The 115343-nt window shown below is 67.0% G+C and carries 97 protein-coding genes and 1 tRNA gene (1 of these 98 running past the window's edge); 52 read left to right on the forward strand and 46 right to left on the reverse strand.

Annotation, left to right across the window (positions count from 1 at the left end; all coding sequences use genetic code 11):
* On the forward strand, positions 1–563 hold a 563-nt coding region (locus tag P0D62_RS07605), incomplete at its 5' end, for an IS110 family transposase (protein WP_275702034.1).
* Here P0D62_RS07605 and P0D62_RS07610 read toward each other — a convergent pair.
* A protein-coding gene (locus P0D62_RS07610) for an IS3 family transposase (protein WP_275702035.1) occupies positions 533–1788 on the reverse strand; the annotation gives its coding sequence in 2 pieces (ribosomal slippage) (positions 533–1446 and positions 1446–1788; 1257 coding nt in all). The two genes, P0D62_RS07605 and P0D62_RS07610, sit on opposite strands and share 31 nt — an antisense overlap.
* A 45-nt stretch (positions 1789–1833) precedes the next feature.
* Here P0D62_RS07610 and P0D62_RS07615 point away from each other — a divergent pair.
* Complete coding sequence (locus P0D62_RS07615; RefSeq protein ID WP_275702191.1) at positions 1834–2352, forward strand: transposase; 519 nt, start codon at positions 1834–1836, stop codon at positions 2350–2352.
* 176 nt (positions 2353–2528) lie between these two features.
* Here P0D62_RS07615 and P0D62_RS07620 read toward each other — a convergent pair whose 3' ends face one another.
* The 8 genes from P0D62_RS07620 to metB all read right to left on the reverse strand — a co-directional run bounded on the left by P0D62_RS07620 (position 2529) and on the right by metB (position 10994).
* Complete coding sequence (locus P0D62_RS07620; protein WP_275702036.1) at positions 2529–3134, reverse strand: response regulator transcription factor; 606 nt, start codon at positions 3132–3134, stop codon at positions 2529–2531.
* Entirely contained in the window at positions 3131–4402 is a 1272-nt protein-coding gene (locus P0D62_RS07625) for a sensor histidine kinase (RefSeq protein ID WP_275702037.1), read from the reverse strand. The genes P0D62_RS07620 and P0D62_RS07625 overlap by 4 nt, the downstream gene beginning before the upstream one ends.
* A gap of 37 nt (positions 4403–4439) precedes the next feature.
* The gene (locus tag P0D62_RS07630) at positions 4440–5255 is read right to left on the reverse strand and encodes an ABC transporter permease (protein ID WP_275702038.1); all 816 of its coding nucleotides are present in this window, start codon (positions 5253–5255) and stop codon (positions 4440–4442) included.
* A 26-nt stretch (positions 5256–5281) separates the two neighbouring features.
* Positions 5282–6253, reverse strand: a complete 972-nt coding sequence (locus P0D62_RS07635) for an ABC transporter ATP-binding protein (RefSeq protein WP_275702039.1) — start codon at positions 6251–6253, stop codon at positions 5282–5284.
* 66 nt (positions 6254–6319) lie between these two features.
* Positions 6320–7033: a S8/S53 family peptidase gene (locus P0D62_RS07640; protein WP_275702040.1), complete on the reverse strand. Its 714-nt coding sequence runs from the start codon at positions 7031–7033 to the stop codon at positions 6320–6322.
* The gene (locus P0D62_RS07645; RefSeq protein WP_275702041.1) at positions 7030–8319 is read right to left on the reverse strand and encodes a hypothetical protein; all 1290 of its coding nucleotides are present in this window, start codon (positions 8317–8319) and stop codon (positions 7030–7032) included. Before P0D62_RS07645 ends, P0D62_RS07640 begins: the two co-directional genes overlap by 4 nt.
* An 84-nt stretch (positions 8320–8403) precedes the next feature.
* Complete coding sequence (locus tag P0D62_RS07650; protein WP_275702042.1) at positions 8404–9783, reverse strand: DUF4032 domain-containing protein; 1380 nt, start codon at positions 9781–9783, stop codon at positions 8404–8406.
* A gap of 62 nt (positions 9784–9845) precedes the next feature.
* The gene (gene metB / locus P0D62_RS07655) at positions 9846–10994 is read right to left on the reverse strand and encodes a cystathionine gamma-synthase (RefSeq protein ID WP_275702043.1); all 1149 of its coding nucleotides are present in this window, start codon (positions 10992–10994) and stop codon (positions 9846–9848) included.
* Positions 10995–11122: 128 nt separating this feature from the next.
* Here metB and P0D62_RS07660 point away from each other — a divergent pair, with 128 nt between their 5' ends.
* Positions 11123–12565, forward strand: a complete 1443-nt coding sequence (locus P0D62_RS07660; RefSeq protein ID WP_275702044.1) for a sulfatase family protein — start codon at positions 11123–11125, stop codon at positions 12563–12565.
* A 129-nt stretch (positions 12566–12694) separates the two neighbouring features.
* Here the strand turns inward: P0D62_RS07660 and P0D62_RS07665 are convergent, their stop codons facing one another.
* Positions 12695–13792, reverse strand: a complete 1098-nt coding sequence (locus tag P0D62_RS07665) for an ABC transporter ATP-binding protein (RefSeq protein ID WP_275702045.1) — start codon at positions 13790–13792, stop codon at positions 12695–12697.
* A gap of 200 nt (positions 13793–13992) precedes the next feature.
* On the opposite strand from P0D62_RS07665, the gene P0D62_RS07670 reads away from it, so the two are divergent.
* Together P0D62_RS07670 and P0D62_RS07675 are read left to right on the forward strand one after the other, a co-directional pair.
* Positions 13993–14739: a DedA family protein gene (locus P0D62_RS07670; protein ID WP_275702046.1), complete on the forward strand. Its 747-nt coding sequence runs from the start codon at positions 13993–13995 to the stop codon at positions 14737–14739.
* Between the two features lie 54 nt (positions 14740–14793).
* Positions 14794–17643, forward strand: coding sequence for a glycoside hydrolase family 32 protein (locus P0D62_RS07675; RefSeq protein WP_275702047.1), 2850 nt, complete (start codon positions 14794–14796; stop codon positions 17641–17643).
* A gap of 85 nt (positions 17644–17728) precedes the next feature.
* Here P0D62_RS07675 and P0D62_RS07680 read toward each other — a convergent pair whose 3' ends face one another.
* The 6 genes from P0D62_RS07680 to manA form a co-directional block, all read right to left on the reverse strand.
* A complete protein-coding gene (locus tag P0D62_RS07680) occupies positions 17729–17977 on the reverse strand; it encodes a toxin-antitoxin system HicB family antitoxin (RefSeq protein WP_275702048.1) in 249 nt (82 codons plus the stop codon).
* Complete coding sequence (locus P0D62_RS07685; protein WP_275702049.1) at positions 17974–18951, reverse strand: SPFH domain-containing protein; 978 nt, start codon at positions 18949–18951, stop codon at positions 17974–17976. Before P0D62_RS07685 ends, P0D62_RS07680 begins: the two co-directional genes overlap by 4 nt.
* A gap of 160 nt (positions 18952–19111) precedes the next feature.
* Positions 19112–19714, reverse strand: a complete 603-nt coding sequence (locus P0D62_RS07690; protein ID WP_275702050.1) for a class I SAM-dependent methyltransferase — start codon at positions 19712–19714, stop codon at positions 19112–19114.
* 153 nt (positions 19715–19867) lie between these two features.
* On the reverse strand, positions 19868–20362 hold the full coding sequence (gene ybaK, locus P0D62_RS07695; RefSeq protein WP_275702051.1) for a Cys-tRNA(Pro) deacylase: 495 nt from the start codon (positions 20360–20362) through the stop codon (positions 19868–19870).
* Between the two features lie 28 nt (positions 20363–20390).
* A tRNA-Thr gene (locus P0D62_RS07700) sits at positions 20391–20466 on the reverse strand.
* Between the two features lie 66 nt (positions 20467–20532).
* Positions 20533–21711 (reverse strand): mannose-6-phosphate isomerase, class I, encoded by a 1179-nt coding sequence (manA, locus tag P0D62_RS07705; RefSeq protein ID WP_275702052.1) that lies wholly within the window; start codon positions 21709–21711, stop codon positions 20533–20535.
* A 137-nt stretch (positions 21712–21848) separates the two neighbouring features.
* Between manA and P0D62_RS07710 the strand changes: the two genes are divergently transcribed.
* Complete coding sequence (locus P0D62_RS07710; RefSeq protein WP_275702053.1) at positions 21849–22121, forward strand: DUF3263 domain-containing protein; 273 nt, start codon at positions 21849–21851, stop codon at positions 22119–22121.
* Here P0D62_RS07710 and P0D62_RS07715 read toward each other — a convergent pair.
* Positions 22085–22534, reverse strand: a complete 450-nt coding sequence (locus P0D62_RS07715; RefSeq protein ID WP_275702054.1) for a hypothetical protein — start codon at positions 22532–22534, stop codon at positions 22085–22087. The two genes, P0D62_RS07710 and P0D62_RS07715, sit on opposite strands and share 37 nt — an antisense overlap.
* A gap of 244 nt (positions 22535–22778) precedes the next feature.
* Here P0D62_RS07715 and groL point away from each other — a divergent pair, with 244 nt between their 5' ends.
* The 4 genes from groL to P0D62_RS07735 all read left to right on the forward strand — a co-directional run bounded on the left by groL (position 22779) and on the right by P0D62_RS07735 (position 27055).
* The gene (gene groL, locus P0D62_RS07720; protein ID WP_275702055.1) at positions 22779–24413 is read left to right on the forward strand and encodes a chaperonin GroEL; all 1635 of its coding nucleotides are present in this window, start codon (positions 22779–22781) and stop codon (positions 24411–24413) included.
* A 152-nt stretch (positions 24414–24565) separates the two neighbouring features.
* Complete coding sequence (locus P0D62_RS07725) at positions 24566–25666, forward strand: ScyD/ScyE family protein (protein ID WP_275702056.1); 1101 nt, start codon at positions 24566–24568, stop codon at positions 25664–25666.
* Positions 25667–25853: 187 nt separating this feature from the next.
* Positions 25854–26564 (forward strand): copper homeostasis protein CutC, encoded by a 711-nt coding sequence (locus tag P0D62_RS07730; RefSeq protein WP_275702057.1) that lies wholly within the window; start codon positions 25854–25856, stop codon positions 26562–26564.
* On the forward strand, positions 26564–27055 hold the full coding sequence (locus P0D62_RS07735) for an NUDIX hydrolase (protein ID WP_275702058.1): 492 nt from the start codon (positions 26564–26566) through the stop codon (positions 27053–27055). The genes P0D62_RS07730 and P0D62_RS07735 overlap by 1 nt, the downstream gene beginning before the upstream one ends.
* Before the next feature lie 18 nt (positions 27056–27073).
* On the opposite strand, the gene P0D62_RS07740 is transcribed toward P0D62_RS07735, so the two are convergent.
* On the reverse strand, positions 27074–27877 hold the full coding sequence (locus P0D62_RS07740) for a hypothetical protein (protein ID WP_275702059.1): 804 nt from the start codon (positions 27875–27877) through the stop codon (positions 27074–27076).
* A 173-nt stretch (positions 27878–28050) separates the two neighbouring features.
* On the opposite strand from P0D62_RS07740, the gene nagB reads away from it, so the two are divergent.
* The 5 genes from nagB (at position 28051) to P0D62_RS07765 (ending at position 35232) form a co-directional block, all read left to right on the forward strand.
* Complete coding sequence (gene nagB, locus P0D62_RS07745) at positions 28051–28815, forward strand: glucosamine-6-phosphate deaminase (protein WP_275702060.1); 765 nt, start codon at positions 28051–28053, stop codon at positions 28813–28815.
* 125 nt (positions 28816–28940) lie between these two features.
* The gene (locus tag P0D62_RS07750; protein WP_275702061.1) at positions 28941–29324 is read left to right on the forward strand and encodes a cold-shock protein; all 384 of its coding nucleotides are present in this window, start codon (positions 28941–28943) and stop codon (positions 29322–29324) included.
* Positions 29325–30095, forward strand: coding sequence for a DUF3027 domain-containing protein (locus P0D62_RS07755; protein WP_275702062.1), 771 nt, complete (start codon positions 29325–29327; stop codon positions 30093–30095). It begins immediately after the preceding gene.
* Between the two features lie 244 nt (positions 30096–30339).
* On the forward strand, positions 30340–31749 hold the full coding sequence (locus P0D62_RS07760) for an NCS2 family permease (protein WP_275702063.1): 1410 nt from the start codon (positions 30340–30342) through the stop codon (positions 31747–31749).
* Positions 31750–31827: 78 nt separating this feature from the next.
* A complete protein-coding gene (locus tag P0D62_RS07765; protein WP_275702064.1) occupies positions 31828–35232 on the forward strand; it encodes a pyruvate carboxylase in 3405 nt (1134 codons plus the stop codon).
* Between the two features lie 65 nt (positions 35233–35297).
* Here the strand turns inward: P0D62_RS07765 and P0D62_RS07770 are convergent, their stop codons facing one another.
* The 6 genes from P0D62_RS07770 to P0D62_RS07795 form a co-directional block, all read right to left on the reverse strand.
* Positions 35298–36692, reverse strand: coding sequence for an ATP-binding protein (locus P0D62_RS07770; protein WP_275702065.1), 1395 nt, complete (start codon positions 36690–36692; stop codon positions 35298–35300).
* Positions 36693–36779: 87 nt separating this feature from the next.
* Entirely contained in the window at positions 36780–38447 is a 1668-nt protein-coding gene (locus tag P0D62_RS07775; RefSeq protein WP_275702066.1) for a beta-N-acetylhexosaminidase, read from the reverse strand.
* Complete coding sequence (locus tag P0D62_RS07780; protein WP_275702067.1) at positions 38420–39274, reverse strand: IclR family transcriptional regulator; 855 nt, start codon at positions 39272–39274, stop codon at positions 38420–38422. The genes P0D62_RS07775 and P0D62_RS07780 overlap by 28 nt, the downstream gene beginning before the upstream one ends.
* A 2-nt stretch (positions 39275–39276) precedes the next feature.
* A complete protein-coding gene (locus P0D62_RS07785) occupies positions 39277–40146 on the reverse strand; it encodes a carbohydrate ABC transporter permease (RefSeq protein WP_275702068.1) in 870 nt (289 codons plus the stop codon).
* Positions 40143–41114 (reverse strand): carbohydrate ABC transporter permease, encoded by a 972-nt coding sequence (locus P0D62_RS07790; RefSeq protein WP_275702069.1) that lies wholly within the window; start codon positions 41112–41114, stop codon positions 40143–40145. Before P0D62_RS07790 ends, P0D62_RS07785 begins: the two co-directional genes overlap by 4 nt.
* 1 nt (position 41115) lies before the next feature.
* Positions 41116–42405 (reverse strand): extracellular solute-binding protein, encoded by a 1290-nt coding sequence (locus tag P0D62_RS07795; protein WP_275702070.1) that lies wholly within the window; start codon positions 42403–42405, stop codon positions 41116–41118.
* A gap of 343 nt (positions 42406–42748) precedes the next feature.
* Between P0D62_RS07795 and P0D62_RS07800 the strand changes: the two genes are divergently transcribed.
* Positions 42749–43483, forward strand: coding sequence for a hypothetical protein (locus P0D62_RS07800; RefSeq protein ID WP_275702071.1), 735 nt, complete (start codon positions 42749–42751; stop codon positions 43481–43483).
* Between the two features lie 14 nt (positions 43484–43497).
* Here P0D62_RS07800 and P0D62_RS07805 read toward each other — a convergent pair whose 3' ends face one another.
* Complete coding sequence (locus P0D62_RS07805) at positions 43498–44124, reverse strand: DUF7691 family protein (protein WP_275702072.1); 627 nt, start codon at positions 44122–44124, stop codon at positions 43498–43500.
* 154 nt (positions 44125–44278) lie between these two features.
* Here P0D62_RS07805 and P0D62_RS07810 point away from each other — a divergent pair, with 154 nt between their 5' ends.
* The 5 genes from P0D62_RS07810 to P0D62_RS07830 all read left to right on the forward strand — a co-directional run bounded on the left by P0D62_RS07810 (position 44279) and on the right by P0D62_RS07830 (position 50752).
* The gene (locus tag P0D62_RS07810) at positions 44279–45256 is read left to right on the forward strand and encodes a hypothetical protein (protein WP_275702073.1); all 978 of its coding nucleotides are present in this window, start codon (positions 44279–44281) and stop codon (positions 45254–45256) included.
* A gap of 92 nt (positions 45257–45348) precedes the next feature.
* Entirely contained in the window at positions 45349–47619 is a 2271-nt protein-coding gene (locus P0D62_RS07815; protein ID WP_406708237.1) for an ROK family protein, read from the forward strand.
* Between the two features lie 74 nt (positions 47620–47693).
* Entirely contained in the window at positions 47694–48971 is a 1278-nt protein-coding gene (locus P0D62_RS07820; RefSeq protein WP_275702075.1) for an ABC transporter substrate-binding protein, read from the forward strand.
* A gap of 4 nt (positions 48972–48975) precedes the next feature.
* Entirely contained in the window at positions 48976–49908 is a 933-nt protein-coding gene (locus P0D62_RS07825; RefSeq protein ID WP_319946993.1) for a carbohydrate ABC transporter permease, read from the forward strand.
* A complete protein-coding gene (locus tag P0D62_RS07830) occupies positions 49901–50752 on the forward strand; it encodes a carbohydrate ABC transporter permease (RefSeq protein ID WP_319946994.1) in 852 nt (283 codons plus the stop codon). The genes P0D62_RS07825 and P0D62_RS07830 overlap by 8 nt, the downstream gene beginning before the upstream one ends.
* A 75-nt stretch (positions 50753–50827) precedes the next feature.
* On the opposite strand, the gene P0D62_RS07835 is transcribed toward P0D62_RS07830, so the two are convergent.
* Positions 50828–52408 (reverse strand): CAP domain-containing protein, encoded by a 1581-nt coding sequence (locus tag P0D62_RS07835; RefSeq protein WP_275702076.1) that lies wholly within the window; start codon positions 52406–52408, stop codon positions 50828–50830.
* A gap of 83 nt (positions 52409–52491) precedes the next feature.
* On the opposite strand from P0D62_RS07835, the gene nagA reads away from it, so the two are divergent.
* The 9 genes from nagA (at position 52492) to P0D62_RS07880 (ending at position 64444) form a co-directional block, all read left to right on the forward strand.
* A complete protein-coding gene (gene nagA, locus P0D62_RS07840) occupies positions 52492–53622 on the forward strand; it encodes an N-acetylglucosamine-6-phosphate deacetylase (protein WP_275702077.1) in 1131 nt (376 codons plus the stop codon).
* A gap of 200 nt (positions 53623–53822) precedes the next feature.
* Positions 53823–54518, forward strand: a complete 696-nt coding sequence (locus tag P0D62_RS07845; RefSeq protein WP_275702078.1) for a metal-dependent transcriptional regulator — start codon at positions 53823–53825, stop codon at positions 54516–54518.
* 3 nt (positions 54519–54521) lie between these two features.
* Positions 54522–55271 carry a class I SAM-dependent methyltransferase gene (locus P0D62_RS07850; RefSeq protein ID WP_275702079.1) on the forward strand — a complete coding sequence of 250 codons (750 nt, stop codon included), beginning with the start codon at positions 54522–54524 and terminating at the stop codon, positions 55269–55271.
* Between the two features lie 171 nt (positions 55272–55442).
* Positions 55443–55796 carry a thioredoxin gene (gene trxA, locus P0D62_RS07855; protein ID WP_275702080.1) on the forward strand — a complete coding sequence of 118 codons (354 nt, stop codon included), beginning with the start codon at positions 55443–55445 and terminating at the stop codon, positions 55794–55796.
* A gap of 171 nt (positions 55797–55967) precedes the next feature.
* A complete protein-coding gene (locus tag P0D62_RS07860; protein WP_275702081.1) occupies positions 55968–57605 on the forward strand; it encodes an NAD(P)-binding protein in 1638 nt (545 codons plus the stop codon).
* Complete coding sequence (nifJ, locus tag P0D62_RS07865; RefSeq protein ID WP_275702082.1) at positions 57602–61171, forward strand: pyruvate:ferredoxin (flavodoxin) oxidoreductase; 3570 nt, start codon at positions 57602–57604, stop codon at positions 61169–61171. Before P0D62_RS07860 ends, nifJ begins: the two co-directional genes overlap by 4 nt.
* Entirely contained in the window at positions 61164–62177 is a 1014-nt protein-coding gene (locus tag P0D62_RS07870; protein ID WP_275702083.1) for a dihydroorotate dehydrogenase-like protein, read from the forward strand. The genes nifJ and P0D62_RS07870 overlap by 8 nt, the downstream gene beginning before the upstream one ends.
* Positions 62178–62227: 50 nt before the next feature.
* Positions 62228–62578: a holo-ACP synthase gene (locus tag P0D62_RS07875; protein WP_275702084.1), complete on the forward strand. Its 351-nt coding sequence runs from the start codon at positions 62228–62230 to the stop codon at positions 62576–62578.
* A 222-nt stretch (positions 62579–62800) separates the two neighbouring features.
* Positions 62801–64444: an NAD(P)H-hydrate epimerase gene (locus P0D62_RS07880; protein WP_275702085.1), complete on the forward strand. Its 1644-nt coding sequence runs from the start codon at positions 62801–62803 to the stop codon at positions 64442–64444.
* A 240-nt stretch (positions 64445–64684) separates the two neighbouring features.
* Here the strand turns inward: P0D62_RS07880 and P0D62_RS07885 are convergent, their stop codons facing one another.
* The gene (locus tag P0D62_RS07885; RefSeq protein WP_275702086.1) at positions 64685–65884 is read right to left on the reverse strand and encodes a Dyp-type peroxidase; all 1200 of its coding nucleotides are present in this window, start codon (positions 65882–65884) and stop codon (positions 64685–64687) included.
* A 126-nt stretch (positions 65885–66010) separates the two neighbouring features.
* Between P0D62_RS07885 and P0D62_RS07890 the strand changes: the two genes are divergently transcribed.
* The gene (locus P0D62_RS07890; RefSeq protein ID WP_275702087.1) at positions 66011–66505 is read left to right on the forward strand and encodes a copper chaperone PCu(A)C; all 495 of its coding nucleotides are present in this window, start codon (positions 66011–66013) and stop codon (positions 66503–66505) included.
* A 197-nt stretch (positions 66506–66702) separates the two neighbouring features.
* On the opposite strand, the gene P0D62_RS07895 is transcribed toward P0D62_RS07890, so the two are convergent.
* Both P0D62_RS07895 and P0D62_RS07900 read right to left on the reverse strand, forming a co-directional pair.
* A complete protein-coding gene (locus tag P0D62_RS07895) occupies positions 66703–67860 on the reverse strand; it encodes a glycosyltransferase family 4 protein (RefSeq protein WP_275702088.1) in 1158 nt (385 codons plus the stop codon).
* Positions 67861–68188: 328 nt separating this feature from the next.
* Positions 68189–69082: a hypothetical protein gene (locus tag P0D62_RS07900; protein ID WP_275702089.1), complete on the reverse strand. Its 894-nt coding sequence runs from the start codon at positions 69080–69082 to the stop codon at positions 68189–68191.
* Positions 69083–69100: 18 nt separating this feature from the next.
* On the opposite strand from P0D62_RS07900, the gene P0D62_RS07905 reads away from it, so the two are divergent.
* Positions 69101–70456: a DEAD/DEAH box helicase gene (locus P0D62_RS07905; protein ID WP_275702090.1), complete on the forward strand. Its 1356-nt coding sequence runs from the start codon at positions 69101–69103 to the stop codon at positions 70454–70456.
* Between the two features lie 112 nt (positions 70457–70568).
* Here P0D62_RS07905 and P0D62_RS07910 read toward each other — a convergent pair whose 3' ends face one another.
* The 3 genes from P0D62_RS07910 to P0D62_RS07920 form a co-directional block, all read right to left on the reverse strand.
* Positions 70569–71231 carry a response regulator transcription factor gene (locus P0D62_RS07910; protein ID WP_275702091.1) on the reverse strand — a complete coding sequence of 221 codons (663 nt, stop codon included), beginning with the start codon at positions 71229–71231 and terminating at the stop codon, positions 70569–70571.
* Positions 71232–72347 carry a sensor histidine kinase gene (locus tag P0D62_RS07915; RefSeq protein WP_275702092.1) on the reverse strand — a complete coding sequence of 372 codons (1116 nt, stop codon included), beginning with the start codon at positions 72345–72347 and terminating at the stop codon, positions 71232–71234.
* A 423-nt stretch (positions 72348–72770) separates the two neighbouring features.
* Positions 72771–75344, reverse strand: coding sequence for a hypothetical protein (locus P0D62_RS07920; protein WP_275702093.1), 2574 nt, complete (start codon positions 75342–75344; stop codon positions 72771–72773).
* A gap of 277 nt (positions 75345–75621) precedes the next feature.
* Between P0D62_RS07920 and P0D62_RS07925 the strand changes: the two genes are divergently transcribed.
* From P0D62_RS07925 to P0D62_RS08025, 20 genes are all read left to right on the forward strand, one after another.
* Positions 75622–82116 carry an RHS repeat-associated core domain-containing protein gene (locus P0D62_RS07925; protein ID WP_275702094.1) on the forward strand — a complete coding sequence of 2165 codons (6495 nt, stop codon included), beginning with the start codon at positions 75622–75624 and terminating at the stop codon, positions 82114–82116.
* 12 nt (positions 82117–82128) lie between these two features.
* Positions 82129–82398 (forward strand): hypothetical protein, encoded by a 270-nt coding sequence (locus tag P0D62_RS07930; RefSeq protein WP_275702095.1) that lies wholly within the window; start codon positions 82129–82131, stop codon positions 82396–82398.
* A gap of 299 nt (positions 82399–82697) precedes the next feature.
* On the forward strand, positions 82698–83084 hold the full coding sequence (locus P0D62_RS07935; RefSeq protein WP_275702096.1) for a hypothetical protein: 387 nt from the start codon (positions 82698–82700) through the stop codon (positions 83082–83084).
* Between the two features lie 89 nt (positions 83085–83173).
* Positions 83174–83824 carry a polymorphic toxin-type HINT domain-containing protein gene (locus tag P0D62_RS07940; protein WP_275702097.1) on the forward strand — a complete coding sequence of 217 codons (651 nt, stop codon included), beginning with the start codon at positions 83174–83176 and terminating at the stop codon, positions 83822–83824.
* Positions 83825–83860: 36 nt separating this feature from the next.
* Entirely contained in the window at positions 83861–84424 is a 564-nt protein-coding gene (locus P0D62_RS07945; protein ID WP_275702098.1) for a hypothetical protein, read from the forward strand.
* Positions 84425–84608: 184 nt separating this feature from the next.
* Complete coding sequence (locus tag P0D62_RS07950) at positions 84609–85367, forward strand: hypothetical protein (protein WP_275702099.1); 759 nt, start codon at positions 84609–84611, stop codon at positions 85365–85367.
* Positions 85368–86121: 754 nt separating this feature from the next.
* The gene (locus P0D62_RS07955) at positions 86122–86589 is read left to right on the forward strand and encodes an Imm26 family immunity protein (RefSeq protein WP_275702100.1); all 468 of its coding nucleotides are present in this window, start codon (positions 86122–86124) and stop codon (positions 86587–86589) included.
* Positions 86590–86643: 54 nt separating this feature from the next.
* Positions 86644–87159 carry a hypothetical protein gene (locus tag P0D62_RS07960; protein ID WP_275702101.1) on the forward strand — a complete coding sequence of 172 codons (516 nt, stop codon included), beginning with the start codon at positions 86644–86646 and terminating at the stop codon, positions 87157–87159.
* Positions 87160–87178: 19 nt separating this feature from the next.
* Entirely contained in the window at positions 87179–88108 is a 930-nt protein-coding gene (gene tsaE / locus P0D62_RS19100) for a tRNA (adenosine(37)-N6)-threonylcarbamoyltransferase complex ATPase subunit type 1 TsaE (protein WP_319946995.1), read from the forward strand.
* The gene (gene tsaB / locus P0D62_RS07975) at positions 88105–88758 is read left to right on the forward strand and encodes a tRNA (adenosine(37)-N6)-threonylcarbamoyltransferase complex dimerization subunit type 1 TsaB (RefSeq protein ID WP_275702102.1); all 654 of its coding nucleotides are present in this window, start codon (positions 88105–88107) and stop codon (positions 88756–88758) included. Before tsaE ends, tsaB begins: the two co-directional genes overlap by 4 nt.
* Positions 88755–89249, forward strand: a complete 495-nt coding sequence (locus P0D62_RS07980) for a GNAT family N-acetyltransferase (RefSeq protein WP_275702103.1) — start codon at positions 88755–88757, stop codon at positions 89247–89249. The genes tsaB and P0D62_RS07980 overlap by 4 nt, the downstream gene beginning before the upstream one ends.
* Entirely contained in the window at positions 89246–90292 is a 1047-nt protein-coding gene (tsaD, locus tag P0D62_RS07985) for a tRNA (adenosine(37)-N6)-threonylcarbamoyltransferase complex transferase subunit TsaD (RefSeq protein WP_275702104.1), read from the forward strand. Before P0D62_RS07980 ends, tsaD begins: the two co-directional genes overlap by 4 nt.
* Positions 90293–90500: 208 nt before the next feature.
* Entirely contained in the window at positions 90501–92363 is a 1863-nt protein-coding gene (locus tag P0D62_RS07990; protein ID WP_275702105.1) for an ABC transporter substrate-binding protein, read from the forward strand.
* A gap of 154 nt (positions 92364–92517) precedes the next feature.
* Positions 92518–94038: an ABC transporter permease gene (locus P0D62_RS07995; protein WP_275702106.1), complete on the forward strand. Its 1521-nt coding sequence runs from the start codon at positions 92518–92520 to the stop codon at positions 94036–94038.
* Between the two features lie 11 nt (positions 94039–94049).
* Positions 94050–95006, forward strand: coding sequence for an ABC transporter permease (locus P0D62_RS08000; RefSeq protein WP_275702107.1), 957 nt, complete (start codon positions 94050–94052; stop codon positions 95004–95006).
* Between the two features lie 10 nt (positions 95007–95016).
* Positions 95017–96732, forward strand: coding sequence for an ABC transporter ATP-binding protein (locus P0D62_RS08005; protein WP_275702108.1), 1716 nt, complete (start codon positions 95017–95019; stop codon positions 96730–96732).
* Positions 96733–96735: 3 nt separating this feature from the next.
* Positions 96736–97224, forward strand: coding sequence for an NUDIX hydrolase (locus tag P0D62_RS08010; protein WP_275702109.1), 489 nt, complete (start codon positions 96736–96738; stop codon positions 97222–97224).
* A 29-nt stretch (positions 97225–97253) separates the two neighbouring features.
* Positions 97254–98237: an endonuclease/exonuclease/phosphatase family protein gene (locus P0D62_RS08015; RefSeq protein ID WP_275702110.1), complete on the forward strand. Its 984-nt coding sequence runs from the start codon at positions 97254–97256 to the stop codon at positions 98235–98237.
* Positions 98238–98345: 108 nt separating this feature from the next.
* Positions 98346–99467, forward strand: coding sequence for a THUMP-like domain-containing protein (locus P0D62_RS08020; RefSeq protein WP_275702111.1), 1122 nt, complete (start codon positions 98346–98348; stop codon positions 99465–99467).
* Between the two features lie 131 nt (positions 99468–99598).
* Positions 99599–100813, forward strand: a complete 1215-nt coding sequence (locus tag P0D62_RS08025) for an ATP-binding protein (protein WP_275702112.1) — start codon at positions 99599–99601, stop codon at positions 100811–100813.
* A 29-nt stretch (positions 100814–100842) separates the two neighbouring features.
* Here the strand turns inward: P0D62_RS08025 and P0D62_RS08030 are convergent, their stop codons facing one another.
* The 14 genes from P0D62_RS08030 to P0D62_RS08095 form a co-directional block, all read right to left on the reverse strand.
* Positions 100843–101577, reverse strand: a complete 735-nt coding sequence (locus P0D62_RS08030; protein ID WP_275702113.1) for an ECF transporter S component — start codon at positions 101575–101577, stop codon at positions 100843–100845.
* A 155-nt stretch (positions 101578–101732) separates the two neighbouring features.
* Complete coding sequence (locus P0D62_RS08035; RefSeq protein WP_275702114.1) at positions 101733–103541, reverse strand: ABC transporter ATP-binding protein; 1809 nt, start codon at positions 103539–103541, stop codon at positions 101733–101735.
* Positions 103538–104719: a CbiQ family ECF transporter T component gene (locus P0D62_RS08040; protein WP_275702115.1), complete on the reverse strand. Its 1182-nt coding sequence runs from the start codon at positions 104717–104719 to the stop codon at positions 103538–103540. Before P0D62_RS08040 ends, P0D62_RS08035 begins: the two co-directional genes overlap by 4 nt.
* Positions 104720–104975: 256 nt before the next feature.
* Positions 104976–105635: a hypothetical protein gene (locus tag P0D62_RS08045; RefSeq protein WP_275702116.1), complete on the reverse strand. Its 660-nt coding sequence runs from the start codon at positions 105633–105635 to the stop codon at positions 104976–104978.
* Between the two features lie 164 nt (positions 105636–105799).
* Complete coding sequence (locus P0D62_RS19105) at positions 105800–106807, reverse strand: ATP-binding protein (RefSeq protein WP_319946996.1); 1008 nt, start codon at positions 106805–106807, stop codon at positions 105800–105802.
* Between the two features lie 365 nt (positions 106808–107172).
* On the reverse strand, positions 107173–108669 hold the full coding sequence (locus P0D62_RS08055; RefSeq protein WP_275702117.1) for a hypothetical protein: 1497 nt from the start codon (positions 108667–108669) through the stop codon (positions 107173–107175).
* A gap of 39 nt (positions 108670–108708) precedes the next feature.
* Positions 108709–109401, reverse strand: a complete 693-nt coding sequence (locus P0D62_RS08060; protein WP_275702118.1) for a hypothetical protein — start codon at positions 109399–109401, stop codon at positions 108709–108711.
* Entirely contained in the window at positions 109398–110351 is a 954-nt protein-coding gene (locus tag P0D62_RS08065) for a vWA domain-containing protein (RefSeq protein ID WP_275702119.1), read from the reverse strand. The genes P0D62_RS08060 and P0D62_RS08065 overlap by 4 nt, the downstream gene beginning before the upstream one ends.
* Positions 110348–111307: a vWA domain-containing protein gene (locus tag P0D62_RS08070; RefSeq protein WP_275702120.1), complete on the reverse strand. Its 960-nt coding sequence runs from the start codon at positions 111305–111307 to the stop codon at positions 110348–110350. Before P0D62_RS08070 ends, P0D62_RS08065 begins: the two co-directional genes overlap by 4 nt.
* Complete coding sequence (locus P0D62_RS08075) at positions 111298–111771, reverse strand: DUF4381 domain-containing protein (RefSeq protein WP_275702121.1); 474 nt, start codon at positions 111769–111771, stop codon at positions 111298–111300. Before P0D62_RS08075 ends, P0D62_RS08070 begins: the two co-directional genes overlap by 10 nt.
* The gene (locus P0D62_RS08080; protein ID WP_275702122.1) at positions 111761–112639 is read right to left on the reverse strand and encodes a DUF58 domain-containing protein; all 879 of its coding nucleotides are present in this window, start codon (positions 112637–112639) and stop codon (positions 111761–111763) included. The genes P0D62_RS08075 and P0D62_RS08080 overlap by 11 nt, the downstream gene beginning before the upstream one ends.
* 23 nt (positions 112640–112662) lie before the next feature.
* Positions 112663–113661, reverse strand: coding sequence for an AAA family ATPase (locus tag P0D62_RS08085; RefSeq protein WP_275702123.1), 999 nt, complete (start codon positions 113659–113661; stop codon positions 112663–112665).
* Complete coding sequence (locus tag P0D62_RS08090; protein WP_275702124.1) at positions 113654–114556, reverse strand: hypothetical protein; 903 nt, start codon at positions 114554–114556, stop codon at positions 113654–113656. The genes P0D62_RS08085 and P0D62_RS08090 overlap by 8 nt, the downstream gene beginning before the upstream one ends.
* Positions 114553–115343: the 3' portion of an ATP-binding cassette domain-containing protein gene (locus tag P0D62_RS08095; RefSeq protein ID WP_275702125.1), read on the reverse strand. The gene runs 616 nt beyond the window's last position; the window shows 791 of its 1407 coding nt (coding positions 617–1407); its start codon lies off the right edge, out of view — the gene reads right to left on this strand; its stop codon occupies positions 114553–114555. Before P0D62_RS08095 ends, P0D62_RS08090 begins: the two co-directional genes overlap by 4 nt.

The following is a 115343-nucleotide window of genomic DNA, read 5'->3' on the forward strand; positions in this document are numbered from 1 at the left end:
ACGCCCGCCACGTGAAAACCGTTCCCGGCCGTAAAACCGATGTTAACGACGCTACCTGGCTCGCTCAGATCGGAGCCCACGGACTCGTGCGTGCGTCCTTCGTGCCACCACCTGAGATCCGTGAACTGCGTGACCTGACCCGAACCAGGGCCACCATCACCCGTGACCGGGCCCGCGAGATCAACCGGCTGGAGAAACTCCTCGAAGGCGCAGGTATCAAACTCTCCAGCGTCGTCACCAACCTCACCGGGGTCTCCGCCCGCGCCATGCTCACCGCTCTGGCCGATGGTGAACGCGACCCCGAAACCCTCGCCGGTTTGGCGCACTACAGCATGCGCGGTAAACAAGCCCAACTCATCGCCGCTCTGACCGGAGCATTCAAACCCCACCACGGGCTCCTGGTCAAAACCCACTACACGCTGATCGATTCCTACGACCAAGCCATCAGCGAGATCACCCAACACATCGAGGTGGTGATCGAGCCCTTTCGTGTGTTCGGGCCTTGCCCCTGGTTCTTGGACACAGGGGTTGATTACGCAGCTAACGGGAGCGTAGCAGCGTAGAGGGATTCGTAGGTGGATGGTGACTGGTAGCCGCACCAAGAGTGCCGACGGCGGGTGTTGTAGCGCACGACCCAGCGGAACACTTCACGGCGGCAGGTGGCCTCGTCGGCCCAACAAGCGGCGTCTTGGAGGACCTCTCGTTTCAGGGTGGCGTTGAACGACTCGGCCAGCGCGTTGTCAGCACTCGACCCGACCGCTCCCATGGACTGGGTCACGCCGAGGCTGTCGCAGAGCCGGGCGTAGTCCTTCGACGTGTAAACCGCGCCGTGGTCGGAGTGGAACACGGCTCCGGTCAGGCCGCCGCGGGTCGCGGCAGCGGCCTTCAACGCGTCAGCGACGAGGCTGGTGCGCATGTGATCGGCGACCGCCCAACCGGCGAGGCGACGCGAGTAGCAGTCGATCACGGTAGCCAGGTACAAGTTCGACCCGTCAGCGATCGATAGATAGGTGATGTCGCCGACATAACGCAGCCCTGGCGCGTCAGCGGTGAAGTCCCGCTTCAGCAGATCAGGAACCTTCTGACTCGACGGTTCCGGGATCGTGGTCCTGACTCGGCGTTTCTTCACATACCCGCAGATCCGGTTGGCCCGCATCACCCGCGCGACCCGCTTGTGGTTCACCCGCTCGCCGGCGGGTTTACCGTCGTTGAGTTCCGCGGTGACCCTGGGTGCACCCATCGTGTTGTCCTGGCCATGGATCCTGCGGATCCTGTCAGCAAGATCGGTATCGGAGACCGCCCGCGCGGCCCGAGCCGGAGCCCCGGCCTTCCATGCGTAGTACGACGAACGCTCGATCTCGACGAGCTCACACAGTCGCTTCACCTCGAAGGTGGCCGTGTTGTCAGCGACGAACTGGAAGCGACTCACCAGCGCGTCTCCCCGGCGAAATACTTGGCCGCCCGCCGAAGGATCTCCCGCTCGGTAGTCAGCTTCGTCGTCTCGGCCCGCAACACCGCGTTCTCGGCCTCCAGCCGAGCGATCTTCTGCTCCGGCGACTCAACACCGGCCGCCGCCTGGAGGTTTGTTCTGGACTGTAACGGGCTCGAGGTCAGCATCCCGTCAGCAGCGGTCTTCTTGCCCGTCCCGTACACCTCAAGCCACCCACGCAACGTGCCACGCACGACGCCCAGGTCCTCAGCGATACCGCGGACCGTGGCCCCCGGCGTGGACTCGTACAAATCGACCGCCTGACGACGGAACTCCTCGGAGTAGTTCTTCCTAGCCATGATCTCGGATCATCTCGCTCTCTCCGCCCCCATCACGGGTGCGGGATTCGGCGTGTCCAAGATTCAGGGTCAGGCCCCTTCCGGGAACTACTCACCTCCATCCCCGGGATCAGCACCACCGTCGCTGACATCGTGATCGCGGAAACCGGGGCAGACATGACCCGGTTCCCCACCGCCGCTCACCTGGCCTCCTGGGCAGGAGTCGCCCCCGGCAGCAACGAGTCCGCCGGGAAACACAAAACCGTGTCCGTGCGCCACGGCAACAAACACCTCAAAGCAGCCCTCGGTATCGCGGCCCTGTCCGTGACCCGCACCAAGAACACCTACCTCGCCGCCAGGTTCCAACGCGTGAAAGCACGACGAGGAGGCAAACGCGCCCTCGTCGCGCTCCAACACACCATGATCACCACGATCTGGCACATGGCCACCAACGGCACCTACTACCAAGACCCCGGCACCAACTACCACGACCGGCAAAACCCCAACCGCACACGCCAACGACTGATCAAAGCCCTCAACACCCTCGGCTACGACGTCACCCTCACCCTCAAAGAAGCCGCCTAACCCCCACACCAACAGACCATCTTCGTAACAGGCTCAGGCTTGAGGCTCGTTCCTCGCCTTGAGCCTTCGCACCTCAAAGAGCGTGAACGAGGTGCTTCGCGCCCTCTGGATTGTCGAGGCTTCGGCTTGGGGCTCGTTCGTCGCCCTGAGCCTTCGCACCTCAAAGAGCGTCGTTGTTAGATCCAGCCGCGGGAGCGGGCGATCTTGACGGCCTCGTGGCGGGTGGTGGCTCCGAGTTTGGTCATGGCTGAGCTGAGGTAGTTGCGCACCGTTCCTGGAGACAGGCTGACCTGGGTGGAGATGTCCTCGACGGGGGCGCCTTCGTCCGCGGCCAGCAGCACGTCGGCTTCCCGAGGAGTGAGAGGGGAGTCGCCGGCGGCGATGGCGTCGGCGGCCAGTTGTGGGTCGACGTGGCGGCCGCCCGCGTGCACGGTGCGGATCACCTGGGCGAGGGAGGCCCCACTGATCGTCTTGGGGACGAAGCCCCGGACACCTTGTGAGAGGGCCTGCTTCAGGTGGCCGGGCAGGCCGTGGCTGGTGACGATCACGCACGCACAGCCAGGTAGCTCCGTCGCCAGCGCGGTGGCGACCTCGATGCCGGAGCGGCCAGGCATCTGCAGGTCGAGCACCGCGACGTCGGGCCGGTAGTGGCCGGCTGTGGCCAGCGCCTCGTCGCCGGAGGCCGCCTGTCCCACCACCTCGATGTCCTCCTCGAGGCCGAGCAGGGACACGAGCGCCTCTCGGATCAGGTTCTCGTCCTCGGCCACGATGATGCGGATCACGCGGTCTCCTTCCTCAGCAACTGCCGCAGGTTCGCCAGGGCGATGGCATCCACGGTAGCGGTCAGCCGGAAGGAGTCGGCGTCGTGCTCCCAGCTCAGCGTGCCGCCGACCTCCGCCAGGCGCTCGGCCAACCCGGCCAGACCTGAGCCTGAATGCTCGGCGGACGGATGGGGACGGTCGTTGGAGATCTCCAACCGAGCCAGCCCCTCCTCGCTGGTGACGACGATCCGCGCGACGGTCGCATCGGCGTGGCGCAGCACGTTGGTGGCGGCCTCGCGCACGGTCCAGGCGAAGGCGCGCGCGACGGGTGCGGGCAGCAGCGCGGTGCCTTCGTGCAGCGTCGTCACTGCGATGCCGACCGCCTCCAGCAACGCTTTGGTGCCGGCGACCTCGCTGGCCAGGTCGGCCTCGCGATAGCCGCGCACCACCTCGCGCACCTCGGTGAGGGCGTCGGTGGCGATGGCCTGCACCTCGCGCATGGTGGCTGCAGCCTCGGGCCGTCCCCGCTCTGCCTGCGCGGCGGCGAGCTCCGATTTGAGCGCGACGGCGGAAAGCGTGCGGCCGAACACGTCGTGCAGGTCGCGAGAGAACCGCACCCGCTCCTCGGCGACGGCCAGCCGGGCTTCGTCGGTGCGGGCCCGTTCCAACGCCCGGGTGGTGGCGATCACGTTGATGAACATCGAGCCGAAGCCCACGAGGAAGGCGGCGAAGAAGCCGCTCAGGAAGCTGATCGAGATCCGGGTGTTGATCACCGAGGAGTCGCTGGTCGGGATCGCCCATACCGCGAACAGGGCGAGACCGATGGCGGCCGTGATCGCCATGCCGAGGCGCGGCGTCGAGGCCGGAAAGCTCTCGGTGCCCCTCACCCGGAGCAGGAGTGCGGGCAGCGCGAGCATGCCTCCGAGCAACGCATTCGAGATGGCCAGCAGGACGGGATCCTCGGGAGCGAAGAGCCCCGCGACCCCCGTCGCCGCGAGGCTCAGCACCACCCAGGCGCCCAGGAAGAGACGGTGACGTGAGGACCGGAACAGGCGATCCCATCGGCTCGGCGGAAGAAGCCCGAGGTCGCGGAGGCGGCTGTGCAGGACGGTGAGCGCGGCCCATCCGGCAGCCAGGATCAGCAGCGCCCATCCGACCAGCCAGCTCCAAGGAACGTCGCGTTCGAAGAGGGACAGGAGGACGACCGACGGCAGGATCGGGTATCCCTGATGCAGTGATCCGTACAGGTAGCCTTCGGATCGCCGCACGCCCAGATCTGTGCTGCTCACTGTTCCTCCTCTGGGTAGACCCTATCTGCGGACCGCGTTAAGAGCGGGCGTCCCAGCGGAAGGTGCGCAGACCGAGCCAGAGCGACACCGCAGCCCAGAGCAACAGCGGAACCAGCATCTGCAGCATCGCCAGACCGGTGTCGGCGAAGCCGGTCACGGGAGCGCCGTCGATATCGGTGCCCGCGTAGGCCAGGGTGATCAGGTCGATGACGGGGGTCATCGGCAGCCAGTGGGCCACCGTCTGGACGGCCTCCGGCAGGAACGCCAGCGGGATGGAGAAGCCGGAGAGCAGGATCGAGATCATGATGAGCGGCATGGTGGTCAGCTGCGCCGACTCGACGGTGCGGGTCCAGGAGGCGCTGATCACGGCCAGCCCCGTCCACGCCGAGGTGCCCCCGACGATGGCGAGCACCAGCGCCAGAGGATGTTCGATGGAGGCGCCGAGCGCCATCGCGCCGACGACGCCCAGCGACGACTGCACCACGAGCAGCGCCCACAGCGGAACGGCCGGGGCGAGCATGATCTCGATCGGGGTGGGCTCGCCCGCCACGAGGCGCTTGAGCGTGTGCTGCTCGCGCCGGGCCACCAGCGAGGTGACCAGCGTGAAATAGACGACGAACATCAGCGAGGTGCACACCAGCATCATGGTGAGCATCGCGCCGAAGCTCAGCCCGTCCATGGGGACGTTGGAGAGCATGAATGCCATCGCGACGGGCAGGGCGACGGCGGTGAACACCGCGGTGCGGTTGCGCAGCAGGATGGTGGTCTCGGCGCGCACCAGCGAGGCGAATCGGCGGATGCGGGAGCCCCGGCTCGGGCTGGTTGCGGTGGGATGAAGGGCGAGAGCGGTCATGGCAGACTCCTAGGAGAAGTGGGTGGTCAGTGGGTGTCGGCGATGGAGAGGAAGACCTGCTCGAGCGTCGCCGAGCGGGCGTCCAGACCGGTCAGCTGGGTGGATCCGGCCCAGTCGAGCACGCGGCGCAGGCTGTCCTGGAGGGTGGGCGTCTCGATCAGCACGGCGTCGTCGACGGTGATGTTGGCCCCCGGCACCGTCAGGTCCGACAGGGCGAGCGACGAGGGACGGGCGAAGGAGATGCGCGCCGGCGATTCGGCGACGATCTCTGCGAGCGAGCCCTCGCGGGCGATGAGGCCGCGGTGCATGATGGCGATCCGGTCGGCGAGCCGCTCCGCCTCCTCCAGGTAGTGGGTGGTCAGCAGCAGCGAGGTGCCCTGTCCGACGAGGTGCTCGATGAGCGTCCAGATGTTGCGCCGAGACTCGGGGTCGAGGCCGGTGGTGGGTTCATCCAGGATCAGCACCTCCGGCCGGCCCATGATCGCCAGCGCGATATCCAGCCGGCGACGCTCACCGCCCGACAGCTTCGCCGACTCGACGTCGGCCCGGTCACTCAGGTCGACCGACGCCAGGACATCGTCGACGGGGAGCGGCCGGGTCAGCGTGCCATGCCACATCCGGGCGATCTCTCTGGCGGTGAGAGCCGGCGGGAAGCCGGAGCTCTGCAGCACGACTCCGGTGCGGTGACGCACCGCGTCGCGCTCGCGGACCGGGTCGTGGCCCAGCACCTGGATGGATCCGGCGCTGGGGGAGGCCAGCCCCTCGATGAGCTCGACGGTGGAGGTCTTGCCCGCGCCGTTGGTGCCCAGCAGGGCGAACACCTCGCCGCGGCGGACGGTCAGATCGATGCCCTTGACGGCCTCGAACGGCTCAGGGGCCTTCGAGCCCGGGAACAGTGAGCGCTGCGGCGCGCGGTAGCTGCGGCGCAGGTTGCGCACGACGATGGCGTCGTCGGTGCGGGTGGTGCGGGGACTCTGGTGAAGCTGCGTCGTGGTCATGGAACCAGTCTTCTGGCGGAATCGCCCGGCCCCCAGTGCCATCGATCACGAGCCGACGTGGATCCTTCACAGGGTGGGCATGACGTTTGTCATGAGCCGCTGGGAGTAGTGGCCGGCAGCGAGCACGGAGGCGGGGGAGGAGCCCCGCATGAGCTGTGTTCCGTCAGGCCCCGATGCCTCGACGGCGTCGCCGGGGGCGGCCAGATCGGCGCGGGCGCTGCACTCCGGCAGCACGCCGTCGGGACCGACGGCGGTCACGGCTGCCACCTCCGGCAGCCAGGCGGGGAAGGTGAGGTTCTCAGGGCCTAGGTTGCCTGCGGCGGCGAAGAGGGCGACGCCCCGCGCGGCGGCGAGCGCGACGGCTCGAGCGACGGCAGCCGATCCAGTGAGCCGGCCGAAGGGCATCACCGCGATGTGCGCGCCCATCCGGGTAGCCCACAGCAGCGCCTCGGCGACGTCACGTGCGTCGTCGGCGCCGCCCAGCACGTCGCAGGCGAGCAGAGTGGCCTCCGGCACCAGGCCGCGCCGCTGCGCCACCCCCTGCCCGACCAACAACGATGCGCAGCCGGTGGCGTGCGGCGACGTCCCGCGGAGGACGGGACGGGCGAAGGAACCGCGACGGCCAGGCCACCGTCGTATGCGTGCCTCGCGGAGATCGGGATGCGAGGCATCCACCGCGCCGTCCAACAGCGCGATGCGGATCCCGTCGCCCGCGCCGGGACGCTCCGGTGGTGAACTCACCACCGGAGCGTCGCCGAGTGGGCGAGAGTCAAGGCTCACCCGTGGATCTTCCAGTAGTACTTGACCTGGTAGTGACCGCCATGGCCGTAGAAGTTGGCCACCCGGATGCCGGACGACGGGTTGCCCCACTGCCCGTTCGGGTAGTACCAGCGAGCGGACTTGCTGGGCGTCGTGACGCTGACCGTCTGGATCGGGAAGATGTCGTCGCCGAACAGGTTGATCAGCCACCCGACGAAGACATCGACGATCCACGCGACGGCCGCACCGATCGCGTTGGCGATCACCGGGCCGAGGTAGGCGCTGAGGCCTGCGCCGATCGCCTTCGCGATGGCCGCCTTCACCTGGTCGCGAACCGACTTCCACACCCGGTCGAGGAAGGCCTGCAGGCCGCCGTGATCCTTCTCGGCGAGGATGAAGGCCACGAGGTACTTCTTCGGCCAGTAGTTGCCCTCGTTCATGTTGAACGTGGTGTAGCGCCAGTTGGGGTAGGTCTTGCGGTCGCCGTCGTCGAAGCCGCCGCCGATGTAGACCTCGTTGATCGGGCGGGTGTCGCCGTCCTCGTCGGTCTCGATGCCGGCCAGCGCGATCTCGTCGCTGCCCCACCACTCCGGGTTGGTCTCGTCGACGCACTTCACCTCGGTGATCCACAGACCCATGTTGCTGGGATCCGCGAACGGCTCGAAGTCCTCGCCGACCACCATGCCCTCGAAGGGATCGCCTTCGGTGACGGGGCCCCAGACGTCGGCGAGACGGTCGTGGTTGACGACGCCGGTCTCGATCCGGGCCTCCTCAGCCTTGTCCGCGGCCGCGGCGACTCGCTCGACGGTCAGCGCCTCGCCCTCGACGGTGAGCGCTCCCTCCTGTGCGGAGAGCCGGGTCAGGGGCACGATGAACTGATCGCCCTTGAGGCCGAGCAGCTTCTTGTCGATCTTCGGCAGCGTGACGTTGGTGGTGAACGAGTCGAACCCGCCCTTGCGGACGAAGGTCGTCGCGTCCAGCACGCCGGCGTTGCCGAACATCGCCAGACGCGCGCTCTCGGGTGCCGTCACCAGCTTGGACGCGACGCCCGCGAAGTGCTCCTGGCGGTCCTTCGCGAGAGTGGCGAGCGCCGAGTGCATATCCGCCTCGATCGATCCGGCCTGCAGCGTCTCCGCCGAGCTGGCCGCCGCGGTGGCGAAGGAGTACTTCAATCCGCCGAGCACCGACTCCGCGATCTTGCGGATCTCGCCCTGCGTGGGAGCGGTGACGGCCTCGTCGACGGACGGCGTCGGAAGAATCCTCAATTCCTTCAGATCGAAGTTCCCGAAGGTGGTCGTGATAGACATGGTTTTTCCCCTCTCGTGAGTCCCTGTGACTCACTGCTCGATAAGAGCGGGGACCTGATCGGCTGATACAGGTGAGATAAGGATTCAGTCCTTGTCCTTCGACGCGGCCTTGGCTCGGAGCGCGTTGATGTCGAGGGTCTCGTACAGAGGAACCTCGGGGTCGTTGGCGGCGTCCTCCCACGGATCGTAGGGTTCGTCGTCGTCATCGTCATCGACGAAGCCCTGCGACGGGTCGTAGATGTTGCGCAGTTCCTGGCCGACGGGCTGCAGCGTGCCGAGGTGCTCGTCGGGCAGCTCGGTGAGGATGTCGTTGATGTAGCCGGCGGTGGCCTCTTCCGTCGCCACCTCGCGCTGCTCGCGCTGCGACTGGAACCACCGGTAGTCGAGCATCTCGTGGAAGAACTGGGCGGGCTCGCGCTTGGCGCGTAGGTGGTGCGGGATGCGCGCGATGGTGGGCTCGAAGATCTCCAGCAACCAGCGGTGGGCGGACACCGACTCGGGCAGCTCGGGGCACACCTTGGCGCGGTAGGCGTCCATGTCGTTCAGCAACCGCCGGGCCTGGTGTTCCTCGGCGTCGATGCCGGTCAGCCTCATCAGACGACGGGAGTGGTGTCCCGCGTCGACCACCTTGGGCTGGATGCGGATGGTGCGGCCGTCGGCTGAGGTCGATACGTCGATCTCGGCGACGTCGAAGCCCAGCGCGTTCAGGCGCCGGCCGCGGCCCTCGATGCGATACAGCTCCGAGCCGTCGAACTCCTCCACCCCGGTGAGCTCGTTCCACAGCGCGTGGTAACGCTCCTCGATGGTGGCTACCAGAGCGGCCGGGTCGAGCGACTCGTCCAGCATCTCGCCGGCCTCGAGATCGAGGAACTCGCCGAACAGGTTGGTGCGGGCGATCTGCAGGTCGTGGGCGCGCTGGCCGTCGGTGAGCTCGGGATGGATCTCGCCCGTCTCCGCGTCGACGAGGTATGCCGCGAACTCGCCCGCGTCGCGGCGGAACAGGATGTTGGACAGCGACACGTCGCCCCAGAAGAAGCCGGTGAGGTGGAGGCGCACGAGCAGCACCACCATCGCGTCGAGGAGGCGCACCACCGTCTCGTGCTTGATGCCCTTGTAGAACAGCGCGCGATACGGGAGCGAGAAGGGCAGGTGCCGGGTGAGCAGGATGGGGTCGAGCGGCAGGCCCTCGCCGTCCTTGCGGCCGAGCACCACGGCGACCGGATCGACGCTGGGCACATTGAGCCGGTCCAGTTCGTGCAGCAGCCGGTACTCCTGCACGGCCACCTCTTCCAGGATCTCCTTGGCCGCGAAGATGTCGTCACCCACCTGGATGAAGCGCACCACGTGCCGGGAGATGCCTCGGGGGAGCGCCACCAGGTTCTCCGTGGGCCACTCCGCCAGCGGGACGTTCCAGGGCAGGGTGATCAGCTGCGGGTTGGGTTTGGCAGCGAGAAACCTGGGCACGGAATGCAGTCTATGAGGTTTGGCGGGCCATCGGACCGCGTGCCATCCATCCGCGGAACGTCTTAGGTGCGATCCAACGCCTCTGAGACGACGGCGACCAGGTCGTCGCGGCTCTCGAGACCGATGCTGAAGCGCAACATGCCTGGCGTGATTCCGGCCACTTCCCGGGCCTCGGGCGTCATGCCGGCGTGGGTCATCGTCTCGGGATGGCACACCAAGGACTCGACGCCGCCGAGCGATTCGGCCAGGTGGAAGATCTCCAGGCCGTCCAGGAAACGACGACAGGACTCCCAGCTGCCCAGATCGATGCTGAGCAGCGATCCGAAGCCCGACTGCTGACGCGCCGCGACGTCGTGTCCCTCGTGGGTCGGCAGGCCGGGGTAGTGCAGCGCGGTGACGGCGGGGTGAGCGTCGAAGAGGTCGACGAGGGCGCGGGTGTTCTCGTCGTGCACGCGCAGCCGCGCGTCGAGGGTGCGCAGCCCGCGCAACGTGAGGTAGGAGTCGAGCGGGCTGGCGGTGAGGCCCAGCGCGTTGGCCCAGAGCCTCAGGTTCTCGTGCTGCTCCGGCGTCGAGGCGACGACGGCGCCGCCCACCACGTCGGAGTGACCGTTCAGGAACTTGGTGGTGGAGTGGATCACCAGGTCGGCTCCGAGCGCCAGCGGCTGCTGCAGCAGGGGCGAGAGGAAGGTGTTGTCGGCCACCACCAAAGCGCCCGCGCGGTGGGCCGCCGCCGCGGCCGCCTCGATGTCGGTGATCCTGAGCAGCGGGTTGGAGGGCGTCTCGATCCACACCAGATCGGCGCCCGAGGCGAGCGACTCGGCGTAGGCCTCGGAGTTGAAGTCGACGAAGTCGACGACGAAGCGGCCTTGTGCGGCCAGCATGGTGAACAGCCGCCAGGTGCCGCCATACGCGTCGTGCTGCACGACGATGCGCCCGCCGGTCGGCACGTAGGCCTCGGCGATCAGGGTGATCGCTGCCAGGCCCGAGGCGACGATGGTGGCCCCGGCCCCGCCCTCCAGCTCCGCGACGGCCTCGCCCAGCAGATCCCGGGTGGGGTTGCCGGAGCGGGAGTAGTCGTAGGTCCGCGGCCGACCGGGCGCCTCGAAGGCGTAATTGCTCGACAGGTAGATGGGAGGCACGACGGCCCCTTGCGCCGGATCGGTTCCCATGCCGGTGCGTATCGCTTTGGTCCACTGTCCGAGCTCAGCCATGGGCCCAACCGTAGCGATCTCGCGGGCCTTGACGGAACCGCGTTCTCTCTCGGGAGAGAACGTGAGATCTCACCTCGGAGTTGCTATGGCCGTGGTCGGGAAGATCCTCCCGCCGCTAGCCTGTGACGATGAGCAGCGACGCACGTGCAGCCGTCGGGGCCGGGCGCCCCAACATCGTCTTCCTCCTGTCCGACGACCACGCCGCCAACGCGATCAGTTGCTACGGCTCCGTCGTCAATCGCACGCCCGGCATCGACCGGATCGCGGAGGCCGGCGTGCGGTTCGAGACGGCCCTGGTGGAGAACGCGCTGTGCACGCCCAGCCGCGCCGCCTTCCTGACGGGCACCTACAGCCACGTGAGCGCCGTGACGACGCTCAGCACGTACCTGACCAACGATCAGCCGACGTTCATCGGCGCCCTGCGCGCGGCCGGCTACCGCACGGCGATCTTCGGCAAGTGGCATCTCGGGCACGGCGAGGGCTACGACCCGGCGGGGTTCGATCACTGGGAGGTGCTGCCCGACCAGGGGGAGTACTTCGACCCGGAGTTCTACACCCCCGACGGCCCCGTGCGTCGCGAGGGCTACGTCACCGACATCATCACCGAGCGCGCCCTCGACTGGATGGCCGAACAGGGGGATGAGCCGTTCTGCGTCCTCATCTGGCACAAGGCCCCGCACCGCCCCTGGCAGCCGCATCCGCGGCACGCCGGCCTGTTCGTCGACCCGATCCCCGTGCCCGATACCTTCTTCGACGACTACGAGGGCCGCGGCACCGCCGCGCGGCACGCGACGATGCGGGTGGCCGACGATCTCACCGACATCGACCTCAAGGAGGATCCGCCGGAGGAGCTCCCGTACCGCGACCTCGCGCTCTGGAAGTACCAGCGCTACCTGCAGGACTACCTGCGCTGCGTCGCCGCGCTGGACGAAGGCGTCGAGACCGTGCTCGGCGCGCTGCGCGACCGCGGCCAGTGGGACGACACGGTGACCATCTACGCCTCCGACCAGGGCTTCTTCCTGGGTGAGCACGGCTGGTTCGATAAGCGCTTCATGTATGAGGAGTCGCTCCGGATGCCGTTGGTGCTGAGCTACCCGGCCAAGGTCGCGCCCGGCCAGGAGGTGGCGAGCCTCGTCGCGAACGTCGACCTGGGGCAGACCATCCTCGACTTCGCCGGCGTCGACGCGCCCGAGCGGATGCAGGGCTACAGCCTCGTGCCGCTGCTCACCGACGACCCGACGGCGGTGGTGCGCGACGCGCACTACTACCGCTACTACGAGCACGACGACAACATGCACCACGTCTGGGCGCACTACGGGATCCGCACCGAGCGCTACAAGCTGATCTACTACTACGCCGACGGCATGGGGCTGCCCAACACCTCAGGCGTGAGCTACCCGCCCGAGTGGGAGCTGTTCGACCTGGAGCGGGATCCGTACGAGCTGCGCAGCGTCCACCTCGATCCCGAGTACGCCGGCGTCCGAGCCGAACTCACCCGACGGCTCGAGGAACTGCAGCGCGAGCTGGGCGACGAGCCCTTCCACCGCCGGCCGCGGCCGCCCCGGGCATGACGGCGGCCGTGGGTCCGCCGTCGGAACGCCCCCATGCGGGCCCCCCGATCGCGCCCTGAGCGTTTGAAGGAGATAAAGCAAAGAGGCGGGCCCCCAAGGGAGCCCGCCTCTTTGCTGCTATGAGAGCGATCAGCTGATGCGCAGACCGGACTTGTTGCTGAACACGTGCACCGAGTCGGGATCGGCGACCAGGCGCACGACCTCGCCGCGCTCGGGGGCGGTGCGAGCCTTGACGCGGGCGATGAACTGCTGGGCAGTGATCTTCTCGTCCTCGCTCAGGCCGGCAAGGGTGCCGTACAGGTACGAGTCCGCACCCAGCTCCTCGAGCACCGCGATGTCGAGGCCGATGCCGGTGCCGTCGGCGGAGACCTGGAAGTTCTCGGGACGGATGCCGACGGTGAGGGTGCTCTCACCAGCCGCCTTGGCCAGGGTCTCGCGGGGAACCTTCACCACGAAGTCGCCCACCTGGACGCCATCGGCGGTGACGTTGCCGGAGATGAGGTTCATGGCGGGCGAGCCGATGAAGCCCGCGACGAACAGGTTGACCGGCGCGTCGTACAGGCTCAGCGGGCTGGCGCACTGCTGAAGGATGCCGTCCTTCATGACCGCCACGCGATCGCCCATCGTCATGGCCTCGACCTGGTCGTGCGTGACGTAGACGGTGGTGACGCCCAGGCGCTGCTGCAGAGCGGCGATCTGGGTACGGGTGGACACGCGCAGCTTGGCGTCGAGGTTCGACAGCGGCTCGTCCATCAGGAAGACCTGGGGCGAACGCACGATCGCGCGGCCCATGGCGACGCGCTGACGCTGGCCACCGGAGAGAGCCTTCGGCTTGCGGTTGAGGAAGTCCTCGAGGCCGAGCAGCTTGGCGGCCTCCTGCACGCGAGCCTGACGCTCGGCCTTGGGAACGTTGGCCATCTTCAGGGCGAAGCCCATGTTGTCGCCCACGGTCATGTGGGGGTAGAGGGCGTAGTTCTGGAAGACCATCGCGATGTCGCGATCCTTCGGCGGGAGGTCGGTGACATCGCGGTCGCCGATGAAGATGTTGCCTGCGTTGACCTCTTCGAGGCCGGCGAGCATACGCAGCGAGGTCGACTTGCCACAGCCGGACGGGCCGACGAGGACCATGAACTCGCCATCGGCGATTTCGAGGTTCAGCTTGTCGACGGCGTTGCGGTCGGCTCCGGGGTAGCGCCTGCAGGCGTCACGAAAACTAACGGTGGCCATGCCACACATCCTTTCCACGGGCAGGTACGTGCCCGACGATCCGTAGTGGAGAAGAGAACCCTCATCGTTTAAGGGCTTCTGGTGTGAACTGTAACTGGTAGTAGTCCCCGTCGTCCATGTGGGTCCGCTTTCTGGACGGGCGTGTCGCCCGCGTTCGCTCCCGCTGGGGGAGCGCTCGTGCGGCGGGTACGCTTCGGCAGGTGGAATCCAATGAGCCAGACCGCACGCCGTCCGACGGTGTCGACCCCACCGAGGAACGCCCCTGGTGGGAGGACGAAGGCATGCCGTGGAAGAAGGAGCCCGGGCGCTCCGACTACGCATGTCTCGCCTGGTTCGGCGTGATCGGAGTATTCAGCCTTGCCCTGATCCCGACGCGCGCCTGGCTGCTCGGAGTGGCACCCGACTGGCTGGCCATGATCACCGGCGGACGCACCGCCGTCGCCGCGTCGGGGGCGCTCGCGGGCGTGGGGCAGATGGCTCACTGGCCGGTCGTGCTCGTGATCGCGTCGATCTTGAGCCTCAAGTTCGACTGGATCTACTGGTGGGCCGGCAAGCTGTGGGGCCGGGGCATGATCGAGATCTGGGCCGGGCGCAGCGTCCGGGCCAAGCGCAACTACGACCGGGCCGAGCGCTGGGCGGAGAAGCTGGGCCCGCTCGGCTTTTTCATCGCCTATGTGCCCATTCCGCTGCCGCTGATGCAGGTGGTCTTCGTGCTGTCCGGTGCCGCGAAGATGAGCCTGAAGCGCTTCCTGATCTATGACTACGTCGCCAGCACCATCTGGCTGGTCTTCTATTTCTGGCTGGGCTGGCAGCTCGGCGAACCTGTCGTGGAGATCCTGAACTGGTACGCGCGGATCGCAGGATATGTCGCGATCGGCCTGCTCGTGGTGATCGTCGTCACCACCGTGTTGTCGGCGCGGAAGAAGGCATCTAGCCAGGAGGGCTAACACGTTTTAGACTGATGTCTCCCGACACCGACGTCACGTCAAGGAGACATCTAGATGACCCGTCCCCAAGGTCTCACCACCCCGTTATGGCGGCGCCGCCTGGTGCCGCTCGCCCTCGCCGGCTGCCTGCTCGCCGCCGGCGTCACCCTGCCCGGCAATGCCGAGCCGCGCGAGGAGGCCTCGCAGCCCTACCGTCCCCTGGTCCACTTCTCCCCGGAGAAGAACTGGATGAACGACCCCAACGGCATGGTCTATGTCGACGGCGTCTACCACCTCTTCTTCCAGCACAACCCCCAAGCCACCACCTGGGGCAACATGAGCTGGGGACACGCCACGTCCACCGATCTGGTGACGTGGAAAGAACAACCGATCGCCATCCCGCAGACCTTCAATGACGACGGCGTCGCGATCGAGGACATCTTCTCGGGCTCCGTCGTGGTGGACAAGGACAACACGTCCGGCTTCGGCGAGCCCGGAGGCAAGGCGCCCCTGGTGGCCGTCTACACCTCGGCCTACACCGGAGCGCATCCCACGCATGCCGGGCTGCAGGCCCAGTCGCTGGCATACAGCCTCGACGACGGCATGACCTGGACCAAGTATGAGAACAACCCAGTGCTCAACCGCGACTCGGCGAACTTCCGCGACCCGAAGGTGTTCTGGTACGAGGGCGACGGCGAGTCCTACTGGGTGATGGTGGCCGTCGAGGCCCTCGAACACAAGGTGGTGCTCTACCGCAGCGACGATCTGCGCAGCTGGGATCACCTGTCCGACTTCGGCCCCGCCAACTCGGTGGCCGGCATCTGGGAGTGCCCCGATCTCTTCGAGCTGCCGGTCGACGGCGACCCGAACAACACCAAGTGGGTGATGGTGGTCAACCTCAACCCCGGTGCGGTCGCGGGCGGCAGCGGCGGTCAGTACTTCGTCGGCGACTTCGACGGCACCACTTTCACCAGCGAGTCCACCGTCACCGAGGACCCGCTGCCGGAAGGCGTGGTGTTCCAGGACTTCGAGGACGGCTACGGCGACTGGACGGTCAACAACGAGCCCGAGAACTGGGCGAACGGGCCCTTCGGCGACGCACCGGCCGCCGGAGCGCTGGACGGTCAGTCCCCGGTCAGCGGTTTCGTGGGCGACGGCCTGGTGAACAGCTTCCTCGACCACGACTGGGCGATCGGCTCGCTGGAGTCGCCGAGCTTCACCGTGGAGAAGCCGTTCTTGAACTTCCTGGTCGGTGGCGGCAACCATCCGCCCGTGCCCGGCGGTCAGATCGGCAACGAGGCTCCTGCCGGCAGCACCGTGCTGTTCGACTTCGAGAACGGCCCGCTCGCCGACAACGGCTGGGAGCTGACCGGCGACTTCGCGACGGAGCCCGAGCGCAGCCCGTCGGCCAACGCCGGCAATGCCTACCTCGGCACCTACTCGGTCAACACCTGGCTGGCCGGCCCCGACGGCGACGCGAACACCGGCGCCTTCACGTCGCCCGAGTTCACCATCGACGGCGACCACCTGTCCTTCCTGATCGGCGCCGGTCGTCGCGACGACGGCACGCTGGGCGTCGAGTTGCTCGTCGACGGCGAGGCCGTGCGCTACGCCACCGGCCGCAACGACGACCGACTCAACTGGACCTCGTGGGATGTCTCCGAATTCGACGGCAAGAAGGCGCGGGTTCGGATCGTCGACGAGGCCGAGTCCGGTGCCTGGCCACAGCTGTGGGTGGACCACTTCGTGATCGGCGACGAGCCGGCCCAGGTTCGTTCCGAGGAGGTCACCGTCAACCTCGTCGTCGACGGAGAGGTGGTGCGCAGCGCCTCCGGCAACGAGAGCGAGACCCTGGAATGGGAATCCTGGAACATCGCCGAGTTCCTGGGTAAGGACGCTCAGATCGTCATCATCGACAACAACCGCTACGGCTGGGGCCACATCCTGGCCGACCAGTTCATGTTCTCCGACTCGCTGGCCGGCAGCAGGCTGGAGCGCTACGACTGGCTCGACTGGGGCCGCGACTACTACGCGACCGTCTCCTACTCCGGCACCACCGATGATTCCGTGCGGATCATGCAGGGCTGGATGAACAACTGGCAGTACGCCGAGGCCATCCCCACCTCCACCTGGCGCAGTTCCATGACGCTGCCCCGCGAGGTGGCCCTGGTGAACACCGACAAGGGTCCGCGGCTGGTTCAGCGGGTGGTCGATCAGGTCGACGGCCTGCTCGACGAGGCGAGCGCCAAGAGTGCGTCCGACGTGGCGCTGTCCGGCGACACCGACCTAGGCCTGAGTGGCGACGTGGTGCGGATCGACGTGACGCTCGATCCCGGCACCGCGGAGCGATCCGGCATCCGCGTCTTCGGAGGTGCCGATGGCACCGGAACGCTGATCGGGTACGACGTCACCACCGGTCGGGTCTTCGTCGATCGCCGGAACTCGGGCAACGTCGACTTCCATGCCCGGTTCGCCTCGATCGAGGACGCACCGGTGGCGCGCAATGCCGACGGCACGGTCAGCTTTGAGATCTACCTCGACCGTGCGTCGGTGGAGTTGTTCGCCGATGACGGCCTGATCACGATCACCGACCAGGTGTTCCCGGTGGCCGGCGCCGACCGGATCGACGGCTTCGCCGAAGGTGGCACGGCGACCATCGCCTCGATCGCCGTGACGCCCCTGAAGCCGACGATGTGGCAGGGCGAGCCGTCGCCCGAGCCCTCGGAGTCTCCGGAACCGTCCGAGTCGCCTGAGCCCTCGGAGTCCCCGGAGCCTTCGGAGACGCCGTCGCCGGAGCCGTCCAAGAGCCCGTCGGCCGAGCCCAGCTCGACGCCCACGGCCACCTCTTCCCCGACGGCCACGTCGAGCCCGTCGCCCACCCGGACCAAGGGGCCCCGGCCGGGGCTGCCTGACACGGGCGAGTAAGGGGTTCTGCGGAAGCAGACAGCACTGCTGAGAAAAGATCGTCCCGACGGCACCAGCCGTCGGGACGATCTTCGTGTGGGGAGGGCTACTCGGAATCGCGCCTCGGCCGGCCGGGGCGCCTCATGGGACCGGCCTGCACGTCGCGCCCGGAGGTGCGCAGGGCGTCGCGCAGCAGCTTCTCGATGTGCGCGTTGAGGCTGCGCAGGTCGTCGGCCGCCCATTTGGATAGCGCTTCGTGCACGGCCGGGTCGAGCCGCAGCAAGAGCTGCTTGCGACTCGGCTTGGGCTGGCGGGGCCGCTCTGTGAAGGCGGCCCCGCCGTCGTGCTCGGTCACCCGTACAGCGTCCCGGTATTGATGACCGGCGTGGAGCGGGAGTCGGAGCAGAGCACCACGAGCAGGTTGGAGACCATGGCGGCCTTGCGCTCGTCGTCGAGTTCGACGACGGAGTGCTCCTCCAAACGCTCCAGCGCCTGCTCCACCATGCCCACCGCGCCGTCGACGATCTTGCTGCGGGCCGCGAGCACGGCCGAGGCCTGCTGGCGCTGCAGCATCGCTCCGGCGATCTCCGGGGCGTAGGCGAGCGAGGAGATGCGGGTCTCGACCACCTCGATGCCGGCGATGGTGATGCGGGCTGCCACCTCCTCGGCGAGCTCGCGGGAGACCAGATCGGTGGAGCCGCGCAGGCTCTCCTCGCCGGGCTCCGCGAAGTCGTACGGGTGAGTGGTCGCGATGTGCCGCAGGGCCGACTCGGCCTGCACCGTCACGAAGTCCTCGTAGGCCTCGACGGCGAATACCGACTTGGCGGTGTCGGCCACCTGCCACACCACGATGGCCGCGATGTTGATCGGGTTGCCGTCGGCGTCGTTGACCTTGAGCTCGTTGGTCTCGAAGTTGCGCACCTTCACCGAGACCTTCTTCTTGGTGGTCAGCGGGACCGTGAGCAGCAGGCCCTGCTTGCGGATGGTGCCGATGTACTTGCCGAAGAACTGCAGCACTTTGGTGTCGCCGGGGGCGACGATGGTCAGCGACGAGAAGACCACCAGGCCGGCGATGAAGGCCACGATCGACCCGAAGATGATCAGGCCGCTGACCGGATAGCCGGAGTCGGAGGCGATCGCGGTGGAGACGATGCCCCAGACCGCGAGTGCCAGCAGGGCCAGGCCGAGGAGCAGCGCCAACGCACCGGACATCGTCCACGCTGTGCGCTCCTCGACGATGACCCGGGTGCCCTCGTGGCCCACGGGCTTATCGGCCACCGCTCCGCCGACGGAGGCCTCGTCGTGATCGGGGACTAGGTGTTGCGCCATGTCTGCTCCTCAAATCAGATATCAATGTGATATCAGTTTAGCAGACATCCTGCATCCACGCTCTCCGAGGTTCCGCCTCACGTTCTCCGAGGGGCGAGTGCCACTGACGCTCTTCGAGGTGCGAGGCCGCCCGCGGCCGAGCCTCGAGGAGAGCGTGAGGTCACCTGGCCAGCACCGCCACCAGGAAGTCGGAGTCGGCGGTGAACGCGCGCAGATCCCAGGTGGAGAGGGGGAGGTCCAGGCGCAGTCCGGCGGCCTCGACGTCGGAGAGGAACTCCGAGAACTCGTAGCCACGACCGGCGCCGAAGCCCACTACGGCGCGTCCGTCTTCGGCCAGGTGGGTGCCGAAGCGACGCAGCACCTCCACTCGGGTGGACGGAGCGAGGAATCCCATCACGTTGCCGGCGCAGACGATGGCGTCGAAGTTCGCCTCCACGCCCCGCGCGGGAAGGTCCATCTCGGCGAGATCGCCGGTCAGCCAGGTGGGGCCGGGATAGTCGCGCTCGGCGGCCTCGATCAGGGCGGGGTCGACGTCGACGCCGACGACGGTGTGGCCCACGGCGTGCAGCCGCCCGCCCACGCGGCCCGGGCCGCAGCCGGCATCCAGGATCCGCGCATTGCGCGAGACCATCGCGTCGATCATGCGCGCCTCGCCGCCCAGATCGTGGCCGTTGGCCTCCATGATCTTGAAACGCTCGATGTAGCGCTGGGAGTGGCCGGGGTCGGCGGCGATGATGCGGGTCCACTTGCTGGGTTCAGTCATAGGGGACATTCTTGCCCACGCCGCAAGGCCCGCCGCACCGGGCCCATCGTCCGGCTGTGATGAACACAGATCTGCGTATACGCGACGGCCTCGCTGTATACGGGAGGCCTTCGCGTCTGCGCAGATTTATGTACGGGATAGGTCGGGGCGAGGTCAGTGACGGGCGATCGGGGCTGCGGTGCCCTTGGTGGCCGTGAGCAGGTCGGAGGGGGAGAGCTCGAGGTCGAAGCCGCGCTTTCCGCCGCTCACCAGGACGGTGTCGTGGTCCGTCGCGGAGGCGTCGAGCACGGTGGGCAGGGCCTTCTTCTGACCGATCGGGCTGATCCCGCCCACCACATATCCCGTGCTGCGCTCGGCGGCGGCCGGATCGGCCATCGTCGCGCGCTTGCTCTTCAGCGCCGAGGCGATGGCCTTCAGGTCCAGCTGCGCGTCGACCGGGACGATGCCGACGGCCAGGCCCGAGTCGGTGTCGACGAGCAGGGTCTTGAACACCCGGGCGGGGGCGACGCCGAGGGCTTCGGCCGCCTCGAGTCCGAATGACGGAGCCGAGGGGTCGTGCTCGTAGCTGCGCACCTGGTAGTCGATGCCCAATCGGTCGAGCGTCACGGTGGCAGGGGTTCCGCCGGCAGTTTTCTTCTTCTTCGCCATGGTCCCCTCCGCGCTCGCACACCGGCAGTGGAGCCTCCTGAGGGAGTCGAACCCTCGACCACTCGCTTACAAGGCGAGCGCTCTGGCCGCTGAGCTAAGGAGGCAAGTGTGCCTATTGTGGCGCAACCAGGGCGCCCGCGGAAACTCCGCGGGGGTCTCCGCGGAACCTCTCAGGTGCCGGAGGCGCCGACGAAGAGTTTGCCCGTGCCCTTGGCGTGCACGGCCTCCCCGGCGGTCAGCAATGCGGCCTGTCCCTGACGAAGCTCCAGCACCTCGTCGTCGGTGCTCAGTTCGAAGTTGCCTTCCGTCGCCACCGCGATCCTCGCGCCATCGGCGCGCGGCACCTCCACCGAATGGGTTCCGGCGGGGCAGATGAGCCAGAGCTCGAACTCGGCGAAGGTCGTCGGGTAGAGGTAGGCCCCGTCGGTGCCGTCCGGCGAGAGGATGCGCGGTTCGGAAGGGCGGAAGTCCACGACGTGGATCAGCCCGTCGACATCGATGCGCTTCTGGGTGAGCCCGCCGCGGATGGTGTTGTCGGAGGCGCCGGTGGCCTCGATGGCGTTGCCCTTCAGATAGGCGTGCATGACTCCTGGCGGGAAGGCGACCCCTTCGCCCGGCTGCAGCGAGATGGGATTGAGGAGGAGGGCGGCGAGGATGCCGGGATCGCCGGGGAAGTGCTCGTCGAGGTCGACGGCCGTCTTCGCGAAGCGGCCGAGTTCGCCTGGTGCGTCCAGCTTTTCCACGGCCGCGGCGAGCACGACGTCGACCAGGTGCCGCCGGCGATTGATGGTGAGCACGTCGAGGAAGACCTCTTCGAGGGCCAGGGTCTCGACGCGGTCACGCAGCGGCCCGATGATCGAGGAGAGTTCGTTTGCCACACCGAGTCCCTCGAAAAGGCCGGCGGTGGTGACGGGGTCGCGGAAGCCGACCAGGCCTTCGAAGGGGGTGAGGGCGACCAGGAGCTCGGGCTTCGGCCAGTCGTCGACGTAACACCGCTCGGGGTGGTCGAGCGCATAGCCGAACAGTGCTTCCTTGGCGTATCCCTTGATCGCGTCGGCGCGGGACGGGTGGGCCTGGAGGCTCAGCGGCGTCTCGATCGCCATCAGCTTGAGGACGTAGGACAGCTGCGGCCCGAATTCCTCCAGTGCGCTCCGGCCGAGCAGCTGCGGGTTGTCGCGCAGGTAGCGGGAGAGCGGGGTGCCGTCGTCGAGCGCGGCTTCGGAGGTGTGGTGGGTGCCGAAGCGGCACTCGGCCCAGGGCAGGCCGTTGGGTTGTTCGCCCATCAGCCTCGGTAACGCGTCGGGGGAACCCCACGTGTAGTGCTTTACCGTGCCTGCCAGTCGGCGCATCTTCATTGACCCTTCCCGTTACGGCGCGCCGCTGGGTAGGTGCGCCGAAGGCACCTTCGACTCTAGCGTGCCAGGGCAAAGGGACACCGGCGTGCTGACAAATGACATGGTTGTGATCTGCACGTAAACTGGGCGCCATGTCAGAGGCCATCGCGTACGACGCCGAACAGCTCAGCGAGAACGACGTTGCTCTTCTCGACTTCGAGGCCACCTGGTTCGCCGAGATGGTGCCCAAGGAACAGGCCATCATGGAGCGCTTCGGACTGAGTTCCGCGCGGTACTACCAGCGGCTCAACCTACTGATCGATTCCCCCGCGGCGCTGCAACACCAGCCCCTGTTGGTGAAGCGGCTGCGGCGGATGCGCTCGCAGCGTCAGGCCGACCGTTCGGCGTCGCGCCTTCGCCGCTGAACCGGTCGCTTCCGGTATCCGCCGAGTTCCAGTCCTGCCTGGATCTCGAAGACGTTGGCCGACGCGCGGTCGCGGGTGCGCAACCATGACCATCCCATCGCCGCCATATAGAGCGGGATGAACGGCAGCCCCAAGCAGTAGGCCCATTGCCAGGCGTGGGCGTCCTCGTGCTCCATCGTGCCCGGTACTCGGCGTTGCAGCTCCTCAAGGGTGAGGGTGGGGATGACGACGACCGAGCCGATCGTGACGGCGCCGGCGGGCAAGGGGCCGAGGTGCGCGCGCTCGGCGACGATCAGGCCGTCGATGCGCCTCAGGCGGCCCCGGGCGGCCAGCGCGACGAGCAGCCCGAGCGGGGTGCTGAGGTTCGCAACATTGCCGATGTTACGCACCAGCCGGAGCGTCTCGTCGCCCATGGTCTCTCCGATCGTCGCCGGGTGTCGTCGTCATGCTGCCACAGCGATGGTCGAGCTGGCCCGATTCTTTGCACTCTCTTGGTGTGAGTGCTAATAATTGGACTTAGCACTCTCCGTGTGGGAGTGCTATCGAACCGAAGGTGAGGCGCAAGCCGTCCGTCGCGGGCACTGCACGGTTCGAACAACAGACAAGACAACCCACAAGGGGCTGACCGCCCCGCTCGACGGAGGATTCCCGAGCAACATGGCAAAACTGATTAAGTTCGATGAGGAGGCCCGTCGCGGCCTCGAGCGCGGCATGAACACCCTTGCTGACGCGGTTAAGGTGACGCTCGGCCCCAAGGGTCGCAACGTCGTCCTGGAGAAGAAGTGGGGCGCCCCCACGATCACCAACGATGGCGTCTCCATCGCCAAGGAGATCGAGCTTGAGGAGCCGTACGAGAAGATCGGCGCCGAGCTGGTCAAGGAAGTCGCCAAGAAGACCGACGACGTCGCCGGCGACGGCACCACCACCGCCACCGTCATCGCTCAGGCGATGGTGCGCGAGGGCCTGCGCAACGTGAACGCGGGTGCCAACCCGATCGCGCTGAAGAAGGGCATCGAGGTGGCCACCGCCGCCATCTCCGAGGAGCTCGCCAACATGGCCGTCGAGGTCGAGACCCGCGAGCAGATCGCCGCCACCGCGTCGATCTCCGCCGCTGATCCCACCGTCGGCGAGATCATCGCCGAGGCCATGGACAAGGTCGGCAAGGAAGGCGTCATCACCGTCGAGGAGTCCAACACCTTCGGCCTCGAGCTCGAGCTCACCGAGGGCATGCGCTTCGACAAGGGCTACATCGCGCCTTACTTCGTCACCGACGCGGAGCGCATGGAGGCCACCCTGGACGATCCCTACGTGCTGATCGTCAACTCCAAGGTCTCGGCGCTGAAGGATCTGCTGCCGGTGCTGGAGAAGGTCATGCAGTCGGGCAAGCCGCTGCTGGTCATCGCGGAGGACGTGGAGGGCGAGGCGCTGGCCGGCCTGATCGTCAACAAGATCCGTGGCACCTTCAAGTCGATCGCCGTCAAGGCCCCCGGCTTCGGCGACCGTCGCAAGGCCATGCTGACCGACATCGCCATCCTGACCGGCGGCGAGGTGATCTCCGAGGAGGTCGGCCTGTCGCTCGACGCTGTCACCCTGGACCTGCTGGGCCGCGCCCGCTCCGTCCTGGTGACCAAGGACGAGTGCACCATCATCGACGGTGCCGGCGACAAGGAGCAGGTCGAGGGCCGGGTCCAGCAGATCCGTCGCGAGATCGAGAACTCCGACTCCGACTACGACCGCGAGAAGCTGCAGGAGCGTCTCGCGAAGCTGGCCGGCGGCGTGGCCGTCATCAAGGTCGGCGCGGCCACCGAGGTGGAGCTCAAGGAGCGCAAGCACCGCATCGAGGACGCCGTGCGCAACGCCAAGGCCGCCGTCGAGGAGGGCATCGTCCCCGGTGGTGGCGTCGCCTTGCTGCAGGCTGCCGCCTCCGCCAAGGTCGAGGGCCTGGACGGTGACGAGGCCACCGGCGCGCAGATCGTGTTCGCCGCTGCCAAGGCTCCGCTGCGCCAGATCGCCGCGAACGCCGGCTACGAGGGCGGCGTCGTCGCGGAGAAGGTGTCCAACCTTCCCGTCGGCGAGGGCCTGAACGCGGCCACCGGCGAGTACGTGAACATGGTTGCCTCCGGCATCATCGATCCCGCCAAGGTCACCCGCTCGGCGCTGCAGAACGCCGCGTCGATCGCCGGCCTGTTCCTCACCACCGAAGCCGTCATCGCGGACAAGCCCGAGAAGGCTCCCGCGATGCCCGCCGGTGGCGACGAGATGGGCGGCATGGGAGGCATGGGCGGCTTCTGAGCCGTTCGCTCACCCAGCGCGAAACACGAAAGGGGGCGGTTCCGTACGGAACCGCCCCCTTTCCCTTTCGTCAAGGTGTCGCAAACGACACCTGTCCCTGATGCCCTGCACGGGCCTAGCCTTTGCCCCACCAACTACCAAGAGGGGGGAGCATGGGATCACGCTCGCGCGCGCTCGGAATGATCTGTGCCGCAACACTTGCCCTTGCCACGACCACCTTGCCGGCGTCGGCGACGGGTGGCCCCACCACGATCACGGATGGGATACCCATGCCGTTGACCGTCGACAACGGCCCGAGAGGCAAGATCTACGTCACCGGAGCCGTGCAGACGTCGCCGGTGGACATCACCGGATATCTGTACCAAGTCGGAGCGGGCGGCAAGAAGACCGTCCTCGAGACCTACCCGGGTGAACTCACCGGAGTCTCCGTCTGGGGTCACGATGTCTACTACATCCAGACGGGGGCCGGCGGTAGCCACGTGGTGAAGCGCTCGCCCGACGGCAGGAAGCGGATCGTCAGCGACGACTTCATCGCCTACGAGGCGCAACGCAATCCGGACCGCAACGTCACCTACGGCATCCTCGGACTCACGGACGAATGCAAGGCGCAGGTCGAGGCCGCGGTGCCGCCTGGCATCCCGCTCGTCGAGTACAAGGGCATCGTCGAGTCGCACGCGTATCAGATGAGCGTCTACGGCAACACCGCCTTCGTGGCCGACGCCGCCGCCAACGCGATCCTCAAGGTGAATCTGCGCACCAAGCGGATCTCGACCGTCGCGGTGCTCCCGCCGGCTCGAGTGACCATCGACGACGCGCTGATCGCGACCATTGCCAACGTTCAGGGCATCCAGCTTCCGTCGTGCATCAGCGGGCACGATTGGCTCGCCGAGTCGGTTCCCACCGATGTCAAGATGTGGCTCGACGGCCGGCTTTACGTCAGCACGCTGGGCGGAATCTTGGGCGAACTGCTGCCCGTGGGCGGCGTCCACAAGGTCGACCCGTGGAGCGGCAGATCCAAGCAGCTCGCCACCGGATACATCGGCGCGACGGGACTCGACGTCAGCCTTCGGGGTGATGTCTACGTGTCCGAGTTGTTCGGCAGCCAGGTGACGGTCCTGCGGCGCGGCGCGAAGAAGCCGACGTTCGTTCTGCAGGCCAACATGCCTGCGGATGTGGAGGTCGACGGCCGGCAGCTGCTGGTGACGACCAACGTGTTCGAGAACGGCACGCTGATCCGACACAGAATCTATTGATCACGCATTCGAGTACCAGCAGTGAGGGGTGGGCCGGGGGGCCACCCCTCGCTGTTCGTTCTCCGCAGGGGAACGTGTCTAAATTTCGCGAGAATTTAGACACGTTTCGTTGATGTGTCCACGCCTTGTACATATCGGTTTCGTGCGTCGGCGCCTGTTTCGGCTTGTCAGCAGGCAAGATATGGCCATGGCTGTGTTGGAGATCATTGCGCTGCACGCCGACGACGCCGAGCGCGCGGAAGCGGGAGGGGCCGACCGAGTCGAGCTGGTAGGCACCATGGCCGACGACGGTCTGTCGCCGGAGCCGCGGTTGGTGGAGAAGGTGCGACGGCGCACCTCCATCAGGGTGCGGCCCATGGTACGGCTGCGCGCCGGGTTCGGCACCGACGGGGGAGAGGCCACCCGGTTGAAGGGCCTCATCTCGTCGTACCTCGACGCCGGTGCCGACGGGGTGGTGCTGGGGTTCCTGAACCAGGCCAACCAGGTGGATCGCCAGGTGGTGAGCGAACTGGTGGGCGACGGAGACTTCCCGTGGACCTTCCACCGCGCCATCGACAACTGCCTCGACACCGACCAGGCCTGGGTCGATGTGCTGAGCCTGCCCCGCGTCGACCAGGTGCTGACCGCCGGCTCGGTGCGCGGCGTCGAGCACGGACTAGACGACCTGCTGCGACGCGCCAAGGCCGATCCGGCGGTGGCCAGGCTGATCATGGCCGGCGGTGGGCTGCAGGCCGAGCACGTCCCGTGGCTGGTCCGCGCCGGAGTGCGGGCGTTCCATGTGGGGTCGCGCGTCAGGCCGGGGGGATCCTTCAAGGCCTACGTCGACGTGCCCCTGGTGCAGAGCTGGCGCGAACTGATCGACGACGAGGTGGCGCACGCCCGGAAGGCGGGTCGCTGATGGGGCGTCGTCGGGTCCAGCGGCAGGGCGCGCGCGTCGTCGTGGTTGCCGGCGACGAGGTGCTCCTGCAGGCTGACACCGACCCCGGCCTGCCCGGATCGCAGTGGTGGGTGACGCCGGGCGGGGGCATCGATCCCGGCGAGGATCCGAGGCTGGCCGCCGTGCGCGAGCTGCGCGAGGAGACGGGGCTCGACGTCACGTCGGAGCAGGTGCAAGGCCCTGTTGCCACCCGCATCGTCACGCACGGCTACTCCGACCGGATCCTGGTGCAGGAGGAGACCTTTTACCTGGTGCGGGTCGAGCGATTCGACCCGGACCCCACCGGACTCACCGCCAACGAGCGCACGCGCATGATGGGTCATGGCTGGTTCCCGCTCGACGCACTGCCGTCGCCCCTGTGGCCGGCGCAGCTGGCCCAGCTCCTGGCGTGGGACGGCGGCCCGGCGATCGAGCTGGGCAGCATGGAGGAGTCGACGGTTCCTGTTCCGTAGAACCGCTGAGGGCAGGTTCTAACGGCCCGATGGGCTGAAGGGCTTGGCCATGTAGGCGATGGTGGCGCCGATCATCCAGATCGCGCCGAGGGTCAGCAGCCAGTTGCCTTCGGTGAGCGTTCCGGTGAAGACGCCCCAGGCGATCGCCATCGCACCGCCGGCCGTCGCGATCCGGCCGACCATGCCCAGCCTGGCAGGAAGACGCAGCAGGAGAACGCCGGCGACGGTGACCGTAATGGCGCCCGTCGACGGCACCAGGAAGGCGACGATGAACAAGAACAGCGCCACGCCCGCGATGGTGCGCTGGGGCTTGGCCAACGTCGGTGTCAGAGCAGGCGGCGGCGGTGGGACGTGCTGCCACTGCGGCGCGCCGGGGACAGGGCTGGGGGCCGGCCAACTCTGCGGCGCACCCGGGTGCGGTTGCGCCGGTTGCGCCGAGTGCGGCGCAGGCGCGGCGAGAGGCGCGCCGGTGGGCGGCGGCAGCGGTGGGCCGGACGGCGGCGGAAGCTCCTCGTCCGCAGCGTGACTGGCGGCGCTGGTGGCGAACGGCTGCCGGGGGTCGCGCGCCGACGAGGTGGCCGTCAACAGAGCCGAGGCCACCGAGAACGCCTCGCGGGGATTGCGCGTGGTGCGGGGCTTGACCTCTACCGCTTTCAACGGCGTCGTGCCGTCGGGAGGGTGGACCGCCTCCGGTGGCGGAACCGAGCCGGGCGTGACGGATGCCTTCGGCGGGGCGACGCTCAACTCGGGCGCGATGGGAGTGGCGAACCCATCGGGTCGCTCCACGGGGGCGTAGGCCGCCCCGTCTCTCCACGTCGCCATGCCGCAAGCCTACCGGGCGCGCTCCGCAGTGAAACTGCTCACTTGTGATCGTGGAACTGCACGTTTCGCGCAGAATGCGCTATCCCGTCGTCCACTTTTGGTCGCGCGGATCGCGGGGGCGGCACGATGGTGCCATCACCGGTTCAGGCGAGGTAATAGGAGGCTCAAGGCCCATGGAAGTTGTGATCTGCAAGGACGTATCTCAGGTTGGCGAGGTGGCGGCGGATCGCGTCGTCGACGCCATCGCGGGGAGCCAGACCCCCATCCTGGGCGTTGCCACCGGCAGTTCGCCGATGTCCCTGTATGAGGCGCTGACCCGTCGCGTCGAGGCCGGCACCCTGGATCTGACGCATGCCTTGGCCTTCGCGCTCGACGAGTACGTCGGGATCTCGTCCGAGCACCCCGAGAGCTACTTGCAGGTCGTCCGCCGCACGGTCATCGAACCGCTGCGCCTGGACGCCTCGCGGGTCCGGGTTCCCGAGGGCTACGCCGCCGACCCGCATGCCGCAGCCGCTGAGTACGACGCTGCCATCAAGGCCGCCGGCGGCATCGACGTGCAGATCCTCGGCATCGGTGCCAACGGCCACATCGGCTTCAACGAGCCGTACTCCTCGTTCGCTTCGCGCACCCGGGTCGAGGTGCTGACTCCTCGCACCCGTCAGGACAACGCCCGGTTCTTCAACAGCGTCGACGAGGTGCCCACCCACTGCGTCACCCAGGGCCTCGGCACCATCATGGAGTCGCGAGCGGCCGTTCTGGTGGCCTCCGGGGAGAACAAGGCGGAGGCCGTGAAGGCGATGGTCGAGGGCCCCGTGTCCGCGTCCTGCCCCGGCTCGATCCTGCAGTTCCACCCCAACGTGACGGTCGTCGTCGACGAGGCCGCTGCCTCGCTGCTGCGTGACGCCGACTACTTCCGCTACGTTGCCGGACTTCGCTAGCGGCACCCTTCCGCGTAGACTCTGAGGCACGGCGCAGCGCCCCCGGCTGATCGGGGGCGCTGCGCCGTGTAACGGACCCGTGTAGCTAGACTGGTCATTCACACGAGAGAAGGCGAGGCCATCAGGTGCCAACAGGCAAGGTGCGTTTCTTCGACGCCGCGAAGGGCTTTGGGTTCATTGCGAAGGACGGCGGCGGTGACGTCCACGTTCGCGCTAATGCGCTGCCCGAGGGCGTCGCGTCGCTGAAGCCGGGGCAGCGGGTGGAGTTCGGTGTCTTCGAAGGGCGACGGGGCGAGCAGGCCCTGTCCGTCGAGATCCTGGAGACGCCGGCGTCGCTGTCGAAGGCGCTGCGCAAGAAGCCCTCCGAGATGGCCCCGATCGTGGAAGACCTGATCAAGGTGCTGGAGGGCGTGGGCGCCGGCTATCGCCATGGTCGCCACCCCGATGCCCGTCACGCGGAGAAGCTCGCTCAGGCGCTGCGCCGCGTCGCCGACGAACTGGAGTTGTGAATGGCCGTCGTGAAGCTCGACCCGGTGGCGGCCGCCGCCATCGATTTCGCCCGCCAGGCCGCCGTCGAGGCGGGTGGCGCTGACGCCGTCGGCGAGCACCTCAGCGTGACCGCCGAGGACGGCTCCCGGGTGGCCACCCACTCTTTCGAGTGCCTGCTCCCCGGCTACAAGGATTGGTTCTGGGCCGTCACCGTGGTGCGCGCCGCCCGCGCGAAGGAGGCCACCGTCAACGAGGTGGTGCTGCTTCCCTCCGACGATGCGCTGCTGGCTCCCGCCTGGGTGCCGTGGGAGGACCGCATCCAGGACCACGACATCACCCCCGGCATGCTGCTGGCCACGCCCGACAACGATCCGCGCCTCGAGCCCGGTTTCGCGGCGACGGATCTGCCCGTCGACGCCGACCCTGCCGAGTGGGTCCAGCTGCGCACCACCGTCGCGGAGCTGGGCCTTGGACGCGCCCGGGTGCTGTCGCGTCAGGGCCGCGAGGAGACCGCCGAGCGTTGGCTGCGCGGAGCTCCTGGCCCCCGCGACGAGGCCTCCCGCGAGGCGCCCGCCAACTGCGGCACCTGTGGCTACCTCGTGCCGCTGCGAGGCTCTCTCGGCGTGATGTTCGGCGCCTGCGCCAACCAGTACTCCCCGTCGGACGGCCACGTCGTCAGCCTGGATCACGGCTGCGGCGGACACTCCGACGTGGTCGCCGCACAGCGCGCCAGGGAACTGCCCGCCCCGGTGTTCGACACGATCGGCGTCGACGAGGGTCTGTTCGACTGACGGCAACCAGGGCCCGTGAGTCAGCCGTGTAACGGCCACGGACCTGCTTGAATCGGCCTGGTATAGGGCCGATAAGATGCGGCGAGTGGTAACCAACTCTCCCAAGGCTGCACATCGCCCGGGCCGTCCGGGGCCTGGCTCATCCCCGGCTCCTACCTCCGGGTTCGACCGTTACTTCGATATCACCAAACGAGGCTCGTCTGTCGGACAAGAAGTCCGCGGCGGCCTCGTCACCTTTTTCGCGATGGCTTACATCATCGCCCTGAACCCCCTCATCATCGGCACCCAGGCCGACAGAGACGGCAACCTCATCTCGGGTGCGCCGAAGTTCCTCGACGCCGCCATGACGCAGGTGGACGGCGCTGCTGTCGGTGCGTCGATCGCCATGGTCGCGGCCGCGACCGCGCTGATCGCCGGCATCATGACCATCCTGATGGGCGTCGTCGGGCGCTTCCCGATGGCGATCGCGTCGGGTCTCGGCTTGAACGCGCTGGTGGCCTACTCCCTCGCGCCCGACATGACGTGGCCGCAGGCCATGGGGCTTGTGGTGTGGGAGGGCATCATCATCACCGTTCTGGTGCTGACCGGCTTCCGCACGGCCGTGTTCAAGGCGGTCCCGCCACCGCTGCGCACGGCCATCTCGGTGGGCATCGGCTTGTTCATCGCCTTCGTCGGCCTGGTCAACGCGGGTGTCGTCCGCCCGGCTCAGGGCACCCCCGTGACGCTCGGCGTCGAGGGTTCCATGAAGGGCTGGCCGACCCTGGTGTTCCTGCTCGGCATGATCCTGCTGATCACGTTGTACGTGCTCAAGGTGAAGGGCGCGATGCTGATCTCGATCATCTCCGCCACCGTGCTGTCGCTGATCGTGGAGGCCATCACCCATGTGGGCGGTCAGGCGCCCGACGGTTCCAACCCGACGGGGTGGGCGCTCAACGTGCCGAGCCTGCAGAGCTTCTCCTGGCCCGACCTCGGCCTGCTGGGTCGCATCGACATGGTCGGCGCGTTCTTCCCCGACGGTTCGTTCTCGGTGACCAGCGCCCTCGCGCTGATCGTGCTGGTGTTCTCGCTGCTGCTGGCCGACTTCTTCGACACCATGGGCACCATGGTCGCCGTCGGCTCGGAGGGCGGGCTCAACGACGCCAACGGCATGCCGCCTCGCACCACCGAGATCCTGCTCGTCGACTCGCTCGGCGCCATGGCGGGCGGCCTGGGCTCGGTCTCGTCGACCACCAGCTATGTGGAGTCGACGGCGGGCGTCGGCGAGGGGGCCCGCACGGGCCTCGCCTCCGTCGTCACGGGCATCGCGTTCCTGCTCGCCGTGTTCGTCGCGCCGCTGGTCAATCTGGTGCCGTTCGAGGCCGCCAGCCCCGTGCTGGTGTTCGTCGGCTTCCTGATGATCGCGCAGATCAACGAGATCGACTGGTCCAGGGCCGAGATCGGCATCCCGGTGTTCCTGACGATCATCCTGATGCCCTTCACCTACTCGATCACCGTCGGCATCGGCGCGGGCTTCCTGTGTTACGTCTTCATCCGCCTGATCAGGGGTGAGATGAAGAAGATCCATCCGCTGATGTACGTGGTGGCCGGGATGTTCGTCCTTTACTTCGCTCAGGGAATTATTCTCGACGCGCTCAAGGCGGCAGCGGCAAGCTGACGTCGTCGCCAACTCTGAGGCGGTAAAGCTGCCTCAAACCCATGGGCCACACCCCCTCCTCGGGATAGGGTGTGGCCCATGTTCCATAAGGTGTTGGTGGCCAATCGCGGCGAGATCGCAGTGCGCGGATTCCGCGCCGCGCATGAGTTGGGCCTGCAGACGGTGGCGGTGTTTCCCTACGAGGATCGCAACGCCGAGCATCGGATCAAGGCGCGCGAGTCGTACCTGATCGGTGAAAAGGGCCATCCGGTCCGGGCCTATCTGGACATCGACGAGATCATCCGAGCGGCCAAGGAGGCCGGCGCGGATGCGATCTACCCGGGGTACGGCTTCCTCTCCGAGAATCCCGACCTCGCGTCGGCGTGCGTGGCCAACGACATCACCTTCATCGGGCCGTCGGCCGACGTGATCAGCCTGGCCGGCAACAAGGTGCGGGCGCTGGAGTCGGCTCGCGCGGCGGGCGTGCCGACGCTCAGGTCGTCGGCCCCGTCAACCAATATCGACGAGCTCGTCGCGGCGGCCCAGGAGATCGGGTTCCCCGTCTTCGTCAAGGCCGTGGCCGGTGGCGGCGGACGGGGCATGCGTCGCGTCGACGATCCCGCCTCCCTGCCCGACGAGCTGGGCGCGGCGATGCGGGAGGCGCTCGGCGCATTCGGCGACGCCACCGTCTTCCTCGAGCAGGCCGTCGCGGCGCCGCGGCACATCGAGGTGCAGATCCTGGCCGACCAGCACGGCAACGTGGTGCATCTCTTCGAGCGCGACTGCTCCATCCAGCGCCGTCACCAGAAGGTGATCGAGATCGCCCCGGCGCCCAACATCAGCGAGGAGCTTCGCGAGGCGCTCACCTCCGACGCGCTCACGTTCGCCCGCTCGATCGACTACACCTGCGCGGGCACCGTCGAGTTCCTCGTCGAGACCGAAGGGCCTCGCGCGGGGCAGCACGTGTTCATCGAGATGAACCCGCGCATCCAGGTGGAGCACACCGTCACCGAGGAGATCACCGACGTCGACCTGGTGCAGGCGCAGATGCGCATCGCCGCAGGGCAGAGCCTGGAGGAGATCGGGATCCGGCAGGAGGAGCTGAGGATCCGCGGCGCCGCGCTGCAGTGTCGCGTCACCACCGAAGACCCCCTCAACAGCTTCCGCCCCGACACCGGCGTGATCACCGCCTACCGGTCGGCCGCGGGCGCCGGCCTCCGGCTCGACGGCGGCACCACCGGCACCGGCGTCGAGATCAGCCCACACTTCGACTCGCTGCTGGTGAAGGTGACCGCCCGCGGGCGCGACCTGAAGATGGCCGTCGCCCGTGCCCGCCGCGCGCTCGACGAGTTCCGCGTGCGGGGGATCGCCACCAACATCTCCTTCCTGCGAGCGGTGCTGGACGACCCCGATTTCGTCGCCGGCGGCGTGACCACGTCGTTCATCGACGAGCGCCCCTACCTGCTCTCGGCCCGCCTGCCCACCGACCGCGGCACCAAGCTGCTGCGCTATCTGGCCGACGTGACAGTCAACCGTCCCCACGGCTCCGCGCCTACCGACCTGGATCCGGCCGAGAAGCTGCCCCGTCCGGCGTCCCTATCTGCCCCTATTCCCGACGGCTCGCGGCAGCGGCTGCTCGCCTTGGGGGCGGAGGGCTTTGCGCGTGAACTGCGCGAGGCGGGCCCCGTCCGGATCACCGACACCACCTTCCGTGACGCCCACCAGTCGCTGCTGGCCACCCGAGTGCGCACCCGCGACCTGGCCGCCATCGGCCCCGTCCAGGCGCGCACCCTGCCGCAGATGTTCTCCGTCGAGTGCTGGGGCGGCGCCACCTACGACGTGGCCCTGCGTTTCCTCGGCGAGGATCCGTGGGAGCGCCTGGCCACCCTGCGCGAGGCGATGCCCAACCAGAACCTGCAGATGCTGTTGCGCGGTCGCAACACCGTCGGCTACACGCCGTATCCGACGGCCGTGACCGAAGCCTTCGTGGCGGAGGCCGCCGCCACCGGCATCGACATCTTCCGCATCTTCGATGCGCTCAACGACGTGGAGCAGATGCGGCCGGCGATCGACGCGGTGCGCTCCACCTCGTCGGTGGCGGAAGTGGCGCTGTGCTACACCGCCAACCTGCTGGACCGGTCGGAGACGGTCTACACGCTCGACTACTACCTGCGCCTGGCGGAGAAGATCGTCGACTCGGGCGCCCACATCCTGGCCATCAAGGACATGGCGGGCCTGATCCGCCCGGAGGCCGCGCGTCGCCTGGTGACGGCACTGCGCGAGCGCTTCGACCTGCCCGTGCACCTGCACACCCATGACACCACCGGCGGCCAGATCGCCACCCTGCTCGCGGCCATCGAGGCCGGTGTCGACGCGGTGGACGTGGCCAACTCGGCGATGAGCTCCACCACGTCGCAGCCGCCCATGTCGGCCCTGATCGCAGCGCTCGACGGTGCCCCGCGCCAGACCGAACTGGATCTCCAGGCCGTGCTGGACCTGGAGCCCTACTGGGAGGCCGTGCGCAAGCTGTACCGGCCGTTCGAGTCTGGCCTGCCGGCGCCGACGGGCCGGGTGTACGCCCATGAGATCCCGGGCGGTCAGCTGTCCAACCTGCGCCAGCAGGCGATCGCGCTGGGCCTTGCCGACAAGTTCGAGGCCATCGAGGACATGTACGGTGCCGCCGACAAGATCCTTGGCCGGCCCACCAAGGTGACCCCGTCGTCGAAGGTGGTGGGCGACCTCGCCCTGCACCTGGTGGCGGTGGGCGCCGACCCGGCCGAGTTCGAGGCCGATCCGCAGAAGTTTGACATCCCCGATTCGGTGATCGGCTTCCTGAACGGCGAGCTCGGTGCTCCGGCCGGCGGGTGGCCCGAGCCGTTCCGGACCAAGGCGCTGGGCGGTCGCCGCCAGCCGGTCCGGGTCACCGAGGTGCCCGACGACGACCTGGCCGCTCTCGCCGAGCCCGGACGGCAGCGCCAGGAGACGTTGAACCGGCTGTTGTTCCCCGGCCCGGCGAAGGACTTCGCCCGGCGTCGCGAGGAGTTCGGCGACGTCTCGGTGCTGCCCACCGTGCCGTTCCTCTACGGCATGGAGCCGGAGCAGGAGTACGCCGTGCGGCTCAGCAAGGGCGTCACGCTGCTACTCGGCCTGGAGGCGATCGGCGCCTCGGACAAGCGCGGCAAGCGCACCGTCATGGGCTTCATGAACGGCCAGCTGCGCCCGGTGCGCGTGCGCGACACCTCGCTGAAGGACCAGGTTCCCACCGCGGAGAAGGTCGACCCGAACAATCCGGGCCACGTGGGCGCCCCGTTCTCCGGCGCGGTCTCGGCCGTGGTGTCGGTGGGCGACAAGGTGTCCGTCGGTGATCCGGTGGCCACGATCGAGGCGATGAAGATGGAGGCCGCCATCAACGCCCCCATCGCCGGCACCGTCACCCGAGTCGCGGTGGCCGGAACGGTCAGCTGCGAGGGCGGCGACCTCGTCGTCGTCATCCAGCCCGCCTGAGTGTTCCCTTAACCGCTTGCTTGACCACCGACTTCGGTGGTCAAGCAAGCGGTTAAGCACCTGTGCTATTCGGCTGCCTGGTAAGCAGCGAGAAGCTGGTCGGGGGTGATGTGGGTGACGCCGTCGACGGCGCAGCCTGCCCGGGAGACGACGAGCAGCTCGGTGTCATCGTCGGCGCCGGGGAGTTGAAGCCGGTGGCTGTACAACGTTCCCCGGTCGTGGGCATCAAAGGGGGCGTCGTCGCGCCATTTGATGGAGCCGACGCCTAGGATCCGCTTGGCGATGGGAGCCTTGTCGGCGACGACGATATCGATCTCAGGGTTGTTGGAGCGCGTCCAGTAGGAGCCGACGATGCTGCGGCCCGACAACTCCAGCGCTTCGCGGATCACCGGCTCGATCGCACGTCCCCGCCACGACGTCCAGGATGATCTGATCCTTCCCAGAACCAGGTCTCCGCGCCCGCGCTCGATCTCAGGGAGATGGGGGCCGAGGAAGGCGAACCAGAATCGAAGGTAGGGGTCTGCGACGCGGTAACGAGGGGCCTTGGAGGGTCTTGTGGAAAGCGGCTCGTCGACGGCGACGACACGTTTCTCGATCAGGATCTTGAGTGCACGGGTGAGCGAGGCCGCAGGGATGTCGCCGGAGGCGCGCTGAATGTTGGCGAAGGTGCGCTCGCCGTGCCCGATCGCTCCCAGCACCGCACGCGCCTGCACGTCGGAGGGAAACTCGGCGGCGAGGGATCTTTCGCCCGAGACGAGCAGGGCAGCCGTCGGATCGCTGGAGGCGGTGGACAAGTAGTCCCACAACGACATGCCCGCCTCCCACTCGGCGCAGATCAGCGGGAGCCCGCCGGTGACGAGAAATGCATCGAAGGCATCCGCAGCGGGCAACTGGAGCATGGCGCCCACCTCTGAGGGGGTGAGCGGGGGAACGATCATCTCGGTCGCCCGCTGGTGAAAGGGGCGTCCGTATTCGTTGAGGGCCTCCATCATCGACAGGTCGGAGCCGATGCCGATGAGCAAGGTGCGGGTGCGTGAGAGTTCTCTATCAAACGCACGCTGCAAGGTGCCCTCGAAATGAGGATCGGCCTCGATGATGTAGGGGAGTTCATCCAGCACGACGATCGCCTCGGCGTCCCCGACGGCGCTCGCTAGAAGCCTGAGCGCTGCGTCCCAGCTGGAGGGGGCGACGTCGGAGAAGAGGCTGGCTCCAGGTAGATCCGACCGCGCGGCTTCCTCGCTGAAAAGAGCCAATTCGTCGGCGACGGGCCGGCCTGAGGCGGCGAAGAAGAGGTGAGGAACCCCTGCTCGTCGTACAAACTCTTCGACGAGCCGAGACTTCCCGACGCGGCGTCGCCCCCGGATCAGCAGTGCTTTGCCGGGCTTGTCGTCCTGGCTCTTTCCGACTCGGCGTAGCTGCGCATCGAGCTGGCCTAATTGTCGCTGCCGACCGATGAACATCGCACCTCCGAGTTACTAACATTCATGATAGTAACATGAATGATAGTAACACCAGGAGAAGTAATGTGTTCCGGGGTAGGGTGCGCGCTACTTCTCTCCTCCGGGGGCGGGGACGAGGTTGCCGAGTTCGTCGAACCTCAACGGGTAGCCAGGCACGCCAGGGCGACGCTGCCAGGGCTTCGGGCCGTCCAGCGGTCGGTACTCCACACCGCTGGCGTCCAGCCTGGTCAGATGCGTGCCGAGCCGCGCGCGGAAGTCGTCCCACTCGCGTTCGCGCTTGGGAGTCCAGACGACCTCCGCGAAGGCGCAGAGCCGGGGGTAGGCGGCGTAATCGGTACGTCGCGAGTCGGGGAGTTGCTCGCGCCACAACTGAGCCTGCGCGCCCAGCACCGTGCCTGCTCCGGGTTCCGTTGCGGCCTCTGCGATCTCGTCGGTGAGGGGCTCGAAGTGGTAGACGTCCTCGAGCGTGTGCACGGTTCCGACGGGGACCGGCTCCTCCAAGCCTGGAGCGGCGCGGTGATCGAGGAACACCTTGTGCTCCGGGCACACCACGACATCGTGGCCGTCTCGCACGGCGTCGAGACCGCCGCGGTAGCCGCGCCAGGAGTTGACGATGATGTCGCGCGGCACGCGGGCGCCACCCACCTCGTCCCACACGCTGGTCCGGCGGCCGCGCGAGCGGACATGATCGGCGAGCCGTGCCGAGAACCAGGGGAGCAGTTCGTCCACGTCGTCCAGGCCGAGTTCTTCAGCCTGGCGCACGATCCGGGGGTTCTTGATCCACTGCTCGGTGTTCACCTCGTCGCCGCCGATGCAGATGATCGGGGAGTCGAAGATCTCCATCAGCTCGTCCAGCACCGTGCAGTAGAAGTCGACGACGAACTCGGAGGTGTCCAACGCATTGCGGTTCAGGCCCCAGCTGGTCCAGACCGGGAGCTTCAAGCCTGCGGCCGAGAGCTCGGGGTAGGCGGCCATTGCGGCCTGCGAATGCCCGGGCACGTCGATCTCAGGCACGACGGTGATGCCGCGGCTACGCGCGAACGCGACGATCTCGCGCAGGTCGTCCTGGGTGTAGTAGCCGCCGTGGGGCTGCCCGTCGTAGAGGGTCGAGCGCGACGATCCCACCTGCGACTCCGTGCGCCACGAGCCCACCTCGGTCAGCCGCGGATAGGCGCGCACCTCCATCCGCCAGCCCTGGTCGTCGGTGAGGTGCAGCTGCACCACGTTCAGCTTGTGCATGGAGGCCAGGTCGATGAAACGCAGCACTTGGTCCTTCGGGAGGAAGTTGCGCGCCACGTCGAGCAGCACGCCCCGATAGCCGAACAGGGGAGCGTCGTCCACCGCGACTTCGGGCACGGTGACGGTGCCGGCGATCGGGGCAAGCCTGAAGGCACGCTCGCCAATCAGCTGCTGGAGCGTGCGCAGCGCGTTGACCGCACCTTCGGTATCCGACGAGACGATCTGCACGCACCCGGCATTCTCGGCGGGAGACCGGTGGGGAGAGGGCACGACCTCGAGGCGGTATGCGCCGCCGGTCAGCTGCGGATCGAGCCGCAGGCTCACGTCGGCGTCGGCGTCCACGGCCTGCGGGACGAGCCCGAGGCGTCGGGACAGGATGTCGACGATCAGCGACCACCCGTCGGACAGCCGCTCGTCGACGGCGATGCGCACCGGGCTGGGCAGTGCGAAGACCCGTTCGCCCGGGCGCACCGTCGACGGCGCGGGAATCAGATCGAACGACGTGTGGGGAGCCAAGGGTCGAGCCTTTCTCTGGGTTTGGTGGGGACGAGATTGCCCATTGCCGCGGAGATCTCGCGGGCCGCGTCCATTGCGGCCTGGGCGGTGGGTTGGAGGAGATGAGGAGTGAGGGTCTCGGCCCGGGTGGTCACCTGAATGGCTCCCAGCACGCGGCCGGATGCGCCGAAGACGGGGGCGCCCACAGCGCGCAGCTCGGGATGAAACTCTCGGTCTTCGATCGCGTAGCCCCGCACCCGGCTTCGGGTGAGTTCGCTACGTAACTCGGTGGGGTCGGTGATCGTCCGCGAGGTGATCGGCGCGAGGCCGGTCTTGATCACGTGGTCGATCCATGCGGGCTCGCCGTTCGACAAGATGGCCTTGCCGGCGGCGGTGCAGTAGAGCGGGCGGCTCTCGTCGGAGGAGATCACCTCGACGTTCGCCTTGCCCGGTTCCTTCACGTCGGCCAGAACCTTGAGGTTGGTGCCGTCGTGCAGGCCGATCGAGACGGTGGGGCTGCGCACCGGCCACTCGCGCCGGGCCAGCATGCCCGTCGCGACGCTGCGCAGGTCGAGATCCGCGAGATAGGAGTTGGCGAGGCTCAGGGTCGCCTTGCCCAGGTGGAAGCAGCCGTGCTCGTCTCGTCGCAGCAACTCCGCTTCGATGAGCGGCGCGGCGAGACGGAGCACGGTGGAGACGTGAACCCGCAGGTGCTTGCCGAGCTCGGTGGCCGTCGCTCCTCGTCCCGTGCCCGAGGCGGCGGCCACTGCTTCCAGTAGCCGCACGCCCCGACGCAGCGTGGCGGAGCTGTTGCGCCCTTCGCCTTCGGCGATCCCTCCGGTGGACATGCCTAACCCTTCACTGCACCTGCCAAACCTGAAACCAGGTGCCGTTGAACGGCGACGAAGAACACCAGCACCGGGATGGTCATGATGACAGATCCGGCCATGATGGCGCCCCAGTCGTTCTGGTCGGGCTTGAAGAAGTTCAGGATGGCCAGCGGCAGCGTCTGGTTCTCCTGGGCCGAGATGATGAACGTCTTGGCGAACAGGAAGTCGTTCCAGGTGGAGATGAACGAGAACACGCTCACCGCCACCAAGCCGGGTGCGACCAGCGGGAAGAGGATCGACCACGTGAACCGGAATCCGGTGGCGCCGTCCAGCTTCGCCGCCTCTTCGAGCTCGACGGGAACCGCCGCGACGAAGCCTCGCAGCATCCACACCGCGAACGGCACGGAGAACCCGATATGGACCACCATCAGCGAGCCCAAGTGGTTCAGGCCGATGGCGGGGATGACCTCGCCGAAGTTGCGGAACATGAAGAACATCGGGATCGTCAGGGCCTCGATGGGCACCATCTGAGCCACCAGCAAAATGATCAGCAGCTTGGTGCGCCAGCGGAACTGGAACCGGGTGAGCGCGACGGAGGCGAAGAAGGCCAGGGTGATGGCCCCCACCACCGACACCAGCGCGACGATCACCGAGTTCATGAAGTACTGCCAGAAGTTGTTGACCGTCAGCACTCTTGCGAACGAGTCCAGGGTGGGCTGCAGCGTCCACGGCGTGGCGACGCCGGCGTTGAGCTCGGTGGTCGGCCGGAGCGCGGACAGCACCATCCAGTACAGCGGGAAGGCGACGAGCAGGGCGACGACGATGCCCGCTCCGTTGGTCACCAGCTCGCTGGGGCGAAGCCGGCGACGAGGGGCCGAGGTGGTGCTCATATGAAGTCTCCAGATCGTTGTTGCACCCGCAGGTAGACCATGGTGATCAGCAGGAGGAGCAGGGTCATGACGACGCCGATCGCGGCGCCCTGCCCGTACATCGACGACGCGAAGGCCTGCTGGTAGGAGTACACGTTCAGCACCAGGTTCTGGCCGTTGATGCCGCCTCCGCTGGTCATCACGTAGATCTGGGTGAAGAGCTTGAAGTCCCAGATGATCGACTGGATGGTCACGACGATGATCATCGGCCTCAGCAGCGGCACGATGACCTGCCACACCAGCTGCCAGGTGCTGGCACCGTCGAGGCGGGCCGCCTCGATCACCTCGGTCGGCACCCCGATGATGCCGGCGTAGAGCGTCACCATCACGAAGGGGAACGAACACCAGACCACTTCGGCTCCGACGAGCGCGAAGGCCGAGAACTTGTCATAGGTCCATGAGTGACCGAAGAACTGCTCGAGTCCTAGCCCGACGAGGAGCTTGTTCACGAGACCCAGCGTGGGATCGAAGAGGAACATCCACACCGCGGAGCCGGTCATGGCCGGGGTGGCCCAGGCGCCCAACGCTGCGAAGAACATGACGTTGCGCACCCACGGCTTCAGCCGGGTGGCCAGCACGGCCAGCCCGCCGCCTACCAGGATGGTGACCACCACGAGCACCGCCGCGAACCCGACGGTGTTCTGCAGCACCTGCCAGAACTTCGGGTCGGAGAACAGCTTGGTGTAGTTCTCGATGCCGATGAACGTCAACGGCGCGTTGCCGGAGACCTGTGCCTGACGGTAGTCGTACAGGGAGATCACGATGAGCTGATAGAGCGGGTAGATCAGCAGTGCACCGAGCACCGCCACCGCGGGCAGCAGGTAGAGCCACGGCTCCCAGGGCGAGCCGGCGCGACGGCTTCGCTTTCGCCGGGGGCCCGGGGCGGGCGAGAGCGTCTCGCCCGCCGCCGGTATCGAGTGGGTGGTCATCTCACTGACCCGCGAACACGTCGTTCATGGTCTTGGCGGCCGAGGTGGAGGCCGTCTCGACGTCCGCAGCGCCCGTCACCACGCTCTGGATCAGGCTGGGGATCACGCCCTGGGCGTCGACGGTGTTCCAGGACGCGGTGACCGGCACGAACTTGGTGCCTGCGGCGATCGTCTCGATGAAGGGAGCCATCTCCGGGTTCGCCGCGGCGACGGTCTCCTGCACGTCGACGAAGGTGGGCAGGTTGCCCATCGCGTCGAACATCTTGGCCTGGTACTCCTTGCCGGCGAGCAGCTTCACGAAGTCGACGGCGAGGGTGCTGCGCTGGCTGGACTTGAACACGCCCAGGTGGTTGCCACCGGCGAACGCCGGGGCGATGCTGCCGGCCTCGACGCCCGGCAGGGGGATGATGGCGTAGGAGTCGCCGATGTCCGACTCGTCGACCGCAGCGACGTTGAAGTTGCCGCCGATGGTCATGCCCGCGCCGCCCGCGACGAACTGCTGCACCGAGGCGTTGCCGCCCCACTCCGCGCAGGTGGTGGGCGGGCAGATGTCGTCGGAGATCAGGCGGGTGTATGCCGCGAGGCCGGCCTTCGCCTCCGCCGAGTCGAGGCCGGAGGTCCAGGTGTCGCCCTCGTTGACGGCGAGTTCGCCTCCGTGCGCCCAGAGGTACGGCATGTAGGCGAACTGGGCCGCGCCGCCCGTGGAGATGCCCACCATCTCGGAGTTCGCGGCGCGGATCGCGAGGGCCGCCTGCTCCACGTCGGCGAGCGTCTTGGGAGCTTCCAGCTTGAGCTGCTCGAAGACGTCGGTGCGGTAGAACAGGGCACGGACGCCGACGTACCACGGCACCGCGTAGCTCACGCCGTCGATCTTGGTGGTCTCGAGGGCGGCCGCGTCGAGGTCTTTGGCGTCCTCCCAGCCGGAGATGTGCTGGGTCATGTCGGCGAGGCCGCCCGCGTCGACGTAGCCGGCCAGGTCGGTGTTGCCGAATTCAGCCACATCGGGTGCCGACGAGGGATCGTTGAACGCCGCGCGGAAGCGCTCGGAGCGCGTGTCGACGGGAATGTACTGGACCTCGACGGTGACTCCGTCGTGCGCCGCCTCGAACTCGCCGATCGCCTCGTTGACGATTTGCTCCTTCGGGGCCTGGTTGACCTCGGAGAAGAGCCAGACTCGCAGGGTTCCGGTCTCCTCATCCGCCGTGCTGACGGGGGTGCTGGCCTGCGGCGGTGCGCAGGCTGTCACCGCCGCCAGCGCGAGCGATGTGGCGATCAGCGCGAATTTCCTCATTGTTGCCCTCCTGGGGTGGTGCGGCTGCGCGACGCCGACGTCGCGCGATGCGATGAAAGTAGGCCGAGACTCCGACGAGGGGGAGACAACGATGGCCGTATTGGTGCACTGCACACCAAGTTGCCTTAGTCGTTACAGGCCATGGAGGTAGATGCGATTTGGATTGTGCAGTGCACACGTAAAGGATTCAGTGGGCGCCGTGAACCGGTTGTTGAGCCGCGCGGAGCGGCCCGTGCGCTCTGGGGATGTGTGTGGGGAGGGCGGAATCTCGTGGTGATAATCCGACCGGTGTAGTTCGTCGCGAAGCCTTCCCGCCGGTGCACGGGTGGCGTAGCCTCGGCGCATGGAGGAGCGATTCTCGTACATTTTCTTGTCGTTGGATCTCTTCGCGGCAGCGCTCGCCGCGGGGGTCGCCACGTCATTGGAGTGGGCGCCCTGCCAAGGCGCCATGCTGAACGGCCTGCTCGACTTCTCGCAGCCGGCCGAGGGATTCAGCGACGCCTGCCTGGCTCGGATGGACGGCAGCGCCGTGCTGCATGACGGCTCCGCCGCCGTGCCGCTGGGCGCCGGAGCCGTCGGCGCCAGGGGGCTGTCGGCGCTCCTGCTCGCGGTGGGGTGGCTCGGCTACGCGTCCCGGTTGCGGCTTCCCGTGATCATGCGCGCGATCGTGCTGCTGCCCGTGATCCCGATCGTGTGGTTCGCCGTCGAGACCTGGTCGTCGCGGGACGCCGCTTCCCTCTGGAACCCGACCATCGCGATGGGCGCCATCGAGATCACGGCCATCATCGCCGCCATCGCGATCTTCCTGCGCCCTGGCGTCGACGAGACCAGGAATATCACCCTGATCGGACTGTTCGCGGTGGCGGCCTACGGGCTCCTGCACTTCATGGGCGAGTACGCGCTGATGATCGCCGCGAGCGAGGCCAACTGGGATGTTCCGCCCGGCATGGGATTCCCGACCGCCGCGATGATCGGGATCTGCGGAGCACTGGTTCTCTACCGCGGTCTGCGGGTGAGCCGCGCTGCGGCGGGAGCGGTGCCGTCGAGCCCCACGACGGGTCGCGCGGCGTTCGCCTAGCCGGGTTGTGCCTGTCAGGCCTGGTGGCCGATGACGATCACGTCCTCGTCCTCCGCCAGACCGGTGAGGAACGTGGCAACCGGGGTGACGAACCTGCGGGTCTCTTCGGTGAGCGCCGACTGGTCGTCGATCGGGGACGTGAGCACATCGTCGAGCGCCACGGCGGTCTCGCGGGCGTGGAGACGCTTGGCGTAGCCCACCAGTTGTCCGGGCAACGGTCGCAACGGGATCTGGAGGGGCAGCTCGGCCAGCCGTCGTAGCGCGAAACGCGACGACAACCCGCCGCGAGCGAGATCGAACTCGACGCGATCCAGCAGAGCCGCATCGCGCAGCACCGTGAGATGTGCTCGGGACAGGTGGCTGACGAAGGCCTCGACGAGGTGCCAGCACGCGGGCGCCCTCTCGGGAGCGATGAACTCACCCGACAGCAGGGCCTCTACGTCGGCCTGTTGCGGCCGGTCCGGATCGACGGCGAAGGAACGGTCTCGGCGCATCAAGGGGCGGAAGGCGCCCGGCCGGCGAGTGGGGGCGGGAAAGGTCGTCGAGGCCACCTCGCGCAACTCGTCAGCGAGCCTCGCGTCGGCCCCGAAGATGTCGCGCACCTGGTCTATGCCCAGCGCGTACAGCTCCACTGCCTGCACACCACGATTCTATCCGCGCGCGTATCATCGGACGGGTGAACCCGAAAAGCAGGCGACTGATCGTGAGCGTGGTGCTGGTGGTCGTCGTCCTGGCCGCGGTGCTCGGCGGCGTGCTCGGCAGCTTCAACGGTCTCGGCGGCTAAGCTGACCACCGATGAAGAACGTTCGCCGGACCGTCGCGGCCTCCGCTGCCGCAGCCTTCGTGATGCTGGGGGCTGGAGCGCTGCCCGCCGCCGCCGAGCCGCCCGCGCTGCCGGAGGACGTGGGGGAGTTGGTCGGTGCCACCGTGGATCCCGCCACCAATACGCTCTGGCTGGCCGGAGCCGGGGCTGACGACGGCACGCTCACCGGAGTGACCACGGACGGCCAGCACCAGGAGATCACCTTCGGAAACGACCTCACCTCGGTGCAGGCGCTGTCCTTCCACGATGGCCGGATCTATGTGGGTGACATCGGCGACAGCAACGCCAGCCGTGGCCACATCGTCGTCTATCGCCTGAACGACACCACTCCTGGCGCGCAGAGCTTCAACGCCTTCGACTTCTCCTTCCCTGACGGGCCGCAGAACGCCACCGCGTTGATGGTCTCGGGCAAAGGCCGGATCTATGTGGTCACCGACGGCGACGATCCTGGCATCTACAACGCCTCGCTCGATCCCTCGCGCACTCAGGTCAACCGACTCAACCGAGCCGCCGATGCTCCGGCCGGTGTGACCGATGGCGCCTTCCTCGCGGACGGCTCCACGATGGTGCTGAGAACCAAGGACGGCATTCAGGTCATCGACGCCTTCACCTGGCAGACCTCCGCGACCGAGATCCTCGTCGGCGCCGCGGAGAACGAGGTGCTGGCGGTGGGATCGGGAGACACCCTGCTCGTCGGATCCGCCGCCGGGCTGCGTGAGTCCGCCGTGCCCACGAGCAATACCACCACCACGATCGTCCCCCAGACGCCGGAAGTCAGCCCGAGCCCGAGCCCCAGTCCGTCGCCGGAGCCGACCGCGAGCTCCAGCGCGGAGGAGGAGGCGCCGTCCGGCGATACCTCACCTGCGCGGACGGGCACCTTCGTCGCGATCGCGATCGCGCTGGTGATCGCGATCGCAGCCGGCGCCTCCACTTTGCTGGCAAGGAACTGAATTCCCGCTCAAAACGCCCTTGACATGGCCCGATAGATAGTTAAGCTGTCTGCATTATTAAGGGTGGAGGCCAAGTGGGGCGAGCGGAGCACATGACGGGCGTCTTCGAGGCGCTGCGTCGCGCGCCAGCAACGGTACGCAGCCTGGTGGCTGAGACCGGTCTGTCCCGGCCCACCGTCATGTCTTTGCTGGACAAGCTGGAGAAGAAGGGCCTCGCGTCGTCCAACGACGCCGAGGCCGTCACCGCGGGCAGGCCCGCCAGCACGTGGCGCATCGCTGGCGGTGCGGGCGTCGTGGTCGTGGTCGACCTGCTGCCGGAGAGCGCGGTGGTCGCATCGGCCAGGCTCGACGGTACCGTCATCGCGGCCGAACTCGTCGACGTGGTTCCCGTCGAGGGCCGTCGGCGGCTCGCTGCGTTGATCGGGCTCATCCGAGCCCACCAGGAGAACCTTCCGAGCGACGCCGGACCGGTGCGTGCGGTCGCGATCTCCACCACCGGACCGGTGGATGGAGCCGGGACGATCATCAACAGCGTCGCGGTCACCGACTGGTCCGGCTTCCCGCTGGGCCAGGTCTTGAGCGAACGACTCGGGCTGCCGGTCCGCGTCGAGAACGACATCAACTCCGCCGCCTACGGCGAGTTCTCCGTCCGCCACTCCGCGGGGACCCTCGGAGACTCCGCCGACCTGCTGTTTGTCGCGCTCTCCCGCGGCGTGCTGAGCGGCCTCGTGCTGCGTGGCGAACTGCATCGCGGTCAAGGGTTCACCGCCGGTGAGGTGGGCATCGTGGTGACGGGCGGATCCGGGCCCGAGCACGGCCATCTCTCTCGCGCGGCCGAGGTCATTGCCTCGGCGGCCGCCGTGCTGGACCCGTCGGTCATCGTCCTCTCGCTGCCCATGACCGAGTTGCCCGACGCGATCGCCGAGATCAACGGCTATCTCGCCAGCACTCGCACACCGGGCGCCACCCCGTTGATTTTCGAGGGACCGTTGCTCGGACAGAGCGCGGCCACCGTGGGGGCGTTGGCGCTCGCCCTCAAGGACGCTCAGGAGCGACTCCTCGGCCAGCCTGCCAGTACCGTCTTCGCGCCGTCGGGATTGGAGCCTGTCCGCGCGGCAACATCGAAAGGGAAACACCTGCCCATGCACCGCTATCAGTCGGAAAAGACCGCGACTCTCAAGGTCGGGGTCGTCGGGGTCGGGTCACGATCCGTGATCGCCCGGCACTTCGAGGAACCGGACCTGGGCGGGAGGATCGTCGCCGCGTACGAGCCGCATCCCGACGCGGAAGCTCGCATCGTCAGTCGTCTGGGTCGCGACGACATCCTGGCCGCGAGCAGCGTCGCCGAGCTCGTCGCCTCCGGCATCGACGTGGCCCTGGTCACCGCGCCCGACAACGCGCACGCCGAGCTGGCCTGTCAGCTGCTGGAGGCCGGGGTGCCGGTCTATCTGGAGAAGCCGATCGCGATCGAGCTGGAGGGCGCCACCCGCATCCTCACCACGGCCTACGAGACCGGCACGAAGCTCTACGTCGGGCACAACATGCGTCACATGAACGTGGTGCGGGGCATGCGCGACATCATCCGTCGGGGCCTGATCGGCGAGGTCAAGGCGATCTGGTGCCGGCACTTCGTCGGCCACGGCGGCGACTACTACTTCAAGGATTGGCACGCCACCCGCGAGGGCGTCGGCGGCCTGCTGCTGCAGAAGGCCGCGCACGATCTGGACGTGATGCACTGGCTGGCCGACTCGCATACCCAGCGGGTCAGCGCGATGGGCGCCTTGACGGTCTACGACAAGGTGGACGACCGCCGCGACCGCAGCAACGAGCTGATGGGCGACTGGTTCAGCTTCGACAACTGGCCGCCGCTCGCGCAGCGGGGCCTGAACCCCGTGATCGACGTCGAGGATCTGTCCATGATGCTGATGCGGATGGAGTCGGGCGTTCTCGCCTCCTACGAGCAGTGTCACTACACCCCCGACTACTGGCGCAACTACACCGTGATCGGCACCGAGGGTCGGATCGAGAACTTCGGCGACTCCGAGGGCGGCGTGATCAAGCTGTGGAACCGTCGCCGCGACTACGACCCTCAAGGCGACGCGCAGTTCCCGATCGAGGGCGACGCGGGTGGCCACGGCGACGCGGACCGACTGACCATCGGCGAGTTCGTGCGTTTCATCCGCGACGGTGCCCCCACCGACACCTCGCCGCTCGGCGCCTGGTACGCGGTGGCGGCGGCGATCCAGGCGACGGAGTCGCTGCGGGCTGACTCGGCCCCGCGCGACATCCCCGAGCTCCCCCAAGAACTGGTCGAGTATTTCACGAACAACCAGACCAGACCGGCTGCCGACGTGCAGCCGTAGCACCCCCGAAACGTGCGCCCACTAGCGTCGGGCGCACCCCGAACAAGAGCCATCCAAAAAACAAGGAGGAACCCATGAAGCGACGTAGCTTCCTCACTGCCGTCGGCGCCACCGGTGTCACGGCTACCCTCGCCGCCTGCGGTGACGACAGCGCTCCGGAGCCCGGCGGTGAGGCCGTCGAACTCACCGCGGAGACCGAAGCCACGCTGACGATGTTCTACTGGGACAAGAACCAGACTCCCACCGTGGAGGCGAACATCGCGGCGTTCAACAAGACGTACCCGAAGATCAAGGTGACCCCCTCGATCGCCGCCTACAAGGACTACTGGACCAAGCTGCGCACTCAGGCCGAGGGCGACCAGCTGCCCGACGTGTTCTGGATGAACGGCCCCAACATCCAGCTCTACGCCTCCAACGGCATGCTGGCCACGCTCGATGACGCGCCCGATGTGGATTGGGCCAACTACCCGCAGGCGCTCGTCGACCTCTACACCGTCGAGGGCAAGCACTACGGCATCCCGAAGGACTACGACACCATCGCGGTGTTCGCCAACAAGAAGCTGTTCGCCGACGCCGGCGTGGAGCTGCCGACGGGCGACTGGACCTGGGAGCAGCACAACGACGCCGCCCGCAAGCTCGCCGCCTCCGGCGTCTACGGCCTCGTCTCCGCCCTCGGTGCCGCCGACGGTCAGGGTGCTTACTACAACACGATCGCCCAGGCCGGCGGCTACGTCATCAAGGACGGCAAGTCCGGCTTCGGCCAGCCCGAGGCGATCAAGGGCCTGAAGTTCTGGTCCGACCTCGTGGCCGAGGGCACCATTCCCAGCCTGCAGATCATGTCCGACACCACGCCGTCGGCGCTGTTCGCCAATGGCCAGGCCGGCATGTACTGGGCCGGTTCCTGGATGGTCGGGTCGTTCGCCAACGACATGGAGAGCCTCGACGACGTCATCGTGCTGCCGCTGCCGCAGGATCAGCAGAAGGGCACCATCATCCACGGCCTGTCCTACGTGGCGTCCGCGAAGTCCGCGAACCTTGCTGCCGCCAAGGCGCTGGTTGCCGCGATGACCACCAAGGAAGCCGCCGAGACCGAGGCCACCAACGGCACCGCGATCCCCGCGTTCAACGGCACTCAGCAGGCTTGGGTTGACGGAAAGCCCGGCATGCAGCTCGACGTCTTCACCAAGGGCGCCGAGGAGTACTCGGTGGCGTACCCGGTGTCGAAGAACACCGCGGCGTGGAACGACCTCGAGACGCAGCTGCTGCCGGATGCCTTCGCGGGTAAGACCCCGATGGAGGAGACGGCCAAGAAGCTGGCTGAGCAGATGGACGAACTCCTCGCCAAGGAGTGACACCATGTCCGCCACCACTACGGGGCGCTCAGCGCCCGGAAAAGTGCGACGCAGCAACCCGATGTCCGTGGGCGCATGGCCGCTGCTGTTCGTCGGCCCGCTCCTGATCGGCGTCGCTGTCTTCTACTACTACCCGATCATCAGCAACTTCGTGATGTCGTTCCGGCAGACCAACGCCTTCGGCGGCGACGCCCATTTCGTCGGCCTGCAGAACTACACGGATCTGCTCACCCGCCCGGATCTGCCGAGCGCGCTGGGCAACACGTTGCTGTACACGGGAATCGTGCTGCTGGGTGTCCCATTGTCGGTGGTGATCGCGGCGCTGATCGAGCTGCCAGGACTGAAAGGCAGGTCGCTGTACCGCGTCCTGTTCTTCATGCCGTATCTCGCGATGCCCGTGGCCATCGCGCAGGTGTGGCGGCTGTTCTTCAACGGCAACTTCGGCATCCTCAACCAGTTCCTGAAGTCGATCGGTATCGCGGAGCCGCCACACTGGCTGTCCACCCCTGGCTTCGCGATCTTCGCCGTCGCGATCTTCGGGATCTGGGCGTCGATCGGCTTCAACGTGATCATCCTGTCGGCTGGTCTGAAGTCGATCCCAGGTGAGCTCTACGAGGCGGCGTCGCTCGACGGCGCGTCGGCGTGGGCTCAGATGATGCGGATCACCGTGCCGCTGCTCAGCCCGTCGATTTTCTTTCTGAGCGTGATGTCGGCCATCGGCGGCTTCCAGCTGTTCGACGCGCTGTACGCGATGATGGGTTCCGGAAACCCGGCCATCAACCAGTCGCGCTCGCTGGTGTACCTGTTCTACAACGAGGCCTTCGTCCAGCAGAACAAGGGCGGCGGCGCCGCCATCGCGATGTTCATCGTGCTGCTCGTCGGCATCGCCACCGCCATTCAGTTCTGGGGCCAGAAGAAGTGGGTGCACTATGGCTAAGGAGTCACGCTTCCAGCGCGAAGCGCGCAGGCAGGTGCGCTATCTGCCCGCGCACATCATTCTGATCCTCGGCGGGATCGTCATGGTCTTCCCCTTCATCTGGCAGATCCTGATGTCGTTGTCGACCAATGCGGAGATCCAGTCGGTTCCGCCGACGTTCATCCCGGAGACCCTGCAGTGGGGCAACTACACGGAGGTCTTCACGAAGATCCCGTTCCTCTCCCAGTTCGGCATCTCGCTGCTGATCACCGTGGGGCGAACCATCGGCCAGGTGGTGCTGTGTTCGTTGGCGGGCTACGCCTTCGCGCGGATGCAGTTCCGCGGCCGCAACCTCGTCTTCGGGTTGCTGCTGGCGATCCTGATGATCCCGGGTCAGGCCTACCTGATCCCGCAGTACCAGATCATCAAGAACCTGAACCTGCTGGAGACCCCGTGGGGCATCATCATGCCGGGCATCTTCTCGGCCTTCGGCACCTTCCTCATGAGGCAGGCCTTCATGTCGATGCCGGCGGCGCTGGAGGAGGCCGCGCGCCTCGATGGCTGCAACCCGTGGCAGACGTTCTGGAAGATCATGCTGCCGCTGGCCAAGCCCAGCTTGTTCGCGGTGGCGATCGTCACCATCCTGTGGAGCTGGAACGACCTGTTGTGGCCGCTGATCGTGACCACCCGTGAGGAGACCATGCCGCTCAGCGTCGGCATCGCCACCCTCGCCGGCCAGTACAGCAGCGACTACTCGATCATGATGGCCGCATCCATCATGGCCATGGCGCCGATCTTCGCGCTGTTCTTCTCGATGCAGAAGCGCGTGATCGAGGGCCTTGCGTCCTCCGGCATCAAGGGCTGATAGTCGACGAACGGCCCGGGGCCGGGACGGTAGCTCGATGAGCTCCGATCCCGGCCCCGGGCCGTTTATCTGTGTTCAGCGGACCTGCTTCGTCGCCGTGGAGGTCTTCGTCGTCTTCTTGTAGCCCGACTTGCTGCCGGTGACCGTGACGGTGATCTTCTTGCCTTTGTCCGCCGACTTGAGGGTGTAGGCCGAGGCGGTGGCGCCCGTGATCTTCTTGCCGTCGCGGTACCACTGGTAGGCGTGCGAGACTCCGGAGGGCTTCCAGGTGCCCGGCTTCGCAGCGAGCTTCGTACCCACCTTCGCGGTGCCGCTGATCTTCGGCGTCGGGGCCGAGAAGCTGCCGGAGACCACCTTGGCCGTCGACTTGGACGTGGTGGTGACCTTCTTGTACCAGCCCTTGCTGCCGGTGACCTTGACGGTGATCTTCTTGCCCTTGTCGGCTGACTTGAGGGTGTAAGTGGAGGTGGTGGCGCCCTTGATCTTTTTGCCGTTGCGGTACCACTGGTAGGTGTAGGACGCGCCGGAGGGCTTCCAGGTGCCGGGCTTCGCGGTGAGTTTCTTGCCGACCTTCGCGGTGCCGCTGATCGTCGGCTTCGGGGTCTCGGTGAACTCGGGCGCCGCGCGGAACAGTTTCACCTTGTAGGTGACGGGAGGCAGCGTTCTGGTGACCTCCGCGAGCTTCTCGTCCAACATCGTGGCGGTGATGCCGGTGATGGTCACGAAGTAGGTGTGGACCTTTTCGCCCTTGGGGGCAGGCAGGTCCGGCATCTCCCACACCAGAGTGGGATCGCCCACCCCATCGTCCTCCATGCTGACGATCTTGGTCTTCAGCACGGTGTCCTTGTATGCGACGCGGACCTTGGCCTGCGTGAAGTCATGGTCATCCTCGGCTGACTCGAAGGAGGGGTCGCCGGGCATGGAGTAGGACCAGCGGTTGCTGGTGGGCGTCGTCTCCCAGGGGAAGTAGCCCACCGACGGCCATGCCGTGCCGCGCGTCGGGCGAGAGTTCTCCTGTTTCTCGTCCACCACTCTCAGCGCGTTGGTCATAGTGGTGGTTGCGCTGCCGAACTCCGACGCGGGAGGGTACAAGATCCATCGGCGATGCCCAACGGCGGCGTTGTGGTCGCCGAAGTCGTCCATATACATCGCGATCGCCTCGGCTGCGGGAGTCTCGGTGCCGTCCGCGCTCCAACTGATCGAGAGGTTGGAGGTGTTTGCGCCCACGTAGCCTTCGACGCTGTAGCAGATCCAGTCCTCGGACGGGTCGTGGCTCAGCTCCTGGTTCGCCGCCATCATCAAGGCGGCTTGGGCCGCCACCTTCGATCCCGCTGGGTTCTCCTTGACGGGGTTCAGCCCCGCCATCGCGCGGTAGTAGTTGATGGCTTGGAACGTGGCCTTCTTCGATGCCGAGGACTCCGTGCCCACCGCGGCGGCGGGCTGACGCTCCGGCTGGGTGTTCTTGCACTTGCCCACGTCGCCGGTCCACTGGGGAGCCACGTCGAAGGCGGGCAGCAGTCGCTTGTGGTAGGCCTCGGCCACCGCGTCCTTGTCCCATGTGTCGATCGTCGAGTCCGCGTGCGCGGCGGGGGCGAGGGACGCGCCGGCGACAAGCAGGGCCAGCGACACCGCGGCCGAAAGAACGAGCCTGTTCATGGCAGAACGATAAGGTGCCACCCGCCATCTTGGAGAATCTGGCAGTCATGTCTGCTGCTCGACACGCCAGTAGAGTTGAGTCCATGTCCAGTTTGGAAGTCGATGCCGCTCACGTCGTCACCCCCGAAGGGGTTATTGACAACGCCCGGATCCATGTGAAGGACGGTCGGATCGTCGAGATCGTGCCGGGCGACGGCGGGAATGGCCTGTGGGCGGTGCCGGGGTTCATCGACACCCACTGCCACGGCGCCGTGGGGGTGAGTTTCGGCGACGACGACGTGGCCGCCAATCTCCGCGCCGTCGAGTACCACCGCTCCCAGGGCAGCACCACGCTGTTCGCCTCCACGGTCACGCTGCCGATCGACGTGCTGGAGCGCCAGCTCGCGACGCTGCGCGGCCTCGTCGAGGCGGGTGAGCTGGACGGCATCCATCTGGAGGGCCCCTTCCTGGCCTCCGAGCAGAAGGGCGCGCACCCCGAGGAACTGCTCTGCGACCCCACTCCCGAGCGCGTCGAGCGGCTGATCGCGGCGGGCGGGCCGGCGTTGAAGATGATCACCATGGCGGTGGAGCGCCCCCACATGGAGGCGGCCGTTCGTCGCTTCGTGGAGGCGGGAGTGGTGGTCGCGTTCGGGCACTCGGATGCCGATCTGGCGACGGCCACCGCCTCACTGGACTGGGGCGCCAACGTGGTGACCCACCTTTTCAACGCCATGCGCAGCATCCATCACCGCACGCCCGGGCCCATTCCGGCCCTGCTCACCGATCCGCGTGTGATGTGCGAGCTGATCTGCGATGGCATCCACCTGCATCCGAAGGTGATCGAGATGGCGATCGACGCGGCCGGTCCGGGACGGATCGCCCTGGTCACCGACGCCATGAGCGCCGCTGGGCACGGCGACGGACGCTACGTGCTGGGGGAGTTGGACGTCGTCGTCGACCACGGCACGGCACGGCTGACGACCGACGACGGCACCGAAGGGGCGATCGCCGGGTCCACCCTCACCATGGCCAAGGCCTTCGAGTTGGTGGTGCGCCAGGCGGGGGTCAGCATTCCGATGGCCGCGCTGATGGCCGCGACGACCCCGGCGGCGTGGCACGGCCTGGACGAGGTGGGTTCGCTGGAGCCGGGCAAGCGGGCCGACATCTGTCTCGTCGACGACGATGGTGTCTTGCGTGACGTAATCCGGCGCGGAGTAAGAGGGTTCCGCAAATAGGTGGCGCCGTAGCGAGGACGTACTGGATGGATGACATGGCAAGACGGTAGATCCGAAACTGCCATTGGACATGCCAGTGAGTTCGACAACGAAGCCAGGTCGCCATCCAGTGCGCCGCAGTAGGTGCCACCTATTTGCGGAATCTCTAACGCTGCGGCGATAGACTCACGCGGGAGGACTTCGACGCGGAGGATTGAACGATGAGTGGCGACCTGATCGATACGACGGAGATGTACCTGCGCACGGTGTACGAACTCCTGGAGGAGGGCGTGCCGCCGCTGCGTGCGCGCATCGCCGAGCGTCTGCACCAATCCGGGCCGACGGTGTCGCAGACCGTGGCGCGGATGGAACGCGACGGGCTGGTCGTCGTCGAACCCAGCCGCACGATCCGGCTCACCCAAGAGGGTGCACGGCTTGCCCGCGATGTGATGCGCAAGCACCGGTTGGCCGAGTGCCTGCTCACCGAGGTGATCGGTCTCGAGTGGGAGAAGGTGCACGACGAGGCATGCCGCTGGGAGCACGTCATCTCCATCGACGTGGAGAAGCGCCTGGTGGAGATCCTGGGCGCGCCGCGGTTCTCGCCCTACGGCAACCCCATTCCCGGGCTGCGGCCGCTGGGCGTGGACGCCCATCCGGTGCGTTTCCGTGAGGGCGCCGAGCCGCTGGGATCGCAGGCCGGCGACGAACCCCGTCGCTTCACGCTGGTGCGGATGAGCGAGTACTTCCAGGCCGACTCCGACGTGCTGGCGGAGCTCGCCGCCGCCGGACTGCGTCCGGGCACCTCGTTCGAGGCGGTCCGCACCCCGCGGGGCGTGCGCCTCCTGCTCGCTGACGAGTCCACGCTGGAACTGCCCGGAGGTTCCGCCGATCTCCTGTTCGTCGCCGGAGAGGAATGACCGGTGTCCGAGGCCAACGGGCGGTGGGACGGCGGCAATAGCCCCGGATCGATCGAGGCGGTGCTCAGTCGCGCCCGCGGCGGGGAGCAGACCTCCTACGACTGGCTGGCCCGGGCGGTATCCGACTCGGCCATCCGCGTGCTGGATCTCGCCTGCGGTGCCGGCGCGATGATCGAGCGGCTCGACAAGCCCGGACGTCTCGTCGTCGGTCTGGATCTTTCGGAGCCGGAGTTGGCCGAGGCCGCCGCCCGGGGGCGCTGGCCCCTGGTGCGAGCCGACGGCGGCTATCTGCCCTTCCAGGACGGCTGTTTCGACGCCGTGGTCTCCTCCATCGGCCTGGCGGTGGTGCCGGATCGCGAGCGCCTGTTCACCGAGGTGTCGCGGGTGCTCCGGCCGGGGGGCGTCTTCGCCGGTCTCACGCCGTCGTTGCGTCCGCTCAATATCGAGAACGCCAGGTTGCTCAGCCAGCTGAGCAGGCACCTGCGCCGCACCGCCCAGCTGCCGGGCTTCGTCGAGTTCAAGGCGAAGCGGATGCTGAACTCGGCGGGGCTCACCAAGTCGGAGGATTCCCGCGCCCGCTACTTCTTCGAGGTGCACAACGCCGCCGACGCGGAGGTGCTCTTCGACGGGCTCCGCGCGCCCAAGGATCCCGCCCGTCGCGCCGCCGCCACGGCCTTCCTGCTGAGCCGTGCCGACCGCCATGGCTCGGTGCGCGTCCCCTTGCCGATGCGCAGGATCACCGCGATCAAGTAACGCTCTCTCGCGCTCTCCTCGAGGCTCGGCCGCGGGCGGCCTCGCACCTCGAAGAGCGTAGGGGTCACCACAGAGAGTGTGATGTACCCCCTGGGGTATGGGAATAATTCGGGTAGCATGGCGGTTGAACCCTCTGTAGAACGAAGAACACACTGCCGAAAGGGCATTCTCATGGCCACCATCGCACTGACGTCCGCCGACTTCGCGAGCACCATCGACGGCAACGACGTCGTCCTCATCGACTTCTGGGCCGAATGGTGTCCCCCGTGCAAGCGCTTCGGTCCGATCTATGAGGACGCCTCAGGTCGGCATGAGGGCGTGGTGTTCGGCAAGGTGGATACCGAGGACGCGCGCGACCTGGCTGCGGCTCTCGAGATCCAGTCGATCCCGACGATCATGGCCTTCCGCGATGGTCAGATGGTGTTCCGCCAGGCGGGCCTGCTCAGCGGCAAGCAGCTCGATTCGTTGATCGAGCAGATCAAGGCACTGGACATGGAGGCCCTCCGGGCTCAGGCGCAGGGCTGATCCCCCGTCAGCCGGTCTCGAAGTTATCCACAATCGCCCGTCTCGCAGGAGGCGGGCGATTGTGGTATTTACAACGCCTTCTCCTTGTCAAAATGTAATCGATCCCGCTGCCACGTGGGTTATTGGGGATAACTACTATGAGTCGTAGAAACTGCGACGCTAGGAGTCCCCATGGCACAGGAGCCGAAGGATCTGACCGTACTTCCCGACCTCGCGCAGGGGTTGGGACGCGTGGCTCCGGTGCGCAGCCGCAAGCCCGTCTACCTGGACATGCTGCCTCCGTGTAACGCGGCCTGCCCGGCGGGGGAGAACATCCAGGAGTGGCTGCGCCTGATCAAGGCCGGCGAGGAGGAGGCCGCGTGGCGCCAGCTCACCCGCGACAACCCGTTCCCCGCCATCCATGGCCGCGTCTGCTACCACCCGTGCGAGACGGCCTGCAATCGCGGCGACTTAGACGAGGCCGTCTCGATCCGCTCAGTGGAGCGTTTTCTCGGCGACCTGGCCATCGAGAAGGGCTGGACCTTCACCAAACCGGCGCGGCCGACGCGGCATCGCGTGCTGGTGGTCGGGGCCGGTCCATCGGGGCTGTCGGCCGCCTATCACCTGACCAGGCTGGGCCACACCGTCGAGATCCACGACGCGGGCGAACGGCCCGGCGGAATGATGCGCTACGGCATCCCGGAGTACCGGCTGCCCCGTGACGTCCTCGATGCCGAGATCGGGCGGTTGGTCGACATGGGCATCGCGTTCAAGCAGAACGTCACCATCAAGAACCTGCTGGACACCCAGGAGGAGGGCGGCTTCGACGCGGTGTTCGTCGCGGTGGGCGCGCACCTCAGCCGGCGGGTGGACATCCCCAGCGGGGACGCGACTCGCATCGTCGACGCGGTCAGCTTCCTGCGCGACGTCGCCTCCGGCGAGCGCCCCGTGATCGGACGCAGAGTGGCGGTCTACGGCGGCGGCAACACCGCCATGGATGCCGCCCGCGTGGCGCGGCGGCTGGGGGCCGAGGAGTCGGTGATCGTCTACCGGCGGACGCAAGAACAGATGCCGGCCCACGAGGAGGAGCGGCTGGACGCCGAGCGCGAGGGCGTCAAGATGAACTGGCTGCGCACCATCACGGAGATGGACGACAAGGACTTGACGGTCGAGATCATGGAACTCGACGAGAACGGCCGCGCTCGCGGCACCGGACGCTTCGAGCGGCTCGAGGCCGACACCGTGATCCTGGCGGTGGGCCAGCGCGCCGACACCAACTTCCTGCACGCGGTGCCCGGCATGACGTTCAAGGACGACGTGGTCGACGTCGACCCCGCCACCCTGATGACGGCGGTGCCGGGCATCTTCGCCGGTGGCGACGCGGTGCCCTCCGATCGCACGGTCACCGTCGGCGTGGGCCACGGAAAGAAGGCTGCCAACCGGATCGACGCCTGGCTCAACCTGGAACACCCGCTGAACCCGGTGAAGCACCCCATCGTGAGCCTGAATCAGATGAACATCTGGTACTTCGGCGGCCACGACCGGCGCACCGCCGAGGAAGCGGAGGCCTCCGAGCGGGTGACCAGCTTCACCGAGATCGTTGCCGGCCTCACCCCCGACGAGGCCCGCTTCGAGGCGGAGCGCTGCCTGTCCTGCGGAAACTGCTTCGAGTGCGACGGCTGCTTCGGCGCGTGCCCCGAGGACGCCGTGATCAAGCTGGGCAAGGGCAAGCGATATCGCTTCGACTATGAGCTCTGCACCGGCTGCGCCGCGTGCTACGACCAGTGCCCCGTGCACGCCATCGAGATGATCAAGGAGGCTCAGCGATGAGGAAGATCATCGACGGCAACGAGGCGGCGGCCGACGTCGCCTACCGCGTCAGCGAGCTGTGTTCGATCTACCCGATCACGCCCAGCTCCACCATGGCCGAGCTGGCCGACGAGTGGTCGGCCAAGAGGCGGGCCAACGTGTGGGGGCAGGTGCCCACTGTGATCGAGATGCAGTCGGAGGGCGGCGCCGCCGGCGCCATGCACGGCGCGCTGCAGGCGGGCGCGCTGTCCACCACCTTCACCGCGTCGCAGGGCCTGCTGCTGATGATCCCCAACATGTACCGGATCGCCGGCGAGCTCACCTCCACGGTGTTCCACGTGGCCGCGCGCTCGCTGGCCACCCAGGGTCTGTCGATCTTCGGCGATCACCAGGACGTGATGGGCGTGCGCCAGACCGGTGTCTGCATGCTGAGTTCCGCCTCCGTCCAGGAGGCGCATGACTTCGCCGCCATCTCGCATCGCGCCACGCTCGAGACGCGGCTGCCGTTCGTGCACTTCTTCGACGGCTTCCGCACCTCGCACGAGCTCAACGTCGTCGAGATGATCGACGACGAGCAGCTGCGCAGCTTCGTGCCGCGCAAGCTGGTGCTGGAGCATCGTTCGCGGGCGCTGAGCCCCGACAACCCGTTCATCCGCGGCACCGCGCAGAACCCGGACACCTACTTCCAGTCCCGCGAGACCGCCAACCTCTTCTACGACTGGACGCCGGCCGTGGTGGCGCACGTGATGGATCAGTTCGCCGAGCTGACCGGGCGCCGCTACCAGCTCGTCGACTATCACGGTGCCCCGGATGCGGAGCGCGTCGTCGTCGTGATGGGCTCCGGCGCCGAAGCCATCCTGCCGGTCGTCGATGCGCTGAACGCCGACGGCCAGAAGGTGGGGGTGCTCCAGGTGCGGCTCTACCGGCCGTTCCCGAACGAAGCCTTCCTGGCCGCCCTGCCCGAGACTGCGCGCCGGATCGCGGTGCTGGATCGCACCAAGGAGCCCGGCGGCTCCGGCGAACCGATGTTCCTCGACGTGACCAGCGCGCTCGCCGAGGCCACCGCTGCCGGCCGGCGTGCCGAGTTGCCCCATGTGATCGGCGGGCGCTACGGGCTGTCGTCGAAGGAGTTCACCCCGGCGATGGCCAAGGGCATCTTCGAGGAGCTGGCCGGCGACGCGCCCAAGCCGCGCTTCACCGTCGGCATCAACGACGACGTCACCAGGCTCTCGCTCGACTACGACGCCGCGCTCGACCTGGAGGATCCCGAGACGCTGCGGGCCGTGTTCTACGGCCTGGGATCGGATGGCACCGTCGGCGCCAACAAGAACACCATCAAGATCCTCGGCGACGACGGGCAGCGCTATGCCCAGGGTTACTTCGTCTACGACTCGAAGAAGTCGGGCTCGCGCACCGTCTCGCACCTGAGGTTCGGGCCCAACCCGATCAAGGCGCCGTATCTGGTGAGCCAGGCGGGATTCATCGGCTGCCATCACTGGTCGATCCTGGAGCGCGTCGACGTGCTGGAGTTCGCGCGCCCCGGCACCGTGCTGCTGGTGAACTCGCCGTATGGCGACGAGACCTTCGATCGGCTGCCGCTGCCGATGCAGCAGCGCATCATCGAGCTGGGCATCCAGCTCTATGCGATCGACGCGGGCCGCGTCGCGCGGGCGGCGGGGCTGGGCTCGCGCACCAACACGATCCTGCAGACCTGCTTCTTCGCCATCTCGGGCGTGCTGCCGCAGGTGGACGCGATCATCAAGGTGAAAGACGCGATCTCCAAGACCTATGCCCGCAAGTCGGCCGAGGTGGTGCGCAAGAACCACCTGGCCGTCGACGAGTCGTTGGCCCATCTGCACCGGATCGCGGTGCCGGGCGTGCCCACCTCCGAGCACGGCCTGATCCCGCCGGTGCCGGCCGACGCGCCCAAGTTCGTGCGCTCCGTCACCGCCCAGATGCTGCTGGGCCGGGGCGACGACCTGCCGGTCTCTGCGATGCCCATCGACGGCACCTACCCGTCGGGCACCACCCAGTACGAGAAGCGCAACATCTCGGAGATCGTGGCGGAGTGGGATCCGGAGGCCTGTATCCAGTGCGGCAACTGCGTCTTCGTCTGCCCGCATGCGGTGCTGCGGGCCAAGAGCTATCCGTGCTCGGCGGCGGAGGGCGCGCCCGATGGCTTCTTGATGGCGCCGCTGAACGCCGCCGGCTTGCCGCAGACCAACTACACGCTGCAGGTCTACGTCGAGGACTGCACGGGCTGCGGGCTGTGCGTCGAGGCGTGCCCGGTCAAGCCGATCGGGCAGCCCAACCGGCGGGCGATCAATCTGGTGCCCAAGCTGGAGCGGGAGGCCGACAAGGCCGCGATCGAGTTCTTCGAGGAGATCCCGCAGAACCGGCGCGAGCGCGTCGACTTCGGCACCGTGCGCGGCACCCAGTTCCTTGAGCCGCTGTTCGAGTTCTCTGGCGCCTGCTCCGGCTGTGGCGAGACGCCGTACCTGAAGCTGCTCACCCAGCTCTTCGGCGACCGGCTGATCGTCGCCAACGCGACCGGGTGCTCGTCGATCTACGGCGGCAACCTGCCCACCACGCCGTGGGCGAAGAACGCTCAAGGGCGCGGGCCCGCGTGGTCGAACTCGCTGTTCGAGGACAATGCCGAGTTCGGCTTGGGCATGCGGCTGGCCGCTGACCTGCACGCCGACCTGGCCCGCGTCCGGCTGGAGGAGTTGCGCGATGAGATCGGCGACGACGACCTGGTGCGCTCCCTGCTGGACGCCGTACAACAGCATGGTTCGCAACTGGTGGCCCAGCAGCAGCGGGTGACGCAGCTGCAGGAACGGCTGAAGCATCTGTCCGGGCCGCAGGTCGAGGATCTGAAGTCGGTGGCCGATCACCTGCTGCGTCGCTCTGTCTGGATCGTCGGCGGCGACGGCTGGGCCTACGACATCGGCTCCTCCGGCGTCGACCACGTGCTCGCCTCGGGGCGCAACGTCAACGTCCTTGTGCTGGACACCGAGGTCTACTCGAACACCGGCGGCCAGGCGTCGAAGGCGACGCCGCTCGGTTCGGTGGCCAAGTTCGCCTCGGGCGGCAAGCAGACCATCAAGAAGGATCTGGCGTTGCAGGCCACGTCCTACGGCTCGGTCTACGTCGCGCGGGTGGCGATGGGCGCGGATCCGCAGCAGACGCTGACCGCCTTCCGCGAGGCCGAGGCCTACGACGGGCCCAGCCTGATCATCGCCTACAGCCACTGCATCGCCCACGGCTACGACATCCGCAAGGGTCTGGATCAGCAGTACAAGGCCGTGAACTCCGGCCACTGGCCGTTGATGCGCTACAACCCGGTGGTGCGCGAACAGGGCGGCAATCCGTTCCTGCTGGATTCGCCGCGGCCGCGACTCACGCTGCGGCAGTACCAGAAGGCGGAGCTGCGCTACCAGGTGCTGCGTGCGTCGGATCCCGCCGAGGCTGACCGCCTGCTCACGCTGGGCCAGGCCCAGGTGGACCGCCGCTGGAGGGAATACGAAGAACTGGCCACCAGGGGTGCGGAACGCTTCACCCCGGATACGAGGAGGGACGATGGCTGATCTCACAACCACCTATATGGGGCTGGGGCTGCGCAACCCCGTCGTCGCTTCGGCGGGGCCGCTTTCGCAAACGGTGGACAGCATCCGGCAGCTGGCCGACGGTGGTGTCGGTGCCGTGGTGATGTACTCGCTGCTGGAGGAGCAGCTGCGGCGCGAGGAGGCCCGGATGGAGGAGCTGGCCGAGCTGCACGACGACACCTTCGCCGAGGCGCTCAGCATGTTCCCGTCCGTGGTGCGCGTGGCGGAGGATCCGGTGCAGCGCTACCTGACCCTGGTGGAGAATGCCGCCAAGGCCATCGACGTGCCGCTGATCGCGTCGATGAACGGATCGACGCTGGGCGGCTGGACGCGGATCGCGCGGCAGCTCCAGGAGGCCGGAGCGGCCGGCATCGAGCTGAACATCTACTTCGTGCCCGGCGACGTCACCACCTCGGGAGACCAGGTGGAGAGGCGGCACCTGGAGATCCTCGGGGCCGTGAAGTCGGTGGTCGACATCCCGGTGGCGGTGAAGCTGGCGCCGTTCTTCTCGTCCTTCGGCAACATGGCGGTGCAGCTCGACAACGTCGGGGCGGATGCCCTGGTGCTGTTCAACCGCTTCCTGCAGCCGGACATCAACGTCGACCGGATGCAGGTGGAGGCCGGAGTGACGCTGTCCGCTCCGAATGAGGCGCGCCTGCCGCGCACCTGGATCGCGGCGCTGCGGGGCAAGCTGTCGGCATCGCTGGCGGCCACGACGGGCGTCGATCAGCCGGAGGACGTGATCAAGTACATCCTGGCCGGTGCCGATGTCGTGATGACCACCTCGGCACTCGTGCGTCGCGGCCCGGCCTATGCCCGGACGCTGGTCGACGGGTTGGGGGAGTGGCTCGACGCTCACGGCCTCGCCTTGGACCAGGCCCGAGGCCTGTTGGGCGTTCCCGCGGAGGCCGAGGCCGACGCCTACGCTCGGGCCGGCTACGTCACCGCCTTGGAGAAGGCCCGCAGCCAATACGGCTCCCTGCGCTGACCGTTCGACGCGCCGTGAGGTGCGCCGAGAACTCGGAGTAGGGTGTGCCCATGATCGTTGGCATTGGCACCGACCTCGTCGTCATCGAACGATTCCAGGCCATGCTGGCCCGCCGGCCCCGGTTGAGCGAGCGGCTCCTGACCGACGGGGAGCGCGCGCTTTCCGTCGAGTCGCAGGCGGCCCGGTTCGCGGCCAAGGAAGCGCTGGCCAAGGCGCTGGGCTCGCCCGGCGGAATGCGCTGGCTCGACTGCGAGGTGGTCAAGACGGAGGCCGGTGTGCCCAGCTTCCGCACCTACGGGTCGGTGGCGGCTCGGATCGCCGAATTGAGCATCGAGACCATCCATCTGTCCTTGTCGCACGATGGCGGCTTCGCCACCGCGATGGTCGTCTGCGAAAAATGAGAGCGCCTCTCCGAGCCGATCTGGCCTCGCTCATTGCGTTCTATGGCTTTCCCACCGATGATGCCGGTCGACGCTCGATGGAGATTGTTCTTACTGATGCGACGCCCGGTGGCTACGGATCGGGTCTGACGAGTCTGGTCGGCCGGCGATGAAGATCGTCTTCGCTGCTGATCTGATGTCCGGTAGCGCCGGTTCTTCCTTCACGATGCTGGTTGGTCGGCGATGAGGCCGGTCGTCAGCGCGGACGAGATGCGGGCTGCGGAGGACGCGGTCTTCGCGGCTGAACCCGGCGTCGACCTGATGTCTCGCGCCGCGGCAGCGGTCGTGGAGATTACCGAGGTGATGGCCGAGGGCCCGGTGCTGGTGCTCGTCGGATCGGGCAACAACGGAGGAGACGGACTGTTCGCCGCGGCGAGGTTGGCGGCGTCGCGCCCGGTGTCGCTGTGGTTGGTGGGCTCCGCGGTACACGCCGAGGGCGTGGCCGCCGCGCGAGCGGCGGGGTGCAGGGAGCTGGATGCGGCCGGTGCCGTCGCGGCCCTCGACGAGACGAGCTTGGTGATCGACGCGCTCGTCGGTATCGGCGGGCGCCCCGGATTGCGTCCGGAGGCTGCGGTGCTGGCCGAAGCCTGCGAGGCGCTGGGCGTCCCGGTGCTGGCGGTGGAGCTTCCCAGCGGCCTGGATGCCGACTCGGGGCACGCCCATCCGAGCTTCCGCGCTGCCCGCACCGTGACCTTCGCCGCGCCCAAGCGCTGCCACGTTCTGGAACCGGCGAGGAGCCGCTGCGGGCGGGTGATCGTCGCGGAGATCGGCGTTCCGGTGCCAGAGACCGGGCTTCGTCAGATCGACGAGGCCGACGTCGCGCGCTGGTGGCCAGTGCCGGACTGGTCGAGCGACAAGTACTCGCGAGGCGTCGTCGGACTGCATGCCGGATCGCGGCTGTATCCCGGGGCGGCGATCCTGAGCTGCGCGGGCGCGCTGGGTGCCGGCGCCGGGATGGTTCGCTACCTGGGCGCCTCCGGCAAGGGCCTGATCCTCGGGCGGTTTCCCAGCGTGGTCACGGCCCCGGGCAGAGTGCAGGCTCACGTCGTCGGTTCGGGGTGGGGCGAGTCCAACCCGGAGCTGCTGCGCCGCCTCAAGAACTCCGGCCTACCCGTCGTCGCCGACGCCGACGCCCTCGCCTCGCTGCCCCTTGGAGACGGTTCGGGCGGGCCTGCCGAGTCGCCGGTTGGCGGTGTGGGCGTGCTTGCTGGGCCGCCGGTTGGAACGGGTGCATCCGTCGCGCGTGTGGTGTCGCCTGAGGTTGCTGCGCGTTCCGTGTCGTCTGTGGGTGATGCGTGTCCCGTGGACCCCGACGCTGCCGCGCGTGCCGGGTGCCTGGTTGGTACCGATGCGGATCCGTTGACTACGACCCAAGCGTCTGGGGTTTCCGCTCGTCCGGGTGCTGCTGACGACTTGTTACACGGTTGGCTGCTCACCCCTCATGCGGGGGAGTTGGCTCGGTTGCTGGGGGTCGAGCGGGCTGCGGTGGTGGCTGACCCCGTCGGTCACGCGCGGGCGGCTGCGGCGGCGACGGGAGCGACGGTGCTACTGAAGGGAGCGACGCAGTGCGTTGCTGAGCCGAATGGCCGGGTGACCTTCGCCGTGGCTGGTCCCGCCTGGACGGCCCAAGCCGGTTCGGGTGACGTGCTGGCGGGAGCTGCCGGATCTCTGCTGGCTGCGGGCTTGGAGCCGTGGAAGGCTGGCGTCTTGGCCGCGAGCTTGCAGGCCATGACCGCTCGTCGTCATCCCGGTCCGCTCACCCCCGACGCCCTGGCTGCCCACTTCCCCTCCGTGATCGGAGACATCACCACCACCCACGCTCTTTGAGGTGCGAGCGAAGCGAGCCTCGACAATCAGGACGAGTGCGAAGCACCATCTACGCTCTTTGAGGTGCGAGCGAAGCGAGCCTCGACAATCAGGACGAGCGCGAAGCACCAATGACGCTCTTTGAGGTGCGAAGGCTCAGGGCGAGGAACGAGCCCAAAGCCGTAGCCTCGAAAAGAGCCACCCCCAGCCCACCAGCAGCCCCAGCCACACGTCGCGCACCCCGATGAGCGGGAACGCACATCAGCGGGCGATGGACAGCAACCCTTCACCGATCCAGCCGCCCTGCGGGATGCCTGGGGGAATGGCGAAGACGGCAGAGCCGATCGCAGTGGTCCACTCGTTCAACGCGTCCGACTCGTCGAGGGTGCGCTGCACGGGGATGAACTGGCCGGCGATGCTGGCTTGGAAGGCGCAGAAGATGAGGCCGGCCGTGGAGCGCAGTTCCCCGTCGACCCATTCCTCGTGCGTGTAGTTGACGGCCCGACGCAGCATCCGACGGCCGTTGTTGGCGTCGGGATGCGAGCGCCGGGCGTGCGCGTCGAGGGCGATGACCGGAACACCGTCGACGGTGGCCTCGAGGTCGAGTTCGTCCTCCTCGCGTTCCCCGGTGAGTGGTGCGCCGACGGGAAGGTCGCGCCCGATGGCCGCCTCCTGACGATCCCGGGTGAGCTCGTCCCAGGTGTCGAGGTTCATCTCGATCCGGCGGATCACCAGCTGTGTGCCGCCGGTGAGCCAGCCGTCGGTGGACCACAGCGTCTCTGCCAGGGTGTCACCGTCGGGGTTGCTGGAGCCGTCCACCTGACCGAACAGGTTTCGTCCGGTGACTGCTTTGCCCTCCGAGTCGAATCCACGCCAGGAACCCGACTGGGTCCAGCGTCGTCGTGCGAACGGGGCGGCGTCGGAGACCAGCCGCCGCACCGCGTAGTCGACGCTGGTGCCATCGTCGGCGGAGACCCAGACCAGCAGATCGCCGCCGTTCCAGCGGTCGTCGAGCCGGTCGTGGGTCATGGGTGGAATGTCCTGGAAGCCGGCGGGGCGGTGCGCCTCGAGGCCGGGCAGCTCGAACACGCGCGGACCGTAGCCGACGAGCACCGACATCGAAACGGCCGCTTGCGCCATGTCCGGGAGCGTGTCACCGGCCACAGGTCGACCCGCCATCAGCGCATCGATCACCGGTGACCAGACCCGCATCAACCGGCCGAGCGCGGCCGCATCGGTTTCGGGCAGCAAGTCGAAGGCGATCAACTGGTTGGCGGCGGCTGTGGGAGTGAGGATGCCGGGCTGGTGGGAGCCGAAAGCGGAGTACCGCTGGTTCAGTACATGGTGGCGCTCGGGCTCCGGGTCGGGCTTGGTCATCCAGCCGCCTGCGAAGCCCGCTGCCGCACCGACGCCCGTGGCGCCGGCGTACCCGAAGAGGCCGCGACGGGACACCGGAGACATGCGTCCGAGTCTAGCTAGCATTCCTCTGACGATGAGAAACGCACACTCGCGCCTGATTTCGAGGGTAGAACCGGTCTCCAGCGGGTTGAGTGTGAGTTTCTCATCGCGAGGGTAGGCTCAGGAGGCGTGAAGCGCGTCTCAGTTGTGTTGATTGCCGCCGTCGTCGGGCTGTCGGGCTGCGGGGGAGGGGCCTCGGCCGAACCTCCCGGGGTGTTGGCGGCCGACGCGTGGGTGCGCACCACCGACGATGCTGAGCGCCCCGACATGACCGCCCTGTTCGTGAACTTCACCAACCCCGGCGACTCCGACGTGACCCTCACCGGTGCCGACTGTGGCGATGTCGCTGAGAGCGCAGAGATTCACGAGATGGTGATGGAGGACGGCCAGATGCTGATGCGTAAGGCCGAAAACGGAGTGGTGGTCAAGGCCGGCTCCCACGAGCATCTCGCCCCCGGAGGGCCTCACGTCATGCTGATGGGCCTCACCCGCGAACTCCCTGCGGGCAGCGAAGAAGTCTCCTGCACGCTCACCTTCGACAACGGTCAGACCATCGACGTCACCGCCCCCGTCAAGCAGTTCACCGAGGAACAGGACACCTACCACACCCACGAAGAGGACTGAGGACCGAGAGCACGCTCCTTGAGGTGCGAGGCCGTTCGCGGCCGAGCCTCGAAAGGTCGTGACCATTCGAGAGGGCCTGGTTGCGCAGGCTCTTTTCGAGGCTCGCTTCGCTCGCACCTCAAAGAGCGTCATGGGTGCTTCGCGCTCGTCTTGATTGTCGAGGCTCGCTTCGCTCGCACCTCAAAGAGCGTGAACTCTCAGGGGACCTGGGTGAGGTTCTGGGCGGGGCGGGAGGCGCCTCGGACCGTCATGCGAGTGGTCCGCCGGTAGTGGTCCATCAGTTCCTCGCAGACCGTCTCCCAGGTGCGGCCCTCGACGGAGCGACGCGCCGCTGCGGCGAAGACGGCGCGCTTGGCGTCGTCGCCGATGAGGTCGACGACGAACCGGCGCAAAGCGTCCAGGTCGCGGGGCTCGTAGAGCCAGCCGGTGCGGGAATGATCGATCAGATCGATGGGGCCACCGCGTGCGGGCGCCACCACCGGCACACCGGAGGCCTTGGCCTCCTGGATGGCCTGGCAGAAGGTCTCGAGGTCACCGGGGTGCACGAAGAGGTCCAGTGAGGCCATCGCGACGGGCAGCTTGTCGCCCTGCAACTGGCCGAGGAAAGTGGCTCCGGGGAGAGCGGCTTCGAGCTGGCGCCGGTTGGGGCCGTCGCCGATGATGAGCAGCTTGGTTCCCGGGATGTCGGCCAGCACCGCCAGATCCTCGACGCGCTTCTCGCTGGCGAGCCGACCCATGTAGCCGATCAGCCGCTCGCCGTTCGGCGCGTGCAGCTCGCGGAAGGCGTCGCTGCGGCGCGAGGGGTGGAAGCGGGTGGAGTCGACGCCACGTCCCCAGATGCCGACGCGGGGGATGCCCTGCTCCACCAGTTGGCGCTGCGCGAAGGTGGACGGCGCGAAGTTCAGCGTCGCGAGGCTGTGGATCCGGCGGATCTGGTACCAGGCGATCGGCTCCAGCGCGGTGAGGCCGTAGCGGGCCGCGTAGCTGGGGATCTCCGTCTGGTAGATCGCGACGACGGGGATGCCCATGCTGGCGCCCGCGGTGGCGGCCTTGTAGCCGAGCACGAACGGGGCCGCCAGGTGGATCACGTCGGGGCGGTAAGACGCAAGGATCCGCTCGATCGAATGATTGGTGGTGGTGGTGACGCGCACCACGCCGTAACCCGGCAGGCCCACCGACGGCACGGCGTAGACGGGGAAGCCCGCGTACTCGGTGGGCGTGCGGTCTCCGTCGGCCGGGGCGATCACGATGGCGTCGTGGCCGTGCGCGGCGAAATGCTCCAGCAGCCGCAGGACGGAGTTGGTCACTCCATTGACCTGCGGGAGGAACGATTCGGCGACCACAGCTATGCGCACGGTCTTCAGCTTACTCTCGCCGCCCTCAGGACCAACTTTTGACCTGTGGGGGCGTGGTGAGGGTGGCGTGGTTGGCCTGTCGTGCCGCGGTCGTCGGGACTCGAATGGAGTTTCGGCGACAGAACAGTTAGCATAGTGAAGTTGCCTCCTGCCTGTTGTTGACTATTGGTGTGGGGCGGAGTCCAGGACGAGTACACCTCGCCGCCAGGGCTCGGAGCCTTCAAGGCTCCCAGCGGATGGACACCAGATCCAACCGCCCAGGTGCCGGGCCATCTCTTATAACAAGATGCCGCATCCCGGCGAGTAATTGCCCCACCGGAGATCCCACTCATACACAGGGACTCCTTTGTCCACAGGTAAGGACCATCACGTTATGGCAGATAAGCGCGCCCCCAAGTCTTTCAAGTCCGACGGCACCCCCAAGAAGCGGTGGAGCTCCGAGCAGCGTGCGGCGAAGGGCCACGGCCCCCGTACCCGCGGTGGCCAGCCTCGCAACGGCGAGCCGCGGAACCGCGCCGAGCGTCGTCAGCTGCAGTTCGCCGAGTACCGCCCCGAGCGCGACCAGGACAGCAACCGCCGCGACGGCGATGCCGAGCGTCGCCCGCAGCGTCGTGATTTCGACAATCGCGCCGGCGGCTCCCGTGGCCGCGACGACCGCTTCGAGGATCGCGGCGGCTCCCGTCGTGGCGATCGCGATCAGCGCGACTTCGGTCGCCAGGATGACCGTCGTGGCGGCCGCGACTTCGAGCGCCGCGACGACCGCGAGGGCTTCCGTCCCCGCGGTGAGCGTTCCTTCGAGCGTCGCGAGGGTTTCCAGGACCGTCGCAGCTTCGATCGTCGTGACGACCGGGGCGGCTACGGCCGTCGCGACCGTGACGATCGCGGTTTCGGTGGCCGCAACGACCGCCCGTTCGAGCGCCGGGACCGCGACGACCGTGGTTTCGAGCGTCGTGATCGCGATGATCGTGGTTTCGGTGGTCGCCGTGAGGATCGTGGCTTCGAGCGCCGCGACGACCGCGAGGGCTTCCGTCCCCGTGGTGAGCGTTCCTTCGAGCGTCGTGACCGTGACGATCGCGGGTTCGGCCGTCGCGATGACCGTGGCGGGTTCGGCCGTCGCGATCGGGATGATCGCGGCTTCGGTGGTCGCCGGGATGATCGTGGGTTCGGTGGCCGCAACGACCGTGGCGGCTTCGACCGCCGCGACGACCGCGACTTCAACCACGACGCCGAAGCCGACCAGATGAGCTGGACCGCCACCGAGGTGGATGTCGAAGGCGTGGAGACCCCGGAGGACTCCGGCTTCGCCGAGCTGGGCGTCAACCCCGCTCTGGTCAAGGTGCTCGCGAAGCAGGGCATCACCCAGCCCTTCCCCATCCAGCGCGCCACCCTCACCGACGCCCTCGCCGGGCGCGACGTGCTGGGACGCGGCCGCACCGGTTCCGGCAAGACGTTGGGCTTCGGCCTGCCGCTGCTGACCCGCCTGGCCGAGGGCGAGCCGGTTGGCTCCCCGCGCGCCGTCATCCTGTCGCCCACCCGCGAGCTCGCCCTGCAGATCGCCGACGTGCTGTCGCCGCTGGCGAAGTCGGTGGGCCTCGACATCACGCTGGTCGCCGGCGGCATGTCGTATGGCCCCCAGCTGAAGGCCTTCGAGCGCGGCGTCGACATCGTCGTGGCCACCCCCGGTCGCCTGATCGACCTGATCGAGCAGGGTGCCGCCGACCTCAGCCAGGTGCAGATCAGCGTCCTCGACGAGGCCGATCACATGGCCGAGATGGGCTTCACCCAGGAGGTCACCTCGATCCTCGACGCCACCCCCGAGGGCGGGCAGCGCCTGCTGTTCTCCGCCACGCTGGACCACGCCGTCGATCGCCTGGTGAAGCAGTACCTCAACGACCCGGTCACGCACGAGGTCGACCCCAACAAGGGCTCGGTCACCACGATGCGCCACCAGGCGCTGCTGCTGAAGCCGCACCACAAGAACGAGGTCACCGCCGCCATCGCCAACCGCGGCGGCAAGACCCTGCTGTTCGCCCGCACCCAGATGGGCGCCGACCGCATCGCCGGCCAGCTCCGTGACGCCGGCGTGATGGCCGGTGCGCTGCACGGCGGCCTCACCCAGGGCGCTCGCAAGCGCGTGCTGGAGGCCTTCAAGGCCGACGAGGTGCCCGTGCTGGTGGCCACCGACGTGGCGGCTCGCGGCATCCACGTCGACGACGTGGGCCTGGTGCTGCAGATCGATCCGCCTCGTGATTCCAAGGACTACCTGCACCGCTCCGGTCGCACCGCTCGCGCGGGCAGCGACGGCGTAGTGGTCTCCATCGTGCTGCCGCACCAGCGTCGCACGATGAAGCGGATCATGGATCAGGCCGGCGTCGACAACTACCAGCTCGAGGTGGATCCCGCCTCGGAGGAGCTGACCGAGCTGACCGGTGCCCGCGTGCCCGAGGCCGAGCCGATCGCCGAGGAGGACTACCTCCGCGTGATCGCTCCCAAGCCGCAGCAGCGTCGTCGTCCCCAGGGCGGTGGCCATGGCGGTCGTGGTGGACACGGCGGTCGCGGAGGCTTCCGCGGCCAGCGTCGCCCCCGCCAGTACTGAGTAGTCGCTTTCCGAGACGAGGCCCGTCCTTTTCGCCGTGTTCGCCACGGTGAAAGGGGCGGGCCTTGTCCTTTGCGCTCTTAGCGCTCAGGGTCCTTTGCGCTCTTAGCGCTCAGGCCTTCTGGGCACGGGAGAGTGGCTCGGGTGCGCGAGTGGCGTCGTAGAGCCAGTTCATCAGGCCACGTTGGTCCTTGACGCCGGCGCGCCGGAACATCTTCGAGAGTCGCTTCTTCACGCCAGATTCGCTGAAGTGGATGGCGGCGGCCATTTCTTCGATCGTGGCGTTGGTGCGCATGAGACGGATCAGAGTTCGGTCCGGCTCTGTGGGAGCGACGTGGGCGGCCCGCTGGGGGTCAATGATGGCCAGTTGATCGAGATGCTGGCGCAACGCAGCAGTCAGGATGCGGCTGCCGACGCTGTACCCGGCGAAGGCTGCTTGAACGGCGACGGGGATCGAGAGTGAGTCGGCGGTCTTGTCTATGAAGCCGTCGGCGCCGTTGTGGAAGGCGTCCAGCACATAGGCCCCTGGGAAGGAGGTCATCAGGATGATCTTTGCTGGGTGTTTGCGTTCGCGTAGGTTCCGACATACTTCGATGCCGGAGATTCCCGGGAGCTGGACGTCGACCAACCACACGTCGACGTTCTCCTGGGCTGCGATAGCGGTCTCCCCGGTTTCGGCGATGGTGGCCACTTGGATGCCGTCGGTTTCGCGAAGTAGCGCGATGATCCCACGCAAGGTGGTCTTGTCGTCTTCGCAGATCCCCACCCTGATCACCTAGACCACCTCCGCGCCGCTGATGATGCTGCTCGTCCGGCGGGGAAGCGAGGCGGTGCAGAGCCATCCGTCGCCTTGGCGTGCGGAATGGACGATGCCGCCAACGAGTTCCGCGTGCCTCTCCATACCGGCCAGACCGAGAGTTAGGGGTGCCGACGTCCGGGATCGCTTTGTCCGATTGCGCACGGTGACCTCCAGCGTGTCATTGTTCTGGGCGACGGTGACATGACAGGGCGCCGTCTTGTCGGCGTGTTTCGCCACATTGTGCAGGGCTTCGCTGATCACCCGACTGACGACCAGATCCAGGTCTGGAGAAAGCCCATTGAGGACGGCCGTGGCGTCGCCGGCGAGGTTCACCTCGATGCCGACCGCCCTCAGTTCTCGGATGCCGGCGCCGAGGGCGTCTATCGCCTTCGGCGCGGAGAATGAGACGGCTGAGTGTGCCTGCTGAAGCGTGTCCGTCACGCTCCGGAGAGCGGTGCTCGCTTGTTTGAGGCGGGCGACCGCCTCTCCCAAGATCTCGGGGTCCGAGAGGTCTGCCGGTGTCGCCGCTTCGGCTCGCAGGAGCAGGGCCGTGAGGTTCCGGCCGACGAAGTCGTGGATGTCCACGGCCATCTGCACCTGTCGTGCGGTGTACTCCCGTGTCACTCGCTCGGCCTCCAACCGCGCGATCCAACGGAACCCCAGTCCGATGAGCCACGCGACCAGTAGGACTGCGGCGTCAGAAATGATGGGAGCTAGGTAGCCGTGGACCTCGCTGGCTCTACGAAGCGTTGTGACGATGAACGACGTGCCGAAGACGGCAGTCCCGATCAAAGAGCTTCGCCAGAGACCCTGCCTGATACAGGCCACGAGTGCGCAGAGGGCGATGTAGTGGCTCATGCCAGCGCCCACAGGATCGATGATGAAGCCGGTAGCGATGACCGTCACCATGATTCCGAGGCCGACAGTGGGCCGCAGAACTGTGACCAGAAGGGCCAGCAGTGAAGCAAAATCAATCAGTAGTACCGGGCCGGGGGCCCTTCCTTGTGCCCATCCTATGAGGGAGAGAGTCATCCAAGCTGTGCCCACGGCGAACTCAATTCCGCCTCGTGTAAAGAGCTTTCTGATAAGCACGGCTCATCATAGTACGGCCGATACTCAGACGTGCGCCCGGTCGGTTTGCAGCACCTAAGATTGGCTGACTGCGACATCCGTATACCTGCGTACCCGTAGGGTACTTGAGTACCCGAAGTGAGTGGCTACTCGCGGCGCGATGTCAAATGCGGCACCATTCCTGCATGCGTACGATCATCTTGACCTTTATTTCGGTTGCTTGCTTTTGGCCTGTGACGGCGGTGGCGTCGGACCTGCCTCTTGACACTGACACGGCGGCCCCAGGGCCCTGCGATATGGCGCCTTGGCTTCCGGGATGTTGGTGAGTTGCTCCAGTTGCGGTTCAGCAGCCGAAAGTAGTCCGCGAGAGTAATGGGCACGCCTCGCTCGCGAGGCCCAGAGTGAAACCGTCGGGGCGGGGCGAATGCCCCGCCCCGACGATCGTCATCCTTGCTTGATCAAGCGCAGGGCGTCCAGGCTGAAGGTGGTTCCTCCTCCGGTACCTGCTCCTGCTGAGATCAGCGTCAGGGTGTGGGCGCCAGCAGTGAGTTGTAGTGGCACCGGAAGGTACTCAGCGGCGCTCAACGTGCCCGAGCTGACGTGAAGATTCACCACGATCGGCTCGACCGTCTCGCCACCCCACGGGATAGTGGGATCGGGTGCCACGAGGGGAACGGTTTGCCCGTCGACCTCGAACTGCACCTTGCCACGGTTGGAGGCCTTCACCATGAGCGGCTCAAGTGACCACTGGCCCGTGCTCGGCACGTTGAACGTGACCGAGTAGCGCTTGCCCACTGCGGGGCTCTGCGCCAGGAGCTGTGAGCCGTTGGAGAGGTAGGACTGGTTCTCGACGGTCCAGGTACCGCCTCCGGGCTCGGTGATGCCCTTGGTCTCCATCTCTTGGTAGCTGGTATCGGTAGCCGATCGGATGAAGCTGTATCCCGTGCTTGCGGCGCTGGCGTTGCCGGCTTCGTCGAGGGCTTTCACGGTCAGGGTCTTCTCGCCGGTGACGGCTGCCGGCAGATTGAGCGTCGCGGTGCCGTTGCTGGCCTTGATATATCCGCTCGTACCGCTCTCGTTGGTCGCCGTGCTGCAGTTCTTGCCGCTGAGGGAGGGAACGACTGACGTGTCAAAGGAGTAGGCGAATCCGGCGATCCGGCTGTCGCCGCTGACCGAGAGCGTGAACTTCCCGCTCTGGCGGTCTCCCACGACAGTGACGGGAGCACCGCTACCGGCTGTGTATCCCCGCGGGTGGGTGAAGGAGCCGATCGTTGCGGCTGTCGGCGCTTGAGTGTCGATCGTGAATGCGACTGCCGAACTCCAGGCGCTCGTCGCACCGGTGTTGTCGCTGGGGTTGCTAACGGTGCGTGCGCGGAAGCGATAGTTACCGTCCGCAAGGTCTGTCGAAGGCTTCCAGGTCGCTGCGACGCCATGGGTGGAGGTGTCGGAACCGATGGCGCCAACCTGGGTGTCGCTTGTGGCTTTGAGGATCTGGAACTCGATCTTGAGCGGGATCGGCTCGTTGGGGTTGTACTCGGTTCCGGTTGCGCTGAAGGTGGGGCGCTTGTCGCGGGCGTAGAGGGTGCTACCGCACTTGAGGTTGTTGGATATGCCGAGCGCCGTCGGTACGCCGACGGGGAAGGAGTACTTCACCGTGAGCGACGGGTCGTTGTCGAAACGCTTCCAGTGGTAGGGGTCGCTTTCCTCGGGGGATTTGAGGCCGAACCAGACGCTGCTGTAGTCGGAGTAGTCCTGGATATAGTCAGCGATCTTCGAGGAACTGAACTGGACGCTGCCGGTGCCGCTCTTGGCCTTTGTGTCCAGAAGGCTGCCGATCGGCCCGGGCCACTCCGTGTCCTTGGTCAGCGAACCGGACTTGTGCAGTTCCACGTCCGTCGCAGCTCCGGAACCGTTGTGCACCTGGACGGCCGTGACTTTTGCTGAGTGAATGATTGCGCTCTTGCCGCTGCTGTCGTTGAGTGCCTTGATGCTGAAGTTGAAGTAGGAGCGGGCCTTGTAATAAGGCGAGCAGCCAGCCCACGCGCAGTATCCGACGCGAAGATCCTGTCCGCTGGTGTTGTAGTAGGTGGAGCCGGTGCTGCGTACGACGGCGAAGTTGAGGCGGGATGGTCCGATGGATGGGTCGATGTATACGGGGAAGACGACATCGTCGCCGGTCAGGCTCTCCTCCGGTGGAGTGAGAGTGAGGACCGTCTCGTGCTTCGTCACGCGGTCGGCCTCGATGTCGACCTCGGTGAGGGCTTCACCCGCGATCAGCGCGCTGGCTTCGGGGCCGACGCCGCGGACAGGAGCGGCGTCCCACATCAGGGGCGCCGGTGAGACGAAGACGGCGTCGCCATCTGCATCCACTGCTTCGGTGCTGCCGTCGGGACGGTGGGTGAAGCTGAGCGAGGGCGAGGACACCGTGAAGTCGATAGTGGCGAGGGCAGGGTTGGCAGCTGCTTCTGCGTCTTTGACGACGAGCACTTCGGAGTAACTCTCAGCGCCTACCTGCACGACGAGATCCACGCCGGGCAGCACTTCGGGGTAGGTCAGCACATCCTGGTCGATCAGTGGCTCTGGCAGGACGAACGGGGAGCGGAGGATGACCTTCCCGTCCTCTGTCTCGGAGGTCGCCAGGACATCGTCTCCACCTGAGCTGAAGGACATGTCAACAGAAGTACGAGCGGGCTCGATTCGTCCGCCATCTCCTTCGGTGAGGGAGGTGTCAACAGGGAGCCACTCGCCGTCCTCTTCTACCCGAACCGGCATGGTGTGGGAGGTGAGAGTGAAGGTGCGATCAGGGTTGGCCAGCACCTCTTCGGTCTCGTTGGTCAGCTCGTCGACGACCACGGGCTCGCCACTGGATGCAGCCTCGTTCAATGCATCTTGAAGTACTTGTGCCGGCCCGGGGTCTGGGGGATCGGCTTGGGCGAGTGTTCCGGTCATCCATGGTGCGATGAGTCCGATGCCGAGCGCTGCCGCCGCAACGTGGCGTGCGGCGAACCGTTTTGTCATTGTGTTTCCTTTTCTCGCGGAAGGTTGAGTCCCGCGGTCTGTGCATGAATCGGCTCGGCTAACCCCCGTTTCCCGTGGCCGAAGAGGCCCTCTAGGCCGCGGTAAGTCTCTTGGCAGATGCCGCTTTCTGTCCTGGAGTTCGGCATTTCGGGTACCTGGGTACCTACTTCCTCGATCACTCAGATTTCAGTGACGTCGCGCTGTTACGTTCTCCGCAGCCTGAGGCGACGCACGGCGTGTGTTTGCGGAAAAGGCGCGGTGAGAAGTGGAGCAAACGATGACGCTGCAGGGTTTCCGACGGATTCGGGCGAGCCTGGTCGCTATAGCGGTCTGTGCTGCGTTGGTGGTCACGACGGCGCCGACGAGTCGGGCGGATGAGACCAAGGAGAGGCCGCCTGCAGACTGGGCGCCGAAGCCTCAAGTGTGGAAGCCGCTCCGGGCCGAGGATGACCCGGAGGCGAAGGAGGCGGTCGGGAAGCAGCCCGATCCGCTGGTACCGGTAGCACCGGAGTGGCCGGAGCCTGAGACTGTTCAGGTTGACGGGCAGGAAGCGGCACAAGGCCTGGATGTTGGGGGTCTGCCCATCGAAGTGAGCACCGCCGAAGGCGCCGAGGTCGAGAGCCCCCAGGTGGAGGTTGTCGATCGGGAGACGGCCGAAGAGCTGGGTGTCGATGGTGTCGTCGTCGCTGTCACCACGCCCCAGAAGGACGCCGAACTGGAGGTGAGTCTGGGGTACGAGGACTTTGCGGAAGCCGGGGGAGCAGGTTTCGGTGAGCGGCTGCGGATGGTGTCGCTTCCAGCCTGCGCGCTGACCACGCCCGAGCTTCCCGAGTGCCAAGTGCAGTCTCCTGTGCCCAGCAGCAACGATCCCGTCACCCAGACCGTGACCGGCGAACTAGACCTGCAGAACGCTAAGCCTGTCGAGTCCGAGGGCGCCTCTGAGGATGCAGCCAGCCCGTCGGCGGAGCCTGAGGGTGCGTCCGAGGATGCGGTCAAGCCGTCAGTGGCACCCATGGTCTTGTCCGTTGTTGCGTTGGCGGCAGGTCCGTCGGGGTCGAGTGGCTCGTTTGAGGCCTCGTCTCTGGCGCCGTCGTCGAAGTGGGGCGTGTCCGGGGGAACGGGCGCGTTCACATGGTCGTATCCGCTGATCACGCCGCCGGCGGGCAATCAGAGCGAGGTTGGGCCGGATATCGCGCTGTCGTACAACTCCGCTGCGGTGGATGGCCGCATCGCTTCTAGCAACAACCAGCCTGGCTGGATCGGGCAAGGCTGGAGCTACGAGCCGGGCTACATCGAGCGCTCCTATGTGACCTGTGCCGACGACCCTGAGGGCAAGGCCCCGAAGCGGCAGGACTTGTGTTGGCAGGGCGAGGTGTTGAACTTGTCGCTGGGAGCCAACTCGTCGACTCTGATCAAGGACGACGCGACGGGAACGTGGCATCCGCAGGAGGACAACGGCACTAAGGTCGAACGTCTCACGAGCACGACGAACGGGAACGGTGCACGCGACGGCGAGTACTGGCGCGTCACGATGCCCGACGGCATGGTCTACGAGTTCGGGAGGAACTACGGCCCTGGGCGCACTGACCAGGTGGCGACGAACTCTACGTGGACGGTTCCGGTCTACGGGGCTCAGTCCGGTGATCCGTGCTACTCGTCGTCGGGGTTTGCATCGTCGCGCTGCGTGCAGGGCTGGCGTTGGAACCTCGACTACGTCGAGGACGTCAACGGAAACGCCGCGATGTACTACTACGAGAAGGAAACCAACTACTACAACGCCAACCAGGGCACGGCATTGGTGTCGTACACGCGGGGTGGCTATCTCAAGCGGATCGAGTACGGCCTCACAAAGGTTGATAACTCGGTGTACGGAAGTGGCGCGACGGCAAAGGTGGAGTTCACCACCGAGGAGCGTTGTATCAAGACGGGGTCGTTCGATTGCGCAACGGGCTCGTTCACCGCCGCGAACGCGCAACACTGGCCCGACACCCCGCAGGACCAGGCATGCGCGTCCAGCGGAACGTGTAACAACTGGGCGCCCACCTTCTGGTCGCGTAAGCGTCTGACCAAGATCGAGATGTTCGCGGGGCCCTCTGGTTCGTTGAAGAAGCTGGACGGCTACGCACTGGATCAGTCCTACCCCGACAACGGCGACAAAGCGTTGTGGCTGAAGTCGATCACGCACACCGGGTACACCGAATCGGGTACCGCGGTGGCCGAGCCTCCGGTTACGTTCAATGGCACGCTCATGGACAACCGCGTGGATGGTCACCTGTCCATGGCACCGATGCTGATGTGGCGGATCGCCTCGATCATCAGTGAGAACGGCAAGGTGACCCAGGTCACCTACTCATCCAAGGACTGCACCTCCTCAAGCCTGCCCGACACCAACGCGCTGCAGAGCAACACGAAGCGCTGTTTCCCTGTGAAGTGGACGCCGGTGGGGCACACCACACCAGTGGTGGACTTCTTCCATAAGTACGTCGTCAACTCTGTGCGTGAACTCGATCCGGCCGGTGTGTCACCCACACAGCTGACCACGTACACCTACGTCGGGCATCCCGCATGGCATTTCGACGACAACGAGCTCACCAAGGCATCCAACCGCACCTACGGCCAGTTCCGCGGCTATCAGCAGGTCGAGACCCGCACCGGCGACCCGGCCGTGAACACGGTCAACGGAGCAGATGCGCAGACGTTGACCAAGACGTCGTATTTCCGTGGCATGCACGGTGACAAGTTGCCCTCCGGTACGCGCACGGTAAGCGTCACCAACTCCCTGGATGAATCGGCCACGGACTACGAGTACCTGAACGGGCAGGTCTATGAGGAGCAGACCTTCAACGGGACGGCGGTGCTGACCAAGACCCTCACGGAGTTCACCAAAGTCGCGACCACCGCGACCCATGCCCGGAAGGCGCTGCCGGATATTCATGCGGTGATCACGGCCCCCTCCCGGACGCGAACGATCTCCTCGATCGCGGCGGGAGGCTCCCACACGGTGACCGTTGCCACCAAGTACGACTCCCTTGGCCGGGCGACCGCCGTGACGGAAACCGCCGACGGGAAGCCGGCGGTGTGCACCACCACCAGCTACGCGGTCAACACCGGCCGCAACATCCTGCTTCTGCCTGCGCAGCAGAACCGCTATGCCGGCAGCTGCCCGGCCTCCGGCACTCCGACCGGTGAACTGCTGGACTCGCAGCGATACTTCTACGACGGCTCGAACACGCTGGGGCAGGTGCCTGGTGTAGGCAACATGACCAAGGGTCAGTCCGCAGTGAAGATGAACGGCTCCACGGTGGAGTACGCGACCACGGTCAATGCCTACGACTCGGTGGGTCGCGTCACCTCTGCCACCGAGTACACCAGCGCCAGCGACACCACGGGGCGGAAGTACACCACGACGTTCTCGCCGGCCTCCGGCCCGGTCACGTCCATGAAGACCACCAACCCGCTCGGCCAGTCGCAGACCCAGTACTTCGATCTGCGCGGTCGGCTCACCAAGGTGGTCTCGGTGGCCGGGCTGGTCAGTGAGGCCCAGTATGACGCGCTCGGCCGTGTGGTTGCGGTGTGGGAGCCCGGCTACCCCCGCACTGGCCCCGCGACGACGAAGTACACCTACACCGTCACCGCGAACGGCGTGGACTCGATCACTACACAGGAGGCGGTATCGTCCGGCTCGAGCATCACCTATGCCACCAGCATCCAGTTGTTCGACAAGTTCAGCCAGCTGGTGCAGGTGCAGGCCGATGCAGCCAATGGCGGTCGGGTGATCGACGACATGACCTACGACTCGCATGGCTGGGTCGTCAAGACCAACAACCACTGGTATGCGCTAGGCGCACCGCAGAGTTCGCTGGTGACCACTGCGGACTCGGGGATCGACTCCCGGACCGTCACGAAGTACGACAAGGCCGGTCGTCCCACGGAAGTGATCTCCTACAAGGGGCTCACGGAGACCCGACGCTCGAAGACCATCTACGGTGGCGACCGGATCACGCAGATTCCGCCCGCCGGCGGGACGACCACGCAGGCCGTGTTCGACTCCCTCGGCAACACTGTGGAACTGAAGCTCTACACCAGCGCGCCGACGATCAACGAGAACGTGGTGACGGGGGGAACCGCCACCACCACCAAGTACGAGCACGATCACGACGGTCAGATGATCAAGCTCACCGACCCGAAGAACGCGGTGTGGACCAACACCTACGACATGGCCGGTCGGCTCGTGGCTTCTACCGACCCCGACGCAGGGTCATCCAGCTTCGTCTACAACCACACGGGTGAGTTGCTCAGCTCGGTCGACGCGCGCGGTGTTCCCGGGACTGTCAACTACAGCTACGACGCTCTTGGACGTAAGACCCAGGTGAAGACGAAGTCGGGCACAACGGATGTCGTCCAGGGAGAGTGGGTCTACGACACGGTCAAGCCCGGCTTGCCCAGCAGCACCCGCACCTACCTACGAGGGAACTCGGCGAACGTCCTGGAAGAGAAGGTTCTGGGATACAACGAGTTCGGCTTGCCGACGAAGACCCAGACGGTGGTGCCGCAGAGCGAGGCGCAACTCGCCGGTACCTACACCACCGACCTGACCTATACGCCAACCGGCGGCGTCAAGACCGTCCAGTTGCCTGCCGCTGGTGGGCTGCCTGCCGAGACGCTCACCTATGGCTACAACGAGAAGGGCCTGCCGAGCGCGCTGACTGGCGCGAACAAGTACGTCACCAAGACGGTCTACGATCCGTTCGGCCAGACCTCGCAGGTCACGGGCCGGGAGGGCGACACGCTGGTGTGGTCCACCACGCGAGACCCGGAGACGCTGGCGGTCACCAGCTCGACGCTATCGGCGGCGTCCGCCCAACCTCAGGTGTCCAAGCATGCCTACACCTACGACAAGGTGGGCAAGATCACCCGGATCGACACCGGGCTCTATTACGGCACCAACGGGCAGCCGACGGTGCGCACGATGTGCTACAAGTTCGATCCCTTGCAGCGCATCACCGATGCCTGGGCAGCGAACGACAAGTGCGCTACGACCCCCACTCCCGCGGCGAACAGCCAAGTGGCCGGCGTGGTGCCCACGTGGCAATCGTGGACCTTCGATGAAGTCGGCAACCGGCTGACGGCGGCGGTGAACAAGCTGAGCGGGCCCTCGACCCTGCCGGCCAGTAGCACCAAGTACAACTACGGCACCACTGGGCACAAGAACGCGCTTACCAGCGATGTCGTCACGGCCAATGGGGTGGGCAAGACCACCTCGTACACCTATGACGCGGCGGGCAACACCCTCACCCGCGTGGCCAACGGCGTGACGCGGAACTACACCTGGAACGCCGACGGCTCCCTGTCCAAGATCACCCAGGGCTCCCAGACCAGTAGCTTCGTCTACACGGCCGACGGCAGCCAGGTGCTGCGCGCCGACGCGAAGGGCACCACCCTGTTCCTCCCGGGAATGGATCTTGTCAAGACCGGTACCACGGTCAAGGGCACGCGCTATTACCAGTACGACGGACAGACCATCGCCCAGCGCGGCCCTGATGGCCTGCGAGCAATGTTCGCTGACCAGGTGGGCTCCAGCCACACGACCGTGTTGTGGAGCAACTTGTCCAGCGTGACGCGGCGCTTCAGCGATCCGTACGGCAACGAGCTGGGTGTGATGTCGGGGCCATGGCCCAACGGACGCTCGTTCCTGGACAAACCGATCGATACCACCACTGGCCTGATCGATATGGGCGCCAGAAAGTACGACCCGCAACTGGGCCGTTTCATCTCCGTCGATCCGGTGCTCGATCCCTCGAATCCGCTCTCATTGAACGGCTATTCGTACACCAACGGTGATCCCGTCAACGACGCGGATCCCACCGGTGAATGGTCCTGGGGATCGGCGTGGCGTGCGGCGAAGAACTTTGCCGGCGGTGCCGCAAACTACTTCGTCAGGTCCGCTGTCGAGACGGTGCAGTTCGGGGCGACCGCAGTGATGTGGGCGTCGGGTCGTAAGTCGTGGTCGCAGGCGTCGCAGGCGTCTTCTCGTTGGGGTAACCGGGCGATGAGTAAGTATCGCAAGGTTGAGGATCGGTTGGGTATCAACCGGAACTCGCGGGCGTACAAGAACGGGTATACGGCGGCGAAGATCGCGGACACGGTGACGTCGGTGATTGCTCCGGCGAAGGGTGCTGCGCGGCTTGCGATGAAGCTCGGTGTGAAGGGCACGGCGAAGCTAGGGGTGAAGCAGGCTGGTCGGCAGGCGGTGAGCCAGGCGAGTTCTACTGGTGCGCGGCAGGTGCGTAACGCCACGGCGGTGTCGAGGAAGAGCACCACCTCGGTCGGGCGGGCTGTGAGTAACAGTGCCCCGGCCACCAAACGTGCGGCTGGGGTGGGTGGGGCCAAGTCCAGTCCTGTAGTTGCTGACCGGCGCTTTAGGGCCGCCGGGCCGACTGGTTCATCGGGAGGAGGAAAGGCGACAGAGTTCTACCGAGGCGCGAAGCAGGGGCAGGAGCCAAGCTTCCAACCAAGCCCTAGAGACTATAAGGTGAACAAGAGCACTGGTCGAGTCGAGCCTACTCACGGGGTTTCCGTGTTCGACAATCCCGAGAGCGTCAGCAACAGAGGTTTTGTTCCGCACCGTGTTGATCAGGATTCGGTTCCGCCGGAGCTTCGAATCATCCAGCGTGGGGTTGATCCTCATCACTTTGAAATAGTTCCCGTACCCGGGGTGAATCTCACGCCGGAGGAGTTCGCTAGTTGTCTCGTGCAAATCAAATGCGGCTGAGGAGTTTGTTCGATGTTTATGCTTCTTTTCCCGGAAGACTTTGATGACTTTGCTGCTTGGGAGGTCGAGTGTAAAGGCTTTTATTCGGGCGCGCGGGTTCGCGTCGGGAATGATGAGTTTCCGGTTACGTTTTACGATCCTGTTCGTCTTATGCAGGATCTAGAAGAAGAAGTGTCTCGCCACGACTGCTTCGCTGTGGGTCGGTTGATAGTTGTGACGCGATTAACGAGGGGTGCTATGGATGAGGCAGTATCTAATCTGAGTGACGACTTCTTTGCTTAGGAATCGTGCATGGTCGACGCGAACTAGTCGTGCTATCTGTTATATCCACTTGTAGTGGATGGGTCGGCTGACGGACAAGGTGCTGCGGTGGCTCGTTGTGGCGCCAACTTAAAGTGCGGGATCTTCCTACTGGGTGCAAATATCGGGACGTATCGTGAAGCCGCGTGGAGCTATATTTTGATATTGGAGGGTTTGTGATGCCTAGGTCCTATTACCGTTTGGGTGATTGGTTTGCCGTTCCGCTTCATGGAGTAGGTCTCTGGGTGGCAGGGATAGCAGTTCGAGGTCGAGGTTCCGTCGTGGCTGGATATTTCTTCGGGCCGCCGCGAGTCGAGGTTCCATCCCTCAATGATGTTGGGTTCTATCGTCCTGATGACGCGGTGTTAAGGGGTAAATTTGGATATCTTGGTCTGAAGGACGGAAGATGGCCGATTCTTGGCCGGTTGCCTGATTGGGATCCGGTGTTGTGGCCTATGCCGAGGTTCTTCAGGGGTGAGCCGATAACGGGTAGGGTGTTCGAGTCCTTTTTTGACGAGAAGAGCCCGAGTAGATTTCTGGGTGAGCGGCGCGCGAGCCCCGAGGAGGCTAAAGGTGGTGCTTCGGATGGGCTGATGGGCGCGGAGTATGTTGAGATTAAGCTGGCCAAGTTGCTTGGTGTTGAGTCGGCGGGTGGTGTGTCTCGCTGAAATGTATTTCTGGGGGATTCTTGTGGTCAAGTGGTTTTGGAGTGAGGGTTTTATAACTTCATAGAGATGTTGCCGTGTTGTGGCTATAGGTGTGCCCGTCTGGTGGCGGTCGAAAGCCGATCGATGAGGTCCAGGTCGGGGATCTTGTGGTCGCGACTGATCCTGAGACGGGTGAGCATGCTGCCAAGGTCGTCGAGGCGGTGTTTGTCCACGAGGACGAGGTCTACGGGCTGTCGATTGACGGTGAGACGATCGCGACGACGGAGGATCATCCGTTCTGGTCGGTGACGGATCAGCAGTTCGAGCAGGCTGATCAGCTAGCAGCAGCTGAGCAGGTACTGGCTGTCGACGGCACGCCGCTTGTCGTTACACGCCCGGTGTTCCGTACCGCGACGACTCGGGCGTTGGCGTATAACCTGACGGTGGGGGAGACCCACACGTATCATGTGGGTGAGACCCAAACCCTCGTCCACAACGATTGTGGACCAGACCTTGACGCGCTGGCTGCATCCGGCGGAGAGCCGGTGAAGAAGACGCTCACAAGGGCTGGTCATTCCTATCAAAAACATCGGGATCGTGGTCAACTTGCCCCAGTTGAGAACCGCGAACTCAACTCGGCCGGACTGTCGCTACTGGAGGACATCTTGACTGCTCCGGGGACGCGGGTTGTGACTAATCGGGGAGGGAACTTTGCCGGGAGGTATCTTTATTCGAAGCGATGGCATAGGTGCCACTGTTGACACGGAAGGGGTCTTTAAGTACTTTGGGAAATTTCGATGAGCGAGCTTAGTCCACCAGTAGTGCTGCGAAGCAGTGAATCTGTGATTATTGACTTAGTTCGACGATTGGCTGGGCGGTCGCTTTCTCGCGTGATCTATGCAGGAGCGGAATGCGAACAGATGCGAGAATCGAGTACGCCGCAAATTATTGATGAGGTCGATTTGGCGATGCGTCTCGACTTTGATGGGATGTGCCTGAGGGTAGACTGGGCGCGCTTGGGGTGGACAGAAGGCCTTGCTGTGCAACATGGTGAGAAGCTGCCGGAGGGCTGGGCAGCGGTGGAACAGCAACGCACGCGTTGCTGGCTGCCGGCCGCTGGTCGTGGGTTGATAGCCGTGCAATTGATTTGGCATTTCGCGAGCGACAGCGCGCTTGAGTCGCTTCTTGGTATGCAGTTTGACTTTCAAGGCGGGTTCAGCGTCCTGGTGGCCCTTGGTGAAGTTGACGAAGGTCTGCCAACTTATACGCCAGATTCACTCCTTGTGATGTTTGATCCCATCTCGAGGGGTGACTACCTGGATCCTCGTGCCGTTGATATTACGCGGATCCCTATGGGGTAAGCGGAGGTTGGTTCCGCTTGGCAACGTGGCGTGGCCGTCGTGGAATATCCAATTTCCTTTGGTGTCGGTGTTCATAACTTAATAATGGTGTTGGTGTGCTCTCGATTTCGCGGTGATGTGGGCGTCGGGTCGTAAGTCGTGGTCGCAGGCGTCGCAGGCGTCTTCTCGTTGGGGTAACCGGGCGATGAGTAAGTATCGCAAGGTTGAGGATCGGTTGGGTATCAACCGGAACTCGCGGGCGTACAAGAACGGGTATACGGCGGCGAAGATCGCGGACACGGTGACGTCGGTGATTGCTCCGGCGAAGGGTGCTGCGCGGCTTGCGATGAAGCTCGGTGTGAAGGGCACGGCGAAGCTAGGGGTGAAGCAGGCTGGTCGGCAGGCGGTGAGCCAGGCGAGTTCTACTGGTGCGCGGCAGGTGCGTAACGCCACGGCGGTGTCGAGGAAGAGCGTCACCTCGGTGGGGCGGGCTGTGAGTAACAGTGCCCCAACCACCAAACGCGCCGCCGGTGTGGGCAATTTTAGAGCTGCTTCCGCATCGGGGGGACGTGCGATTGAGAACTTGAAGCTCAGCGGAAGAAACGTGCTCGGGGCGCCAGGTGACCCGGCCATCGATGCGGCTCGGGGTGCGCGGAGGCAAGAAGGACACTTCGATGTTGTGGCTCACGGCACCCCTAGCTCGGTGTTTGACGATGTCGGAGGCAGCATGACGTCGGGAGAGCTTGCTAATGTCGTGCGGAGCACTCCCAGTTGGCAAAATCAACCGGTCCGGCTGCTTGCGTGTGAGACAGGGTGTACGAGTGGTACCTTTGCGCAAAATCTCGCTAACGATCTCGCGGTTCCGGTGCGGGCTCCCACTGCAAAGTTCTATGTGAATTCTCGGGGTAAGATAATCAACGACCCAGGCGGACGTTGGCTAGTCTACCTGCCCATCATCGACTGAAGGGATCGGTGTTCTATATGATGTTGATTCGTCTTGGCTACTGGCTCGGTGCGAATGAACCTGGTTGGCCGGATGTGAGGCCATTCGTTGATGAGACTTGGGATAGTCAGACTCGAACCGAGGTTGTTCTCCATTTGAGGCAGGGTGCTGTTGCGCGTCGCTATCTCGGCTACTCGGCGTGTAGAATCTGTGGTGAGCTAGTGGGCTCGCTTGAGCTGTCCGATGGAACATATATCTGGCCGGAGGGGTTAGCGCACTACGTCGGTCTGCATGGGGTTCGATTGCCGCAGACCTTCGTTGACCACGTGGAGGTGACGCGCGAAAAACTCGAAGCAGCCGAAGTGTCGGATGGCTGGTGGCGATCCCTCTCATCATGGAACGAAACGAGTATGTAGGTAACTCGATATTTGGGACAAATTGTGATCGCTATGACGTCAGCCCCCACGCGATGATCGCCGGGTGTCGCAAATTATTCTCTGCAAGTCAGATGTAGCTGGGAGGTGGGGGTGACGTGCATTTTGTCCTTCCTTCTGAGTTCGACCATTTTGTCGCTGGGGCCTACAGGTACGCCGAACAGTGCAGGGCTTGAAGAGGTATTGTATTATCGCCATCCATAGGCGATGGAAGTCAACGGCGGCTACAACCTCAAGCGCGCGATCTCGCCGGCGAATGCGAATATCGGGACGTATCGTGAAGCCGCGTGGAGCTATATTGTGATATTGGAGGGTTTGTGATACCTGGGTCCTATTATCGTGTGGGTGATTGGTTCGCTGTTCCCTTGTGGGGCGATGCTGGCTGGGCAGTCGGGGTGGTCGCGAGAGGGAGGGGGGCGGTTGTGGTTGGGTACTTCTTTGGTCCGCCAAGGACTGAGGTCCCCCGGTTGGAGGACGTGGCCGGGTATCGGCCCGAAGATGCGGTGCTCAGTGGAGCGTTTGGGTTTCTTGGGTTCAAAGGCGGCTCGTGGCGGATTCTTGGGAGGTTGCCTGATTGGGATCCGGTGTTGTGGCCTATGCCGAGGTTCTTCAGGGATGAACCGATAACGGGTAGGGTGTTCGAGTCCTTTTATAGCGAGAAGAGCCCGCGCAGGTTCCTGGGTGAGCGGCGCGTGAGTTCTGAGGAGGCTAAAGGTGGTGCGTCGGATGGGCTGATGGGCGCGGAGTATGTTGAGATTAAGCTGGCCAAGTTGCTTGGTGTTGAGTCGGCGGGTGGTGCTTCTCGCTGAGACCAGTTTCCAGGGGATCCTTGTGGTTGAGCTGAAGGTGAATAGGGTGTCTCCATGAGTGTCGTTAGCGAGACCTTTCTTCTGACGACGCACACCGTGCGGGATCTGGAGGACCTCGTCGCCCACCCCGAGAAGTATCTGCTGAGTATTTGGCGAGAGCTGAGGCGGTGCGCCGACATCTGGCGTGATCGAGCCACCAGACATCCGTTCGGCGGCGAGGGAGTCGTCTCGCTGCGCTACGACGGGCGGGAGCTGATCAGGCCGGATCTGTGGGACGACACGTCAGGAATCTGGCGCGCCCTGGTGGATGCGGTGGAGGGATTCCTCGCCGCAGGCGTCGGATCGGCCTGGTTTCCCGGTCAGCCGGTTCCGGTCCGGCTGGAGCGAAAGGGCCGTGACGGTGCCATGTTGACCATCGGCGAGGACCGATTCTTCGTCGATCCCCAGGCGCTGGTGCCGGGAGTTCTCGACGAGGCGGAGCAGTACTTCCTCTGGGTTCAGGAGTACGTGGGATCGAATGAGTCGGATGCTCTCGATCAGATCCGGCGCCTTCGTGGAGAGTCGGTCTAAGGCACTAGAGTTCCATCCGATGAGTGAGTCAACTGAGCTGACGCTGCGCCTGGCTGTTCCTGAGGACAGCCAGGCGCTGCTTGGCGTTATCCGGGAGGCGTTCTCCGCGCGGGCGCCCGTCGATCCGCCGGCGGCCGCGCTGGCCGAGGACGAGGACACGATCCGCGCGGCTCTCGCCGAAGGCTTCGGGGTGCTCGCCGAGATCGACGGCCGTCCCGTGGCCGGGTTGCTGGTGCGGCTCAACGGAGATCTGGCGACGCTGCGCCGGGTCAGCGTGCTGCCCTCAGCCTCAGGGGCCGGGGTGGCTCGCACCATGGTGGAGGCTGCGGCGCTGGCCGCCGTCGATGCCGGGGCGACGCGGGTGGAGTTGCTGGCCCGCCGTGAGTTCCCCGACCTGGTCGCTTGGTGGCAGAAGCTCGGCTTCCAGATCCTGAGGCCTGCCGAACTGGGCTTCGTGCTGGGCCGGCCGCTGCCCGTCGCGCTCGATATTCCGACGGCCGAGGCCATGCAGGACCTGGGGCGACGTCTCGCCACGATGCTCCGCGCCGGCGACGTGATCGTCGCCAATGGCGACCTTGGCGCGGGCAAGACCACCCTCACCCAGGGCATCGGCGAGGGCCTCGGCATCGAGGGGCCCGTGATCTCGCCTACCTTCGTGATCTCCCGCGTGCACCCCAACGCCGGCGACGGCCCCGCGCTGGTGCACGTCGACGCCTACCGCCTGGGCAGCCCGTCGGAGCTGAACGACATCGACCTCGACGCCACCCTCGCCGACGCCGTCACCCTGGTGGAGTGGGGGCGTGGCGTCGCCGAGTGGCTCTCCGCCGACCGCCTGGAGATCGACATCGTGCGCAGCGACGACCCCTCCGACGACACCCGCACCGTCTACCTGACCGGCCTCGGCGCGCGCTGGGCCGACGCCCTCGAGACCCTCAGGGAGCAGCCGTGAGCCTCACCCTCGCCATCGACACCTCCCACCACGTCGCCGTCGGGATCGCCCGCGACGCTCAGCCGATCGCCCGCGTCGTCGTGGAGAACACCCGTGCGCACGCGGAGTCGCTGATGCCGTCGATCATCGCCGCCTGCGAGCAGGCGGGGGTCACCGTCCAGGACATCGAGCAGATCGCCGTCGGCATGGGGCCGGGTCCGTTCACCGGGCTGCGGGTCGGCATCGCCACGGCCTGGACGCTGGCGCACACTGCCGGGATCACGCCGCATGGCGTGTGCTCGCTGGACGTCGTGGCCCGCGAATGGGCGGATAACGGTGCGCCCGAGGAGTTCGTCGTCGTGGCCGATGCTCGACGCAAGGAGCTGTACTGGGCGCGTTATTCCGCCGACGGCACCCGGCTGGGCGACCCGCAGGTGAGCGCGCCGGAGAAGCTGCCCGAACTGCCCGTCGCCGGCGCGGTTCCCGCGGCTTTCGCCGATCAGGTTCGGCTGACCGACGGTGCACCCGTCGCCCTGGATCCGGGCGTGCTGGCCGCGCGCCGGGACGCACTGGCCCCCGCCGGCGACGAGCCTTATTACCTGCGCCCCGCCGATGCCACCGTGCCCGGCAAGCCCAAGTCGGCCCTGCCCCGGCTCCGCCCTCGACGATGATCGTCACCCCGGCCGAGGAACGCGACGCCCAGGCCATCGCTGCGCTCGAGGACACCTTCGAGCCGCTGGAGCGATGGTCGCTGGAGTCGTGGCGACAGGAGATCCTTGGCGACGACCGGCTGGTGCTGGCGGCCAAGCGCAAGGCCACCGGCGAGGTGCTGGGGGCCGCGTCGTACCAACTCGTCGACGGCACCGCCGACCTGAACCGCATCGTCGTCGCCCCGACGCAGCGTCGCCTCGGCCTGGCCCGTCTGATGCTGGTGCGCGGCTTGGAGTGGGCCGTCGAGCGCGGCGCGGTGCGGATGATGCTCGAGGTGCGAGCCGACAACGACGCCGCCCTCACGCTGTATCGAAGCCACGGCTTCGCCCAGATCGCCACTCGTCCCCGCTACTACGGTGGCACCGTCGACGCGCTGGTGATGGAGCGCGGCCTCGTCGGCGTCGACTCTCATTCGGTCGGAAATCTCGTGGAACCGGAGGAACTCTCATGAGCGAACCCTTGGTGCTTGGTCTTGAGTCGTCGTGCGACGAGACCGGCGTCGGCATCGTGCGCGGCCGTACCCTGCTGGCCAACGAGGTGGCCAGCTCCGTCGACCTGCACGTCCGCTTCGGCGGCGTGGTGCCCGAGGTGGCCAGCCGTGCGCACCTCTCGGCGCTGGTCCCGACGCTGGAGCGCGCAGCGGCCACCGCCGACGTCGACCTGGCGGATGTCGACGCGATCGCCGTCACCGCCGGTCCCGGGCTGGTGGGAGCACTCGTGGTGGGACTGGCTTCCGCCAAAGCACTGTCCGCCTATCTGAACAAACCGCTCTACGGGCTGAACCACCTGGTGGGGCACGTCGCCGTCGACCTGGTGGACCACGGCGAGCTGCCCGACGGCTGCGTCGCGCTGCTGGTCTCCGGTGGGCACACGTCGCTGCTGCACGTGCGCGACATCGCCACCGACATCGTCGAGATCGGATCCACCATCGACGACGCCGCAGGCGAGGCGTACGACAAGGTGGCCCGGGTGCTCGGCCTGCCCTATCCCGGCGGGCCGGTGATCGACAAGGCCGCCGCCGACGGCGACCCCACCGCCATCCGCTTCCCGCGAGGTCTGACCGCCCGCCACGACATGGAGAAGCACCGCTTCGACTTCTCCTTCTCCGGCCTGAAGACGGCCGTGGCCCGCTGGGTGGAGCAGCGTCGTCTCGACGGCGAGGAGATCCCGTTGGCCGACGTCGCCGCCAGCTTCCAGGAGGCGGTGTGCGACGTGCTGACGGCCAAGACGGTGGCCGCCGCGCAGCACTATGGAGCTGACACCGTCCTGCTCGGTGGGGGAGTGGCGGCCAATTCGCGACTGCGCGGCCTGCTCGAGGAACGCACCGCTGCCGCGGGCATCCAGCTGCGCCGGCCCCGCCCTGCCCTCTGCACCGACAACGGAGCCATGATCGCCGCACTGGGCGCCGAGGTGATCAGCCGGGGCGTCGGCCCCTCGTCGATGGGCATCTCCGCCAACCCCGGCCTCCCGGTGGGCACCGTCGTCGTCCCCTGACGCCCACCCACTCTCCTCGAGGCTCGGCCGCGGGCGGCCTCGCATCTCGACGAGCGTCAAATGGTAACGATCTGGCTACAAAGCCGACCCCGGGAGGCGCAGATGGGAGCGTTCCCGCTAGTCTGCGAGCCATGGTGGTCAGTTATGACCACGTGCCATTGGTCCCCTGAGGCCAACGATCTCGTCCTCGACGAAGGAGATAACTCAAATGAAGCTCAAGCGAAGCATTGCGCCGCTTGCGGTGCTGTTGAGTGGTGCTCTCGCACTGGGTGCTTGCACCTCAGATGCAGAGCCCGACGACAACGCCGGAACCGCAGCACCGTCCACCTCGGCGGGTGCCACCGAGTCCGGCGACGCCCCCGCTCCCACCGACGATCCCTGCCAGCAGGACGTCGGCATCACCGCCACCGCCGACGGCCAGGTCAGCTTCTCCGCCGGCCCGGGCAACTGGAGCGGTTACAACAGCACCACGTTCAAGACCTACTCGACGTATAACAGCGTGATCACCGCCCATATGTTCTCGAGCTTCGTCTACTTCGGCGTGGACGGCACCGTCTGCGAGAACAAGGAGTTCGGCTCCTTCGAGGTGACCAACGAGGATCCGCTGACCGTCAAGTACACGATCAGCCCCGACGCGGTGTGGTCGGACGGTACCCCGGTTACCATCAACGACTACCTGCTCGACTGGGCGGCTCAGAACCCTGAGTTCCTCGTCCCCGGTTTCGCCAGTGGCGAGAACCCGGACGCAAAGGTGGTCTTCGACCACGTGTCGAACTCCCTCGCCGGCGATGTCCCCGAGGGCCCTCAGGGTGAGGTGGGCTCCAAGGAGTTCACGGTGGTCTACAAGAACCCCAACCCCGACTACCGGCTCATGATCGGCTCCGCCCTTCCCGCGCACGTCGCCGCCAAGCAGTCCGGCATCGAGCCCGACGCGCTGGCCAAGGCGATCCTGGATCGCGATGCTGATACCGTGAAGAAGGTCGCCAAGTTCTGGAACGAGGGTTGGGCCTACAAGCCGGGCGAGCTCCCCGAGAACATGGAAGAGGTCGTCCCCTCCTCCGGCCCGTACAAGCTGAAGGCTGACGGCTGGATCGCCGACACCTCGCTGACCCTTGAGGCCAACCCCACCTACTGGGGCGTCCCGGCCGGCACCAAGGATCTGGTGTTCCGGTTCATTGACGACGCCCAGATGGCTCAGTCGCTGCAGAACGGCGACGTGCAGGTGATCAACCCGCAGCCCACCGTCGACACCGTGCCCCAGCTCGAGGCGATCGGCCCGTCGGTCAACGTGCTGCAGTACTCGACGCTCACCTGGGAGCACCTGGACTTCAACTTCCGTGAGAACAACGTCTTCGGTAACAACGAGACCGGCGCCCAGCTGCGCGAGGCTTTCGCCTACTGCGTGCCGCGCCAGCAGATCGTCGACACCCTGATCAAGCCGATCAATGCCGAGACCGTCCTGATGAACGCCCGCGAGGTGTTCCCCTTCCAGGAGGACTACCAGTCGGTCGTCGACGCCGCCTACGACGGTCGTTTCGACGTCGTGGACGTTGCCAAGTCCAAGGAACTGGTCGATTCCTCGGGTGTGACGACCCCGATCGAGGTTCGCATCGGTTACCGCGCGGGCAATGAGCGTCGCGCCCAGACCGTCGACGCGATCGCCGCTTCCTGCAAGGATGCTGGCTTCAACGTGACCCACGCCAACCAGGCCACCTTCTTCGAAGAGGCCTACCCGGCGGGCGACTGGGAGCTCGCGCTGTTCGCATGGGCCGGCTCCGGCCAGATCGCCTCGGGTCAGAACATCTACGCCAGCAACGGTGGCCAGAACCTCTCCGAGTACCGCAACGACACCGTCGATGCGGCCTGGAAGACGCTGGCCTCGTCGCTCGATCCGGCGGTCCACAAGGAGCAGGTCAAGGTGATCGAGACCGAGCTCTGGAAGGATCTGTTCGGCATCCCGCTGTACGCGCACCCGGGTGTTGCTGCCCACGATGCGAAGGTTGCCAACGTCCGTTCGACGGCGACCCAGGACCAAGTCTCCTGGAACGCCCCGCAGTGGGTGTTGAAGTGACATCTGTCCGCACCTGACTAACGTCCTGCACGGATGAACACAGAGGGGCAGGCGGCTACCGGCCGCCTGCCCCTCGCGTGTATAGTCCACGCATCGTGACCGCCTCGGTGGCCCGGAGCCCCCGGGGCGGCACCGTGAAACCAAGGAATTGCTCGTGATCAAGTACATACTCAAGCGCGTAGGCACGTCGCTGCTGATCCTTCTTCTGGGGTCGTTGTTGCTCTTCGTGCTCGTGGTCAACTCCGGCGATCCGCTCCAGGATCTACGAGAGTCGAACGACAAGAACAAGGCAAACCTGATCGCCCAGCGGACGGCCAACATGGGGCTCGACCGAACCTGGTACGAACGCTACTGGGACTGGCTGACAGGGGCTGCCAAGTGTGTGGTCGGTCGGTGCGACCTGGGCACCAACCGTTCCGGGCAGGCCGTCAACGACCTCACCATCATCGCCGCCGGTTCGACGCTTCGTCTGGTGGTGCTGGCCACGATCCTGGCGATCGTTGTCGGCGTTGTGCTCGGCATCATCACCGCCGTTCGACAGTATTCAGGGTTTGACTACGGTGTCACCCTGATGGCTTTCGTCTTCTTCTCGCTGCCCGTGTTCTGGCTGGCCGTGCTGCTCAAGCATTACGCCGCCATCGAGTTCAACAACTGGATCGTCGACGCAGCCATACAACCTTCCACCATGCTGATAGCCGCGGTGGTGATCGGTTTCATTCTTCAGGCGGCTATGGGTGGGGATCTGAAGCGACGGCTGATCACCTTCGGTGCCACCGCGGCGGGCGTCGCCGCGGTGCTCTTCTACTTCGACGCCGTCACTTGGTTCCGACGCCCCGCGATCGGCCTGCCGGTGTTCATCCTGGCCGTCATCGGCATCGGCATCCTCGTCACGACCATGACCGCCGGTCTGGGCAACAAGCGGGTGCGCAACGCCGTCGGCACCACCGTCCTCGCCAGTGTGCTCGGGTATGGGCTGTTGCGCGGCACGCTGATGAGCGATCCCAGCACAGGGATGGTTCTCCTCTGCTTCGCCGCCGCCATCGCCATTGCGGTGATCTCAGGCCTCGTGTGGGGCGGTTTCTCTCGTAGGCCGGCGATCATGGCCTCGATCGTCACGGCCCTGCTGGCTTCCTTCACCGCGCTTGCGGATCTGCTGCTCAGCAACTGGGCGGCCTATCTGAAGATCCAGGCGCGGCCCATGCCAACCATCGGATCCCAGACCCCCAACGTCACCTTCGAGTACTGGGGCGGCTGGATCGACGTGCTCACCCACCTGGCGCTGCCCACGGTGGCTTTGACGCTGATCTCGCTGGCCGGCTATACCCGCTACACCCGTGCATCGATGCTGGACGTGCTGAACCAGGACTACATCCGCACCGCCCGCTCCAAGGGCATCTCGGAGCGCAAGGTGATCACCAAGCATGCGCTGCGCAACTCGCTGATCCCGCTGGCCACCATCGTCGCCTTCGACTTCGCAGGCCTGATCGGTGGCGCCGTGATCACCGAGCAGGTGTTCGGTTGGCAGGGCATGGGCAACATGTTCGCCGTCGGACTGCGCGAGGTGGATCCGGCCCCCGTCATGGCGTTCTTCCTGGTCACCGGCACGGCAGCGGTTCTGATGAACCTGCTGGCCGACCTGACCTACGCCTTCCTCGACCCGCGCATCACCCGCTAGGAGCTTGAATCGTGAGTGAGAACCAGAAGCAGGTGGGCTACGAGATCGAGGAGGACATCCTCGACGCCACCACGGACAAGTCGTACTCGCAAGGCCAATTGGTGCTGCGCCGCTTCGTGCGGCACAAGGCGGCCATGATCTCGCTGGTGGTGTTGATCTTCGTCATCATCCTGGCGTACACGTCCATCGGGTTCGGTCCCATCCCGGGATGGTGGCCGCACACGTACCTCGATACCTATCCGGTCGTCAATGAGACCCGGCCGACGATGCAGCTGTGGCCTCCGGCCATCGGCGAGCACCCGTTCGGCCAGGACACCATCGGCAAGGACTACTTCGCGCTGGTGATGCGCGGAGCACAGCGTTCGCTCCTGGTGGCCTTCGTGGTGGGCCTGCTCGCCACGGCGATCGGCACCGCGGTGGGTGCCGCCGCCGGCTACTTCCGTGGCCTGGCCGAAGGCTTCCTGATGCGGGTCACCGACCTTTTCATCATCATCCCCACCCTGGTGCTGGCCGCGGTGCTGGGCCGCATGGTGGGTTCCAACATCTACCTGCTCGCCGTTGTCCTCGGCCTGGTGTCCTGGACCGGCCTGGCCCGCTTGGTGCGCGGCGAGGTGCTGTCGCTACGCGAGCGCGAGTTCGTGGCCGCGGCGCGCGCGTTGGGCACGTCGTCGTGGCGGATCATCTTCCGCCACATCCTGCCCAACTCGCTGGGCACCATCGTGGTGAACGCGACGCTGCTGATCTCGTCGGCGATCCTCACCGAGACGGCGCTGAGCTTCCTGGGCTTCGGCGTCAAGGCGCCAGATACGTCGCTGGGCCTGCTGATCTCCCAGTACCAGAGCGCGCTCACCACACGACCGTGGCTGTTCTGGTGGCCGGGCATCTTCATCCTGGCCATCGCGCTCTGCGTCAACTTCATCGGCGACGGCCTGCGCGACGCCTTCGACCCACGTCAGCAGATGGACTGAGGGAGCAGACATGACTGAGATCAATAGTTCCAACGCTCCGGTCCTGAAGTTCCAGGATCTGGACGTCACGTTCCGCACCGAGTTCGGCCGGCTGCACGCCGTCAAGGGCCTCAACCTCGAGGTGAAGCCGGGCGAGGTCGTCGCGCTGGTGGGCGAGTCCGGCTCCGGCAAGTCGGTGAGCGCCACCACCGCGCTCGGCCTGCTGCCCAAGACCGCCAGCATCCAGGGGCAGACCTATGTTGCCGACCAGGCCATCGGGTCGCTGTCCGGCGGCAAGCTGCGGGCCATCCGCGGCAACAAGGTGGCCATGGTGTTCCAGGAACCCATGACCGCGCTCAATCCCGTGATCAAGATCGGCGACCAGCTGATCGAGTCGATGGAGGTGCACGGTGTCGCCTTCGGTGCGGAGGCCTGGCAGCGCGCCATCGACCTGATCAACGCCGTCGGCATCGACAACGCCGAGAAGCGGGTCAAGCAGTACCCGCACGAGCTGTCCGGCGGCATGCGACAGCGCGTGGTGATCGCCATGGCGCTGGCCTGCGACCCCGAGGTGATCATCGCCGATGAGCCCACCACCGCCCTCGACGTGACGGTGCAGGCCGACATCCTCGACCTGCTGCGCTCGCTGAAGGACAAGCTGAAGACGGGCATCCTGCTGATCACCCACAACATGGGTGTGGTGGCCGATATGGCCGACCGGGTGGCGGTCATGTTCAAGGGCGACATCGTCGAGCGGGGCACCGTCGAGGAGGTGCTGCTGCATCCGCAGCACCCGTACACCAAGAAGCTGCTGGCCGCAGTGCCGCACCTGGGAGAGGGGCACGGCCAGTTCGGCACGGCGCCCGCCCCGGTGGCGCCGGGGGCCGCGATGGCGCTCGACGTGCGCAACCTTGTGGTGGAGTACCGCCGCACCGGCAAGACCCCGTTCCGGGCCGTCAACGACGTGAGCTTCGACGTGAAGCGCGGGGAGATCGTCGGGCTGGTGGGTGAGTCGGGCTCCGGCAAGTCGACCATCGGTCGCGCGTTGCTGGGCCTGATCCCGTCGCAGTCGGGCGAGGTTCGGGTGCTCGACGAGGATCTGCTCTCGCTGAAGGGCCCGGCGTTGAAGGGGCTGCGCAAGCGGATCGGCGTGATCTTCCAGGATCCTGCCGCCTCGCTCAACCCGCGCTTCCCGATCGGCGACGTGATCTCCGAGCCGCTCAGCGTGCACAAGGTCGGCGACGCCAAGTCGCGCCAGATCCGGGTGCATGAGCTGCTGGACGCCGTGCAGCTGCCGCGCTCGGCCTACAACCGCTACCCGCACGAACTGTCGGGCGGTCAGCGTCAGCGCGTCTCCATCGCCCGGGCCCTGGCCCTCAGCCCCGATCTGCTGATTGCCGACGAGCCCACCTCGGCCCTGGACGTGTCCGTCCAGGCGTCGGTGCTGGCGATGTTCACCGAGCTGCAGAAAGACTTCGGCTTCGCCTGCCTGTTCATCTCGCACGACCTGGCCGTGATCGACTCGCTGGCGCACCGCGTCGTCGTGATGCAGTACGGCAAGATCGTCGAGCGCGGCACCCGCGAGCAGGTGCTGCTGAACCCGCAGGAGGAATACACCAAGCGCCTTCTGGCCGCTGCCCCCGTGCCCGACCCGATTCAGCAGCGTGCCCGTCGCGAGGAGCGCCACGCGTTGCTGGAGTCGCTGGGCGACGAGGTGCTCGAGCTCGACACCCGCGAACTGCTCTGAATCGTGCCGTTCTCACCCGAGCTGACCACCCTGGGCTATGTCGTCACCCCCGACCGTAGTCAGGTGCTGCTGGTGCATCGCACCTATCGCGACCACGACGAGCAGCTGGGCAAGTACAACGGGCTGGGCGGCAAGGTTGATCCGGGGGAGAACGTCGCGGAGGCTATGCGTCGCGAGCTGCGTGAAGAGGCCGGCATCGAGGTGACGGAGATGGAGCTTCGCGGCACCATCTCCTGGCCGGGTTTCAACGGGCGCGACGTGTTCGGCTTCGTCTTCCTGATCACCGGATTCACTGGCGAGATCCCGTCGGACAACCCCGAAGGCACCCTGGGCTGGCACGACGTCGCCACCATGATGGAGTTGCCCATGTGGGACGGCGACCGTCATTTCCTGGCCCTGGTGTTCGACGGATCCCCCCAGTTCCACGGGGTGCTCCCGTACGACGGCGGTCACAGCGTCGCCTGGCGCTACGAGACCGTGGCCACTCCCTGAGCTTGTCGCCCCGTCGTTAGGGTGTGGCCATGAGGGTGCTCAAGGTCATCGGTTGGATCCTGCTGATTCTCGGTGCCCTCAGCACGAGCGCATTGGTGCTCCTGGAGTTGCTTCCGATCGTCCAGACGTGGGCGACCGTTCTGCTGTACTTCTCGACCTTCATCCCGATGATGTGGATCCCGGCAGTGGTGGCGATCGTGGGCCTGGCCGTCGTGCTGAAAGGCCGGTGGAAGTTCGCGGCCGCGGTGCTCGCGCTCGTCGCATTGCTCGTCTGGGGATTGCCTGTGATGCCACGCAACCAAGGCGTGGTGCTGAACGTCGAAGCGTTCCCTCGTGATCTGGGCGTGGTCTCGGCGAATGCTCGGTATGGCGGGGCTGACGTCGAACAGATCCTGGCGGAGGCCGGAGACCAGGTGCAGGTGCTCGCCTTCCAGGAGTACACCCCGGAGTTCGACGAGCGCCTGCGCGAGGCCGGAGCCTTCGACGACTTCCCCTATCACGTGGGCGAGGCGCGCACCAGCGCGGGCGGCACCGTGCTGCTGTCCAGGGTGCCGGTGGAGATCGTCGCCGAGGCCGAGGGGCTGCCGTTCCTCAACTTCGTGGCCAAGCTCACCGTCGACGGCCGCGACTGGTACGTCGGCAACATCCATTCCACGGGCCCGCACTTCGGCGCACGGGAGTGGGCCGAGGACGGCGACGCGATCGTCGAGATGGTGCGGCCCTACCTCGACGAGGCCGTCGTGCTCGTCGGCGACTTCAACGCCATTGAGGAGCACTACACCCTGCGCAGGCTCGCGGAAGCGGGCTTCCGCAACGCCATGGACTACGAACCCTTCTACGGCGGGCTGGAGCGCTGGCAGCCCACCTGGCGCATGGGATGGGTGGTTCCGCCGTTCGCGCGCATCGACCACGTCTACGTCGGCAACGGGGCCGCTGCGGATGTGCCGTACCACTTCGAGGTGGACGGCACCGACCACAAAGCGATCCGCGCCTATTTCTACGGGAACCGGTGACGGAGAACCTCGGAGCTTGGCCAATAAGGGGCACTTACGGTCAAAAGATCTCAGGTAGCGGTTTAGCGCGTCCAGCTCGGAGGTGGGCCTTGGCATACACTCGCGGTCGTGGACGTTGACGGTGCTGACGAGGCGTTGAGGCTGGCGATGGCCGAGGCAGACCCGGCGTCGCTCGGGGCGGCAGAACGGCTGCGCCGGGCGGTGCCCGCTGAGGTGGCGTCGTGGGCGCTGAGCCAGGCCCAGCTTCGACGCAAGGCCCGGGCCAAGTTCCCGAGGGCCGACGAGATGCTGTTCACCTCCGACGGCCTGGAGCAGGCCACACGTGAGAGCGTGCGACTCTGGCGTGCGCGGCGGTTCGGTTCGGAGTCAGGCGTCGTCTGGGATCTCGGGTGCGGCATCGGGGCCGACGCGATGGCGCTGGCCGAAGCCGGGTTCGAGGTGCGGGCCGTGGAAGCCGACGAGGTGACGGCTGAAGTGGCGACGCACAACCTGGCGTTGGTCGGAGCGGGGCCGGCGATGCATGCGCTGGCCGAAGAGGTGGAGTTGGGGGTGGGCGATGCCGTCTTCCTGGATCCCGCCCGCCGCACGGCTCGCGGCCGCACCTGGAACGTCGCCGACTTCTCCCCGCCCTGGGACTTCGTGCTGGGCCTGCTGCGCAGCGACCGCTTTGTCTGCGTGAAGCTCGGCCCAGGGCTGCCGAAGCCACTCATCCCCCGCGGAGTGCAGGCGTGCTGGGTGAGCGATGGGGGCGACGTCGTCGAGGTGTCGCTGTGGAACCGGCTGCCGGAGGGGCCTTGTGCGGTGGTGCTGCCGGACCGCGTGCTGACCCGGCCCCAGCATCCCCGGGAGCTGGACGTCCGGCCGGTGGGTCGGTATCTGATCGAGCCCGATGGTGCGGTGATCCGATCCGGTCTGCTGGCGGAGATCGCACCGGAACAAGACATCTGGCTGCTCGACGAGCACATCGCCTACCTGTCGGCCGATGAGCCTGTGGTCGGTCCGTTCGGCACCTGTTTCGAGGTGCTGGAGACCCACGACTTCGATCGCAAGCTGCTTCGCCGTCTGGTGCGGGAACGGGGCATCGGCACGCTGGAGATCAAGAAGCGAAGCATCGAGGTCGACCCCGCGCAGCTTCGTCGTGAGCTGAAGCCGAAGGGTAAGGCGAGTGCCACCATTGTGCTGGCCCGCACCATCGACGGCACCAAGGCGTTGTTCGTGCGCCGGGTCTAGGAACCGCAAACCTACGAACAAGATGTCGCAAAACCACGAAAAAAGCACCGCGAATCTACGGAAAGAGTGTCGCGAAACCACGAACAAGGTAGCCTTGGGGAATGGTGTTGCTGAGTCGTGGTCTCCTGGACGTGGGCGCAGGTGCGTTGGGGACATTCCCGGTCGTGGTGGTGCAGGGCGCGCGCCAGGTGGGCAAGAGCACTCTTGCCGGGATGCTTGTGCAGGGGCGTGAGGCCCGTCAGGTGACCTTGGACGATCTGGCGGTGCGGGGGGCGGCCGAGGAGGATCCGGTGGGGTTCGTCGAGCAGTTCCCAGACGGCATTTTGGTGATCGATGAGGTGCAGTTGCAGCCTGCGTTGCTGCGGACGATCAAGGCTTCGGTGGATAGGAACCGGGTTCCTGGGCGGTTTCTGTTGACAGGTTCTGCGAACCTGTTGAGGGTCAAGGGCGAGACGGACTCCCTGGCCGGGAGGGCCGTGTCGCTGCGGTTGCGGGGGTTGAGCCAAGGAGAGATTCAGGGCCGGCGGGATGATTTCGTCGCGCGGGTTCTTGGGGCTGCTGAGAATGTCGATCGGGTGAGCACGCAGTGGGCCAGGCCCGACTATGTGCGTGCGTTCGCTGCGGGGGGTTTTCCTGAGGCGTTGAAGGTGGAAGGCCGGATGCGGTCTCTCTTGTTGGATGGCTATCTGGAGCGGATCCTGGAGCGCGACGCGCCGTCTCTTCCGGGTGGTGGGCAGGCCGCCCGGATACGGAGCGTGGCGACGTTGCTGGCCAGCAATCAAGCGGGGGAGTTGGTCAAGGCCCGGTTGGCGGATCAGTCGGCGATTCCGCAGAACTCGATCGGTACCTATCTCGATGCGTTGGAGGCGACGTATCTGATAGACCTCTTGAAGCCTTGGGGGGCGAATCTGACCAAGCGCGAGATCGGTCGGCCCAAGGTGTTCGTTTCCGATTCGGCGCTGGCGATGCGGCTCACGCGGACGACGTCCCAACAGTTGGAGAGCCTCACATCGACGCGGATCGGCGGTATCGCGGAGGCGTTCGTGGCGGGCGAACTGCTGAAGCAACAGGGGTGGAGCGATGTCGAGTTCGAGGTGTTCCACTACCGCGACCGGGATGGTGTGGAGGTAGACCTCATCGTCGAGTTGGATGATGGTCGCGTCCTCGCGATTGAGGTGAAGTCGTCGGCCACTTACAAGCCGGAGCACTTCAAGGGGCTGCGGTTTGTCCGCGACAGGCTCGGCGACCGGTTCGCGGGCGGAATAGTGCTGGGCATGGCCGCTGAGGGGCTGCGTTTCGGTGACCGTCTGTGGGGGATGCCGATCTCGGCTTTGTGGGAGTTGTGACGAGTGCGCGTTACTCATCGTGTTCGGGACTAACCGGGGGCGAAGGTGGCCTTGCGGTTGGTGCGGCGAAGGATGCGCAGCAGCGGTTTGCCGATCAGCGCGAGGGTGATGATGGTGGTGATCGCCCGGCCGAGGTTCCAGGCCATCGACGTGGCCAGGTTGAACAGCATGAAGCGGTGCAGGTTCTCCAGGATGGGTGCGCCGGCGACGTAGCTCAGTTCCGTTGCCAGGCCGACGTTGAAGGGCCAGAAGGAAAGGTCGACCAGCCAGCCGTAGAGAGTCGTGCTGATCGATCCGTAGACGGCGAGCAGCGCGATCTCCCACCACCCCTTGGCTCGCGGCAGCAGGCCGGCGCCCATGCTGACGAAGGACGCCGCCAGCATCTGGAACGGTAACCAAGGCCCGACGCCTCCGGTCAGCATGGCGGAGGTGAGCAGGGTGGTGCTGCCGAGCAGGAAGCCGAAGACCGGCCCGAAGACCCGCCCGCCGAGGATCAGCGGAATGAACGTGAACTCGATGCCCGCCGTGCCCGCGCCGAGCGGCCGGGCGAGCGTGCCGAGGGCCGTCAGCACGCCGAGCATGGCCAGCGACTTCGGGTCGATCGTGCCCCGGCTGAGCTGAGACACCACGATCCCGATCACCACGGGCAGCAGCACCACGAAGATGAAGGGAGACAGCGAGTTCCCGTCGAGAGAGGCGGAGGGAACCACGAAGAACGGCCAGAAGAAGGCCATCGCCGCGATCACCGACGTGATAACCAGCATGAGCGCCGATGTCGCGTCGAGGCGTGCGCCGCCCTTCGAGACGATGCCCGCCGCTCTTCCGTTCGTCTCCAGATCCTGCGAAGGGCGGGCATCCCTCAGGGACCCATGGTGGGGTTGGGTGCTCGAGTGAGGGGGCCTTTGGTCGGGTTTGTCGGTCATGGGGTCAGGCCCTGGGATCGGAGGGCGGCCGCGACTTCGGCGACGGTCAAGATGTCGTGCGGGTGGAAGACCTTGGCTACCTGCGGGGAGAAGCCGGGGGAGGCGCAGCAGACGGTGCGGGTGGGGCCGTCCGCGACGATGTCGCCGTCGGCTAGCACCACGCAGCGGTCGGTGGCCTGGGCGGTGAACTCCACGTCGTGGGTGGCGATCACGACGCAGGCGCCGTCGTCGGCGAGCTGGCGCACGATGGCGGCCAGTTCGTGTTTCATCTGGTAGTCGAGGCCCCTAGTGGGTTCGTCGAGGCAGACGACGGTGGGTCGCGCGGCCAACTGGATGGCCAGCACCAGAGCCAGCCGTTGGCCCTCCGAGAGGTCGCGGGGGTTGCGGTCGTCGGGCAGGTCTGCGCCGAGCCGCCTCAGGATGGAGCGCGTCGTGCCCTCCGCCACATGCGACTCCCGATCGGCCTGCCTCAGTTCCTCACCGACGCTGGGCAGATACAGCAGGTCCGCCGGAGTCTGCGGCACGAGAGAGATCAACGCGCGCGCCTCCGCATCGCTGACCCGACGCGGATCCGCGCCGCTGCCGCCCACCGGGCCTTTCGGTACGGCCGCGCGTGGGCCCACGCCTGCTCGTATTCCGCGTTCGTCCGCTCGCGCGCCGACGGAACCCGCAGCGCTGGTGCGTGGGCCGTCGCCAGCTCGTGCTCCGCCGGGAAGGCCGTCGCCAGCTCGGGAGCCGACGCAACCCGGGGCGGTCCCCGGGGGAGAGATGGTGAGCGAACCCGTGCTGGCCACCGCGCCTTGCAACGCCCACAGCAGCGACGACTTGCCCGAGCCATTGCGACCCATCAGCGCGACGACGGTGCCGGCGTGCAGGTCGAGGTCCGCTGACACGGCACGCAACTGGCCGTAGTGAACCGCGAGACTCCGCGCCTCCAGCACCCGGGTGAGGCCGTCGTCGCTCCATCCGACGCTGTCCTCCGGCAGGTCGGGCAGCACGACTCGCGGCCCCTCCTCGTGCACCTTCCGTCGTGCGTCGCGAACGCTGGTGGCCACCGTCGGCCAGCCCAGTACACCGGACAGCTCGGCCAAGGGCGGCTGCACGTCGGCTTGTCCCAGCACCTCTGCGGTGGGTCCGAACACGGCCGAGCCGTCGCCGGGCAGCCAGAGGGCGGAGTCGGCGGTGTGCATGACGCGCTCCAGCCGGTGCTCGGCCAGCACCACCGTCAGGCCCACGTCGTAAACCAGCGTCGAGATCGCGGCAAGGACGTCCTGGGCGGCGTTGGGATCGAGTGCGGAGGTGGGCTCGTCGAGCACCAGGACATGAGGCTGCGAGGCCAGCACCGCCGCGATCGCCACCCGCTGCTGCTGCCCTCCAGAGAGCTCGACGAGAGGTCGGCGTCGCAGCTCGGCGATGCCCATCAGGTCAAGGGTCTCCTCGACGCGCTTGCGCATGGTCGACGGTGATAGCCCCAACTGCTCCATGCCGTAGGCCACCTCGTCCTCGACGACGTCGGTGACGAAGCCCGCCATGGGGTTCTGGCCGACGTAGCCGATCAGGTCGGCCAGCTCGCGCGGGCGGGTGCCGGTGATGTCGCGTCCGGCCACCCGGATACGCCCCGACATGGTGGCGCCGGTGGTGGTGGGCACCAGCGAGTTGATCGCGCCCAGCAGCGTCGACTTGCCGGTGCCCGTGCGGCCGATCACGACGCACAGGTCCGACTCGCGGATCACGCCCGTGACCCCTCGCAGCACCGGCGAGGCGGCGTCGGGCTGGGTGATCGTGACATCGTCGAACTCGATCATGCGGTGGCCCTCGAGACGGGGGTGGCGAAGCCTGGCAGCGCGAAGAGCGCTGCGGCTGCCAGGGTGAGCGGGGGGAGCGTGGGCCAGCGGAAGGGCGTCGCCGGAGGGTTCATCGCGTCGGGGGAGCCGAGCTGCGAGGCCATGAACGCGACGACGGCGAAGCCCGCCAGCCCGCAGGCCACCGTCACATACTCCGGCCGGCCCCAAGGCGCGGGGCGGTAGCGCGTGACGCCCAGCTGATGGCTGGAGGCGCGCATGCCCCAGATGGTCAGCGCCAGGCCCACCGCCAGCAGGCCGACGGCCAGCAGAGCGGTGGCGCTGAGTCCGAGCATCCCGTCACCGGTGGCGGGCACGCCGAGCAGCACGTAGACGCCGAACAGCAGGCACAACAACGCCCCGAGCAGGGGAAGGCTTCCCCGCCGACGCTGACCCGCCACCCGGGTGCGGCCATAGCCGCGGGCCTCCATCGACGTGGCCAGCTGCAGCGACGACTCGACGCTGTCCTCCAGCACGGGTATCAGCGTTCCCGGCAGCGCCTTGAGGCCGCGCCGACGCCCGCCGCGAAGCCGCTGGCCACGTCGCACCCGGTGCACCGACGCGATCAGCTGCGGGATCAGGGAGATCGCGATCACCATGGCGGTGGAGATGTCGCGCAGCCCGGCGGGCACCGACTTCAGCGCGGTGCGCGGGTTGGCCAGCGAGTTGGCCGCGCCGACGCAGAGCAGCATCGCGGCCAGCCGGATGGCGTCGGTGGCGGCGAAGGCCAGCCCGTCGACGGTCACCGACCCGCCCAGGCGGATGCCCGCAGCCCAGGCCGGCAGGGCCACAGACGGCAGCGTGAACAGCACCGTGCCGGTGCGGATGCCGCCGAGCACGATCTGGAAGAACAACCGCATCACGACGATGAACAGCGCCATGTACAGGTAGATCTTCAGCGACCGCGCCCACGGGGTGTCCGGGCGTCGCTGCACCACCACGAGCACGACGGTGGCCGCGAGCAGCACGATGACAAGGGGGTTCGTGGTGAGGCTGATTGCCCCGCCGACGCTCAGCGCCCACGCCCACCACGCCCAGGGATGCACGAACCGCAGCAGCCGAGCGAGGTCGGCCGACGGCAGTGTCGCGGCGGCCGCCGTCGTCTCGGGAGAGGGCGCGACCCGTGGCAGGAGGCGTGGCATGTGCCCGATCCTAGGGAAGCACTGATCAATGGGCCACCTGCTGCGGCGCGCCACGCGGGCGACCTACGCCACCTATCTCGTGGATCACGTATTCCCGATACGCGTACAAGATCTAGGCGACGTATCTCATCCCGCCTGGCACGTCCTTAGGGACGGCACCCCATTAATCAGCACTTCCCTAGTGCCGCCGCTCCCGTGCGTCGTTCGACCACTTCGGCGCCCGAAATCCGGTCGCAAGGCGCAACGGAGCGGGCGGTCAGCGGCCGCCGATGGCGCCGTCGGAGCCCTTGCGTCGCGACCGCTGCCAGACGATCAACGCCCCGAAGACGACGACGATCACCGCCACGGTGGCGATGACTCCCCACGGCGTGGTGCTGGGCACGCTCACGGCGGCGTGTTGGGTGACGGGCAGGTCGAGGGCGGTCGTTCCCTGAGGAGGCGGCACCTCGGCGCCGTTGTTCACGATCAGCAGCTGTGGCGGTGCGCACTCGTGATCCTTGGTGGAGTAGCACCAGGCCTCGATGGTGCCGGCGCCGGGCGCGCGGGTCTGTGGGCCCTCCTGGGAGTAGACGTAGTCCTCGCCCGGTGCGCCGTGCCAGTAGCTCCAGTAGGAGTGCCCGTCGAAGGTCTTGGGGCACTGCTCCGGGTGACCCGACAGCGTGCAGATCAGGCGTTTCTTGGAGAACTGGATCTCCATGCCGCCGGTCGCGAGCGCCTGTTCCCCGTCGCGGGGAGTGCCGACGCACTGGTTGGACATCACGTCGCCCGTCTCCGTGGTCACCACCAACCAGACCTGGCCGGAACTCAGGCAGGCTCCCACCTCGTTGCTCTCCCCGTCGGCGCGCGCCGCAGCAGGGGAGAACGCCAGCAGGAATGCGACGACCAACGCGCTGAACACAGCGACGAGCCTCTTCACGGAACCTCCCGACGGTGACGGATACTGGCTTCGATCCTAGATCGTCGACGCTCTTTGAGGTGCGGAGCGCAGCGGAGCCTCGACAATCGAGACGAGCGCGGAGCACCCTCCACGCTCTTTGAGGTGCGGAGCGTAGCGGAGCCTCGAAAAGGGCGTGCGTGGGATCATCGCCAGAGGGCATCGATGGGCAGGGCGGTGACGCGGTCGGCGACCATGCGGGCTGTGGGGCCCGTGTAGAGTACGTAGCCGCCGACGAACTGGTCTTGGAGCTTCTCACGGAGCAGGGCAAGGCCGGTGAGATCCTTTGGTTGCACCGTAGCGGCCGCTTTGACTTCGATGCCGATGACCCGGCCGTCGGGTGCCTCGCACACGACGTCCACCTCTGCGCCGCGTTGGTCTCGGTAGTGATACAGCCGTGCGCGCTGCGCGCTCCAGCCGAGTTGGCGGCGCAGCTCGCCGACGGCGAGGCCTTCGAGGAGACCCCCGGCCGGGCTGTTCGGCACGGTTGGTGCCATCGCGTCCGGGGTCACTCCGAGCAGACTCGCAGCCAGGCCGGTGTCGAGGAGAAAGACCTTGGGTTGCTTCACCTCGCGCGAGGTGAGGTTGGTGTTCCAGGCAGGCAGGGGGTGGATCAGGAACAGGGTCTCGAGCAGCCGGACGTAGGGGTCGAGGGTGGTCCGTGGCATCCCGGCGTCGTTGGCCAACGAACTCCACACCATTCCGCTGCCGCTACGTGCGGCGATCATCCTGAGCAGGCGGGGCAGATCGGCGAGCCGCTGAAGCCCGGAGATGTCGATCGCGTCACGGTTGACGATCTGGCTCAGGTAGGTCTCGTACCACTCCTCGCGACGGGTGGTAGAGGAGCGTGCCAGGGCCTCGGGGTAGCCGCCGTCGCATGCGCGCTGCAGGTAGTCTGCGCGGGTGAGTGGGCTGGTGTGCCTGAGGAAGCGCTCGCCGTCGAACGCCTGGTCGATGAATGGTGTGGCCTGTGAGTCCAGTTCCGATTGGCTCAGTGAGTGGAGTGTGAGCGGCTGGGCACGTCCCGCCAGAGACTCGTGGGTGGCGGCGAGATCGAGCAGGTTCGCCGATCCGGTGACGAGGAACCGGCCTGGACGCTTGTCGCGATCGACCGCGGCCTTGAGGGCGATGATCAGCTCGGGGGCGCGTTGGATCTCGTCATTTCCCCAGGCCTAGCTCGTCATTTGCCCAGATGCAGCTCGTCATTTCACCACCGCTTGCTCGTCATTTGCCCACCTGGTCCGACGGGGCAAGCGGCCGCGCCCCGGGATCCCTGTGCTTCGAGACGGGCGCGGGGCACCCTCCACGCTCTTTGAGGTGCGGAGCGCAGCGTAGCCTCGACAATCGAGACGAGCGCGAAGCACCCTCCACGCTCTTTGAGGTGCGGAGCGCAGCGGAGCCTCGAAAAGAGCCAGCGCGACTCATGGCAGGGACTGTTGTCCGGCTGTCGGCTGGCTCTTTTCGAGGCTACGGCTTCGGGGCTCGTTCCTCGCCCAGCGCCTTCGCACCTCAAAGAGCGTTACTTGACCTTTGAGGTCTTCTTGGAGGTCTTGGTGACGCTGGTGTAGCCCGACTTGGTGCCCTTGACCTTGACCGTGATGGTCTTGCCCTTGTCGGATTTGGACACGGTGTAGGTGGACTTGGTGGCCTTCGAGATCTTCTTGCCGCTGCGGTACCACTGGTAGCTGAACTTGGTGCCGCTGGTCCAAGTGCCGGTCTTGGCCGTCAGCTTCTTGCCCACCTTTGCGGTACCGCTGATGGTCGGGGTCTTGGTCGACAGCGTGCCGGCCTTCACCGACGCCGTCTTCTTGGAGGTCTTGGTGACGCTGGTGTAGCCCGACTTCTTACCGGTCACCTTCACCGTGATCTTGGTGCCCTTGTCCGACGACGTCAGCGTGTAGCTGGACTTGGTGGCCTTGCTGATCTTCTTGCCGTCCCGGTACCACTGGTAGCTGAAACTGGGCTTCGGTGACCAGGTACCCGTCTTGGCCGTCAGCTTCTTCCCCACCTGGACGGTGCCCGAGATCTTCGGGGTGGCCGTGCTGGAGAAGGACGTGATGCGCGAGAGCTTGGCCGTCGCGTAGCCCTTTCCGGTGACACCGAGGATCGCCTGGGTGGTAGCCATCAGGTCGTCGTCTTCACCGTCGTGCACATACGACCACGCCGACTTGCTCTCGGTCTTCGCCTGCTGCCTCTTCAGCACGCGCTTCGGCGACTCGACGTTTTCCTCGGCCTCGGCCAGCGCCGACGCGATCATGCCCGTCGTGTTCGCCGACGAATAGGTGACCCAGTAGTAGTCGCCGCCATCGGTCTCGCGATGGGCCTTGGTCCAGGCGACCGCACCCTTGACCAGATCCCGGCCGCGCTTCTTCGCGGCGGCGCTCACGCTGCTGCTCCGGGCCAGCACATTCGCGGCCGAGAGCCCGATCCCGACGAAGTCGGCGTCGGCCGTATCGCCCGGCATGTAGCTGAACCCGCCGTCGTTGGTGACGATGAATTTGCTGAGCAGGTAGTCCATGCCGTTGCTGCTGAGGTCGTCGAGGCGTCCCGTGCGCTCCAAGGCGATCGTGATCAGGTAGGGCCCCCACGTGCCGAGGGACTTCTTGGTCTCGACGGCGTCGATGAGTTCCTTGGCGAGGTCGCGGCTCTTGCCGAGGACGTGAACGGGGTCGCTCACGGCGGCTGCGTCCGCGGCGATCAGCACCTTGGCGATCCGGTCCGGGCTCTTCGCCCAGGCGGCACCGTCGGTGCCCAGCTTCGTGACCATCTTGTCGATCGTGCCCTGGTGCTGATTGGCCGACGAGAGGGCGATGATGGCGTCCACCAGCGAACCGGTATCAGAGATCTGATTGGTGTCCCACTGCTTCTTGATCCAGTCAGCGGCCCGCTGGATGCTCTGGCCATCGGACGCGACGCTGCTGTCGGCGTGGGCCGGCAGGGCCGCGACGACGGTGGTGAGGAACAGCGCGAAGGCCGTCAGCAGCGCCGTCGAAACGCGTTTGATCTGGGTTGTCACGATGGGTTTCCCTCTCCATAGATGGGTGTTTCTTTTCTATCACCAGGTGCGCTGGCCGTCGTCGGGGGAGACGGCGGTGGTCTGGTCTTCCAGCTGCTGGCGTTGTTCCTGGGCCTGCTGTTGGCGGTCGGCCAGGTCGGAGTCTTGGTTCTCGTCCCGGCCCTCGTTCTCGTCATCGTCGACGGGCGGCGCGTCGTCGGTCTTGTTCTCGATGCGCTCTCGCGTATCGTCCCACTGCTGTTCCAGGGTGCCCTGCGGGGTGCCGGCGTCGTCGGTGGGGGAGAGCGTGCCGGGGCACCTGGCGGTGGAGAGGATCAGCTGGGCCTGCTGGAGCCGGACCATCGCGCCGGGCATGTCGTCGCTGGCCAGGAACTCGTCGGCACCCGCCTCCAGCGACCACGCCCAGTTCAACCGGATGCGGCACTGCGCGTCGGCGGGAGCCAGGCCGGCGGCGCGCTCGAAGTCGGCGGCCGCGCCGTCCCACAGGCCCTGGTGGTACTGGGCGGTGCCGTGGTCGAAGACAGGGATCCAGCGCTCGACGACGGAGGCCCGTGTGCCGAGTGCGAAGGAGCGTTCGGCGGCCGCGTAGTCGCCGGCCCGCGACTGCGCGGTGCCCACCTGGACGGCGGTCAGCTGGACGGCGAGCCAGGCGGCGGTGCCGAGCATGACCAGCGCGGGGATCAGCGTCGCCCATAGCCAACGGCGTGCGCGCACGGCGTCTCTTGTTCTCACCCGGTCACCTCCCGGCGCGCGCCACGCCAGGCCTGGGCGGTGCGGAACAGCTCCCAGCCCAGGGGGACGAGCGCGATCAGGGCGAGCACCCAGGCGAGCGAGAACGAGTCGGCTTGGCTGCCCTGGATCACGGCGACGCTCGGTGCCGGGAGCGGGGACGAGATCGGGCCGGGCTTGGTGCGGTGCTCGTAGACGCCGCCGAGCTCGTCGGCGATGGTGCGCAGGGCCGCCTCGTCGATGCGCGAGAGCTGAGCCTCGCCGCGCCGGGTGACGAACTCGTCGGAGGCGGGGCTCTGCTTCATCCGCCCGCCCTCATCGGTGCCGTAGCCGAGCACCAGGGCGCCGTCCACCAGGTCGCGCAGGCCGGCGAACGAGCCGGGGGCATCGTCGGCGGTCTGTTCGCCGTCGCCGAGGTAGACGACGAAGCGCTTGGTGCCCGGCCTTGCTTGGGTCGCGGCGCTCAGGGCCTCGCGGGCCACCTCCGCGGCGGCGCCGATGTCGCTACCCGTGCCGTAGGCCTCGTCGCGCCAGCCGACGGTGCGGGCGAGGCTGACGATCGCGGAGGCGTCGGTGGTCCAGGGCGCGGCGACCCGGGCCACGTTGTCGCTGGTGATCACCGAGTAGCGGGCGGCGCCGAGCGCGCCGACCAGCGCCTCCACGTCTGCCGCTACCCCCTCGATGCGGGGCCTCGTGCCGTCGTAGTCCTCGGCGCCCATCGAGGTGGTGCGGTCGACGATGAACAGCACGTCGAGCGGGGCGGGTGGCTCGGGCTCGCGATCGGCCTGTCCGAGGGCAGGCTGCAGGGCCATGCCGGCGACGAGGACAAGGACGGCCAAGCGCCGCCACCAAGAGCCATCCCGAGCGTCGCCCGAGCGCAGGCCGACGACTAGCCAGCCCACCGTCGCCACGGCGGCGACGGCCAGCAGCCACCACAAGGGAGTAAAGGTCATCGCTTCCGCCCCCTCACCCAGGCCGCCCCGGCGAGCGCCAGCCCGAGGATCATCAGGACCGCGCCCGGCCAGACGAGATCGACGGCGTGGTGCCTCGGTGCCCCGGCCAGCGCCTTGGCCTCTTGGGCCTTGACCGCCGACTCGATGGTGCTCACGTCGGTCTGCGGGGCGAGCAGCAGCACATCGCCGCCGGTGCCGCGCAGCGCCTCGGTGAGCTCCTTGGTGACGCTGGGCGTGTTGTCGGCGGGCGCGATGCCGTACACCAGGGCGTTGCGGTCGGCGGCGCGGCCGACCGCCTGGTCGAGCGTGAAGATCGGCCGGCCGGCCACCTGGTTGTCGGTGGCCAGCACGATGGTGCGCGACCGATCTGTCTCGGGCACGTCGAAGCGCGAGACGCAGCTGGCCAGGCCGTCGCCGATCAGCGAGGTGCCCTCGCCGATCTGCGTGCCGGGCACGATCCGGCCGTCCAGCCAGTTCTTCGCCTCCGTCAGCTGCTCCTGGATGTAGGCGGCGTCGTCGGTGAGCGGGAAGATGGTGATCGCGGAGGCGTCGAAGGCGACGAAGCCGATCCGTTCGCCGTCGAGGGTGGCGGCGAGGGCCAGATAGGCGTCGACGATCTGTCGGTCGAGATTCGACATGGAGCCCGAGACGTCGAGGCAGAGCACGATGTCGCGGTTGGTGCGCTCGTCGGCCACCGACTGCGACTCGACGGGGCGCGCGACGGCCAGCGTGGCGCCGAGAGCCGCCAGCATCAGCCCCAGCAACTGGGCCAGCAGCAGCCGAGCGCGACGGGCGGCCAGGGCCGTGAAGCGGGGCAGCGTCCTGATCCGCGCGGCTCCGGCCACGGGGTCGCCCGTTCCAGAGACGATGCCGGGGCGCCGGGTGAGCGCGACGAGCACCACCGCCGCCACGGCGATCAATGCGGCCAGGGCGATCCACGGCTGGGTCAGCGCCATCCCTGGATCACCTCCTTGGCCGCGCGGGCGAGGTCGTCGGCGGCCGCGTCGTCGGTGCCCCCGAAGGCGTGCGCGTCCACCCGGGCGGCCAGGGCGGCCACCGGTTCGAGACGCGGATCCTTCAGCGCCTCGACGCGCAGCTGCGCCGCCGACTGATAGTCGGCGTCGCCGTCGCCGACGGTGCCGACGAACTCCCGTGCCGCGCGGCCGATCAGGCGGACGCGCTCCGAGCTGGGCGCGTCGGACGCCCGAATGCGGTCGATCCGGCGCAGGGCCGCGTCGCGCAGCTGGGTAAGCGAGTCGTCGATCCTCTCTTCTCGGGGCCGGCTGAGCATCCGCCACCGCCAGATCCCGACGGCGCCCAGCGTCAGCGCCGTCACGACGAGGCCGGCCACCACCAGCCACCACCACCAGCTGTGCGCGATGGGCGGGTGCAGTTCGAGCAGGAGGAGATCACCGGGCACGGCGCTGCCTCCTCACCAGGGAGATCACGTCCAGCGCCACGCGCGAAGGATCGCTCAGCACGGCCTCGGCGACGCCCAGCCGGCTCAGCTTCGACGAGCGTCTCTCGGCCCGCCGAGCCCGGTCCTCCCGCACCTCGCGGCGCAGCTCCTCGTCGTCGAGCCAATCGGGGAGGAGGCGCTGCTCGCCCAGGTCCAGCAGCGGGCGGCCCCCCAGGGCAGGATCGGTGGGATCGACGTCGGGCACCGTCAGCCACAGCACCTGATGCTGGGCGGCGAGGCGGCGGATGCGGGACTCGAGATCCGCGGAGATGGTGACGTCGTCGGCGATCACGGCGACCACCGCGCGACGGCGCAACGTGCGCGCGGCCGTGGCCAGCAGCTCTGAGGTGCGGACGGGCTGGGCGTCGGGCGCGATGGTGCGCTCCACCAGGCCGAGCTGGCGCTCCAGTTCCACCAGCCGGGTCGACGGCCGGGCGGCGCGCGTGGTCTCGCCGTCGCACCAGAGCGCGCCGGCGTAGTCGCCGAACGAGGTGGCCAGCACCCCCAGCGTGGCAGCGGCGTCGAGGGCGACGTCGACCTTCCGCGCGTCGGGCGTCGCCAGTCCGGCCATGTCGCGCCCGGTCGCCACGGCGATCAGCAGCGTGCTGCGCCGCTCGGCGATGTGCCGCTTCACCAGCAGGGTGCCGCTGCGGGCGGTGGCCCGCCAGTCGATGTCGGAGACCTCGTCGCCCACCACGTACTCGCGCAGGTCGTTGAAGTCGAGGCTGCGGCCCACGTGCAGCGACGCGTGGACGCCCTCCAGCGGATCCGACACTTTGTGCCGGATCGCGAGGGCGACTGCGCGCTGAATGCGGGTGACTCGGGCCATAGACGTGGGGTTTCAGTGCTTCCTTAGGGCGTAGGGACGGCGGCGAAGATGGCGTCGATGAGCTCCTCGGGGCGGACGCGCTCGGCCAGCGCCTCGAAGGTGAGGATCAGGCGATGCCGCAGCACGCCGTGGCGCATGGCCGTGATGTCGCTGGGGGTGACGTAGCTGCGGCCGTCGAGCAGCGCCGAGGCGCGGGCGGTGTGCAGGAAGGCCAGCGCACCCCGGGGGCTGGAGCCGTACTCGATGGCGCGCGCCTGGTCGCCGGAGAGGAAGTCGGCGGGGCGTCGGGTGATGTTGACCAGCTCGACGATGTAGCGCTTGATCGCGTCGTCCACCCGCACCCGCTTGGCCAGCTCCTGCAGCCGGAGCACGTCGTCGGTGCTCGCGCAGGCGGTGGTCGTGTGCTCGAAGGTGCCCGACTCACTGCGGCCCAGCACCTCGAACTCCTCGTCGGGGCTGGGATAGGCGACGACTTCCTTCAGTAGGAAGCGGTCGAGCTGCGCCTGCGGCAGCACGTAGGTGCCCTCCTCCTCGATCGGGTTCTGGGTGGCGAGCACGACGAACGGGTCGGGCAGCGGGTAGCTGCGGCCGCCGATGGTGGTCTGGCGCTCCTGCATCGCCTCCAGCATGGCCGACTGGGTCTTGGCCGATGAGCGGTTGATCTCGTCGAGCAACACGAAGTTGGCGTGCACCGGGCCGAGTTCGGTGGTGAAGCCGCCGGAGGACTGATCGAAGATCTGGGTGCCGATGATGTCGCTGGGCAGCAGGTCGGGGGTGCACTGCACGCGTGCGAAGCTGCCGTCGACGGAGCGGGCCAGGGTGCTGGCCGCCAGCGTCTTGGCCAGGCCGGGCACCGACTCGAGCAGGATGTGCCCCTGGCTGAGCAGCGTCACGAGCAGGGCCTTGCGCAGCTGCGGCTGGCCGACGACGGTCTTGCTGAAGGTGGCCGCCAAGCGGTCCAGGGTCTGCTTGGCCCAGGCGATCTCGTCGTCGCTGAGCGGCGCGCGGTTCGGTTCAGTCATCGGGGTCTCCTCGCGAGGTGTCCGTGTCGGGGGTCCAAAGGGTAGTGAGGGCGGCGTTCTTGGCGCGACGCTGGACGGCGTGCGGGGATACCGCCGGGGGTGGGCCGTCGAGGGGCTCGACTGGCAGGGTGCGGGTGTCGTGGCTGTGCCGCAGCGCCGTCAGAAGAGGGCGCCCGATCAGCAACAGAAGGACGGCGCTGGCGATGCCGCGCATCAGGTCGTAGCCGAAGGAGGTCTCCCAGCAGTAGCGCGCCAGCCGGATCGCCGACTCCCACGCGCCGAGACCGGGCAGGAAGGTGGCGTTGTCGGACTGGTCGGCCGGCCACGTCGTGAGGTTGAGCAGCAGGCCCGAGACGGGGCCGAGCGGCAGGCAGAGCAGGGCGCCCAGCAGCCAGGCTGATGTGGTGCCGAGCGGGCGCAACACGCCGCCGGCCAGACCCCACAGCCCCCACACCAGGGTCTGGGCGACGAGGTGCACCGTGATGGTGTCGGTGACCAGCGACGACACCAGCGCCGCGGCGGCTCCGGTGAGGAAGCCCGCCGGCGAACCCATCAGGATGCCGGCCAGCAGCGGGAAGGCGTAGCCGAACTCGATGCCGCTCGACCCCGGATGCAGCACGGCGCGGGTCAGTGTCGCGGCGGCCACTAGCAGGGCCGCAGGGGCGAAGGGACGAAGCGTCCGCCCCGCGTTGTTCCAGAGGGCGAAGCCGAGCAGCAGGAGCAGCGCGCAGAGGGCGGCGAGCACCCACGGGGCCTCGCTCGATTGGGCGGCGGAGTCGGCGACGGTGGCCGAGCCCCAGATCGGCCAGGCCACCCAGGCGAGGCCGGCGGTCAGCGTGACCCACAGCACGGTGCGGGGCCACGCTCCGGTGACGGGCATCGTCGGGCGCATCATGCCGCGCCTCCCGCCGCCACCGATTCGATGATCTCGCTCAGGCGAGTGGGGGCCGAATGGACGAGGGCCTGGGCGGTGAGCGGCGGCGTGGGCAGCTGGTGCTGCACGGCGGCGGGGGATCCGAACGCGACGATCTCGTCGCCCTCGATCACCGCGATCCGGTTGCAGGCGCGCACCAGGAACTCGATGTCGCGGGTGGTGACGATCCGAATCCCGGGCGTGGTTCCGAACAGCTCGCGCTGGGCGGCGATCTGTCCGGCCTGGTCGAGGCCCAGCTGGGGTTGCGGCAGCCAGACGGCCCGCGCCGTCGACCTGGCCAGGAGCAGCCGCAGCGCGGCGAGCTCGCTCGAACTGTGCTCCGACAAGGGCGTGGATGGCCGGATGCCGGGAACGGTGCGCAGCTCGGCGGCGGTCCGGGTGCGGTGACGCGCATCCCAGTCGTGCGCCACCTCGGCGGGGGTGAGGTGGTCGGGGAGCACGCTCGGCACCCGCGTCGCCCGCAGACGGGAGGCGAGTCGACGGGCGACGGGCTCGGCCCTGCCGTCGCGGCTCACGATGCCGACGCATTCGCCGGAGAGCAGATCGAGGGCGCGTCCGGTGAGCGCGATCTCGCTCGCGTCGACGGTCACCTCGGGGGTTCGGGCGGTGCGTTTGGATGACGGCACGGGCTTCGTCAGGGCGGGATTCCCGATGAGGCGACGCACGTCGGCCGAGGTGCGGCAGCGGTCCTGTGGGAGGCGGAAGATGCGGGCCAGCGTCAGCAGGGTGGGTTCGCGCACGGTGGAGG

Source organism: Tessaracoccus caeni (genome assembly GCF_029211185.1).
Taxonomy (GTDB): domain Bacteria; phylum Actinomycetota; class Actinomycetes; order Propionibacteriales; family Propionibacteriaceae; genus Arachnia; species Arachnia caeni.

Excerpts from the sequence above, each read along its gene's own strand:
- P0D62_RS07630 (WP_275702038.1), bottom strand. The coding sequence starts at position 5,255 with ATGACCGCTCTCGCCCTTCATCCCACCGCAACCAGCCCGAGCCGGGGC.
- P0D62_RS07635 (WP_275702039.1), bottom strand. The coding sequence starts at position 6,253 with ATGACCACGACGCAGCTTCACCAGAGTCCCCGCACCACCCGCACCGAC.
- P0D62_RS07645 (WP_275702041.1), bottom strand. The coding sequence starts at position 8,319 with ATGTCTATCACGACCACCTTCGGGAACTTCGATCTGAAGGAATTGAGG.
- metB (WP_275702043.1), bottom strand. The coding sequence starts at position 10,994 with ATGGCTGAGCTCGGACAGTGGACCAAAGCGATACGCACCGGCATGGGA.
- P0D62_RS07660 (WP_275702044.1), top strand. The coding sequence starts at position 11,123 with ATGAGCAGCGACGCACGTGCAGCCGTCGGGGCCGGGCGCCCCAACATC.
- P0D62_RS07665 (WP_275702045.1), bottom strand. The coding sequence starts at position 13,792 with ATGGCCACCGTTAGTTTTCGTGACGCCTGCAGGCGCTACCCCGGAGCC.
- P0D62_RS07675 (WP_275702047.1), top strand. The coding sequence starts at position 14,794 with ATGACCCGTCCCCAAGGTCTCACCACCCCGTTATGGCGGCGCCGCCTG.
- P0D62_RS07685 (WP_275702049.1), bottom strand. The coding sequence starts at position 18,951 with ATGGCGCAACACCTAGTCCCCGATCACGACGAGGCCTCCGTCGGCGGA.
- P0D62_RS07690 (WP_275702050.1), bottom strand. The coding sequence starts at position 19,714 with ATGACTGAACCCAGCAAGTGGACCCGCATCATCGCCGCCGACCCCGGC.
- ybaK (WP_275702051.1), bottom strand. The coding sequence starts at position 20,362 with ATGGCGAAGAAGAAGAAAACTGCCGGCGGAACCCCTGCCACCGTGACG.
- manA (WP_275702052.1), bottom strand. The coding sequence starts at position 21,711 with ATGCGCCGACTGGCAGGCACGGTAAAGCACTACACGTGGGGTTCCCCC.
- P0D62_RS07710 (WP_275702053.1), top strand. The coding sequence starts at position 21,849 with ATGTCAGAGGCCATCGCGTACGACGCCGAACAGCTCAGCGAGAACGAC.
- P0D62_RS07715 (WP_275702054.1), bottom strand. The coding sequence starts at position 22,534 with ATGGGCGACGAGACGCTCCGGCTGGTGCGTAACATCGGCAATGTTGCG.
- groL (WP_275702055.1), top strand. The coding sequence starts at position 22,779 with ATGGCAAAACTGATTAAGTTCGATGAGGAGGCCCGTCGCGGCCTCGAG.
- P0D62_RS07725 (WP_275702056.1), top strand. The coding sequence starts at position 24,566 with ATGGGATCACGCTCGCGCGCGCTCGGAATGATCTGTGCCGCAACACTT.
- P0D62_RS07730 (WP_275702057.1), top strand. The coding sequence starts at position 25,854 with ATGGCTGTGTTGGAGATCATTGCGCTGCACGCCGACGACGCCGAGCGC.
- P0D62_RS07735 (WP_275702058.1), top strand. The coding sequence starts at position 26,564 with ATGGGGCGTCGTCGGGTCCAGCGGCAGGGCGCGCGCGTCGTCGTGGTT.
- P0D62_RS07740 (WP_275702059.1), bottom strand. The coding sequence starts at position 27,877 with ATGGCGACGTGGAGAGACGGGGCGGCCTACGCCCCCGTGGAGCGACCC.
- nagB (WP_275702060.1), top strand. The coding sequence starts at position 28,051 with ATGGAAGTTGTGATCTGCAAGGACGTATCTCAGGTTGGCGAGGTGGCG.
- P0D62_RS07755 (WP_275702062.1), top strand. The coding sequence starts at position 29,325 with ATGGCCGTCGTGAAGCTCGACCCGGTGGCGGCCGCCGCCATCGATTTC.
- P0D62_RS07760 (WP_275702063.1), top strand. The coding sequence starts at position 30,340 with ATGGCTTACATCATCGCCCTGAACCCCCTCATCATCGGCACCCAGGCC.
- P0D62_RS07765 (WP_275702064.1), top strand. The coding sequence starts at position 31,828 with ATGTTCCATAAGGTGTTGGTGGCCAATCGCGGCGAGATCGCAGTGCGC.
- P0D62_RS07770 (WP_275702065.1), bottom strand. The coding sequence starts at position 36,692 with ATGTTCATCGGTCGGCAGCGACAATTAGGCCAGCTCGATGCGCAGCTA.
- P0D62_RS07780 (WP_275702067.1), bottom strand. The coding sequence starts at position 39,274 with ATGTCCACCGGAGGGATCGCCGAAGGCGAAGGGCGCAACAGCTCCGCC.
- P0D62_RS07785 (WP_275702068.1), bottom strand. The coding sequence starts at position 40,146 with ATGAGCACCACCTCGGCCCCTCGTCGCCGGCTTCGCCCCAGCGAGCTG.
- P0D62_RS07790 (WP_275702069.1), bottom strand. The coding sequence starts at position 41,114 with ATGACCACCCACTCGATACCGGCGGCGGGCGAGACGCTCTCGCCCGCC.
- P0D62_RS07795 (WP_275702070.1), bottom strand. The coding sequence starts at position 42,405 with ATGAGGAAATTCGCGCTGATCGCCACATCGCTCGCGCTGGCGGCGGTG.
- P0D62_RS07800 (WP_275702071.1), top strand. The coding sequence starts at position 42,749 with ATGGAGGAGCGATTCTCGTACATTTTCTTGTCGTTGGATCTCTTCGCG.
- P0D62_RS07810 (WP_275702073.1), top strand. The coding sequence starts at position 44,279 with ATGAAGAACGTTCGCCGGACCGTCGCGGCCTCCGCTGCCGCAGCCTTC.
- P0D62_RS07815 (WP_406708237.1), top strand. The coding sequence starts at position 45,349 with ATGACGGGCGTCTTCGAGGCGCTGCGTCGCGCGCCAGCAACGGTACGC.
- P0D62_RS07820 (WP_275702075.1), top strand. The coding sequence starts at position 47,694 with ATGAAGCGACGTAGCTTCCTCACTGCCGTCGGCGCCACCGGTGTCACG.
- P0D62_RS07825 (WP_319946993.1), top strand. The coding sequence starts at position 48,976 with ATGTCCGCCACCACTACGGGGCGCTCAGCGCCCGGAAAAGTGCGACGC.
- P0D62_RS07830 (WP_319946994.1), top strand. The coding sequence starts at position 49,901 with ATGGCTAAGGAGTCACGCTTCCAGCGCGAAGCGCGCAGGCAGGTGCGC.
- P0D62_RS07835 (WP_275702076.1), bottom strand. The coding sequence starts at position 52,408 with ATGAACAGGCTCGTTCTTTCGGCCGCGGTGTCGCTGGCCCTGCTTGTC.
- nagA (WP_275702077.1), top strand. The coding sequence starts at position 52,492 with ATGTCCAGTTTGGAAGTCGATGCCGCTCACGTCGTCACCCCCGAAGGG.
- P0D62_RS07845 (WP_275702078.1), top strand. The coding sequence starts at position 53,823 with ATGAGTGGCGACCTGATCGATACGACGGAGATGTACCTGCGCACGGTG.
- trxA (WP_275702080.1), top strand. The coding sequence starts at position 55,443 with ATGGCCACCATCGCACTGACGTCCGCCGACTTCGCGAGCACCATCGAC.
- P0D62_RS07860 (WP_275702081.1), top strand. The coding sequence starts at position 55,968 with ATGGCACAGGAGCCGAAGGATCTGACCGTACTTCCCGACCTCGCGCAG.
- nifJ (WP_275702082.1), top strand. The coding sequence starts at position 57,602 with ATGAGGAAGATCATCGACGGCAACGAGGCGGCGGCCGACGTCGCCTAC.
- P0D62_RS07870 (WP_275702083.1), top strand. The coding sequence starts at position 61,164 with ATGGCTGATCTCACAACCACCTATATGGGGCTGGGGCTGCGCAACCCC.
- P0D62_RS07875 (WP_275702084.1), top strand. The coding sequence starts at position 62,228 with ATGATCGTTGGCATTGGCACCGACCTCGTCGTCATCGAACGATTCCAG.
- P0D62_RS07880 (WP_275702085.1), top strand. The coding sequence starts at position 62,801 with ATGAGGCCGGTCGTCAGCGCGGACGAGATGCGGGCTGCGGAGGACGCG.
- P0D62_RS07885 (WP_275702086.1), bottom strand. The coding sequence starts at position 65,884 with ATGTCTCCGGTGTCCCGTCGCGGCCTCTTCGGGTACGCCGGCGCCACG.
- P0D62_RS07905 (WP_275702090.1), top strand. The coding sequence starts at position 69,101 with ATGAGCTGGACCGCCACCGAGGTGGATGTCGAAGGCGTGGAGACCCCG.
- P0D62_RS07920 (WP_275702093.1), bottom strand. The coding sequence starts at position 75,344 with ATGACAAAACGGTTCGCCGCACGCCACGTTGCGGCGGCAGCGCTCGGC.
- P0D62_RS07925 (WP_275702094.1), top strand. The coding sequence starts at position 75,622 with ATGACGCTGCAGGGTTTCCGACGGATTCGGGCGAGCCTGGTCGCTATA.
- P0D62_RS07930 (WP_275702095.1), top strand. The coding sequence starts at position 82,129 with ATGTTTATGCTTCTTTTCCCGGAAGACTTTGATGACTTTGCTGCTTGG.
- P0D62_RS07945 (WP_275702098.1), top strand. The coding sequence starts at position 83,861 with ATGAGCGAGCTTAGTCCACCAGTAGTGCTGCGAAGCAGTGAATCTGTG.
- P0D62_RS07950 (WP_275702099.1), top strand. The coding sequence starts at position 84,609 with ATGAGTAAGTATCGCAAGGTTGAGGATCGGTTGGGTATCAACCGGAAC.
- P0D62_RS07960 (WP_275702101.1), top strand. The coding sequence starts at position 86,644 with ATGAGTGTCGTTAGCGAGACCTTTCTTCTGACGACGCACACCGTGCGG.
- tsaE (WP_319946995.1), top strand. The coding sequence starts at position 87,179 with ATGAGTGAGTCAACTGAGCTGACGCTGCGCCTGGCTGTTCCTGAGGAC.
- P0D62_RS07980 (WP_275702103.1), top strand. The coding sequence starts at position 88,755 with ATGATCGTCACCCCGGCCGAGGAACGCGACGCCCAGGCCATCGCTGCG.
- tsaD (WP_275702104.1), top strand. The coding sequence starts at position 89,246 with ATGAGCGAACCCTTGGTGCTTGGTCTTGAGTCGTCGTGCGACGAGACC.
- P0D62_RS07990 (WP_275702105.1), top strand. The coding sequence starts at position 90,501 with ATGAAGCTCAAGCGAAGCATTGCGCCGCTTGCGGTGCTGTTGAGTGGT.
- P0D62_RS08005 (WP_275702108.1), top strand. The coding sequence starts at position 95,017 with ATGACTGAGATCAATAGTTCCAACGCTCCGGTCCTGAAGTTCCAGGAT.
- P0D62_RS08015 (WP_275702110.1), top strand. The coding sequence starts at position 97,254 with ATGAGGGTGCTCAAGGTCATCGGTTGGATCCTGCTGATTCTCGGTGCC.
- P0D62_RS08030 (WP_275702113.1), bottom strand. The coding sequence starts at position 101,577 with ATGCTGGTTATCACGTCGGTGATCGCGGCGATGGCCTTCTTCTGGCCG.
- P0D62_RS08035 (WP_275702114.1), bottom strand. The coding sequence starts at position 103,541 with ATGATCGAGTTCGACGATGTCACGATCACCCAGCCCGACGCCGCCTCG.
- P0D62_RS08040 (WP_275702115.1), bottom strand. The coding sequence starts at position 104,719 with ATGCCACGCCTCCTGCCACGGGTCGCGCCCTCTCCCGAGACGACGGCG.
- P0D62_RS08065 (WP_275702119.1), bottom strand. The coding sequence starts at position 110,351 with ATGACCTTTACTCCCTTGTGGTGGCTGCTGGCCGTCGCCGCCGTGGCG.
- P0D62_RS08070 (WP_275702120.1), bottom strand. The coding sequence starts at position 111,307 with ATGGCGCTGACCCAGCCGTGGATCGCCCTGGCCGCATTGATCGCCGTG.
- P0D62_RS08080 (WP_275702122.1), bottom strand. The coding sequence starts at position 112,639 with ATGGCCCGAGTCACCCGCATTCAGCGCGCAGTCGCCCTCGCGATCCGG.
- P0D62_RS08085 (WP_275702123.1), bottom strand. The coding sequence starts at position 113,661 with ATGACTGAACCGAACCGCGCGCCGCTCAGCGACGACGAGATCGCCTGG.
- P0D62_RS08090 (WP_275702124.1), bottom strand. The coding sequence starts at position 114,556 with ATGATGCGCCCGACGATGCCCGTCACCGGAGCGTGGCCCCGCACCGTG.